We start from the raw sequence: 82,391 nt of genomic DNA, 5'->3' as shown, positions 1-82,391 counted from the left end.
TTTCTAATTGTGCATAACGTGTTTGTATATGGTTTGTTGCGTGGTTTAAGCAACTAATTTAGTAAATAATTACCGACCAAGAAAGTCCGCGAGGACTTTCGTAAGTAGGCAAGAAGCCAGCAATAAATTATATACGGTGTTGTGCTTTCGTTATTTCTTTTCATTTTTCAATTGTTGTTTGACTAATGATTTTTTGAAAAAGTATTTATTGTCCATTTTAGCATTTTCAACAATCTCACGTTTTAATTCGCCAGTTGAGTATAAGTTTATTACTTCCTCTATTAATTCTATCAGTCTTAATTGATATTCTTTATTTTCAATCAGAGCAGGAACTCTTAATACTATTTTTTCATCTGCTATCGCCATTGATCCGTCCGAACCAATGTTAATTTTAATAGTATTTGACTTTAAACCTTCAGATATTAAAACTAAATAGTTTGTGAATATGCTTAAAATAAATTTTTTTGAAAATTCCTCAATAGTTAGTTTCTCTCCTTGTTGTGAGTAAAATTTTTGAGGATGTTCTTTTATATTCTTTGACAGTATTAAGTTTTCAAAAGGGTCTTTATTTTGAGTATAATTTGTTGATATAAATGAAAAATCAACATCTTTTAATAATTCTGATAATTTCAAATCTCCTTTAGTATGGCTTGCAAATATTTTAGAGTCTATTTGTGACACCAAAAATTTGTTTTTGCTAAAGGTATAATACTCAACAGTTAATTTTTTTGATTTTGTGTAAAGCCAAAGATTATATAGAAATTGAGAAGAGTGAATTGCTCTTTTTTGGAAATCCCCATATTCTTGCATATCAATAAGTTTTAATAAGGAAGAGTCATTTTTTGTTTTCAACTTTTGTATTTTAAAACCTTGAAGGCTTAAAGAAGATTTAAAATCTAACAATCTTGCTTCTTCTCTAATATTTATTGCTTCTTTATCAACTGAATTTCGTGATTCTTGAATTTCATCTATATTGTCAAAACAGAAAATTGTTTCAGAAATTCGGATTAGTTTAAAAGACAATAAAATTTCCATTAAACTTGAAAATAGTTCATTTCTGGATATTTTAAATTCATTAATTATTCCGTTTTTTTTATACCAACAAATAATTTCACCATCAACGATTTTTGAATTGTGATGATAAGCAATATTTCTCCATTGATTTAGTCGAATGGCTTCTTTTGAAATTATAAATAAATTATTTAGGTTAGTAGTGTTTATTAATTCATCAATTGCAACACCCAAATCCTTTGACTTAATTTCAGAAAAAACAACTTCTTTCTTCCTTCTTATTCTATTTAAATGAAGTAGTAATTTTATAAAAGGTTTTGAAATCCCTTCGATTGTATGACCAATCATTCTTAAAGATTCTTCAAGGTAATCTTCTACACAAAGATTATTTATGTCAACTTGATTGTTGTACAAACTCCAAAATCTCGATATTCCTTGGCTGATTTCGGGTAGCCAAGAACTGTATGCTTCAATTGTTTCTTTTTGATTTATACTTTTCGCACCATTAAAGATTTCAAGGATTCCTTCAATGTTTTTTACTGATTCAGGAGAATCTCTTTCAACAAGTATATAAGATAGCCAATTGTTAACTAAATCGGATGTGGCGAATTTTTTGAGTCGTTCTTCATTTTGAAAATATTTAGAAAAGCAATCTATTATTTCTGATTTTAATTCATCAGGTGACATTCCAAATTCAAAAAATAATGGAAGAGGATTGCTCTGCTCAAAATCGGCTATTTTTCCTTTGTTTTTCAATTATTCTGATTTTTTTTAATGAAGCACAACGTGTTTGTGTATGGTTAGTTGCGTGGTTTAGCGACTAAGTTAGCAAACATTTACGAACCCGTGAATATTCCGCAGGAATATTCGCAAGTAGAGCCTAACACAGCAATTAATTATACACGGTGTTGGCAAATCGTTTTTTATTTTTCGTAAATATATGTTGTCAGTCGCTCGTTGTTTTTTCCATAAACGACTTTCCTTTTCATCATTCCGTTTTTATAATATTCGTATGTTATTCTTTTATTTTGAATTGAGTCATTTATTGTAGTGACTTCTTTAATTTTTTGTCCAAATTTATTTTTATAAACGTAAAATTTAAACCCCTTTTGTGTGTCTTCGTTATTCCAATTTCGAGTGAAACTATATTCATTATTTTCATATGAGTAGTTTTCGGTCCAAATTAATTCGTTATGATTCCAAGATTGTTTAGTTGAGATATTTCCATTCTCATCGTAAAACCATTTATATTTATTCTGATTATCCCAATGTAAATTTGGCGCATAATATTGAGTTTTTTGACCTAATGAATCATAGATAAAGTCAATTTCGCTATACTTATCCCAACTTCGATTTTCTTCAAAGTCAATTTCACTTAAAAGCATATCAGAACTTTCTCTATGTTTTTCAATTACTTCAGGACTTATTCTTTTCTTAAATGTATAATGTTCACGTTTAACTAATTGATTTTTGCTGTTGTAGAAATAGACAACTTTCGTACTATCTTCCATAGCATTAACAGTTCTTTTTTGAACTAAAATAGAACCCTTATAATCATAAAAAGTTTTTCTGCCATTAATAGTGTTAGAAGAAGTCAATAAATCTGTTTCAGATGCTATTTGATTTTCTGAATAAAATTTAGTTATTTTTTGAAGGTTTAATTCAGAACTATCTTTTCCGTGAAAATAGTATTCTTTAAGTGTGATTTTTGGAATTCGCTCTTTGTCAAATTCAATTATTGGTGGACTAATTCGAATTGGTTTTTCAAACTCTTTTTTATCAGAACAGCTTGTAAGGATTACTAAAACTATGATTATGATTATGATTCTGTTCATCTCAAATGTTTGCCAACTTGTATATACACTCAACTTTTATAAGCCTTTAAAACCAAATTGGTGGGCTATGCTGAGTTTTTGTTATTTTTATTTTTATTTCAATTTTCTAATTAAAGATAGTGTTTTATTAGAAATCATCAAACGGATTTTTAATGTTTTAAAACATGAAGTGTTACATTTTTTTTATTCCTGCTTTGGATACTTCAATTTCCAATACTTTTTGAGCTCTTGCGTTGCTTTATATTTCACTATTTTGACCTTCAAATAAATACTTTTTTACTAATTAAAGGTTATTCTGAGAAGTTTACTTTTTATATAATTAAGAGAGGGCTATTTTCTATAATTTTATTTTTTTAATTGTAACAGTAATTTGTGAAAAATCTTTATTAAATTCACTTTTAAATAATATAAATCAGAGTACACGCTTTCGTACACGATTTAATTAAAAATAGAGCAAAAAAGGGTCAAATTCTGCTATTTCGTCGAACTCATAACCCGAAGGTCACTGGTTCGAGTCCAGTTCCCGCTACAAAATATAAAGCTTTAAAAAGTAACGGTTTAGTTTTTCTAAACCGTTTTTTTTACGCCTACTTTAAACGGATCAATTATCTTGAATTCACAATAAATTAGCTTAAATTATAGGTTAATGAATTAAGTGCCTCAATTATTTATAGGGGTAATCTCTTTAAAAGAAATTAATAAACTTTAGATTTCGCTTTTCTGTATGTTTATTTTAATATTAGCTTGCAGCTGCTGTTGCTGCTATCGAAGCTGACATAATAACAACAATCATTGCTGTTATTTGTGTATGAATTTCTTTAATGGTAGTACTTAACATATTGTTTTCAGCATCAGAAATAATAGCTTTAATATTCTTTTTGCTCTTTTTGTAGCGTTCTTTTCCGTAAACAATTCTATCCATATTACAAGTATTTATAAGACTTACCAACATTAGTTCCTCTAGAATAGGTTTTTTATGAAGTTCTACGATTTCATATAATCTTTTTCGTAAGGTGTTTTCTGGTTTTGCATTTACGGTTGGGAATTTGTCATTATTAAATACCCACAAAAATTTCTGCTCTCTTTTTGCTAAAATTCTCTTTGCGATTAGCTTATCGAGAGTTTCTTTTTTTATATCACGTTCTTTGTTACCAAACTTTTGTATCCAATATTTTAGAGAACGTTCTTTCTTTGAGTTTTTTAATATGTCTAAATACTTATTAAGAAAAGTATCATCAATTCTTTTAAAGTTATTTACAACTACTTTTTTGTCAATAATAGTTATACATTCTTTTAACGAAAGTTCTAAAAAAATGGCACCAGCAAATCCATACGTTAATGCAAAAGGGCCTGAATTAAAGCTTCCTTTTTCATCATCTAATGCAAGTAGCAGAAATTTATCTATCAAATTTAAGTCAGTCATAAAATAAGTTATTTATAATATTAGTAGTTTAAATTTGAAAGTTGTTACACGTAATACTATTTGTTTTTAGTTTTAACTTCTGTTTATATTAGAGTGGATTCTTTTTAATTCATTTTGGAATTCCAAATAGGGAAAGAGATAGAACTATTCCCTGTAAAGGTAATTTGTAAAGGTTTTTTTGCATATTTAATACTTTCTGTATTTACATCTTTTCCAGTACCATAATTAATTTGCGCATTATTGTTTTTATTAACGTTAACTACAACAACTATTTTACTGCCTTTTTCAATTTTTTTACTGATTAATTTGGAATTATTGAATGAAATTTGTGCCTTTTGATTCGGTGTAAGTAAATTTCTATGTTCTCTATCTTTCGCATAACTTGCTCTACCAATGTAATAACTTAAATGAAAATATTTATTTTCTGGAGTTAGTTGATATACAGTTACAGAATAATCAACATCTTTTTTATTGATTATCAATTCTAAGTTTCCTAGAAATGAACCATTAATAATAACATCTTCTGTTAAGGTTTCAGATTTAAAAATTAAACCATCTTTTATGTTGATTTGTTCACGTTCAAGAGGCCAAGGATAATAGTCTGTATTAGTCATACTTTTCCGGTCTTTAAAATCTACAGACATAGAAATCTCAGAGTTATTTTCTTTCGATTTTAAAGCATAAAAATCATTCTGCTTATCTGAACTTAAATGAAAAGTTAATGTATCATTAGTCATTGCACTTAAAGTTGGTTTGTGCATCCAAGTATTTGTATTCATTACTTGAAAGTTGACTTTATCTTTTAAAATATTAGGTTTTGTTTTTTCTTTTAAAATATAATCAAACCATTGATAAAGAAGATCTTCTTCAATATTAATTAAAGCAGCTTTGTCTAGTTTATAATTTCTTAAATTTTCTTCTGGCTTGGATTGTGCAGTCCAATGGTCATAAGGGCCAACTAATAAATAATGATTGGGGTTTTTAGCGTATTTGTAATGCTCATTATAATAATACATTGCACCTCTTTGTGAGTCATCATAATACCCTGTAATGGTTAAAATAGGAATGTCAATTTTTGCAAATTCTTGTTTGTACGGAATCATTTTTTTCCAAAAATCATCATAACTTGGGTGTGCCATATATCTATTCCATAATGTATTTACTTGCCCATCTAGACTATCTAGCTTATTAAATGCAACTCCGGTTTTGTACCACTTGTTTTTTAAGGAATTCCAACGATTAAAATCATTCGAAGCTCCAAAATCTAAAAACTTGTTGTTGGTTACATAAAAATTCCAAGAATAGGAATAATTGTGTAATACATTATTTTCCATTGGATAATCAATTCCTGGAGCAATAGCCACCATTGGAACAATTGTTTTTAATGCTGGATGCACTTTGTGTTTCATAGATGCCCATTGTGCAAAGCCATTGTAACTACCACCAAACATAGCTACTTTTTGATTAGACCAAGACTGTTTACTAATCCAATCAATTACTTCATAAACATCTGTATGTTCATATTCCAGCGGTTTTATTTCGCTTTTGCTTAACCTTTTCCCTCTTGTATTGGCAATAATTCCAATATATCCTTTAGATGCTGATAACATAGCACTTACTTCATTGGTTCCTGCATATATAGATGAAACTAGTATCGCCGATTTTTTAGTTGTTGTTTTTCCTTTTCGTTTTACAACTACAATTGAAACTTCTGAACCATCTTTCATAGGAATTACTATACTATCATTTATGGTATACCTACGTTTATGATCTTGTTTTATTTCATCAAAATAAAGTTCTCTTGTTGATGAAAATACGGTGCTTAAAAAATATTTTTTTACTAAATCCTTAGCAGTTGATTGTGATATCTTTTCAGATTTAATATTTTGATACGTATTCTTAAAATTACTAACATAATAATCCGTAGGATCTCTAATAATCAATGCTTTGTCTAAATTAATAACTTGTATATCATCAGAGCTTTTTACATATTTTCTGTAAGATTTTTTAAACGCAACGTTAAAGTTCTTAGAAAGCTTTGCTTCTACATAATGCAAGTATATATCTAAATATTGTCTTTGATCTATTGGTGTTTCTTTAATTCTTTTTTGAAAAGTAACTAGTGCATCTTTATAATTACCTCTAATTAATTGAAACTTAAATAAATCTAGTTCAGACATATTTTTTACATCACATAATTTGGCAAGATGCTGCATTTGATCTGCAAGCCCTACTGAATCTGAAATTTCTACCTTCTTAAAAGGCAACTCTTGTGTATAAGAAGAAATACTAATTACTAATAGAAGTAATAAAAGGAATGATTTTTTCATTTTTTTTGACTTGAAAAATTGATAAAAACGATGATATTTTCTATTTTGGATTTGAGTAATGAATTAATTCTTCATTGTACAAAAAGTCATCTTGAGTTTGAGACATTTTTATAAAATTTTTTATTTCTGGAGCATATAACCAAACTTCATCCGTTTGTGCATTGTATCCTCTAGAATTTGAAACGGTTCCTTTGTATTGTATGGTGTACGCCATAAATGTACCAGCTGCTACAGTTTCTTCTTTAAAAGAGAGAACTTCTACATCTTGACTTTGTTTTCCTGTAGTACCATCTTGACTTGTCCAGTTTTTTTCATATTTCCATTTTTCACCAACTTTTAAAGGCCACTTATATCTTGGTGTTTTACTTACTTCTGGCTTCACAATTTCTGAAACAGGAACAGTATCTTTTCCGATTGTCATACCTAAACCATATGACATTTTAACTGTTTTTCTTGTGTCTTCTCCCTCTGATCTCACTTCTCCTTTATCTGTTACTCCTTTATATTTCCAAACCCATTTTTCTCCAAGGGAATAATCTTTTAGGGTTGGCTGTTTTGCTTCTAAAGACTTGTCTTGATTACAAGACAATATCATTGAAATCATAATTAAATATATGATTTTGGATATTTGTGTTGTTACTTTAAAATAATTCATAATTTGATTTTTAATTAATTACAATACAAAGTAAAGGCGTATGTAACCATTATAAAAGGGAAAGTACAGGAACGTAAATAAATGTAAATGAACGTTAAATACTAAACGATTTTTCTGTTATAAACTATTCCAGTTTTTAAACCTAACTGATTGCCTACTAGAGACTTCTACTTTTTCTCCTGTAGTTAATATAATTTGTAATTTATTATTGAAGTACGGATGAATCTCTTTTATATAATGTATGTTTATCATTTGACTTCTATTCACCCTAAAAAAGACTTTAGGATCTAGTTTTTCTGCCAATAGGTTTAATGAACGTTTAATCATTGCTTTATCAGAACCAAAATACAAACGTGCATAATTTTCTAAAGATTCAATAAAATGAATATCTGTTAACGGAATAAAATGACATTTTTCACCATCTTTTATAAAAATTTTTTGATGCATTGGTAAGGTTATAGGCTCTAATTTTACCCTTTTAGACAATTCTATTTTTACCTTCTCAATGGTTTTAGAAAAGCGTTCGTCTCTTAAAGGTTTTACCAAATAATCTAATGCATTCATCTCAAAAGCTTTTACAGCATATTGATCGTATGCAGTTGTAAAAACCACGTCTGGTACATTGGTTAATTCTTCTAATAAATCAAATCCAGATTTTCCAGGCATGTGAATATCTAAAAATAATAGTTCTGGTTTTAATTCTTCAATTACAGCTATTGCCTCATCTACGTGACTTGCTTCTCCTATAATTTCAAATTCAGGATGTTTTTGTAATGCGCGTTTTACTTCTTCTCTAGCTAAACGTTCATCATCAATAATTATGGTTTTAAATCTTTTCATCGTCTATATGCATAGGAATTATTATTTCAGCGCAGACATTGTCATTTTCATTCTCGGTTAAACTAAAACTTGCCTTATTTTTATATTGAATTTCTAGACGTTTTTTTAAGTTTTCTAACCCTAAACCAATATTTTTATTTTGATTAATTACTCCTGGGTTTTCAACTAAAATATGAATATTGCTATTATTCTTTTTGATTTTTAAGAATACAACGCCACCACCAACTTTTAAATCGATGCCATGTTTAATGGCGTTTTCTATCAATAACTGAATACTTAACGTCGGGATTTTATAATTAATTAATCCTTCATCAATATTGGTTTTTAATTTTAGACGTTCTTCAAAACGCATCTTTTCTAATTCGATATAATCATAAACCAGCGAAAGTTCATTTTTAATAGGTATTAAATCTTTATCTTTTTCATATAATGATGAGCGTAATAAATCTGATAATAAATCAATTGCTCTTCTTGCTGTATCAGGATTTTCAATTACCAAAGATTTAATAGAATTTAAGGAATTGAATAAAAAATGTGGATTTAATTGTGCTGATAAATTGTCTAACTGTGCTTGCTTGGCAATTAAAGAAAGTTGAGCATTCTCTCTTGCTGTAACCACTTCTTTTTGATAATAATGATACAAATGATACGCTAAAATCCAGATTGACATTAATCGTAATCCAGCAAGCAATATTGGATCCCAATAAATAATAGCTTCAAATAAATTCTTATCCTCACTTGCTATTAAAGTCCAGTAAGTGTACCATTTTAAATTGTTTAAAAGCACATAGAGAAAAGCTAATAAAAGTATGCTAGGAATTACACGAATTACCAATTTTTTAATTGGTAATAGACTCCAATTCGCTCTTATAGCAAACAGTCTATATATATGAGTCAAGAAAATTCCGATTGCAACATCTAAAGTATAATTTACAAATGTGTAAAAAACACTATAATTATCTCTAGTATACACTGTATACGCCCAATAAATAGAAACTAAACACCAGCCTATCAATTGACATAGCCAGTACAAACGAGATTTTGATATTTTATTCTTTAGATGTGAACCCATATGAATAGCAAAGGAACGTATATTCCATTAATATAGAAAAAAGAAGTACATGAACGCTACTATTTTGTGTTAAACGCAATTAATTTCATTTTAAAATATTGAATTAGGAAAACGATTTTTAAAGTTTTTACTTTTTTTTCATTAATTACGTGATTCTTTTCAATAATTAATTGTTTCTGTTTTACTAACTTATGATCAACTCCATAAATAGCAATTAATGAGTCTCTTGTTCTAATAGGATTCTGCTCAGTTGCCCAAATGGTATACAGAATAGCAATTAGATTTTTTTGATGCTGTTTAGTAGAGATAATTTTTTTGAATTGGTCTTATTAGAGCAACTCATCATAATTAGAAAACTGAGTAAATATATTTATTTTATTTATAATTTATAATTGCATTAATGATTCAATGATTTGAGCATCTACCCAAAAAACATCTACATTTTCAAAATCATCTGAACCTACATTTCTACTAAAGAAAAGGTATTTACCATCAGGTGTTATACTTGCAGAGGCTTCCCAGGCTTTGGTGTTTATTTTATCACCCAGATTAATTGCATTACCCCAAGTACCATCATTTTGTTTAAAACTGATGTAAATATCAGATTCACCAAAACCATCTTCTTTTTTAGCATCAAATAATAAGTACGATTCATCTGGAGCTATAAATGGATGGCTTAAAAAAGTTCCTGTGTTTATTGCTTTGGGCAAAGCTATAGGTTCTTCATGCTTTCCATCTATCAAACGTGAAAAGCGAATTGGAAACGTTGGATCATTCTCCTTATAGGTGTCAAAATAATAGGTGCCATTTGCAGAAGATGAAAGTCTCATAATATACATAGAATCATTACTTACAGTAGGAGGTGCTAGTTTTTGTAATTCTGACCATCCAGCTTCTGTTCTTTTTAGATAACCATCTCCTAAATGCATGGTTTGTCCATCTGGAGCTATTACTGGCCTTCCTATCCATGGAGATGCTATTTGAGATTTTTCCCATTTTTTATTTTCTTCATTGTATTTGTATTCATAAAAAGCTGATTTTTTATTTTCTTCTCCTCTTCTTATAAAATAAAACGCCTTCATATCTGGGGTAAATGCACTATTGACTTCATACAAATCTGTAGATACAAGACCTGGAGCAAATGGAATTGGTGTTAAACCTGGTGGCTTTTGTCCTAAATAAGCTGCTTCTTTATTTAATGAATCTTTACTTGTTTTTGTGTAACAGGCACTTAGAAATATTGTGAAAATGAGTGTTACTATTATTACATTATTTAGATTTTGAACACTATTTTTTAAGAAACAAAGTTTAGCATAATTGGTAAGTGTTAATTTTTTGTTTTTATCTGATTCTGTCATTTGATTATTTTAATTTGATTTTGAAAACGTATAAATTATCTGAATTTTAATTGCAATCAGTATTTAATTCTTGTTATGCTGATATAGAAATTTCCGAAACAGTTTAATTATAAAATTAAGTCTTCAATTATTTTAAAATTTCTAGTACTTGGTACATGTTTAGAACCTTCTAGTAAAACTATTTCATCTAATGATGAGAAAATTCGTTTGGCTCTTTTTATCATTTTTTTTCCAGGAAATAGGATATCTTTTTCAGCAGCTACAATAGTTAACGGCGTTTTTATATTGTTGGCAGATTGTTTGGAAATAACTGGTAAAGGAGAAAAATCCATATTACAATTTTGAAAAGTTGTTCCCATAAATTGAAGAGCAAAATCATCAGCATCACTAAAAAGAACTTTTATTACTTTTTTTAAATAAGTTTCATTATTTGTTTTTATAAACTTCTTTAATGGAATAAACATTTTAAATAAACCTAAAAGCGGATTGCCATTTACAATATATACAGGTGCAATTAAGTATGCCTTTTTTATTGGTAATTGGTTAAATTCTAAAGCTTTTAAAGAGATAAAACCGCCAAAAGAAAAACCAACCAATGTAACCTCTTTTAACTGTAGTATCTCAGTTATTTCTATCAACCATTTACCATAATCTAGCGTTTTCATTTCTAATCTATTTTCTGCACTTTTATTAGGTTGTGCTAAAACATCAATAGCATACACACAATATTTTGACGCTAAATTTGGGAATGATTCTAAAATTAAAGGTGCACAACCTCCTGTGCCATGTATCAGTAATAAAGGTAGGTTATTTTTATCACCAGAAATAATAACATTTGTAACACCAAACTTTGTTTCTACAATTTTTTCAGAATACTCAATATTCAGTTCTTGTAATTTTTGATTGTATAGATTTAATATTTTTTCTTTTCCTTCTTTTGATTTGAAAAACATATAGTGTTCTTTTTTTTTGATTGATGATCTCTATTAATGTCTACTAGAATTTTATGATGAAAGATTATTGTTTTGCAACAGATGATTCATATTAAAACTATTCTATTAATTAATATTTCTGATTTTATATATTTTTGGAAATGTTTTATTTTTCTATGATTAAGTTTTCCAAGTACCTAAGAGCAGTTGCTATTAGATTCTTTCTGTTTTTTGCTTTTTCATTAAAAGAATCTAAAGTTTCTCTGTCTAATTTTCGGCCTTTAACAAAAACATAGGTTGGATTTTTAAGTGAAGACAAATTAACAAGTGGATTTTCATCTACTACTAATAAATTAGCAATCTTACCTTCTTCAATAGTACCAAGTTGATTCATAATTGAATGCGTTTTAGATGCGTTTACAGTAGCTGTTTTCAAAACTTCATAGTTAGATAGACCAGCATCTTTATAAAAAGCCAATTCTTGATGAATTGAAAAACCTGGAAGCGTAACTCCAATACCACCATCAGTTCCACAAATAATAGGCACACCTGCTTCGTGTAGCTTTTTAACAATGGTCATATGAAAATCATGTTGTTTTTTTATTCGCTCAACTGTAGATGGATTTTCTTGCTTGGAATTAAACCAACGTTCAAACTGTTTTTTACTGTCCGTTTTTTTAATGAGTGGATTCATATACTCTAGTGATTCTGAATCTAAAATACCATCATTCTTCATCATTTGGTAGATATTGTTGAATACAGTAAGTGTAGGACTATAACTCGTGTGTTTAGACTGCGAAATGGAATCAATTATCAATTGTAGTTTAATGGTATCTAAATCAAACTCTAAAGGTTGTTGTACAATTTCTTCAGCATGTTCAATAGATTTGATTTGTGGATTCAAATGATATGAAAATGGTACTTTTTGAGAAGGATGAGCAACAATGTCAATTTTAGAAATTTTGGCTTGTTCAATCACAGCGTCAAATATTTCTTTATCCAATCCATAATAGGTTTTAATGAAATTATAACCTCTTTCTTTATGTGAAATTACCTTAACTTTTGCTTCACTCGCATTCATTAGATTTAAATTATCATCACCTATAAATTCTGATCCTGTTAATTTTGGTCCAGTCGTAAAAAACGTTGGAGAAAAAATATTTTCTTCAATTACATCTTCTTTAATTCTTAAATGCATAGGCATTCCCCAAAGATTTCTAATTGCAGTTACACCATTAGATAAGTATAATCCCAATTCATATCTATCCCAAACATGTACATGCATATCTATAAGTCCTGGGGTTAGAAATCTATTTTCTCCATCAAAAATTTGAATTCCATTAACCTGAATATTGTCAGCAATCTTTTCAATAATCCCTTCTTTTATATACACCATTTTATCAACTAAAACAGTGTCTTTGTTCATTGGAATTATATTGATATTTGTAATTACGTAAGAGTTATTGAATGTTGCTTCATCCTTATCAATATCAAGATAATTTGTTCTTGATGAATCAACCCAAAGTGTAATGATTCCAATTAACACAAGTACACCAATGAGAGCGAAAATAATTTTTAAAAGACGTTTTAATATTTTCATTTAGAAATAAGTTGTTGTTTTGTTTTTTTTTGATTGACGATTAGAACTTTTTAACGAATAGTTTAACTGATTGTTACAGAATATAAATAGTTTTCCTTTTCCACTTTAGATTTGAAAAACATATAACTGAAAATTATAATGAATGATTATGCTAGATTTTTATTTATACTAAAACCTATATCCTATTCGTAAGTGCATATTTAATTCCATTTCACTTTTGTTATTTACATAACCAGCGCGTTTAGCAAATGTGTAACTAAATCCTGCTCCAAGACCAGCTTCATAATTAAAATGTTTGCCTAAATTTCTTCTAATTCCCCAAGTGGGTATAATGGAAAAATCACTTACTACAGGTGCATTGTCTTTATTGAATAAGACAAACCAATCTGGATGATACCCCATTTTTAAGGCAATAAAATTGCCACTATTTCCATCAATTCTTTTTAAGTTCTCTGAGCGTTTTTTGAGGTTGTAATAGAATCTTGGTTCTAAAACGATAACAGGTGTTTGTAGAAAAGGAGAATCATAATCATCATAATAAGTAGTTTCCCATATACCAAAATCAAAACCAATTTCTGTTCTTAGAGCTATGGTGTTTGATAGTTTTGTTTCATTGTATGCCCAGATTCCTAAAACTCCAGTTTGTAACCCGAATGTAGATTTTTCTACACTTGTATTTTGAGATTTGGCGATTAAAGTTAATGCGCACAAAGTCAATGTGATTAAATTTTTTTTCATGATTATGTTTTTTTTTGATAATTATAATTACAGCTTATCGTTTTTAATTTTTATTATTTTGTTTTTTTTAAATGCTTCAGTTCGTTTTATTTGTTCTTCGAGATTCCAATCAAAATCAAATCGATTTTTCAGAAATATGGCTATTGAATCCAATCCAATTGCAGTTCGTCTTTTATCTATATTTTCTGGTTCAAATACTGGCCACAGATTAAAACTTTTAGTTGCTGGGTAGTATTTCATTTGCCCTCCATAAATTTGTAAATCTCCTTTTTCAGTTGCAATTCTATCTTCTGCTCTCACCAAAAAACGTGGCTCTAGTTTTTTATCCTTTACAGCTTGCCTCATCATGGGAAGGTATTGTATTCTAATTTCATTATCTGCATGTTGAATGACATTGCATATCGTCCAATTTCCTTGTTCACCTGCTATTTCTTTCGTAGGCCATCCATATTTATCTAGAATATTTTTAACTTTTCTTTCATTGAAAATATGATTTTTCTTATAGATTGCTTGTTGTTCCTTAACTATATCTGATTCAGCTCCATATATTTTCATAAGTGAATCTCTTAAGGTGATTGGTCGCTGTTCAGTTTTCCAAATTGTATCGAGAACTGCAATCAAATTTTCTTGATTCTCCAATGTTGTCGAGATTCTTTTTGATTGGGTTTTACTAGAGCAACCCATGGTTAATAGTATACTGATTAATAAAATATATTTCATTCGTTAATAATTTTTTTAATTTTGTTGCTGATTAATGCCAACGATCTCGGCTTTGAGTAGTTTCGTGGATAAGCACTTAACATTGCAAGTCTAAATCAAACTGAAAATCCGTAAGGATTTTCAGAAGTAGGAGAGAAAAGCAATTACTTATAGCCACTGTTGTGTTCCGTTTTAATTTAATTTTACTTATAGCTAGGTCTTATGCCAAAAATTAATACATAACCAATCATCCAAAATTCACCAATGGTTGCAGGTAGAGTAAGAAATTTATTGTAGCTAAAATCAATTCCTGCGTAGTGTATAACTGTAGAAATTATATAACCTATACCACCTAAAATAATTATTCTTCCCAACCAGACAGGCAACCTTTTAGATTTGATAACTATATATCCCATTGGAAATAGCCATAACCCGAAAAATAGGCCACCAATTCCCCAAGCATTCGAAATAATATTTTGAAAGACCTGAATTAGTAAAACTTTGTCTTCCATAGCACTTATTTCAGAATTTGCAATACCTATTGCTGAGGCGATTGAAATTGCACTTATCATAATGGCTAAAGCATTTACCATTCCCCATATACCTAGAGTCCAAGCTTCCCATTCATAATTATCTTTAAATAATTTGAAAAACCAAACTGCGGTAAGTGCTTGAGAAATTACGATACCAAATTCTAATAGCAATCGAATTCTTGCTGTAGATTCTAATTCTACTAAATTTGTTAGCGTTTGTTCAGGATTACCAGACACAAATATTTGAGAATGAAAGACCATGAACCCTAGAATTCCGGTAATAGCCATCATTAAATACCATAAGCCAGTTATTCTAGCTGTCTTAATTAAATTTTTCTGTTTTGTATTTGCAATCATAGATTATTTATTTTTTTATACTAATTCTGACGCTGTAAAAGAGTAATTGTTACAGTTTTGCCTTAATGCCACACAACAATAGAATATATGGCAATAGATAAATTTTTATAACCAACTAAACCCTATACCTACATTAAAGATTACTGCATCTCTATGTGCATCACCATCTAAATTAGCACGACCCAAAACTAATTTAGACTGAACATTAAGTGCAAAGTTTTTCTTTTTGTAAATTTCATAACCTGTACTCAACATTACTGCATGACCAAAGTTCCAATCGTCATTTACATCATCCTTGATATCATAAAGTGCTGGTGAATCTATAGCTAAACCAAATCCACCATGAATCCACCATTTGTCTTTTACCCAATATTGTAAAGATGGAATTAAACCTCCAAAATTTCTGTCATTATCTTGAAATTCATAAATGTTTCCAGGCATAGATATGGTAATCGCTAATTTTTCATTTAGCATATAACCTAACTTTAGATCTGGAAAAACGAACGTTCCTTGAGATGTGTCAAAAGTTTGAATGCCTGCACTATCTTCTAAACTTATACTACCTCCACCTACTACAAATTCGAAGATAAATCCTTCTCTTTGAGTTGTTTTTTCTGAATTTGTGTTTTGTGCGTATGTTATACTAGACAATAATGCAAAGGCAAAACAAGCCATTCTTACTAAAATTTGTTTCTTGATTGTTTTCATAATTGATTGTTTTTATTATTAATTTATGTTTTTAATTAAATTGTGTTATTTCTTTTTTTACTTCTCTGTAAACCCTTTTTGCTTTTCAAGCATTTCAATGAATTTTGTTTTCCCAACCTTTCCTACAGCATAATCCATTACTTTTCCCTCTGGATTAATAAAAATTGTTGTTGGTGTAGCACCAATATTATAATGCTTTACTATATTTTTAGAACTCGGGTCATCAATATTAATCTCAACTGGAACCACTTGTAAATTAATAGATTTCATAACTTTATTATCAGCAAAAACTTCACGTTTCATAATTCTACAAGGTGAGCACCATTTCCCTGTAAAGAATATCAGGATATTTTTGTTAGAATTGATTGCAATCTCTTTTGATAATTCTATATCACTACTCCAAACCTTATCATTAGAAGGAACATAAAATGAATACCATGCATACCATAGAGAAACTACAAGAAATGTCAACCAAAAGAAACTCCAAAATGGATGAGATTTATTTTTTAATTTCTTAACATCTGAATCGATTTTTTTGTTTTTCATTTTTTGTTCTTTTATTTATTGCTTCTATGATGATTTTCTCTTTTTAAAATTAATTAGATTTCGTTTTTCTAAAGTTCTACTTTTAAAAATGGAACAAGTTTTCTAAGCAAGTAGAAGGTTGAAAGTGATATTTTATCCTTTATTAGTTATGAATTTTTTTCGTATCCACTTTCCATTTTAACCCAAATAAAGGTCTTAATACTGCAATTCTTTTTAGAATGAATTCATAGATTAGAAAACAAACTATAAAAGTGAAGACTGTAATTCCAATAAATTGTAGCATAGGATTAAGGTCTAAAGGCAAAATCAATAATGCTCCAGCATATAAAACAAACATGTGAATAATGTAAACAGGGTAAACAGCTGCACTCAAGTAGCTTAATAATGAACTTGGTTTATTAAGGTAGCTATACCCTAATCCAAAGACACCCAATATCCAAGAGTTAGATTCTATGGATGTTAAATACATGTTTGAAATTGTTTCAAATCCTGTAAAACGAATTAAAAAGAGGATCGTTGCCAAACCAATATATAACCATTTCCATTTAGAAACTGTTTGCCAAAAGGAAGTTCCAGCATAGACAAAGAGATAACCAAAAAAGAAAGCAAGAAGACCGATAAAAAAACCATGCCAGTTTTGTGCATACATTTCAAATAATTGTGGTTTTACTAAACTCACTTCTAACATAAAAAAAACAGATATTGCTAATGGTCCTAAAGCATAACTCATCATTTTTTGAATAGCTTTCTTAAATTTTCTGTTTTCATTGTTTTTTAAATAGAAGAATACAGGCGATAACAACAGCACATATACAAAAATGTTACCCAAGAACCATAAATGACCACTATCAGGAAAGTAACTTAAAGGCATATTATAATACTCCTGAAAAATATACATGTGTAAAGGAGTTATAGCAAAATAGCCGAAAACAAAAGGTAATAGAATTCTTTTACCTCTCTCTAAGAGTAATTGTTTCCAATTTCTTTTTTTCATTGCAAAATACAATCCCATTCCAGACACAAAAAACAATAGAGGTATTCTCCATACATTAAGCATTGTCATTGGTTTCCAAAGTCCTTCTAAAGTCTCTTCACTTCGTATAAATCCTATAAACATTGCCCAAGGTTGAAATATAATGGCAATATGATAAATCAATAATAACCCAATTGCAATTACTCTTAGCCAATCAATATCGTATCTTCTTTCTGTTGTCATCTTGATTTGTGTTTATTGTAACATCATTGCTACAACAGGACGTGCTTTTTGTAATTCATCAAGATCTAATGTAAACCCCATTGGTTTTAATTGCTGTATTAGCATTTCATAAATAGGCTTCATTTGAGTAAAGTCAGTCATCACAATTTCTCTAGGTGTAGCTCCAAAACTATTACGTACAGTTTTATTTGCTTTTGCATCAATTAGTAATTGTACAATTTCTATACGTCCAAAAAATGCTGCAGTATGCAAAGCTGTACCTCCATCATTATTTTTTATTGTTAAATCTGCGTCAGCATTAATCAATACTTTTGCGATTTCTGTTTTATTAAACGTAGCTGCAGACATTAATGGGGTAGAACCAGACATTGCTTCTTTTTGGTTAATATCAGTTCCTGCTTCAATATTTTGTTTTACTGCTTCTAAATTTCCAGTTAGTACAGCTGCATGAATATCCATGTTTGGTTTAGTTGCTGTTTTTGTAGTTTCTTCTGATTTGTTGGTCTCTGTCTTTTTGTTAGATTGAACACACGAACTTGTTAATAAAAGAATAAAGAATACGATTTGAATTGTTATTCTCATTGATGTAATTGTAAGTAATTTCATAATAAATATTTTAAAGATTAATAACTTTGTTTTTGTTGATACAAATATCCAACAAGAATCAAAATTCCTTTAAATCCTTATGAAGCCTAATGTGTAAAGTTTGATGATAGATTGAAAATTATGACGCAACTATATAAATTATGACGCAAACAACAGTTTTTGTTAAAGAATTTAGAATTGTAAACAGTTTCGTTTAAAATAAAAATTGATACATTTGGAATAGCACAAAACAACATGTCTCAGATCTCAAAAAAAGGAAAATTTATAGAACAAGCAGAAGTGTTTGTTTTAGAGCATATCTCTAATGAACAATTTGGAGTATCAGAATTAGCTATGCTTATGCACATGAGTCGTTCTAATTTGCTTAGAAAAATAAAAAAGGAAACTGAGTTAAGTGCAAGTCAATTTATTCGTCAAGTTCGTCTTGAAAAAGGAAAGGAATTGTTAGAAGAAACCGAACTTACTGTTTCAGAAATTTCTTATCAAGTTGGTTTTAGCAATAACTCTTATTTTATTAAATGTTTTAGAGAACAATATGGATTATCTCCTGGAGAATATAGAGTAAAACCAGTTCAAGAAACAGAAATTGAGTTTGAAGATAATCAGTCAGAAATTGTTATAGATGATATTACTGAATCCTTTTTTAAAAAATATCGTACAACAATTTTTGTAGCAGCTTTCTTTACGATTGTTGTTGCAACCTTGCTGTTTTTTAAGAATAAAACTCCAAATTCAGAAATAAAAGTCAACGAGAGTAAGAAATCGATTGCTGTTTTGCCCTTTAAAAATATGAGCAGTGATTCTACAAACTTATATTTTGTAAATGGACTTATGGAATCTGCACTTAATAATTTACAGAAAATAGAAGATTTACGAGTTATCAGTAGAACATCCGTAGAAAAATATAGAAATACCAACAAAACCGTAAAAGAGATTGCAGAAGAATTGAATGTGGCGTATTTACTAGAAGGTAGTGGCCAGCGAATTAACGATCAAGTTTTACTAAACATTCAATTAATTGATGCTTCTAAAGATACCCCAATTTGGGCGCAACAATATAATAACAAGGTTGTTGATGTATTTTCACTACAAAATACAGTTGCCAAAAAAATTGTAGATGCAATTCATGCAAAAGTAACTCCTGCAGAATTTCAGCAAATTAATAAAAAACCAACTGAAAATCTTGAGGCTTACGAATTTTATTTAAAAGGTTTAGTTCCGTTAAAAAAAGAAACCAAAGAAGGTTTAAAAGAAGCCATTGCTTTGTTTGAAAAAGCGATTGAACTAGACCCAAAATTTGCTTTGGCTTACTCAGATCTAGCAATTGCTTACTATTATTTAGATATAAACCAGAGAAAAAAACAATACACAGAAATTATTAATAATTATGCTGATAAAGCATTGCTTTATGATAACAAATCTTCTAAAAGTTTAATCGCAAAAGCATTGTATTATATAAATATTAATGAGTTTCGATTGGCAATACCACATTTAGAAAAGGCGTTAGAATACAACCCTAATTCATCTTCTGTTGTGCAAATACTTGCAGATTTGTATTCGAGAGCAATTCCAAACACAGGCAAATATCTTAAATATGCTTTAATGGGCTTACAATTAGATGTAGATTCTAATGATGCTACAGCTAAAGGGTTTATGTATTTAGCACTGAGTAATGCGCTTATTCAAAACGGATTTATAAATGAAGCGCAGAAATATATAAACTTATCTTTAGCATCAGATCCAAACAATTATTACGCTCCGTTTTTAAAAGTATTTATTGATTATGCACAGCATCAAGATTTAAACAAAGCCACAAATTCTTTAAAGAAAGAGTTTAAAAAAGACACAACACGTTTAGATTTGATGCAAGAGGTTGCAAAGTTTTACTATTTTCAAGAGAATTATGATAGTGCATTTTATTACTATGATAAATTTCAAAAAATTAGGAAAAAAAATGGACTTAATATGTATCCTCAAGAAAACTTAAAAATAGGTTTGGTGTTTGATAAAATGGGGCTGCATCAACAAGCTTTAGAATTTTATAAAACTTATGATGATTATTGTAAGAATGATCAATCTATATATAAATCAGCCAGTTTAGCTACAAAATACATTCATGAAGGCAAAAATGATTTAGCTATTGAACAATTTAAATTATTTGCAACCAAAAATAATTACCAATATTGGGTTTTATTATTTCTAGAAAAAGACCCGTTAATAAAGTCTCTACAAACACATCCTGAATATGATGAGGTAATTCAAAAAATAAGAGACAGATTTTGGGATAACCACAACCAATTAAAAGAGTCTTTAAAAGAAAACGGACTGATTTAATAGCTTTGATTTTGTAATTCAGTTTTCATTGGTTTTAATGTTTTTTAGAATTAAATTTTATCACTAAAGAACAAGATTCTACTTTTATTTTATCTTCTTAGATTGATGTTGATGATTAATAATTATTTTCAGGTAGATTTTTTTCAAGTAGATAAAAAATAATTTTCTATATCCTTTTTTTTGATTGTGAGAACACCCGTTTTTTAAGTAGTATAGCAATCATTTAAGTTGTTTAGGTTTTTTTGTATTTTTTTATTTTTAAAAATTAACTATACAAACTATGTAATACTTGTTGATTTTTGCCTATTTTACTTATTTATTTCTAATTTAGTGCCCAAACAAAATTATATTATTGTTATTATGCTTAAATCCAAAATGCTTATTCTTCTTACGTTTTTGTTTTTTATTGGTAGTGTTTTTTCGCAAGAATTACCGCCAATTAATTCTTTTAAAACTGAAGATTATGGAGGTGAAAACCAAAATTGGTCTATTTCTCAGGCAGAAAATAACTTTATATATGTTGCAAATAACAAAGGTTTATTAGAGTTTAATGGTGCAACTTGGCAGTTGTATGAAACGCCTAATGAAACCATAATGAGATCTGTAAAAGCTTATAAAAATCAAATTTTTACGGGTTTTTATATGGGGTTTGGTTTTTGGAAGAAAAATGATTTTGGAGTTTTAGAATACAAATCCATTGTTGATGCTCAAAATGTTAAAATGATAGAGGATGAGCAAATTTGGAGTATAGTTGAGTTAGATGGATGGATGGTGTTTAAGTCTTTACAAAGAATTTATTTGTATAACTTATCTAGCAAAGTAGTTAAAATTATTAATATAAAAAATAGAGTAAATAGTTTGTCTAAAGTTGAAGGCGTAATTTATTTTCATGAAAGTGGTAATGGTCTATTTAAAATTGAAAATGGATTACCAAAACTGGTTTCAGATCATAAATTTATAAAAGAAAATTTTATTGTTGATATTTTTAAAAGAGATAATAGGATTTTACTTTTAACTCAAGAAAATGGTTTTTATTTTTTAAATGATAACGCAGTAGAAAAATGGAAAATTCCTTCGGATTTCATTTTTAAAGGAAAGAAGATTTATAGTGCCAAGAAATTACACGACAATAGTTTTGCATTAGGTACAATTTCTGATGGAATTATCAATATAAATGAATTTGGAGAATTAAATTATCAAATTAATCAAAGTGTAGGTTTACTAAATAACACTGTACTTGATGTCTTTGAAGATCATGATAACAATCTTTGGTTGGGTTTAGATAAAGGTGTTAATTGTATTAATAACACATCTCCAATTAAAATATATAACGAAAAAAACGACTTTTTAGGAACTATTTATACTTCGATTATTTATAAAGGATATATTTATTTAGGTACAAATCAAGGTTTGTTTTATAGGAATGTAAATTCTAACCAACCTTTTAAATTTATAGAAAATACCCAAGGACAAGTTTGGAGTTTAAATACAATTGATGATAAACTCTTTTGTGGACATGATATAGGTACGTTCATAGTTGATAGAAATAAAGCTAAAAATATATTTAATGATACAGGTACATGGCAATTAATTAAAATTGATGAAAGTACCATTTTACAAGGTGGTTATAAAGGCTTGTATGTGCTAAAGAAACAATTTGGTTTATGGAAAGTAAGAAATAAAATTGTAGGTTTTGATAATTCTAGTAAAAGCCTAATTCTAGTAGATAAAAACAGGTTGTTTGTAAATCACGAGTATAAAGGAGTTTTTAAAATTACTTTAGATGATCGTTTATATAGAGTAGAAAATTTCGAAGTAGAACCTACAGTAGAAAAAGGAAATCATTCAAATATTGTTAATTATTTTGGTGATGTTTTATACGCTAATAAAAAAGGTGTATATAAATATGATAAATCTTCTGACTCTTTTAATAAAGATAGTATTTATAGTAAACTTCTGTCTAATGATGCTTATATATCTGGTAAATTAATTCATAATTCAGGTGATAATAAATTGTGGACATTTTCAGAGGATAAGATAAAGTATTTAAGTCCAGGTAAATTTAATGATAAACCAATAATCAATAAGATTTATATTTCTGAAACTATGCCTAAAGCAGTTTCTGGATATGAAAATATTATTCAGTTAGGTAATGAAAATTACTTAATAGGTACATCCAATGGCTATATTGTAGTAGATATAAGTAAAATAGACATTGAAAAAGATTTTGATGTATATATAAATAAAATTAATTCATTTAAAACAGATGAACCTAAGAATAATATAAGTTTAACCAAAAATAAAGAGTTCGATTTTGTAAATAATAATTTAGAGTTTTTCTATAACGTACCTTATTATAATAAAACACAAAATATAAAATACCAATATAAATTAGTGGGTTTTAATAAAGATTGGAGTCAGCCATCAACATCTAATTCAATAGCTTTTAAAAACATTTCTTTTGGTGATTATACATTTAATGTTAGGGCAATTATTGGGGGTAGAATTAGTAATAATAGTAGTTATAGTTTTAAGATTAATAAACCTTGGTATGTTTCTAATACTTTTGTTGGGCTTTATGTATCTATTTGTTTATTTGCTTTGTATTTAGTGCATGTTTTTTCTAAAAGATACTATAGAAAGCAAAGAGAAGAGTTAATAGAAAAAAATAAAAAGGAATCAGAATTAAAAGAATTAGAAAGTTCTAAAGAAATTATCAAATTAAATAACGATAAGTTAAGAAGTGATATTGAAAGTAAAAATAGAGAATTAGCAACATCTACAATGAATATCATAAAAAAGAATGAGTTTTTAAATACAATAAAAACCGAACTTGTTAATGGTGGGCAGAAGAGTATTACTAAAGTTGTAAATATTATTAATAAGAATTTAAATAATACAGATGATTGGAAAATGTTTCAAGAAGCATTTAATAATGCTGATAAAAAATTCTTAAAAAAAGTAAAAGATAAGCACCCAAATTTAACTCCAAACGATTTAAGACTTTGTGCTTATTTAAGACTTAATTTATCTTCTAAAGAAATAGCACCTTTATTAAATATATCTCCTAGAAGTGTAGAGGTTAAAAGATATAGACTAAGAAAAAAGATGGAATTACCTCATGATTCTAACTTAACAAACTACATTTTAGAAATTTAATACCCAAACACTTTTGTTTTTAACCCAAACAATACCACAACATTGATAATTTTGTATTGTTTTGGGTTAATTAATTACATAATGTAACCCTACTGTTTATTGGGTTTTCTGTATTATTTACTTGTATTTTTTGTGATGTATGTTTTTTGTTGTGGTTGTATTTGTGAATTAACTAAAATTTAACTTTAATTTTATGACAAACTATAAACATATTAATTGATGAGAAAAAAAGTCATACTGTTACTCCTTTTACTGGTAGCTTTTTGTGTAAAAGCACAAACAATAAATGTAAAGGGTGTTGTAAAAGATGCTAAGTCTGGTGATTTATTGCCAGGAGTTAGTATAATAATTAAAGGAACAACTATTGGAACTGAAACTGATTTTGATGGGCAATTTAGTCTGTCTAATGTAAAAGAAGGTGCAACTTTAGTCTTTAATTATTTGGGGTTCTCCCAAAAAGAAGTGATCGTAAATCAACAAGTTATTAATATTTCATTAGAAGAGTCAGCAGAAGCTTTAGATGAAATTGTAGTTGTTGGTTATGGAAGACAAAAGAGAAAAGATGTTACTGGTTCTGTTTCTATTGTTGGTGAAGAAACTTTAGAGGTTTTAAAACCTATAGATGCCACAACAGCTTTACAAGGTACAACTTCTGGTGTTGCTGTTAACTTATCTTCTGGTGCTCCAGGTGCAAAAGTTAATATTTTAATTAGAGGTGTAAGTTCAAACACAAATAATCAGCCATTAACAATTGTAGATGGTTATGAAGGTGATTTAAATAGTATAAACCCAAATGATATCGAATCAATTACTGTATTAAAAGATGCACAAGCAGCTATTTATGGTATAAAAGGTGCAAATGGTGTTGTTTTAGTAACTACTAAAATTGGTAGTAAAAACAAAAAAGCTACTGTAAAGTACGATACTTATGCAGCCATTCAGCAAACAACAAAAAGATTAGATTACTTAAATGCAACAGAATATGCTTTAGTTTTAAACGAAGCTTATGCTGCTAGTGGTCAATCATTACCATTTAGTAATGTTAGTCAATTAGGTACAGGTACAGATTGGCAAGACCAATTATTTAATAATGCTTTATTAATGAACCATAACATTAGTTTGTCTGGTGGTGGAGAGAATGTAAAGTATTTTGTAAGTGCTTCTCGTACAGAACAAGATGGTATTATTGCCAAAGATAAATCTAACTTTGTAAGAAATAACATCAAATTAAATTTAGGTGTAGATATAAGTAAAAAATTAAATTTCTCTTTAATTGCTAATTATTTTACTAGTGCTTCTCAAGGTTTTGATGGTTCTTTATTGTTTAACGGATTGAATTATGCACCTACTTATGGTGTAGATCAAGATGATACAAATAACTTTTTGGGTATTGAGGTAGTAAATCCTTTATCGTTATTAAGTAATACTTATGGTGAAAATAATGGAAATGGAATTGAAGGTAACTTTAAATTAGAATATAAACCAATAGAAGGTTTAAATGTAGTATCTAGAGTTGGTTATAAAATCTATAACGAAAAACAAAGATCTTTTACACCAATTCAAGATTATGGATCAAGTAAGGTTTATAATCAAACACAAAGTTCTGTTTATCAATTTAAAGCAACTTCTACAAGAGTGCTTTGGGAAACATTCGCAACATATAACAAAACATTCGCAGAAGACCATAATGCTAGTTTTACAGCAGGTACAAGTGTTCAAAACGATTTGTTTGATGGTATTTATGCAACAGGTTTTGATGTACCTAATAATTCTTACGAGTTTGCAGACATCAGTTTAACCAATTCTCAAAGCGAACAAAGAAGTATCAATACTGGTAATGGCGATGTTAGATTAACTTCATTTTTTGGTAGAGCTCAATACGATTATAAAGGTAAATACTTATTCTCTGGTTTAATAAGAAGAGATGGAGCTTCTGTTTTTGCTGATGATCAAAGAGTAGATAACTTTTGGTCTGTAACTACAGGTTGGAAAATTTCTGACGAAAACTTTTTAAAAGATAGCGAAACTATTTCTTTCTTAAAATTAAGAGCAAGTTATGGTACACTTGGTAATTTAGTTGGAGATAATTTATATAGATCTCTTTTAGATGGAGAAGGTACTTATGTTTTTGATGGTGCTTTAGTAGATGGTACAGCTCAAGGAGGTTTACCAAATCCATTAGCAACTTGGGAAACAGCAGAAAAGTTAGATATTGGTTTAGATGTTAATTTATTTGATGACAGATTATCTATTGTTGCAGATTATTTCGAAGAAACAAGAAAAGACTTATTAATCGAAAACTTCCCAGTTTCAGGTTTATTAGGATCTGGTGCTGCTGGTGGTGCAAATCCAACAGTAAATGCAGGTACTTCTAAAAATACTGGTGCTGAATTGGCAATTAACTACAAAGCAATTGCATCAGAAGATTTAAATTTAAATTTAGCATATAACGTAACTTATGTAAAAAACAGAGTAACAGATGTTTTAGATGGTGCTTTTGTAGAAGGAGGAACATTTGCAATTGGTAATTTATCACCATCAAGAATGGAAGTTGGGCAGCCAATTGGTTATTTCTATGGTTTAGTTACTGACGGACTTTTTCAAACACAAGCAGAAGTAGATGCTCATCCTTCTCAATCTGGTTTAGGTGCTTCAAGTACTTCTCCTGGAGATATCAGATATAAAGATACCAATAATGATGGAGTTGTAGATTTTGATGATAGAGTAAATATTGGTAATCCTCAAGCAGATTTTTATATGGGCTTTAATATATCAGCAAAATATAAAAATTGGGACTTTACTACTTATTTATATGCAGAAATTGGTAAAGATATGGTTAGAAACTTCGAGCGTTTTTTACCAAATGTTAACAAACCTGCTTATTATTTAGATAGATGGACAGGTGCTGGAACAAGTAACTCTGTACCAAGACTTACAAACGATGCTACAAACAATAAGTTATTCTCAGATTTCTTTGTAGAAGATGCTTCTTTTTTACGTATGCAAAACATTCAAGTTGGTTATAATTTTAATTCAGAATTATTAGAAAGAGTTGGGTTATCTAAATTAAGATTATATACATCTATTAATAATTTATTCACTTTAACAGAGTATACAGGTTTTGATCCATCTATAAATGGTGGTGCAATAGGTGCTGGTATTGATTCTGGTAACTACCCATCAGCAAGACAGTTCTTATTAGGTTTAAATGTTACATTTTAAAATATAAAAGATGAGAAATTACAACAATAAAATAAAATTAGGAATCATCTTTATGGCAAGCTTATTCATTTTAAGCGCTTGTTCAGATGAATACTTAGACAATTCTAAAATTTACGCAGAAGATTCTGAATCATTTTTTAATTCAGAAACAGATTATTACAACGCATTAGTTGCAGCTTACGATCCTTTACAATCAACATTTATTAATGTTTTAATGGGCGAAATTGCTTCTAATAACACACTTTGTGGTGGTGAGAGTGCAACAGACGTTCCTGGTTATCAGCAAATAGATGATATGACACATTCACCTGTAAACGCACAACTTCAAAATCTTTGGAGCTGGATGTTTGGTGGTGTAAATAGAGCAGCATATATCATAGAATTTCAAGATAAAACCGATTTTACTGGTAAAGAAATTATCATTGCAGAAGCTCGTTTTTTAAGAGCATATTACAACTTTGAGTTGGTAAAATGGTTTGGAGATATTCCAATTAAAGCAGAAGGACGTTTTGTTTTGGGTGATGAAAAAACAATTCCTAGATCTCCAACTTCGGATGTTTACGCGCTAATAGAACAAGATTTAGAATATGCAGTAGCAAATTTAAACTACACAGCACCACAAACTGGTAGAGCTACAAAAGGTTCTGCACAAGCTTTATTGGGTAAAGTATATTTATATCAAGATAAGTTTGATGAGTCTGCTGCTGTTTTAGAAAACTTAATTCAAAATGGAGGCTATGTCTTAGAGTCTGATTATAGTACAATTTTCGAATTTGCTGGTGAAAACGGATCAGGAGCAGTTTTTGAAGTACAATATACTGATATAGAAGGTGCAGGTTTTGAATGTTTACAATGTAGTGAAGGTAATGTAGCAGTAGGTTTTCAAGGAGTAAGAGGTTATGATGGAGATTTGTTTACATCAGGTTTTAGTTTTAATGTACCAACACAAGAAGTTGTAGATGAGTTTGAAACTGGAGATAATCGTAAAGAGGTTGCTATTTTAGATATCGAAGCTTGGTCTGCATCAACAGGTGCTGCTTTTACAACAGGTTATGAGCATACAGGTTATTTTAATAGAAAGTATTTACCTAGAAAAAGAAGTGGAGATGCAGCAGGAGATTTAAACCTTACAAACCCTAATAATTACAGAGCAATTCGTTATGCAGATGTTTTATTAATGGCTGCAGAAGCTTACAATAGAAAATCGAGTTCAGATGATGTTAAAGCAAAAATCTACCTAAATATGGTAAGAGAAAGAGCTTTTGGTAATTCAGATAATAACATTACAACAACTGGTACTAACTTAACAGCTGCAATCTATAAAGAAAGAAGAGTAGAATTAGTTGGTGAAGGACATCAATTTTTTGACTTGGTAAGAACAGGAAGAGGAATTCAGATTCCTGGTTTTACAACAGGTAAAAATGAAGTGTTTCCTATTCCTTTAGAAGAAATACAGTTTTCTCAAGGAAATTGGTCGCAAAATGATAATTATTAATTTTTAGAAGTATGAAAAAACTGAAAACAATATACAAAGCATTAATTATATTATTAATGATTAATGCATGTACAGAAGATGATAGAAGTTTAGACTTCTTAGATAATATTGCAGCACCAGCAAACGTGGCTGCAGCATACAGTGTAACACAAGATAATTCTGGTTTAGTAACAATTACACCAACTGCAGATGGAGCAATTTCTTTTGATATTACTTTTGGAGATGGAACAGCTGAGTCAGAAAGTATGGAAGCAGGGCAAAGTGTTCAACACACTTATGAAGAAGGTACTTATCAGGTTACAATTGAAGCATATAATACAAATGGAGATTCAACAGTAGCAACTCAAGAATTGGTAGTATCATTTCAAGCTCCACAAAATTTAGAGGTAACTTTAGAAAATGATAGCTCTAAATCTAAGCAAGTTAATGTTACAGCAACAGCAGAATTTGCAACTACTTTCGAGTTTTATTCTGGAGAAACAGGAGTAGATCAGCCAGTAGCAACTGCAAATATTGGCGAAGCTATTGCTTATCAATATGCAACTGCAGGTACTTATGTTGTAAAAGTAGTAGCAAAAGGTGCTGCAGCAGAAACAGCAGAATTTTCAACAGATTTCGAAGTAACAGAAATCTTAGCACCAACAAATGCTGCAATTACACCTCCTAGTAGAGATGCAGCAGATGTAGTCTCAATTTTTAGTGATGCATATACAAATGTTACTTTAAACGAATTACCTACAGATTGGTCTTTATCAAGTTTTGAAGCAACAACTATAAATGGTAATAATGTTTGGTTGTTAACAAACTTAGATTTTTTAGGTATGGTAACCAATTATGATGCAGGTATAGATGTTTCATCTATGGAAAAATTACATATTGATTATTGGGTGCCAGAAGGAGTAGAGAACGAGTTAATTGTAAAAATTGTAAATACTGTAGATGGTGGAGAAGATGTAGAATCTTTAGGTGCAACAGTTGGTGGTTCTTGGCAAAGTATAGATTTAGATATGACTGGTTTTGATGGTGGAAATCTTGCTAACAAGACTAAAATTACTCAGATTTTAATTGATGCAGTAGATACAGAAGGAGTTGTTTATGTAGATAACTTTTATTTCTATAAAGAAAGTACAACACCAGTTTCTGGAGTAACACCAATTACTTTTGAGACAGATTATGAATTAAGTTCTTTTGATGGTGGTGCAGCTTCTGTAATAGCAAACCCAGATACAAATGGTAATACATCATCTTCAGTTTTAGAATTGGTAAAAAATGCGGGTCAGCCATGGGCAGGATCTAAAATTACAATTCCTACTACTTTCGATGTTTCTAATACAACAGTAACAGCAAAAGTATGGTCTCCAAGAGCAGGTTTAAATTTATTATTAAAATTTGAAGATGCTACACCTTGGCCAAATACAGTTGCTTCAGCAGAAATTACAGCAACAACAACAGGTGCAAACGCTTGGGAAGAATTAACATTCGATTTTTCAGGAATAAGTACTACTGTAGACTTTAATAATTTAGTTTTAATTATGGATAATGGTACAGAAGGAGATGGTTCAGCTAATTATACTATTTATTTAGATGATATTTCTTCTACACCTATTTTAGATTTTGAACCAGATTTTGAACTAAGTTCTTTTGATGGTGGTGCAATTTCTGTAATAGCAAATCCAGATACTAATGGTAACACTTCTGCTATGGTTGCAGAATTGGTAAAAAATGCAGGTCAACCTTGGGCAGGTTCTAAAATAACAGTGCCTTCTCCATTTACTTTTACAAATGGTACAAGTGTTAAAGTAAAGGTTTGGTCTCCAAGAGCAGGTTTAAATTTACTACTAAAATTTGAAGATGCTACAGCTTGGCCAAATACAATTGCATCAGCAGAAATTACTGCAACTACAACCACAGCAAATGCTTGGGAAGAGTTAACGTTCGATTTTTCTGGAATAAGTACGTCAATAGATTTTACAAACTTAGTTTTAATTATGGATAATGGTACAGAAGGCGATGGTTCTGCTAACTACACTATTTATCTAGATGATATATCACAATTTTAAAATATTAAATATGAAAAAACTTAAAAATATTTATATAGTTCTATTTTCTATGTTAATGGTCTTTTTTGGCTGTCAAGAAGATAACTATAATTTCGGTGAAATTGTAACACCAACAAATATTGTAATTACTGCAGAAATTGTTGGTCAAGATACGAGTAATCCAGATTTAGAATATGGAGATGGTAGTGGAACAGTAAATTTTACAGCTGTTTCAGAGAACGCATCATCTTATGTGTTTTATTTTGATGGAGTTGCAGATAAATCTCCATCTGGTCAGTTAACAAAAAGGTTTTCTAAAGTAGGTGTAAATACATATACAGTTGTTGTAAAAGCAAATGGTACAGGTGGTTTATCATCAACAGAAACTTTAGAAGTTGAGGTTTTTAGTTCATTTACAGATGAAGAAGCAGAAAACTTTTTAAGTGGTGCAAACATTGGCGATAGCAAAAAATGGTATTGGCAAGCAGATAAAGATGTGCACGTTGGTTTAGGTCCTGTTACTGATGATTATGGAAATGGAGAATTTGCATATGAAGCTTGGTGGAATGGAATTAAAGCTTGGGATGATGAAAAAAGCTGTATGTACGATAATGAGTTTGTGTTTACAAGAACTGCAAACGGACTTACATTTGAGCAAACTGTTGGACCAGCATTTGTACCTGGTACTTATGCAGATGTTTTAGGTGTTGCTGGTGACACTTGTCAAGATGAAACAGTTGCAACTTCTATGTTTGGTGTTAAAAATGTGTCATTTGGGCCATCAACATCAAAAGCAGCAACAGAAGGTTCTTATAATAATGAGCCTTATAGAGGTACAAGTTTCGAAATCTCTGAAGGAGGTTTTATGGGGTGGTTAGTTGGTTCTAGCACTTATGATATTATTTCTGTTACGAATGATGAGTTAATTGTTAGAATTATTCAAGATGGAGATGGTTTTGCTTGGTATCATAAATTTACATCAACAAAACCTGTAGAAGGTGTTGTAAGTTATACCTACAATAATTTAGTTTGGGAAGACGATTTTAATACAGATGGTACACCAGATGCTGCTAATTGGACCTACGATTTAGGTGCTGGTGGTTGGGGTAATAACGAATTACAAACTTATACAGATAATGCAGAAAATGCAAAAGTAGAAGGGGGTTCTTTAATTATTACTGCTAAAGCTGATGGTAGTGGAGGTTATACATCTGCAAGATTAAAATCTCAAGGATTACGTAAATTTACCTATGGTAGAATAGAAGTTAATGCAAAATTACCTGCATCTCAAGGTACTTGGCCTGCAATTTGGATGTTGGGTTCTAATTTTCCTGATGTTGGCTGGCCAAAATGTGGAGAAATTGATATTATGGAACAAACAGGAAGTGATAAAAATACCACTTTAGGTACTTGTCATTGGTTTGATGAAGCAAGTCAATCTAAAGCAGATTATGGTACAACAACTACAGTTGCAAATGTAGATTCTGAGTTTCATTTGTATACGTTAGAATGGACAGATGCATCAATAAAAATTTATGTAGATGGTGTTTCTTTCTATGAATTAACAAATAGTTCAGATTTACCTTTTAATGCAGATTTCTTTTTAATTCTTAACATAGCAATGGGTGGTACTCTTGGTGGTACAGTAGATGCTGGGTTTACAGAAGATACAATGGAAATAGATTACGTAAAAGTTTATCAATAATATTTTTATTTTAATTGGTTTAAATAAGGTCAGTTTAGATTGGCTGGCCTTATTTTTTTATTCTTAATTCAGTTTTAGATTTTTTAAAATTCAAAATTTATGAAAACTCTTTTTATAGCTTTATTTAGTATTTTACTAACCTTAAACTCTTGCGCACAAAAAGATAATGTTACTGTTGTAAGCAATGAACAAGGCGTAAAGTTAAAGGTTAATGGGAAAGATTTTTTTATAAATGGTATGAATTGGGATTACTTTCCAATAGGCAAAAATTTCGAATACAGCCTTTGGAATCAATCAGAAGATTTTATAGAAAAAGCATTGGAATCAGAAATGAGTTTATTGCAAAAAATGGGAGTAAATACAATTCGTGTGTATTCAGGTATTCCATCAAAATGGATTACGCATATCTATAAAAACTACGGAATTTACACAATGTTAAATCACTCTTTTGGTAGATATGGCAATACAATAAATAACCAATGGATTCCTGTTACAGATTACAGAAACCCAGAAACTCAAAAAGGTTTATTATCAGAAGTTACTAATATGGCTAAGGCTTATAAAGATACTCCAGGATTACTTTTATTTCTTTTAGGGAATGAGAATAATTATGGACTTTTTTGGGCAGGCTCAGAAACAGAAGACTTTCCTGATGATGAAAATCAAAAAAGAGAAATGGGCGAAAAAAGAGGAAGACCTATGTACAAGCTCTTTAATGAAGCTGCAAAATTGATGAAAGCAATAGACAAAAATCATCCAGTTGCAGTTTGTAATGGCGATTTATTATTTGCAGATATGTTTGCAGACGAATGCAAAGATGTAGACATTTTTGGTACAAACATGTATAGAGGTAAATCTTTTGGAGATGCTTTTATAGGAGTAAAAAAAGAAATTAATAAACCTATTCTTTTTACAGAATTTGGTGCAGATGCATTTAATGCAAAAACCAATGAAGAAGATCAAAAAATGCAAGCTTATTTTATGATTGAAAATTGGAAAGAAATTTATTTAAATGCAGCAAACTTAGGTAATGCAAATAATTCAATTGGCGGATTTACATTTCAATTTAGTGATGGTTGGTGGAAATATGGCCAAACTAAAAACTTAGAAATTCATGATAATAATGCTTCATGGTCTAGTGCAGGTTATCATTTCGATTTTACAGAAGGTAGCCAAAACATGAACGAAGAATGGTTTGGAATCTGTGCAAAAGAAACTCCAGATCAAGAAGGTTTTTATGTGTTAAAGCCAAGAGTGGCTTATTATGCAATTCAAGAAATACATCAACTAAATCCTTATAAAAAAGGACTTACAAAAGAGTTTATATCAAACTATTTTAAAAATATTCAGGCAAAACATACTGGTTTAATTAAAGAGTAAAAACAAATATCGATAGCCTAAAAATTATCAACAGAAAAAATCAATATAATAAAGAAAAAAATGAGCAAAACTGTTTCTTACAAAGACAATGTAAACTCGAATCCTAATACAGCTATAACAGGAGAGTTGGTAACTTTAGAAAACGAATCTTACTATAAAATATCTAATAGTCATACAATGCGTCCTTTTTTTATGACGATTGTTTCAGACTCAAATCACTGGATGTTTATTTCTAGTAATGGAGGTTTAACAGCCGGAAGAAAAAATGCAGAATACGCAATTTTTCCATATTACACAGACGATAAAATTACAGAACTTGCAGAAACTACAGGTTGTAAAACAATTTTTAGAATTGCTAAAAATGATAAAACTGTTTTATGGGAACCTTTTTCTGAAAGACAAGCAGGTTTGTATAACATCACCAGAAATGTTTACAAAAACGAATATGGAAACAAGGTAATTTTCGAAGAAATTAACGAAGATTTAAACCTAACTTTTAAATATCAATGGAATTCTTCTGATGAATTTGGTTTTGTAAGAAAAGCAAGTTTAATCAATAATGCTGATGAAAATCTGGATATTTCTATTTTAGACGGATTTCAAGACATCATTCCTTATGGTGTAGGTTCAGACATACAAGGTATTAGAAGTAATTTGGTTGATGCTTATAAAAAATGCGAATTAGAAGCAGACGCAGGTTTAGGTATTTATGCTTTAAGTGCTATTATTGTTGATAAAGCAGAACCAAGTGAAGCCTTAAAAGCCAATTTAGTTTGGTCTTTAGGCTTAAAAAATCCAACCTATTTATTATCATCTTTACAAGTAAATAACTTTAGAAGAGGTGTACAACTTCAGCAAGAAGTGGATATGAAAGCAGAAAAAGGCGCATATCTTATAAATGCTGATATTCATTTAGCTGGTAATTCAGAAAAAAAATGGTTACAAGTTGCTAATGTAAATCAAACAGTCGCAGATGTTACTCGTATTTCTGAGTTGATTAAAACCAATGATAGTTTAGAAGAACTATTGCAAACCAATATTGAAGAGGGTACAAAAAATTTAATCAATTTAGTTGCAGCTTCAGATGGTTTACAACTTTCTAATGATCCATTAATCAATACAAGACATTTTTCTAACACACTTTTCAATATTATGAGAGGTGGTATTTTTGACGATAATTATACCATAGAAAAAGACGATTTTACAACCTATTTATCAAAAGCAAACAAGCAATTATTTGCAGCTAAAAAAGAATCTTTAGCAAATTTACCAGAAAAATTTACGCTAACTTTTATTAAAAATTTGGCAGAAAACGATGCTGATAAGGATTTTAAACGTTTATGTTTAGAATATTTACCATTAAAATTTAGTAGAAGACATGGAGATCCAAGTAGACCTTGGAACAAGTTTTCTATCAATACAAAAAGTGAAATTGACGGTTCTAAAATCTTAGATTACGAAGGGAATTGGAGAGACATTTTCCAAAACTGGGAAACTCTTGCACATTCATATCCTCAATTTATTGAGAGTATGATTCACAAGTTTTTAAACGCCACTACTTTTGAGGGTTACAATCCTTACAGAGTTACAAAAGGTGGTTTTGATTGGGAAGTAATAGAAGAACACGATCCTTGGTCTTACATTGGTTATTGGGGAGATCATCAGATAATTTACTTGCTAAAATTCTTAGAGTTTATAGAAAAACATTATCCGTCTAAACTAGCAGAATTATTTAATGATGATATTTTTGTGTACGCAAATGTGCCTTACATTATAAAACCGTATGCAGATATTTTAAAGAATCCAAAAGACACTATTGATTTTGATTATCAATTAAATGCAAAAATTGATGAAAAAAGAGCAGAAATTGGTGCTGATGGTGCTTTAATTTCAGATATAAACAACAAGGTTCATAAGGTTAATTTAATAGAAAAACTTTTGGTTACAGTTTTAGCTAAAGTATCAAACTTTATTCCAGAAGGTGGTATTTGGTTAAATACGCAAAGACCAGAATGGAATGACGCCAATAACGCTTTAGTGGGTAATGGAGTGTCTATGGTTACCTTAAATTACCTAAGAAGATTTATTAATTTCTTTGAAGGAATTGTCGCAAATGCGGATGTAAACGAAGTACAAATTTCTGATGAAGTAGCTATTTTATTTGCAGAAATTGTAGAAACTTTAGAAAATAATGAAGCTATTTTATCTAGAAAAGTTACAGATAAAGAAAGAAAAACGGTTTTAGATGGTTTAGGAAATCCTGCAAGCGAGTATAGAACTACGATTTATAAAAACGGATTTTCATCAAACAAAACCACAATTTCTAAAAGTGCATTAACACACTTTTTAGAAATTACTAAAAGTTATTTAGAGCATAGTATTAGAGCAAACAAACGTGCAGATAACATGTACCATGCTTATAATTTAATGACAATAGAAAATGATGAAGAGGTTTCAATTTCGTATTTATCAGAAATGTTAGAAGGGCAAGTTGCAGCTTTAAGTTCTGGTTATTTATCGCCAAAAGAAGCCTTAGATTTATTAGATGGTTTAAAAGCATCTGCGTTGTTTAGACCAGATCAATACAGTTATATTTTATATCCGAATAAAGATTTACCAAGATTTACACAGAAGAATAATATTGCTGCAAATCAAGTTGAAAGCTCAAAGTTATTACAACAATTAATTGCTGATAATAATACAGAAATTATTGAAAAAGACGTTTTAGGGAACTATCATTTTAATGGAAATTTCAACAATGCAAATAGTGTAAAAGCTGCTTTAGCAAATTTATCAGAAGAATATTCTTCTTTAATTTCTGAGGATGAAAATACAGTATTATCAATTTTCGAAGCCATTTTCGATCATAAATCATTTACAGGTCGTTCAGGAACTTTCTTTGGTTACGAAGGATTAGGTTCTATTTATTGGCATATGGTTTCTAAGCTGTTATTAGCAGTTCAAGAAAATTGTCTGTTGGCTGTAAAACTTGGCGAAAGTGAAAATGTAATTGGTAAGTTATTAGACCATTATTACGAAATAAATGCAGGTGTTGGTGTGCACAAATCACCAGAATTGTATGGAGCTTTTCCAACAGATGCTTATTCTCATACACCAGCAACCAAAGGAGCACAACAACCAGGAATGACAGGTCAAGTAAAAGAAGATTTACTAAGTAGATTTGGCGAATTGGGTGTGTTTGTGCAAGAAGGTAATGTTGGTTTTAATCCAAGATTATTAAAAGATTCAGAATTTTTAAAAGAGGCTAAAGCATTTAACTACATAAATATAAATAGCGAAAAAGCCTCTCTAAAGATTGCTGAAAATCAGTTGGCATTTACGTATTGCCAAGTACCAATTATTTACAATTTATCTGATAAAAATGAAATTGAAGTAGTTTTAAATGATGATAAAAAAGTCGGTTTTAATAGTTTGGTTTTAGACAAAGAAATAAGTACAAAAATGTTCGATAGAACAAATGAAATCAATCATATAAAAGTTTCGATAGTTAAATAATTTTGATGAAAATCAGGCCATATACATATCTAATTTATTGCTTTTTATTTATAGGATTTTCCTGTAATAAAGAAGTAAAAATTAGTGATGAAGAAATTATAGAGCAAAAGGTAGATTCTCTTCTAAAGTTAATGACTTTAGGAGAGAAAATCGGCCAAATGTCGCAAATAAGACATTTTGATGCAGCTGCTGATTCGCTTATAACTTCTAATTATATTGGTTCAATTATTCATACAGAAGGGGCAATTCCTGGTAAAACTGCTTTAGAGTGGCAAAACCGATTTATAGAACTTCAAAAGAAAGCTTTAGATACAAGATTAGGCATTCCTTTATTAATTGGTGTAGATGCTGTTCATGGGCAAAACACCTTTAATGGAGCTACAGTTTTTCCTCATAATATTGGTTTAGGAGCTACACAAAATGAGCAATTAATAGAACAAATAGCAAAAATAACGGCTTTAGAAAGTCAAGCTACAGGCTTTAATTGGGTGTTTTCGCCTTGTGTTGCTATTCCTTTTAACGAAAAATGGGGAAGAGTTTATGAAGCCTTTTCCGAAAGTACTGCCTTAACAGAAAAGTTAACAAAAGCAGCTATAAAAGGGTTACAAGCTAACTTAAAAGATGCAGAAACGGTTTTAGCAACTGCCAAACATTTTATTGGTGATGGCGCAACCGATTTTGGAATAGAAGGAGGTAATACATCTTTAACTGCCCAACAAATAGAAAGTTTTTTATTACCACCTTACAAAACAGCTGTAAAAGAAAATGTTGGTGCTGTTATGGCTTCTTTTAATAGAGTTTCTGATATTTCTATGCATGCACACAAAGCATTAATTATAGATACTTTAAAAATCGGAATGAATTTTAAAGGGATTGTAGTTTCTGATTGGCAAGGCTATTCTAGGTTTGGTAAAAATGATATCATAAATGCAGGTGTAGACATGGTTATGGCTGTAAATGGTAATCTAGAAGGATATCAAAAAGGATTAAAAGAAGGTGTAGAAAACAAAACGGTTTCTCTACAAAGAATAGACGATGCTGTTAAAAGAATTTTACGACAAAAGTTTAGATTGGGTTTATTTAAAAATCCTTTTCCTGATACAACTTTAGCAAATGTAGTCGGAAAAAAAGAACACAGAGAAATTGCAAAACAAGCTGTAAGAGAGTCTTTAGTTTTATTAAAAAATAAAGATAAAGTGCTACCAATATCAAAAACTACCAAGAAAATTGTGGTGGTTGGTGAGCACGCAAATTCTGCGGGTTTGCAATCTGGAGGTTGGACCATCAATTGGCAAGGAACTAAAGAAAATTATAAAGGTGCAACTACCATTTTAGACGGAATTAAAAATCAAACTAAAGCCGAAGTTCTGTACGATTCTCTCGCTACCAAAAATCATTTTGATGCAGATGTTGCCATCATCGTTGTTGGAGAAACACCTTATGCAGAATTTTTTGGAGACATTGGTCATGAGTCTAATCAGTTAGAATTAACATTAACAGAAGCGCATCAACAATACATAAAAACTTACCAAGAACAGGGTGTAAAAACGGTTGTGGTTTTAGTGTCTGGTAGACCTTTGGTGGTTACTAATCAAATACAAAAATCAGATGCTTTTGTTGCAGCTTGGTTGCCAGGGTCTGAAGGAGATGGCATTGCAGAAGTGCTTTTTGGAGATTATAATTTCTTAGGAAAGTTGCCACATTCTTGGCCAAAATCCGAAGAAGATTTTAAACATAAATATGGTCCCAATTTTTGGGATAAAACAATTGAACCTTTATTTCCATTCGGATTTGGGTTAACCTACGAAACACACAATAAATGAAATCAAAATTAAAAATAATACTACTCCTTTTTGGCTGTATAATTGGTTTTGGGTGTAATTCTAAAAATCAAGATAAAAAAGAAGTAAAGCAAGAAATTAAGAATAAAATGACTGCAAAAGACATATTAGGCAACCCAGATTATTTAGCAATATCTTATGGTGGGTATAGAGAAAAATCCAGAGAAGATAATCAACCTACAATATCAGAATTAAAGGAAGATTTAAAGTTGATGCATGCAATGGGTATTCGAATTATAAGAACCTATAATGTACAATCTAAATTGCCTCATGCAGCGAATATTTTAGAAGCAATTCATCAATTAAAACAAGAAGATTCATCTTTCGAAATGTATGTAATGTTGGGTGCTTGGATAGATTGTTTAAATGCTTGGACAGAGTTAGAACCTAATCACGATATAGAAAGCGAACAAAATAAAGAAGAAATAGATAGAGCAGTAGCTTTGGTTAATAAGTATCCAGATATCGTAAAAATTATTGCAGTTGGTAATGAAGCTATGATTCGTTGGGCAACTAGTTATTATGTGCAACCAAGTGTAATTTTAAAACATGTAAATTATTTACAAAACCTAAAAAAGCAAGGGAAATTAGATAAAGATTTATGGATTACAAGTTCAGATGATTTTGCTTCTTGGGGTGGTGGAGACCCAACCTACAGAGTAAAAGATTTAGAAGATTTAATAAAGGCAGTAGATTATGTTTCTATGCATACTTACGCGTATCATAACTCACATTACAATCCACAATTTTGGAAAGTGCCAGAAAATGAACAGCATTTATCAGATTTAGAAAAAATTGATAATGCCATGTTTCGTGCTTTAGAATTTGCAAAAATGCAATACAAAAATGTTTCAGATTATGTAAAAAGTATAGATGCAACCAAAACTATTCATATTGGCGAAACTGGTTGGGCAACAGTTTCTAGTGGTCATTATGGAGTTAATGGTTCTAGAGCAACAGACGAGTATAAACAAGGTTTGTATTACAAAAATTTAAGAAATTGGACCAACAAAGCAGGTATTTCTTGTTTTTATTTCGAAGCTTTTGATGAGCAATGGAAAGATGCACAAAACCCTCAAGGATCAGAAAATCATTTTGGATTATTCACCTTAAAGGGTGAAGCTAAATATCCGATTTGGAATTTAGTTGATGATGGGGTTTTTAAAGATTTACATAGAGCAGGCAACCCAATTCTCAAAACTTTTAAGGGTAACAAAGAAGAATTAATGAAAACGGTTTTAGTACCAAATACAGAATATCAAAGATAAATAATTATGAAAAAGACAACCTATTTTTTATATACACTACTATCATTTATGATTTTAAGCTGTCAACCTAAACAAGAACAATTAAGGGTAGATGTTTACGAAACTTCTGCAAGCGGAAATAGTTTAACAAAATTAGATGATTTTTCTTCGGATGAAAATCAGAAAGAAACCATAAAAGTGAAACTATTCCCAGCACAAAAAAGACAAACAATTACTGGTTTTGGGGGCGCTTTTACAGAATCTTCTGCGTATTTGTTAAATCGTTTAAGCAAGGAAAAAAGAGACACTATAATTCAGGCTTATTTTTCTACAGAAGGTGCAAATTATTCATTGACAAGAACACATATGAATTCTTGCGATTTTTCAATCTCTCAATACTCGTATTCGCCTGTGGTTGATGATGTAAATCTAGAACATTTTTCTATTAAAGAAGATAAAGACGATTTAATTCCGATGATAAAAGATGCAATGAAAGCTTCTACAAACGGATTTAAAATTTTTGGATCTCCTTGGACAGCAGTTCCTTGGATGAAAGATAATAACAAATGGGTAGGTGGTAAATTACTGCCAAAATATTATGATACTTGGGCATTGTTTTTCTCTAAATATGTAGATGCTTACAAAGCAGAAGGTATTGATATTTGGGGTTTTACTGTAGAAAATGAACCTTTAGGAAATGGTAATAATTGGGAAAGTATGCATTACTCACCTGATGAAATGACCAATTTTGTACAAAATCATCTAGGCCCAAAATTAGAAGCAGATGGTCATCAAGTTAAAATTTTAGGATACGATCAAAATAGAGAGCATTTAAAAGAATGGATAGACTCTCAATACGAAAACGAAGCAACTTCTAAATATTTTGATGGTACAGCCATTCATTGGTATGCAAGTACTTATGAAATTTTTCCTGAAGAGTTACAGTATGCACACCAAAAAGCGCCAAATAAATATTTAATTCAAACAGAAGCTTGTGTAGATTCTCAGGTTCCTGTTTGGCAAGATGATGCATGGTATTGGAAAAAAGAAGCTACAGATTGGGGTTGGGATTGGGCTCCTGAAAAAGACAAATATTTACATCCTAAATACGCTCCTGTAAATAGATACGCCAGAGATATTATTGGTTGTTTAAATAATTATGTTGATGGTTGGGTAGATTGGAATATGGTTTTAGACACCAAAGGGGGGCCAAATTGGTTTAAAAATTGGTGTATTGCACCAGTTATTGTAAATCCACAAACAGATGAGGTTTATTTTACACCTTTGTATTATACACTTGCACATTTTAGCAAATTTATAAGACCAGAAGCAAAAGTTATTGAAGTAGAAAATGCTGATAAAGATTTAATGATTACAGCTGCAGAAAACCTAGATGGAACAATAGCTGTAGTTGTTTTTAATGAAAAAGAAACTCCTAAAACAATACAACTTTCTTTAGGAGAAAAAAACATCAATATAGCTATAAAAGGTCAAGCTATTCAAACGATTGTTGTTAAAAACTAAACCAAGCTAAATCCAAGATAAAACGATGTCAGATAAAATATTAAAAAAAGGGAAAGTGGCAATGGGTCAAAAAATTGCTTTTGGTATAGGGATGTTTGCAAACCAAATGTTTCCTGCTATTTTGGGTATTTTTATGGTTGTTTTGGTGCAAGATTTGGGTTTTCCAGGTTGGATGTGGTCTTTAATTTACTTCTTTCCAAGAATTTTTGATTCTATAACAGACCCAATTATGGGTTTTATTTCTGATAATACAAAATCTAAATGGGGTAGAAGAAGACAATATGTTTTAATTGGCGGAATTATTATGGGAATTGCTTACATATTTATGTGGCAACTTTTTAAAGAAAACTCATTACAGTTCAATTTTTGGTATTTTTTCTTATGGTCTATAGTTTTTTATTTAGGCTTAACATTTTTTAGTGTGCCTTATGTAGCTATGGGCTATGAAATGAGTGATGATTTTCATGAACGTACAAGTATTATGGCTATTGCACAATGGATTGGGCAATGGGCTTGGGTAATTGCACCTTGGTTTTGGGTTATTATGTACGATCCAGAATGGTTTCCATCAGCAGAAGTAGCAGTAAGAGAATTGTCTATTTGGGTAGCAATACCTTGTGCAATTTGTGCTATTGTACCTGCAATATTTATTAAGAGTGAGTCTACATTAGATAAAAATTACGAACCTTTAAATACAGCAAACATTGGTAATAGTTTAGTAAAGATTTACGATAGTTTTATAGAAGCCTTTAAGATTAAAGTTTTTAGAAAATTATGTGGAGCTACTTTTTTAATTTATAATGCCTTTAACACAGTTGCTGCACTAACTTTTTTTGTAATTGTTTACAAATTATTTAATGGAGATGCAGGTAAAAGTGGAATTTGGGTTTCTTTATTTGGTTGTTTAGGTGCATTAGGGACAACTTTTTTAGTGATTCCAATAATCACTAAAATGTCAAAAATATGGGGAAAGAAAAAAGCTTTTTTAGTGGCCCAAGGAATATCAATAATTGGTTATGTAATGTTATGGTTTTTATTTGTACCTGGTAAACCTTGGATGTATATAATTGCTTTGCCATTTTTCTCTTTCGGAATTGGAAGTTTATTTACAATTATGATGTCTATGACAGCAGATATTATAGATATAGATGAACTAAATACAGGAAAAAGAAGAGAAGGTATATTTGGTGCAATTTATTGGTGGATGGTAAAAGTTGGTTTTGCTATTGCAGGCGCGTTAAGTGGAGTAATTATTGGTATAGTTGGTTTTAATCCAGATTTACCAACTATAGACCAACAATCTGCAGTAGATGGGTTACATACATTTTTCTGTTTTTTCCCAATCGTAGGTACGCTTATAGCTATGTATATTATGAAAGATTATGATATTGATGAAAAAAAAGCTAGTGAAATTAGATTAGAATTAGAAAAAAGAAAGCAAAATCATAATTAATTAGTTTATCAGCAAATGTCTTATAGAAAAGAACAACATATCTCAATTCAAAAAGCTAAGAGCTTATATAAAGAGAATATTGGTATAGAGTTTAATGATTATTCAGAGATTGAGTTAAAAACACTTTGGAAAGAAACATTAGATAATGGAATGCATGGTATTTGTTTTAGTATGTATGAAGATGGTCAAGAACCAGGAGATACAATTACAGAAGAACAAGTAGAAAGAAGAATAAAAATATTAAAACCTCATGTTAAATGGATTCGTTCTTTTTCTTGCATAGAAGGTAGTGAGCACATTCCTAGAATTGCAAAAAAGTACGGATTAAAAACCTTAGTAGGTGCTTGGTTAGGTAAAGATCTAGATAAAAATAAAGAAGAAATAGAAGGATTAATTAGTCTTGCAAAAGAAGGATGTGTTGATATTGCTGCTGTTGGTAACGAAGTTTTATATAGAAAAGAATTAACAGAGCAAGAATTGCTAGTTTATATTAACAATGTTAAAAAAGCAATTCCAAATATTAAAGTTGGTTACGTAGATGCCTATTATGAGTTTTCTAAAAGACCAGCAATTACAGAGGCTTGTGAAGTTATTTTAGCCAATTGCTACCCATATTGGGAAGGTTGTAGTATAGAATATTCTTTAAATCATATGCATGAAATGTATAGTTTGGCTAAAGAAGCTGCAAATGGGAAGAAAGTAATAATTACAGAAACAGGATGGCCAAGTAAAGGAAGCAGTTTAGGAGGTGCGCATTCTGGAGCCGTTAATGCAATGAAATATTTTATAAACTCACAGGTTTGGGCAGAGGTAGATGAATTAGAAATGTTTTACTTTTCTTCTTTTGATGAATCTTGGAAAGTTGGAGATGAAGGAGATGTTGGTGCTTATTGGGGATTATGGGATAAATATGAAAATCTCAAATTTTAAATAATATAAATATAAAATCAAGTTAATAATCAGTGTAAAAAGTTTTACACTGTTTTTTTTTGTGGTTATTTCAAAATTCATACGTATTTCTTTAAACTACTGATTATAAGTAATAAAAGAGCTATACATTACCCATACAAAAGATTACTTATTGTTTTTTCTACATATTTTATATTAGCTTTTTATAAAAGCTAAATGTACTGATAGTGCGTATTTGATATAATATTAACTGTTTTTTTAAAAATGTATGTTTTTTGTAGGGGTAAAATTATTTTATTCGTAAATAATAGATGGTAATATTGAATGATATTAATTAAAACTATATACAATGAAAAAAATTACTTTATTAATTGCCTTATTGATTACATCTTTAGGGTTTTCTCAACAACAAGAATATATTTTCGATTTCGAAGACGATGGTCCAGATGGTACTGCTTCTAATTGGCTTACTTTTGATAATGACCCAGCTGCTGCAGAAATTGTAGACAACCCAGATTTAGATGGTGTAAATGCAACTGCTTCTAAAGTTTTAAAAGTAGTTGTGGGGCCAGGTAACGCTTTTTATGCAGGTGTTAATAATGGTTGGGAACAATCAGCTTTTGGTACTTGGAAATTAGACACAAATGTAGCTAGCAATTTAACACTTACTATGGATGTTAATAAAAACTATGTGGGTACTGTTGGTATAAAAATGGCAACAAATACAGGAGGAACTACATTTCAAATAACAGATCAAAATGTAGGAAATACGGTAGTAGATGAATGGCAAACTATAACTTTCGACCTTTCTGGCATCAATCCAAATGGAGATTTATCAAACATTAGTCAATTGGTAATTTTTGTAGATTGGACACAAGATATGCCAGATAGAGCAGAAGGAAGTACTATTTATATTGATAATGTGAAATTTGGTGCAGAAAAATTAACAGATCCTGCTGTTTCTGGTGGTTCAGGTTCAAGTACAGCACCAACTGATGCTCCAGGAACACCTACTTTAGCAGAAGCTGATGTAATTTCAATATTTAGTGATGCTTATACAGATTTAGCAGCAACTTGGAATCCTGGTTGGGGCCAATCAACTGTTTTAGCAGATGAAACTATTGCCTCAAATCCTGTAAAAAAATACTCAAGTTTAAATTTTACAGGAATTGAACCAACTGCGGGTACTATTGATGCTACTTCTATGACACATATAAATTTAGATTATTGGACAAGTGATGCTACAGAAATCAAATTTAAATTAGTAGATTATAAAGGAGATGGAGCTTGGGGAGCTGATAACTCTGAATCTGAAGTTACAAAAACAACAACAACTGGTGATTGGGTTACTTTAAGTATTCCACTTACAGAATATACTGGAATTAGTTTTAATGATATTGGTCAATTAGTATTAAGTGCTACAGGAGCTACAAACCCTGTTTATATTGATAATATCTACTTTTCTAATGGAGAAGCGACTTCAGGAGGTGGTGGTGTTGCAATAGCACCAACAGATGCACCAGCTGTGCCAACTTTAGCAGAAACAGATGTAATTTCAATTTTTAGTGATGCATATACAGATTTAGTATCAACTTGGAATCCAGGTTGGGGACAATCAACAGTTTTAGCAGATGAAACTATTGCCTCAAATGCTGTGAAAAAGTATTCAAGTTTAAATTTTACAGGAATTGAACCAACAGCAGGTACTGTTGATGCAACTGCAATGACGCACATAAATTTAGACTATTGGACAAGTGATGCCACAGAAATCAAATTTAAATTAGTAGATTATAATGGAGATGGAGCTTGGGGAGCTGATAATTCTGAATCTGAAGTTACAAAAACTGCAACAACTGGTGCTTGGGTTACTTTAAGCATACCTTTTACAGAATTTTCGGGTATTAGTTTTAATGATATTGGCCAGTTTGTTTTAAGTGCTACAGATGCTGTAAATCCTGTTTATATTGATAATATTTACTTTTCTAATAAAAGTGTTTTAAGTACTAGTTCGATTACTTTAGAAGAATTGAGTTTTTATCCTAACCCTACTTCTAGAAACTTAAACATTTCTGCAGCAAACAATATTAAAAATGTTGAGATTTATAATGTTTTAGGTAAAAAAATGATGAAGGTTATCATTAATAAAACAAGTGATTCAATAGATGTGTCTAATTTAGCTTCTGGTATTTATTTAATAAAATATAATATTAATGATGCAATTGGTACAGCAAAATTCATTAAGAAATAAATTAATTATTACACAATATAAAAGCCGAGCAAATTGCTTGGCTTTTTTTGTGCTAAATAATACTTTTAAAATAGGGTTTAGGTTTAATTGATTTTTTAGGATTCTTATAATTAAGAACCAAAAACTTAAGATATTAATAAATTATAATTTATTATGGTTTTTATATGTGTTAAAACTATAAGTTTAAAACTATTATTTCTTTTAAATTGAATATATTTGGTAGCCTTAAATAAATAAATTTTTTAATGAAGTTGCTAAATAATGTTTTCCCTTTCTTATTTCTATTTCTTTTATCATTAAAAAGTAATTCTCAAGAGACATTACCTATTTATCAAGATTATCTTTCAGATAATGTTTATTTAGTGCATCCTTCTGCTGCAGGTATTGGTAACTCTAGTAAATTAAGATTTACAGCAAGACAGCAATGGGCAGGTATACCTAATGCACCAGCTCTACAAACTATGAGTTTTCACTCTAAATTTAACGAGTATTCTAATGCAGGTTATGGTTTTGTGTTGTTTAATGATAAAAACGGATTTCATTCACAAAAAGGAATTCAAGGAGCTTATTCTTATCATTTACCTATGAGTAATGGAAAAGTGTTTAATCAGCTTTCTTTTGGTTTAGCTTTTAGTTTTGTTCAAAACCAATCAGACCAAACTAGTTTTACAGGAGATCCAACAATTTCTAGAGTAGTAGAAAGTACCAGTTATTATAATGCAGATTTTGGAGTTGCTTATCATTTAGGTGGTTTTTCATCTTATTTTACCGTTAAAAACTTATTGCTAACAGCAAAAAACAATTTAAATATTCAAGAGCCTTTAGATTTAAGAAATTACATTTTATCTGCAGGTTATTATTTTGGCGAAAATCTTTTTGTGCACTTTGAGCCTTCTGTAATGTTACAGTTTAGAGAAAGTACTGGAGAACGAATAGCTGACTTTAACCTTAAGGCTTATAAAACATTTTCTAAAACTCAATTTTGGGCTGCATTATCTTATAGAAGAAGCTTTGATGTTAATGCAATAGAAAATGCTCAATTTATATCACCAATTGTTGGTGTTAACTATCAAAATTTAATGTTTTCTTATACTTATACAAATCAGATGAATGATACAGTTTTAACAACTTCAGGATTTCATCAAATTTCTTTAGGGATAAATTTATGGACACAAGAGCCAAGAGCTGCTGCATGTCCTAATATTAATTCAGCTTTTGGAGGATTTTAAAAATCTTTTTTATCAATCTTAATATTTTCTTTTTTAGATAAAATCATTTCTAAAACCTTTTTGTTTTTATTAATGTAAAATTGATGGGTACCAGTTGTATTATCAGTATTTAAAAGTTGATGCTTTTCTAGAATTGCTTTAGTTTGTTTAGCTACAGCTTGGCCAGAATCTATTATTTCTATTTCATCACCAATAATTTCTCTAATTTTAGGAATTAAATATGGGTAATGTGTGCAACCTAAAACCAAGCAATCTATATTTTCTAATAACATCGGTTTTAAATACACAGAAAGTAATTTAGTCATTTCAGAAGAATTGATTTTACCTTCTTCTATCAATTCAACTAAACCTTTTCCAATAGTTTCTTTTATGTTTATTTCTTTATTGATGTTACGTGAAGTATTTTCGAATAACTTACTATTTAAGGTGCCTTTTGTAGCTAAAATACCAATAGTATTTGTTTTAGTTTTTAATGAAGCTGGTTTAATTGCAGGTTCTATACCAATAAATGGGATGTTAAAATAACCTCTTAAAACTTTAATAGCATTAGTAGTTGCAGTGTTACAGGCAACAACTATTATCTTGCAATTGGCATCAATTAATAACTGTGTGTTTTTAATTGATAGATCTATAATTTCTTGTTTACTTTTTTGACCATAAGGTGCGTTTTTACTATCAGAAAGATAAATAGTATTTTCTTTTGGTAAGAGTGCTGTTATCTCTTTCCAGATAGAGGTGCCACCTATACCAGAATCGAAAACTCCAATTGGGTAATTATTTGATTTCATATTACTGTAAAAATAAAAAAACCTACTTTATAAAAAGTAGGTTTTTAAATATGTTTTAAGGTCTTAATTAGAATCCTAACTTAGCTTTTACAGCTGCATAAAGATCTTCTCCTTTTTTTACTAATAAACCTTTACCCATAGTAGCATCTAAGACATAAACAATGCCTTTACTTGCAGCAACATCACTAATTGCTTTTTGCGCTTTTTCGATAATTGGATTTAAACCTTCAGCTTTTTTCTTCTGCATTTCTTGATAAGCTGTTTGTCTTAACTGCTCATACCTTGCATTATCATCTTGAACTTCTTTCGCTCTAATTTCGTTAATTTCTTTAGTTTGCGTGTTTTGTTCTGCAGTATATTTTTTCATCTTAGCATCTAACTTCTTAGCCATACTTTCAACTTCATCTTGATAAGTTTTACCTAGCTTTTCCATATCTACTCCAAGTTGTTTAGTTTCAGGCATATCTGCAACTAACTTTTCAAAGTCAATGTGCCCCATCTTTTGTGCATTTGCAACACCACCTAATCCTAACGTAAATACAGCAATTAATAGTAACGATTTTAAATTTTTCATTCTTGTTTTAATTTAATTATTATTCTTGTCTTTTTGTTTAATTATTTTCTTCTTCTTCTTCTTCTTTCGCTTTTTGCTCTTCTTCTTTCTTTTTTCTAGCAGCTTCTTTTTTCTCTCTTAATAATTTTCTTTTTTCTTCTCTTTGTTCTTGTAAAGCTTTTCTTTTTTCTGCTATCTCTAATTTTTTAGCTTCTTTTTCTGCATTTTTCTTAGCTAAAGCAGCTTCTTTATCGGTTTGTGCTTGTTCCTTTTTTGCAAGAATTTCTTTTTGTGAATTTGTTAATTCTTTACTTTTCGGAGCCGATTTTTTTCTTCTTTCTTCCTTTTTTTGGTCAGATAATCTTGTTCTGTCTATGGTAGATAAAACAAGGTCGCTAATATCGTATTTTTTATTTGAATATAGCATAACCAAATCAGTAGATTTTTCAAAAACAAAATCATATTTTTTTCTTTTAGCAATACTTTGTATGGCATTGTAAACTTGGTCTTGTATTGGTTTTACCAATTGTTTTCTTACCAAAAACATATCGCCTTTAGGCCCAAAATATAAAGATTCTAATCTTCTTAACTCTTCTTGTTTAATTGTAATTTCTTCTTCTTTTTCTTCAATTAAATCTTTTGTTAAGATGGCTTTCTCATTTGCTAAATCAGTTTTTAACACTTCTATATGGCGTGCTTGAGTATCTAACTTTTTTCTCCATTTAGAAATTTTAGCATCTAAGGTATTTTGAGCTTGTATATATTCTGGAACATTTTCTAGAATGTATTCCATGTCTATATAAGCAATCATTTGATTTCTTTGCGACCAGAAACTTGTAACACTAAATAAAAGAACGACTAATAAAAATATTTTTTTCATTTGTATATTGTATTTAGAAAAAACCGTGCCAAAAAAACTTTGGACATTACAAATGTACAGTTTTCCTAGAATTGTCTTCCGATAATAAAATGTGTTTGCCAACCAGATTTTTCAATTTGCCCTGGTAAAGGATCAAATCCATGAGCAAAGTCAATACCTAATAAACCAAATGCTGGCATAAAGATTCTAACTCCAACTCCTGCTGAACGTTTTAATTCAAACGGATTAAATGTCTCAAAATTGTCATAAGAATTACCTGCTTCTAAAAATCCTAAGGTATAAATAGATGCAGAAGGAGAATCTGTAATAGAATACCTTAACTCCATTTGAAATTTATTATAAATTGTACCACCTTCAGCAGAAGATAATTGGTTGTTTTCATAACCTCTTAATCCAATTGTTTCTCTACCATCTAATTGAAATTGTGCAATACCATCTCCACCTACAAAGTATCTTTCAAATGGGTTTTGTCCTAATTCAGAATTATAATAACCTAAATAACCCATTTCTGCATTGGTCATTAATACTAATTTATCAGTAAAAGAAGTATACCATTTACCTTTTGCAGTAATTTTATAATATTCTAACCATTTGTATTTTTCTGCTGGTTCTAATTCTGAATAATCTTTACCATTAATTAAAGAATAAGGTATTGTTGCTTTAACTCCTAAAGAGAATTCAGATCCATAAGTAGGGAAAATTAAACTTGGTCCTGCAGAATTTCTACTAAGTGTTGCATTATATGCTAAGTTATTTAAAGTACCATTACTTAAAACATCTGTACCAACTCTAAAACCATAATTATTTAAATTAAAGCTTTGGTAGCTAATAGTTTGTGATAGTTGAAAATAATCATCTGGCCATTTTAAACGTTGTCCTAAACCTAAAGATGCACCAACTATACCTAAACTTTGACTTTTATCTACAACACCTGTTGTAAAATCATATTGATATTGATTTGATGAATAAATAGAAAAAGATAATGATTGTGGTTTTTTACCACCTAACCATGGTTCTGTAAAAGAAAAACTATACGTATTATAAGTTCTACTAGTTTGTAATCTTAATGCTAAAGATTGCCCATCTCCCATAGGTAAAGGTTTATAGGCTTCTTTATTAAAGATGTTTTTAATAGAAAAGTTGTTGAAAGATAAGCCTAAAGTACCTATAAAAGATCCACCACCATAACCACCTTGCAGTTCTATTTGGCTTCCTCCTTTTTCTACAACATTAAAATTGATGTCTGTAGTTTTATTTTGATAATCAGGATTTACGTCTGGAGTTACATTTTGATCAAAGAAACCTAATTGCCCAATTTCTCTAATAGATCTTATAATGTTTGTTCTACTAAATAAATCGCCTGGTTTAACACGTAATTCTCTAAAAATAACGTGGTCGTTTGTTTTGTCATTACCAGAAACTGTTACTTTTTTAATTCTTGCTTTTTCGTCTTCACGAATTCTAATTTCTACTGTAATTGAGTCGTTTTCTACTTTTGTTTCTACTGCATTTACTTGAGAGAACAAGAATCCATTATCTTGATAAAGGGTAGATAAATCATCAGAAGTTGGTGAGTCATCACCTTTTACTCTTTCTTTAAGTACTGCTCCATTATAAACATCACCTTTTTCAATCCTTAAAACTTGGTGTAATTGTTCATCTGTATATTCTTTGTTACCAACAAATAAAATATCTGCAAATCTATATTGTCTACCTTCTTCAATATCTATATTTATATTGATGGTGTTATCGTCGTTCCAAGAAATTCCTTCACTTAAAATACGTGCATCCCTATAACCAATTCTGCTATATTTATCTAAAATACTTTCTAAATCTGCCTGGTAATCTTCTTCGATATATTTTGATGATTTCCAAAAACGACCAATCATTTTTTCTTTGGTGTTTTTCATTGCTTTACGAAGACTCTTGTTAGAAAGTGCTTCGTTACCATTAAAAAATATGTATTTTATTTTAATTTTAGAACCTTTATCAATAAAAACATTCATGTTAACAGCATTCATATCTGAAGTGTCTTTTTTAATGTCTAAATTAACTTTGGTTTTTAAGAAACCTTTGTCTGTGTATTTTTTAGTGAAGTAGTTTTTAGTAGTTACAATTAAGTTGTCTGTAACCATAGCTCCAGTTTTTAACTCAGCTTCTTTTTTAAGTTCTTTGGCTTTAGATTTTTTTATACCAGTAATCTGAATTTCATTTAATTGTGGTAATTCTTGTACATCAAATTGAAGATATACAGTGTTGCCATCTAATTTTGCTAAATAAACATCTACGTTACTAAACTGTTTACTTTCGTATAATTTTTTAATAGCACTTGTTAGTTTATCACCAGGTAATTTTATGGCTTGTCCGTTTCTTAAACCTGTAAATACTTTTACGGTTTCTTCACTAAACTTTTTTAAACCTGTAACAGAAATGCCACCTAAAATGTATTCTTTACCTTTTTCGAAAGAAAGGTTATTAGAAATTGTGTCTTTTTTTGTTTGTGCGTTGGCACTAAAAGTAAAAAATAGTGCAAATAGCACTAATGCAACAGAATTTAAATTGATAGTAACCTTATTCTGTAATTTGTTCGCTTGTTTTTCCAAATCGTCTTTCTCTATTCTGATAATCTATGATGGCATCATAGAAATGTTCTTGTCTAAAATCTGGCCAAAGTACATCTGTAAAATATAGTTCAGCATACGCTAACTGCCATAATAAGAAATTACTAATGCGTTGTTCTCCACTAGTCCTTATCATTAAATCAACGTCGGGCAAATTAAATGTATATAAATGGTTATTTATAGTATTTTCATTTATTTTTTCTAAATCAAGTTCTTTATTAACAACTTTTTTAGATATGTTTTTGATTGCGTTAACAATTTCTTCTCTTGAGCCATAGCTTAAAGCGAAGGTTAATACAATATCTGTGTTATTTTTTGTTTCAGAAATTACTTCATTTAAAACTTTTTGAGCTTTTGTTGGTAGTGTTTCTATAGAACCAATTGAGTTTACTTTTACTCCTTGTTTCATAAACTCTGGCAACTCTTTTTTTAATGAATTTATTAATAAACTCATTAAAGCATCGACTTCTAATTTTGGTCTGTTCCAGTTTTCTGTAGAAAAAGCATATAAAGTTATTGCTTCTACATTTACTTGAGAGGCTGCTTTTACAGATTCTCTAACAGCAGTTAAGGCATTTCTGTGACCAAAAATCCTATTCATACCTTTACCTTTTGCCCAACGTCCATTACCATCCATAATAATGGCAACGTGTCTTGGTGTTTTTTGCAAATCGATGAGTAGTTTTTTGTCCATATATTAAAATCCTGTGGTGTAACAAGGTGGTCTACCAAAAGTATAAATTAGTGAAACACCTGTAAACATGTACCAATCTTTACCTGTGCCACCAAAATTTAATCTTTCTACAGTTTCTGTATTAAAATCTAAATCGTCTGCAAAAGAATATCTAAATTTTGTTTCTACGGCAAATGCTAAAGAACCTATTAATTTAGATTTAAAACCAACACCAAAAGGTACTGTAACTCTATTTTTAGAGTTATATACAAATTCTTCTGGTTGGGTTTCTTCAACAATATATTTATAATTAAAAACTGCCAAATCTATGGTAATGTAAGGTGTCCATGTTTTACCTGGTGTAGATAAATCATATTCATAAAAATTGTATTCAAAACCTACTGCCAATTCATTAATTGTATTAGAGAATGTTAAGCCTCTACTTATTTTGTAATCTGTATCAGCTTCAAGATCACTTGCAGATATAGGTAAATAACTGTAAGTTGCTCTTAAAGCAATTCTAGGATTCCAGTTGTATTTAAAAAATGCTGAACCAGAAATGTTGTTAGGGTAAATGTAATTGGTTCTACCAATATCACCAACGTAATTAGATCCACCAACAAAGATTCCTGCCTCATATACCTGTCCTAATAAAATATTAGAAAAGCTAACAAAAATTATTAATAATATACTTTTTTTCATCCTAAAAAATAGCGAGCAAATATAGGTATTTCAATTTGCTTTATAAAGTTAATATTCAGTCTTTTTTGAATAACTGTTATTTTGACTTTTTATTGTAAAGTGTTGGTTAAAGATTGGTCTCATTTCTAGTATCTTCTCCCCATAATAATTTACTACGTAAAGTTCTTAAAAATGATTGATTGTTTGGTATAATACTTTTTACTGTAAATGTAGCTTTGTTTATTGAAACTTCTGTATTCTTAGGTATTGTTGTAATTCTAGAATCTAAAGAAATTAAAAAATCTTTTTCTCTAGAATCTATGTTTAGTTGAATGCTTGTATTATCTGAAATAACCATTGGTCTCGAATTTAAATTATGTGGAGCAATTGGTGTGATAATTAAATTTTTAGAATCTGGCGAAATTACTGGGCCATTGCAACTTAAAGAGTAACCTGTAGAGCCAGTTGGTGTAGCTATTATTAACCCATCTGCCCAATAATTGGTTAAATATTCGTTGTTTAAACTTGTTTTAACTCCAATCATAGAAGTGGTGTTTTTTCTTGCGATTGTAACTTCGTTTAAAGCAAAATTAAGTTCGTTTAATTCATCTGTTTTGGGTGATGTTTTAACTTCTAATAATGTTCTCTCTAAAATTGAGTATTCTCCTTTTAATATAAGGTTAATGCTCTCTTTAATTGATTTTTTATTGATGGTTGCTAAGAAACCTAATCTACCAGTATTTATGCCTAAAATAGGTATTCCTAAATCTCTTATATAGGTAACTGCTCTTAATATAGTACCATCTCCACCCAAAGTGAATAGGGTTTCGAATGTTGAGTTTAAATCGTTGAAGTGAGAAAAAGTTGGGTATTTTTTATCTAAAATATTGCCTTCTATTAATAAATCATAGAATTTTTTTTCTATATAACTCTCAATGTTATTTTCTTGAAGTACTTCTAATAAAATTTGAATTTCTTTTTCGGCTGAAATTGAATAAGATTGACCGTAAATTGCAACTTTTTTCATTTTTTTATTTGATAGCTTATTAAAATAATCAACTTATTTTTTTTAAAAGAGATCTGATATAGCTACATTTCTAAATATTTCTGTAAATATTCTGATCTATTTTTTAAATCTTCTAAATAAATATCATTTTCGTGAGTAGAGATAATTTTATAATCATAACGTCTAAAGGTTTGTATAATTTCATTAATCTCATCAGAAACTATTTTTAAAGTTATTTGCACAAAATCATTTTGTTTTTCTGATATGTATAAACCTAATAACTTACCTCCATTTGCTTCAACAATTTGCGAAATTTCTCCCATTGAATAATCTACTTCTAATTTTTCAATAATTAACGTTTCACTTTCTTCAATCATAAAAGGGCTAGTAGAAAAAACATCTAAAACATCGCATAAATCATAATAACCAATGTAGTTTTTGTCTTTATTTAAAACCGGAATTATAGTGCTATTGTTATCAGCAAAAATTTTTAACAATTCTAAAATAGTTGCTTTTTCATCAGCAAAAAAAGAAGTCATTAAATAAGAATATTCTACTAATTCTTTTTCTTTATGTTCTATAGTTTGTATATCGTCTTCAGTAAAAGACCCCAATAATTTGCCATTTTCTATAACAGGAAAATGAGTAATTGGGTAGTTTTTAAATAACTTTTTAGCATTCTTTACAGTCGATTTTAAACTGAGTGCCTTTATTTCTTTTAATATGTAATCGTTAATATTCATTCTTTACGAATATAGGATAAAATGATTTAATAAATTATCTTTGACGCCTAATTTTAGACAATGGCAAAGTTAAGTGTAAATATTAATAAAATAGCAACATTACGTAATTCTAGAGGTGGTAATGTGCCGAATTTATTAAAAGTGGCTACAGATATTGAGAATTTTGGTGCAGAAGGAATAACAATTCATCCAAGACCAGATGAAAGACATATTCGTTATCAAGATGCTAGAGATTTAAAAAAGACAGTTACCACAGAATATAATATTGAAGGTAACCCAATAAAATCTTTTATAGATTTGGTTTTAGAAGTAAAACCAACACAAGTTACTTTAGTACCAGATGCTATAAATGCAATTACCTCTAATGCTGGTTGGGATACCATTAATCATCAAGCTTTTTTAAAAGAAGTTATTGCAGAATTTCAGAAAAACGGAATTAGAACTTCAATTTTTATAGACACAGATTTAAAATTGATAGAAGCTGCTGCAAAAACGGGTACAGATAGAATTGAATTATACACAGAGCATTTTGCTAGCGAGTTCGAAAAAGGAAATAAAGGAGCTATAAAATCGTATACAGATGCTGCTGTTTTGGCACATCAATTAGGTTTAGGTATAAATGCTGGGCACGATTTAAGTTTAGATAATATCCAATTTTTTAAAGAGAACATTCCTAATTTAGCTGAGGTTTCTATTGGGCATGCTTTAATTGCAGAGAGTTTGTATTTAGGTTTAGAAAATGTAGTAAGTATGTATTTACATCGTTTAAAATAAAGGATGTTTATAAACCTTATTCTTAAAAATTTGTAAATTCGCTAAATGACATCTAAAGACAAGTTACTTGCAAATAAAATTTACTTAATTCTTGCTGCCTTGTTTATAGCATCTTTAGTAACATCTAATTTAATTTTTCAAAAATTTTTTTATTGGTACCCTTTTGATGTTACTATTTTTGGTACAAAATTATTTGAGGTTTCTGTAGGTTTATTACCTTATCCAATCACTTTTTTAATTACTGATATTTTATCAGAAATTTATGGCAAAAGAAAAGCGAATGATGTTGTTATTGCAGGTATTTTTGCTTCATTTTTCTCTTTGTTAATCATTTATATTTCCAAAGAAGTACCAGCTACAAATTGGTCACCAGTTAATAATGGAATATTTGTAGAAGTTTTTGGTGCAGCACCATTAGCAGTTTTAGCATCAATGATGGCGTACTTATTTGCCCAATTTATAGATATTAGAGTGTATCATTTCTGGAAACAATATACAAAAGGGAAACATCTTTGGTTGCGTAATAATTTTTCTACATTTTCATCACAAATTATAGATACATTAACAGTTTTGTTACTGTTGTGTTCTTTTGGCATTATAGATTGGGGCAATTTTTTAGGTCTTTTAATAAGTGGTGTAATTTTTAAGGTGATAATTGCTTTTCTAGACACACCAATTCTTTACCTTATAGTTTATGCTTTTAGATATCGATTTAAGCTTAAAGTAAATGAAGAAATTGATGATGCTGTTTTGTTGAGTGCTGATAGTGAGGTTGATAAAATGGTTAAAGAATAAAATTGATAAAATTCTGTAATTTTTGATAAAAGTGTACGTCTAAAAAATCAGAAATTATAAAAATGAAGAAAACACTTTTTTTATTGATAGCGATTTTCACTTTTTTAAAAGTAAACGCTCAAACATCAATTTTTAATAATCTGCTGCAAAAACATGTTTCTGATACTGGAACAGTAGATTATAAATCTTTTAAAGCAGATGCATTAAAACTAGATGCTTATATTGGGTATTTAGAAAAAACATCTCCAGATAATTCTTGGTCAGAAAACAAACAAAAAGCCTTTTGGATTAATGCCTACAATGCTTATACAATCAAATTAATTTTAGAAAACTATCCTTTAAAATCAATAACAGACATTAAACAAAAAGGAAAAACTGCTTGGAAAATCCCTTTTGTAAAAGTAGGGGGTGAGGTTTATACTTTAGATTATATAGAGCACGAAATTTTACGTAAAAAATTATTTGACCCTAAAATACATGTTGGTGTAAATTGCGCATCTGGTTCTTGTCCTAAATTAGGTAATAAAGCATTTACAGAAAAAAACATAGAAACAGAATTAACACAATTAATGAAAGATTTTGTGAATGATGTTTCTAGAAATAAATTATCAAAAAAGAAAGTTCAAATTTCTTCTATTTTTGATTGGTTTAAAGAAGATTTTACCAAGAGTGGTTCTGTAATAGATTATTTAAATACATATTCTGATATAGAAATAAATTCTAAAGCTAAAATTAGTTATTTAAAATACGATTGGTCTTTAAACGGAAAATAGACAAGCCATTTTTTGGCATAAATTTTTGAAAACAATTTGTATCTTTCATCTTTTAATTATAAAACCAACATATGTCAAAGTCTTATTATGATGCAGCCGATTTAAGAAAATTCGGAAAAATAACAGAATGGAATGAAGAACTTGGTAACAAGTTTTTTGATTATTATGGTAAAGTTTTTGAAGAAGGAGCGCTTACTGCTCGTGAAAAATCTTTAATTGCTTTGGCTGTGGCTCATACAGAACAATGTCCATATTGTATAGATGCTTACACAAAAGATGGTTTGCAAAGAGGAATTACAAAACCAGAAATGATGGAAGCCATTCATGTTGGTGCTGCAATTAAAAGTGGTGCAACTTTAGTACATGGAGTACAAATGATGAATAAAGTGAATAAATTAGAAATGTAAGTAGACTTTAGTTTTATTTTTTAAAGTAAAATTTTAGAGAAAACTTATTCCGCTTTTTAGTGAAATATATAAATTAATACTCGATAATATTCCGTTAAAAAAAAATAAGGGTTTAACTTATTTTATTAAACTTAATTATAACAAACCAAACCAAGCCAAACTTTACTACGTAAATAGATTAAAGAACCCAAAAAAGATACTGAAAAAAGCTAAGCATAAATATGGCTACAAAATCATTAAAAGCAAGAAATAACGATATTGCAAACACTTCTCGTCAAATGGAAATTCTTTCGAACGGAATTTTTGCTAATGGAGAATTACCAACCTTTGCTGCTAAAATAAAAGAAACAAATCAGTTTCCTTTGCGTCCTAAAAAACTAGAGATTTTACAAATCAATTTAGGTTATATGTGCAACCAAGTTTGCGAACACTGTCATGTAGATGCTGGTCCAGATCGTAAAGAAATTATGACTATAGATACCATGAAACAGTGTTTAGAGGTTATAAAAAATACTGGTGCACATACTTTAGATTTAACTGGTGGTGCTCCAGAAATGAATCCTAATTTTAGATGGTTTGTAGAAGAAGCATCAAAAGCAGGAATTAAAGATTTTATTGTACGTTCTAATTTAACAATTATTAGGGCTAATAAAAAATATTACGATTTACCAGAGTTCTTTAAAAAGCATAATGTACACGTGGTTTCTTCTATGCCTCATTGGACTCGTGGAAAAACAGATAAACAAAGAGGAAGTGGGGTTTTTGATAAATCTATAAAAGCTTTACAAGAATTAAATGCAGTAGGTTATGGTATGCCAGATTCTGATTTAAAATTAGATTTAGTGTACAATCCTTCAGGTGCATTTTTACCTGGAGATCAAATGGCTTTAGAAAACGATTTTAAAAAGGCTTTAAAAGCTGATTTTAATATTGATTTTCATAGTTTATTTGCTATTACAAACTTACCTATCAGTCGTTTTTTAGATTATTTAATTGCATCAGAAAACTACGAAGATTATATGTATAATTTAGTGGAAGCTTATAATCCTGCAGCTGTAGAAAATGTAATGTGCACAAATACACTATCTATCAGTTGGGATGGTTGGTTGTATGATTGCGATTTTAATCAGATGCTAAATTTAAAAGTAAACTCTAAGGTAAAGCACATTTCAGAATATAATGAAGAGTTATTGCAAAATAGAAATATCATCATTAATCAACATTGCTATGGTTGTACTGCAGGTTCAGGTAGTAGTTGTCAAGGGGTTGTAGCTTAAAAATTAAAGAAACAATCCTTGTTGTTTAATTATTGTATTATTAAAAAATAAGTATAATTATTGTGAATAACTTATTGTATTTCTAAAAAACGCATTTTTTCAATAACATAATGCGTTTTTTAATCTATGTTTTTGTATTTTGTGCATATCTCGATTTTATCACAAAAAATTAACCAAAACAAAAAAATCATTTTAAATGAAGCACCTTTATCTGTGGATGTTTTTACTCTTTACAAGTATTAGCATTTCACAAACTAAAATTACGGGTACAATTACCGATAAAAAAACCAAAGAAAAACTCCCTTACGTAAGTATTACCTCATCACCAAAAAACGGAACAGTTTCAGATATTAACGGATTCTACTCCTTAACTGTTCTTAAAGAAAACAAGTTTCTTACTTTCTCTTACTTGGGTTATAAAACTCAAAAAATACCAATTAACAATCTAACAAACATCAATATTCAATTAGAAGAAGATGAAACAGGTTTAGATGAAATTGTTGTAACAGCTTTGGGTTTAAATAGAAAAACCAAAGAGTTAGGTTATGTTGTGCAAGAAATAAAAGCAAAAGATGTTGCTAATGTAAAAACAGTAAATTTTTTAGATAATTTATCTGGTAAACTAGCAGGTGTAACTATATCTCAAGGAGCAACAGGTGTGGGTTCATCTTCAAAAATTACAATTCGAGGTGAGGCTTCTTTCTCTAATAATAATCCGCTTTTTGTTGTAGATGGTACACCAATAAACAATAATTCAGTATTTAATTTTACAAACGAAGCTGCTGCTGGTTTTCAAGAAATTGATTTTGGTAATGGTGCTATGGATGTAAATCCAGATGATATAGAATCTATAACAGTTTTAAAAGGGCCAAGTGCTGCAGCTTTATATGGTACACGTGCATCTAATGGAGTTATTGTTATTAATACTAAAGATGGTAGTAAGAAAAAAGGATTAGGAGTAAGTATAAATTCATCCATAACTTTTGATTCTGCTTTTCGTTTACCTGATTTTCAAAACGAATATGGACAAGGTAATTCAGGAAATTTTGAATATGTAGATGGTTTAGGTAGTGGAGTAAATGATGTAATTACCTATTCTTGGGGGCCAAAATTAGATGTAGGTAATTTAATTCCTCAATTCGATTCTCCTGTAACTTTAGCAGATGGAACAGTAGTTAGAGGTGGAGATACTTCTTTGTATAATGGTTTGTCGATTACACCAACTTTATTTGAATCTAACCCAGATAATTTAAAAGATTTTTATCAAACAGGGGTTACAACCATTAATAATATAGCCATTAACGATAGTTTTGAAAGAGGCTCTTACAGATTGTCTATTACAGATTTAGATAGTGAGTCTATAATTCCTGGTGTAAATTTAGAACGAAAAACAGCTGCTTTAAAACTAAATTTTAACCCATCAGAAAAAACAAAAATTACAAGTTCTATAAATTATGTAAACTCAAGTTCAGATAATAGACCAGCAAATGGTTATGGTAGTGAAAACGCCAATTATTCTTTAGTAGCTTGGGGGCCAAGATCGTTGAATATAGATAATTTACGCAATTATTGGCAACCTGGTTTAGAAGGTGTGCAACAATATTCATTTAACTATACGTATTTCGATAATCCGTTTTTTATTTTAAACGAAAACACAAACTCATTTAATAGAGATCGTGTTTTTGGTAACATTGCCTTACAACATTATTTTACAGATAATTTAAGTGTTTCTTTACGTTCTGGGATGGATTTTTCATCAGAAAATAGAGAGTTTAAACGTAATTTTAGTAGCAATCGCTTTAAAAACGGAGCGTATGCAGAGCACGATGTTTTTTACAGAGAAATTAATACAGATTTTTTAATTAATTACAATAATAATTTTGGTGATGTTTCTTATGATGTTTCATTTGGAGGAAATCGTTTAGACCAAAATGCATCTACCAAACAAACACAAACTACAAATTTGGCTCAGCCAGGTATTTTTAGTTTAAATAATGCAGCTTCGCCTATAGAGGTTTTTGAGTTCGAATCTAAAAAACGAATCAACTCGCTTTACGGAATTGCAAAATTAGGGTACAAAGATTATCTGTTTTTAGATATTACAGGACGTAATGATTGGTCTAGTGCTTTGGCTACACCTTTTTCTGTAGATGGCACATCATTCTTTTATCCATCAGTATCTACTAGTTTTATTTTATCAAACTACACAGAATTGCCAGAAAATATTTCGTTTGCAAAATTAAGAGCAAGTGTTGCGCAAGTGGGTAATGATACAGATCCTTATCAAACTTCAGGCGCGTTTGTATCTCAAACAACTTTTAATGGTCAAGCCACTTTTAGCAATCAAGATTTTATACCAAATTCAGATTTAAAACCAGAAATTACTACGTCTTATGAGTTGGGGGCAGATTTGCGTTTCTTTAAAGATCGATTAAATATCGATTTTACATATTATAATGCTACAACAAAAGATCAAATTATTTCTTTACCAATTCCAATTTCTTCAGGTTATAATCAGCAAGTAATTAATGGAGGAAAAGTAAATACAAGTGGTGTAGAAATTATTTTAGGTGGTACACCTATTAGAAATGAAAATTTTAAATGGAATACCACTTTTAATTTTGCAAGTAACAAATCTGTAATTAAAGATTTACCTCAAAATGATGGTCGTTTAACTTTAGCTTATAGCAGAATATACGACAGTGCTAATCAAACAGTTTGGTTTCAAGTAGAAGAAGGAGGTCAAATAGGAGATATGTATGGAACAGGTTATGAAAAAAATGCTGATGGAGAATTTTTATTAGATGATGATGGAAGATATATTGCCAATAATGAGTTGATAAAAATTGGGAATTACAATCCAGATTTTACTTTAGGGTGGAACAATTCTTTTAGTTACAAAAACTGGAATGCAAGCTTTTTGTTTGATTGGAGACAAGGAGGAGAAATGGTATCTAGAACAAGAGCTTTAGGTAATGTTGGTGGGCAATTAGCAGAAACAGCCTACAGACCAGATGCAGGTATTATTGCACAAGGGGTTAATGTAAATACAGGTTTACCTAATACTGTTGCAGTAACTGCAGAAAGTTATTATAGACAGTTTTACGATAGAAATCACGAAGAAAATAATGTGTATGATGCTTCTTTTTTAAAATTACGTCAATTTTCAATTGGTTACGTTTTAGAGTTAAACGAAGGTTTTTTAGGGTTAAAAAACCCGTCTACAATGAACTTTTCTTTTATAGGTAATAACTTATTTGTAATTACAGAAAACCCGCATTTCGATCCAGAGCAAGTTGCTGTACAAGGTAATGGTTTTGTAAGTGGAGTTGAAGATATGAGTTATGCAACTAGCAGAAGTTTAGGTTTTAAAGTAGGTTTTAACTTCTAGTTTTCACTAAGGTGAAAATCGAAATAAAAAATAATACAATGAAAAAAATTATATACATATTCGCAATTTTAGCATTTATAACTACAAGTTGCACCAAAGATTTTGAAGAGATAAATACCAACCCAAATGCTCCAGTTGCTGTACAACCCAGTTTGTTGTTAAGACAAGTTATTTACGATTTTGGTGAACAAATGAGTTACGAAGGTTTTGTTGCAGGAGATTTATTAGCACAACACAGAACAGCTTTAGATTTTAATTTATTTGATAGACACGATTTAAAAAGTCCACAATTAGGGGGTAATCCTTGGTCTATTTTTTACGTTAATTTACGTGATAATGAAATCATTTTAAATCAGAGTAGAGAAACAGCTGCTTATGCTGTTTACGAAGGGCCTGCTTTAATTTTAAAAGCATATATGGCTGCTGGTTTAACAGATTTATTTGGTGATGTTCCTTATTTTGATGCTTTTAATGGAGTTGATGGATCTGTTACTCCACAATACGATTTACAAGAAGATATTTATCAAAACGAAAACGGAATTTTAGATAATCTAGACAAAGGTATTGCAGCTATTAACGCTTATACAAGTTCAATTGCTCTAGAAGGTGATATTCTATTTAATGGCGATTTACAATCTTGGATTCAGTTTGCTAATTCTTTAAAAATAAAATATTTAATTCGTATTTCTGATAAGGTTGATGTTTCTGCAGAATTACAAACTTTATTTAATAATGGCAATTACATCAGCACAAATACAGAGAATGCAGTATTTGATTTTACAAATTCTGAACCTAACAGTTTTAGATTAGCTCAACTAAGAGTTGGAGATTTCAATAACTTTGTAATGTCTGAAACTATGAAAGAAATTTTGTTTGATTTAAATGATAATAGAATGTCAACATTTTTTAGAACTTTTGCCAATTCTACAGCAAATGAGTTTAATGGATTAATTAACGGGATTAATTCATCTACAACTTCTATAGCAATAGCAGATTATTCGCTTGCAGGTACTATTTTTAGAGAAGATACATCTACTTTAGATGCTAATTTTATGACAGCTTGGGAAACCAGCTTTTTATTAGCAGAAGCTGCATTAAAAGGATACATTTCTACAGATGCAGAAACTTTGTATAATTTAGGAGTTGCACAAGCTTTTGAATATTGGAACACAGATTTACCAACAAATTATTTAAATGGTAATGCAAATTATAATGCTGGTACATCACCTTTATCGCAAATTATCACTCAAAAATGGATTGCAGCTGTAATTAATGGTTATGAAGGTTGGGTTGAGTATAGAAGAACAGGTTTTCCTGCATTAAAAGATGTTGCTGCAAGTTTAAATAACGGTTTAATTCCTGCAAGAATGCCTTATCCTGCAGAAGCAGCAACTTTAAATCAAGAGAATTATAGTGTTGCAGAAGCAGCTACAAATGGTAATAGTTTAGATGTAAAAGTTTGGTGGAATGAATAATATGGATGTAATAAATTGGCAATGGCTTTTAGTAATATGTTCAAGTTTAATCATGTTCTTTTTATCGCCACTAGCAAAAACAACAGATGAGTTTTTTAAAGCTGTTCATAAAAAGAAGGCGCCAAATACTTTAGTATTAACAGGTAGTTTAATCATCTCCTGGATTTTTGCAAAAAGCATAACAAATGCAGCAAATCTAGGTTTAGATTATGGTTTGGTTGGTGGTGTAGCCTATGCAGGTTATTATTTGTCTTTTGCAGTTGCAGGTATTGTTATTTATCAATTAAGAACAAAAGGAAACTATAAAAGCATTCACGAGTTTTTAACCACAAAATTCGGTAAAAAAGCAGTAGCTATTTTTTCTATTTTAATAGCTTTTCGTTTGTTTAATGAGGTTTGGAGTAACACTATGGTTATTGGTAATTATTTTGGTGCACAAGGGAGTACACCTTATTATTGGTCAATTGTTGTTTTTACCCTATTAACTTTAAGTTATGCATTAAAAGGTGGTTTAAGTAGCTCTATATTTACAGATGTAATTCAAATGGTTTTATTTTCTGTTTTACTCATCGTTATTTTAGGAACTATTTTTGCTACAGATGATTTTTCATCCAAAGAAATAATAAATTCAGGAACTTGGAGTTTTGAGCTTGGTTTAAACCTCTTTTTCGCAGCACTTTTACAATCATTTAGTTATCCTTTTCACGATCCTGTTTTAACAGATAGAGGTTTTATTTCTAGTCCTAAAGTTACCAGAAGAAGTTTTTTGTGGGCAGGTCTTTTAGGTGCTTTTTGTATTATCTTTTTTAGTTTTATTGGTATTTATGCACAATCACAAGGCTTAAAAGGGCAAGCTGCTGTAGAAGTGGGTAAAGCATTTGGCGTAGTTATTTTATTGGTTATTAATTTTATAATGATTACTTCTGCAGCATCTACCTTAGATTCTACATTTTCGTCGTTTTCTAAATTGTTAGCAGTAGATTTAAATTTAGGAAAATCCGTTTCTTTTGGTAGAATTGCAATGATTGCAGTTGCTGTTTTAGGTACAATACCCGTTTTTTTAAATGCAGAAATTCTATCTGCAACTACCATTTCTGGAACTATGGTTATTGGGCTTACACCAATGTTTATTTTCTGGAAATATAAAGTGCCAAAAATTAGCTTTTACTTGTCTATTGGTTGTGGTTTGGTTTTTGGAATCTTATTAGTTTTTAATGCTTTTCCTCAGGCTTTAATTTTTACAGAAGGTAAATATGCAAGTTTACTTTGGGTAAATTTATGGGGAATTTTAAGTTGTATCATTTTATATTTTATTCCTAAATGGATCAAATAACACATAGCTTAGGCAAGCTATCAGGAAAAATGCTGGTTTTTGGAGGTGTTTACAGTAATTTACAAGCTTTAGAGGCTTTAAAACAAATTTCTGAAAAAGAAAACATTGCACCAGAAAACTGTATTTGTACTGGAGATATTGTTGGGTATTGTGCACAACCAGAAGAAGCAGTTCAGCTTTTTAAAATTTGGGGAGCAAAAAGTATTTTAGGTAATGTAGAAATACAACTTAGAGAAAATGCAGAAGATTGTGGTTGCGATTTTAGAGAAGGATCTAGATGTGATAGTTTTTCGCAACTTTGGTATCCTTATGCACAAAGTAAATTGTCAGAAAATTCATTAAGTTTTATAAAAAAGCTGCCAAATTATATTAACTTTACTTACGCAAATAAAAAAGTGAGTGTTGTTCACGGATCATTTTTTAACGTGTCAGAATTTATTTATAAATCTACAGATTGGGATGTTAAAAGCCCTAATTTTAAAGCTACAAATAGTAATGTAATAATTTCTGGACATTGTGGTTTGCCTTTTAATCATCAGCAAGAAAATAAAATTTGGTTAAACCCTGGTGTTATAGGTATGCCTGCAAATGATGGTAATTCTTCTGTTTGGTATGCAATTTTAGATGATGCAAATAATCAGTTTAATTTTACGCACAAAACGTTAACTTATAACTATAAATTAACAAGTAAATTAATGCAAAATGGGGTGTTGCCAGAAGAATATTCTAGAACAATTGTTACAGGAATTTGGGATAATACAGAAATTTTACCAGCCATAGAAAGCGGTTTACAAGGTTTTGGAATTCAATTATAATCTTATATGAAAAAAATAGTTTTACTTTTCTTAGTAATAAGCTCAGCAACTTTTGGGCAGAAAAAATTAGATAAATTACTTGAAAAATGGAATACTAGAAATGTACCATACATGTCTGTAGAAACTTTGGCTTTACCAAAAACGGATGCAATTTTATTGGATGCTAGAGAAGAAAAAGAGTATAAAGTAAGTCATTTAGAAAATGCAATTTGTGTTGGTTACGATAATTTTAAACTAAAAGAAACTATTGCAAAATTGCCAGAAGATAAAAAAGCAAAAATTGTCGTGTATTGCTCTTTAGGTATTCGTTCAGAAACAGTAGCGCACAAATTAATTCAGGCAGGTTATACCAATGTTTATAATTTGTATGGTGGAATTTTCGAATGGAAAAATGCCGATTTTCAAGTAATAGATACTTTAGGAAATAACACAGAAAAAGTACATACTTTTAATAAAAACTGGAGCAAGTGGCTAAAAAAAGGAGAGAAAGTTTATGAGTAAAAACTTGCTATTAATATTTACAAGAAACCCAGAATTAGGTAAAGCAAAAACACGTTTAGCAAAAACGGTTGGAGATGAAACTGCCTTAGAAATCTATAAATTCTTACTCCAAAAAACCAGAGATGTTTCATTGCAAGTAAATGCAGATAAAGCTGTTTATTATTCTGTTAAAGTTAGAGAAAATGACATTTGGGATGCTAAAATTTATCAAAAGCATCAACAATTTGGTGAAGATTTAGGAATTAGAATGTTAAACGCTTTTAAAAATGGGTTTGATTTAGGTTACGAAAAAGTAATGATTATTGGTAGTGATTTGTACAATTTATCATCAGAAAATATTGATAATGCTTTTCTTCAATTAGATAATAATGATGTAGTTATTGGGCCTGCAGAAGATGGTGGTTATTATCTTTTAGGGATGAATGCATTACAAGAAAAAGTATTCAAAAATAAAAGTTGGGGAACAGAAACTGTAAGAAAAGATACATTATTAGATTTAAAAAATAAAAAAGTGAAATTATTAGCATTTAAAAACGACATAGATGTATATGAGGATATTATTGATATCCCAGAAATTATGTCAAAGTTTATAAATGTTAAATAATCTCTTATGAAAAAACTATTACTTATTACTTTTTTAAGTCTTTCTTACCTACAAATTAATGCACAATGTGCAGAAACTTTAATGGGTTTTGGTAACAATCCAGACCAAGATTCTTATAATGTTGTTGGTGATGTGACTCTTATTTTAAATACAAATAATACAATTACATTAAATTTAGGAAGTAATTTTAGAACAGCTCCTGGGCCAGATGTTAGAGCTTTTTTGGTAGATTCCAATGGTATTTCTGATGATGTTTTAGCTACAACCTTAATAGCAAATTTAAACCATTTCGAAATTGGTTTAACACAAGCTTCAGGCAGACAGAGTTTTACAGTTGCTATACCTAATGGTAAAAATATAGCTGATTTTGATAAAGTATTTTTCTATTGTTTAGATTTCGATCATTTTTGGGATTTAGGAACTTTTACCTCTTTTTCATCAAATAATTGCTCAGTTTTAAATATTGATGAGGTTAAAATTGATAAAATATCTTTTTACCCAAATCCAGCAAAAAACAAGATTCAACTCTCAAATATTGATGCTGTTTCTGTTGAAATACGTATTTTTAATGTTTTAGGAAAACAAGTTTTTCATCAATCTAAAATCACAAATAATAGCATAGATATTTCTTCTTTTAACAAAGGGATTTATTTGGCTAAAATTAATGTTGATGGTAAAACGAAAACACAAAAATTAGTGATACAATAAAAACGTCATTGAGAAAGAAGAACGAATGAAGCAATCTGTTATTTAAAAAGAGATTGCTTTGTAAACTCTCAATGATAAATTAATATAATATGACCAAACAAAATCAATTAAAAGAAACCATCCATTTTTTAACTCAAAAAGGATTAGCAAATCCAGAAATAGGGATTGTTTTAGGAACAGGATTAGGTAAATTAGTTGATGAAATTTCTATAGAAATAGAAATTGCGTATAAAGATATTCCGAATTTTCCAGTGGCAACTGTAGAGTTTCATTCTGGTAAATTAATTTACGGAGAATTATCAGGCAAAAAAGTACTTGTAATGTCTGGTCGTTTTCATTTATATGAAGGTTATACTCCTTGGGAAGTTACTTACGGAATTAGAACAATGCACGGTCTAGGAATCAAAAATTTGCTAATTTCTAATGCTGCAGGTGCAATTAATTTATCTTACAAAAAAGGCGATTTAATGTTGATAGAAGATCATATAAACTTACAAGGTCAATCTCCATTAGCATTTAAAGGGGCAAATACTTTTGGTAATATTTTTGCAGATATGTTAGCACCATATTCAAAAGAAATCAACTCAAAAATCATTGAAGTAGCAAAAACAGAAAATATTCTTTTACATCAAGGAACTTATGCAAGTGTATTAGGTCCTCAATTAGAAACTAGGGCAGAATATAGAATGTTACAAATTTTAGAAGCTGACGCTGTTGGTATGAGTACAGTTCCAGAAGTAATTGTTGCCAAACAACTAAATTTACCTTGTGCTGCAATTTCTGTGTTAACTGATGAATGTGATCCTAAAAACTTACAACCTGTAGATATTGCAGAAATCATAGCTATTGCTGGTGAAGCTGAACCAAAAATGATTACTTTGTTTAAGGGAGTTATTAAGGTTTTATAATAAATTAGACTTTTCAGGTTTTCAAAATCTGAAATGGCTACATTTTATAATTGTAAGAAATGAACAAATACTTAGACATTATAAAAAACTCGTATTCCAGTTATTGGAATTACCTTAAAAATTCGGTTTTAATGGAACTGAATTGGGAGAATTATTTCTACGGATTAATTATAATTTCATTAATAGTTTGGGGTTTAGAAGCCATTTTTCCTTGGCGAAAAAATCAATCACTATTCAGAAAAGATTTTTGGTTAGATACGTTTTATATGTTCTTTAATTTCTTTCTTTTAAACTTAATTGTGCTTATTGCCTTGTCTAATTCAGCATCAGAATTGTTTAATGATGTTTTGGGAGTTGTAGGTTTATCAATAGCTAATTTTCAACTTTTAGAATTGAATGAATTGCCTTTTCTATCTAGAATATTTATCTTTTTTATTGTGGTAGATTTTGTACAATGGTGGACACACAGGTTGCTGCATAGCGTAGAATTTCTTTGGAATTTTCACAAAGTACATCATTCTGTAAAACAAATGGGTTTCGCTGCTCATTTGCGATATCATTGGATGGAACCTGTGGTTTACAACTCTTTAAAATACATTCCTTTAGCAATTATTGGTGGGTTTTCTGCACAAGATGTAGCTTTTGTACATTTTTTTAACATCACTATTGGGCATTTAAATCATGCAAATATCAATTGGGATTATGGTTGGTTAAAGTATATTTTGAACAACCCAAAAATGCACATTTGGCATCATTCTAGAGAATTGCCAGAAGAACGTAAGTTTGGTGTAAATTTCGGAATTACACTAAGTATTTGGGATTATATTTTTAAAACCAATTACATACCACATTCTGGTAGAGATATTGAGTTGGGTTTTGAGGGTGATGAGAATTTTCCTAAAGGATTTATTCAGCAAGAAATGTATCCTTTAGGTAAAAAAGATTAAACTTTGTATGATAACTTTTTGGCTTTGAAACTTTGTTACGTTCAAACTTTGTAACAAATATTAACCCAAATGAATCATTGCAAAAACGGCATAATTAATCATATCTTGGTAATTAGCATCAATACCTTCAGAAACTAAAGTTTTTCCTTTATTATCTTCAATTTGTTTTACACGTAAAAGCTTTTGTAAAATTAAATCTGTTAAGCTAGAAACACGCATATCTCTCCAAGCTTCACCATAATCATGATTTTTATTTAGCATCAATTCTTTGGTGATTTTAGCATGCTTATCATATAAAATTGTAGCCTCTTCTGTGATTAAATCTGGGTTATCTACAACCCCTTTTTCTAACTGAACTAAAGCCATAATCGAGTAATTGATAATCCCAATAAATTCAGATTTTTCGCCTTCATCTACTTTGCGAACCTCATTTTCTTGTAGTTGACGAATTCTTTGGGCTTTAATAAAGATTTGGTCTGTTAAAGATGGCAAACGTAAAATACGCCAAGCAGAACCATAATCAGACATTTTTTTAATGAATAAACTTCTGCAATTTTCAATTACTGCATCATATTGTTTTGAGGTGTCTTGCATTTTTGTAAAAAAGTATTTTTTCAAAAGTAGTAAATCTTATAGCCTTTTCATTTATTTTTACAATGAAATTATCAAACGCTTATCATGAAAAGAATTGTTGTGTTTTGTGGCTCAAGTTTAGGTTTTAATCCTATTTATAAAAATGCAGCCAAAGAATTGGGTAACTATTTTGTAAATCATAACATTGGCTTGGTTTATGGTGGAGGTAAATTAGGGTTGATGGGTGTTATTGCTGATGAAATTCTGGCTAAAAAAGGAGAAGTTATTGGTGTAATTCCTAAGATTTTAGAAAAAGAAGAAGTAATTCATCCAGAAGTAGAAGAAATGATAGTTTGTAAAAATATGAGCGAACGCAAAGTTATTATGAGTAAATTAATTGATGCTTATATTACGCTTCCAGGAGGTTTTGGCACTTTAGATGAGTTGTTTGAAGCCTTAACTTTAGGCCAATTACAAATAGAACAAAAACCTGTAGGTCTTTTAAATATTAATGGTTTTTTTGATGCACTTGTTTTGCAATTAGATAAAATGGTAGAAGAAGGTTATTTAAAAGAAGCAAATAGAAAAATGTTAATTATTGGTGATTCTGTAGATGATTTAATGCAAAAGATAAATGCCTATAAAGCACCAAAACGTAGTGATATTATAAATAAAGTAGTCAAATAAAATGACCATAAACTGCAAAGGAAATTTAGTAGATTTATCATCGCCAAAAGTGATGGGGATTTTAAATATAACTCCAGATTCTTTTTTTGATGGAGGTAAATACAAAGACGAAATAGCAATTTTAAATCAGGTTGATAAAATGTTAGCAGAAGGTGCTACTTTTATTGATGTTGGTGCATATTCTTCTAGACCCGGAGCTGCTCATATTTCTGAAACAGAAGAGATGCAAAGAATAATTCCTGTTATTGATTTGCTGATAAAAAATTACCCAGAAATTATAATTTCTGTGGATACATTTAGAAGTAAAGTTGCTGAAGCTACTGTAAATTCTGGAGCAGCAATAATTAATGATATTTCTGGTGGAACTATGGATGATAAAATGTTTGGTACAGTTGCCAATTTGCAAGTTCCTTATATTTTAATGCACATTTTAGGTACACCACAAAATATGCAGCAAAATCCTGTTTATGAAGATGTAACTAAAGAAATTATTTCGTTTTTTGCAAAACAAATATTCGAATTGCATCAACTAAAATTAAATGATGTTATTATTGATGTTGGCTTCGGATTTGGAAAAACCATTGCTCATAATTTTAAAATTTTAAGTAATTTAGAACTTTTTAAAAGTTTAGATGCACCAATTTTAGCAGGAATTTCAAGAAAATCGATGTTATATAAAACCTTAGATATTTCTGCACAAGAAGCTTTAAATGCAACCACTTCCGCAAACACAATTGCTTTATTAAATGGGGCAAATATTTTACGTGTGCACGATGTAAAAGAAGCTGTAGAAGCTGTAAAAATTGTTGAACAACTAAAATAAGTTAAATAGTAAACTATAATTTTAATTTTTTACAAAAATTGTTTTAAAATGAATGAAAGCTTAGAAAATTTACCACTTTATATTAAGGCTGAACAAATTAATGAATTGGTTAGCAAGGTAGCTGATTTAATTGAAGAATGTGATGAAGATGCTGATGCAGAAAAAAAAATGATGCAGTACTTTAAAGAATACTTAACAAATAGTTCAAGGTTGATACCCGCAAAAATAGCTGGTGTTTATGATGAAGAAATATTGTATGATATTAAAATGGAAACTGCTACTATTATTCGAAGAGAAGCTCGTTATATTTTAGCATATACAACTAGTTTAAAAGAGTTAAGTTTTAAAGATGTTGATTATTTAAAACTTATTAGAGATGAAATTGAAGAATTTAGAATACTATTTGCAGAGTGGGTCAAGACATTTAATAAGCAGAATTATAAAATTGATGGATGGGGTTTATTTAATCCTCCAGGCGTAAATATTGATGATTATGATATTGAAGACGATTTACCATTCGATAATCCGTTTGATGATGATGACTTTTAAAAAAATAATAATCTAGTGATTTCTCCACAAGGTTAAAATGACAGAAAAAAAAGACTCCCAAAATGAGAGTCTTTAAGTTTTTAATAAAGAAATAAAATTACAAAGCTTTTAACCAAGCATCTCTTAATTTTTTCTTCGGATCAGATTCTGGTAATTCTTCAATTACTAAATTTTCGATTTCAGTAGTACCTTTTACAAAATCGCTTTCTAGTTTTAGAGTTTCTCCATTTCTAATTACTTCAAAAGTAATTTTGTCTCCTGCTTTCCATTGTATAGATTGTCCTATAAAAGTTCTTATGTTTTGCAAGTTTACATCAGTACCATTTACCGATTTTAAAACATCACCAGATTTTACACCCAAAGCTGCTAAAGCCGTGTTTTTTCTATTGGTAAAAAAGATTTCTTGTTTTTGATTAGCTGAGATAAAAATTTGTCTGTTACTGTCTAAAAAGTAACCAGCATCAATGTTTTCTTTTTTCTTAACAATACCAACTTTGGCTAACAAAGCATCGTAATCAATAGCAATATTTCCTGTTAAATGCTTATCGAAAAAAGTGCCAATAGAAGGATAGGTCATGGCTACAATTTCATCTAAAATTTCATCATCTTTAAAAGGTTTATTCTGTCCGAATTTATTCGATAAATCTTTCATTAAATCACGAACTCCGTATTTACCTTCACTTTCTTCGCGCAATAAAATATCTAAAGACATCCCAATTAAAGCTCCTTTTTGATATACATTTCCATAGTTTTTGGCATATTTATCCTCTAAAATGTTTTCACTCATTTTAGTAAAAGACATAGTATCATTATAACGCATAGAGCTCGCAATTTTCCCTTTCATTTCATCAATAAATTCTTGCTCAGAAATTAAGCCTTGGTTTACTTGAAACAAGTTGGCAAAATATTCAGTAATTCCTTCGTACATCCACAAATGTTGAGACATATTTGGCGTGTTAAAATCAAAAGAATGTATTTCTTCAGAATGTACAGACAATGGAGTTACAATATGAAAAAACTCGTGAGAAACAGTTCCATTAATCATTCCATTTGTCAATTGTTCTTTGCTATACGTTTCTGGAAATACTACTGTTGTAGACGATAAATGCTCTAAAGCACCAAAACTTTGCCATTTATATACTTTTGGGTCGAATAAATACACTAGAATATTGTATTCGTTCGTTGTAGAAAAACCTTCTAAGAAATTGGTTTGTGCTTCAACCATTTTCTTTAAATCAGCTTCCATGTCTTTAGCATTATGTATATTATTTGGCGAATACACAGCCAAAGAAACAGCAACACCATTTACTGTAAAGTTTACCGTGTTTAAAGGTGCATACATAATTGGGTTGTCTGATATTTCATCATATCTAGAAGCATAAAATACATCTTTTGTGTTGTCTTCTTTAGTAATGTTTTTATTGATTAAAGAAGAAGTTTCATACAAATTCTCTGGATGATTTATGGTTAAATTATAAGGCATTTCTTTGTTGCCTTTAAAATAACCCACAAAACCTGGTAAGTTTAAAAAGAAATTTTTGTCAGCTTCAATATTGGTTCCTGCCATTACATAAATGCCGTGTTTTTTTTCAGAGTCGAAAGTGTCATCTACCCAATAAGAAATTTTGTCTAGTTTTTGAGCTTCATTAATTTGCCAAGAATTTGGGTCTAATTTACTTACAGTAAGTTCGTTTCCATCATAATCAAAGGCTTTTAAATCAGAAACAAATTGGCCATAATCACTCATTGCATAAGTACCTGGTACAATTGCAGGAATTTGGTATACGATAGATCTTTGGTTTATTTTACTTGGGTTTACTTCTACTTTTATTTTATCATCAACAATATTGTTCAAGTCCATAGAAACCTGAATCGTGTTGTCTTTTTTGTTGATGTTAGAAGTTGCACAACTGCCTAAAAATGCAATAGTAATTGCAAAAAATAGTATTTTTTTCATTTATAAAGTTTATAGATTCTTACAAAAGTATTAGATTTCTTATGTATTTAGTCACTTATTTAACAAAAATTTTGGCAACTTGTAATTTATAAAAGAAAGCATATCGTAATCCATTTTAAAACCCGTATTTTTGCAAAATATGCAAGAAACGAATAGACATCAATTAACAGACTGGTTACCAACTACAAACAAGGAAGTAAAAATCCGTGGTTGGGAACAATTGGACGTTATTTTATTTAGTGGAGATGCTTATGTAGATCATCCATCATTTGGGCCAGCCGTAATTGGACGAATTTTAGAAAGTTATGGATTAAAAGTGGCAATTGTACCACAACCAAGTGTAAATGATAATCTGCAAGATTTTGAGAAACTAGGCAAGCCAAGATTGTTTTTTGCAGCAACTGGTGGTTGTATGGATCCTATGGTTTCAAATTACACAGCTAGTAAAAAAAGAAGAGATAAAGACGCTTATACACCCAATGGAGATAAGGGTTTTAGACCAGATTATGCAACTTCTGTATATTCTAAAATATTAAAAGAAAAATTTCCTGATGTGCCTGTTTTAATTGGCGGTATTGAAGCTTCTTTAAGACGTGTAACGCATTATGATTATTGGTCTGATAAGCTGTTGCCAACTATTTTAGAAACTTCTAAAGCAGATATGTTGGTATATGGTATGGGAGAACAACCTTTGCGTGAAATTGTAGAATTATTGCAAAAAGGTGTGCCCTTTTCGAGTTTAAAAAACATTAAACAAACAGCTGTTTTAATTGATGAAAAACAAGAGAAAATTCCTGTAATTAATGATTGGGAAGATGTTACTATTAATTCTCATAAAGCTTGTTTAGCTGATAAAAAGACTTTTGCTTCTAACTTTAAAACGATTGAACAAGAATCGAATAAACTTAAAGCGAGAAGAATTCTACAAGAGGTTGAAGGAAAAATGTTGGTGATTAATCCACCTTTTCCTACAATGACAGAAAAAGAAATTGATGGTTCTTTTGATTTGCCTTTTACACGTTTACCACATCCAAAATATAACAAAAGAGGACCCATACCTGCTTTTGAAATGATAAAATTTTCTATCAATATTCATAGAGGATGTTTTGGTGGATGTAGTTTTTGTACCATTTCTGCACATCAAGGAAAATTTATTGCAAGTAGAAGTCAAGAATCGGTTTTAAAAGAAGTAGATAAGGTTGCAAATATGCCCGATTTTAAAGGTTATTTGTCTGATATTGGTGGGCCTTCTGCAAATATGTATCAGATGAAAGGTAAAGTGCAATCTATTTGCGATAAATGTGTTGCACCTTCTTGTATATCGCCTGTAATCTGTTCTAATTTAGATACGTCTCACAAACCATTAACAGAGTTATATCAAGCTGTAGATAAACATCCGAAGATAAAAAAGTCATTTATTGGTAGTGGAATTCGACACGATATGTTAGTGCCAGAATTCAATAAAAATGCAGATCCAAAAGAATTAGATGCATACACAGAAGAGGTTATGACCAAACACGTTTCTGGACGATTGAAAGTTGCTCCAGAGCATACTTCTGACCCAGTTTTAAAGTTGATGCGTAAGCCTTCTTTTACTTATTTTCATAAGTTTAAAGAGCGTTTTGACAGAATAAATATCAAGAAGAAATTGAACCTACAATTGATTCCTTATTTTATTTCTAGTCACCCAGCAAGTGAAGTGGAAGATATGGCAAACTTGGCTGCTGAAACCAAAAATATGGGCTTTCAGTTAGAGCAAGTGCAAGGTTTTACACCCACTCCAATGACGGTTGCTACTGTAATTTATTATTCTGGTTATCATCCTTATACTTTAAAACCAACCAAAACTCCGAAGACAAAAAAGGAGAAAGAAGATCAGCATAAATTTTTCTTTTGGTATAAAAAAGAAAATAAAGATTGGATTAAAAACACTTTAAATAAAGTGGGTAGACAAGATTTGCTAAAAGTACTTTTACCAGAAACCAATTCTTGGCAAAAGAACAAAAAAGCAAAAACTGCTAAAAACACTTTTGATGATGCTGTGCCTTTTAACAGAAGAAAGAAAAAAGTAACTAGAAGTTCTTCTAAAAAGAGAAGGAGGTAAAATACCTTATTCTTTTACCTCTGTGTAGCCTGGTAAACCATGTAAACATTTTATTATTTGGTTTCCTCCAGGTTCACCTGCGTGATAATGATAACCTCTTTCATCATCAAAATGCCCTCCACATTCGTCTAAATCTGTAGGTTTATTTCCGTTTTTATCTAACAAAGCGTAAATTCCAAAACCATCTATAGCATAACCAATTAGTTCTGAATGCGAATTGGCTTGTTCAATAGCTTTTGTAGAACCAGTAACTGCATGATAATGATAACCTCCATGAGGATTTACATGGCCTCCATGATCGTCTAAAGGTGCAATTGTATGTGCTGCTAAAATTGCGTGAGTTGGTGCAGGTGGATCGTATTTTACACCATTAAAGGCAACTCCAATTCCACCTCTTCCAAAACTTTGTGTGTTGTTTAAATAAGTAGGAGTTACAGGTATTGTATACGTAGTTACTTGGTCTTTAAAATATTCTGGTAAACATTCTACACAATAATTATTATATTCTTCAGCTACATCTGGTTTTGCAGCAGCTAAACAACCTTCTTCTGTATCTGTAACCCTAATTGTACCATCTTCTCTATACACTTTCCATTTATCATCACTATAAAATTCATCTAGATTTGCTATAAAATGCCCAGAAACATCATAAACTTTATCATCTTTAAACCAAATACCAGCTTTTTCCATTCCATCATCTATATGTCTTGGACACCAAGGACCCATTTGATGTTCTGTAGCCAGAGAATTGGTTTTAAAAACATAACAAAGAGTTTCAATTCCGTTTAAATTGATGGTTTTTTTCTCAATATCACCAATAATGTTTTCTGAAATAAAATAATTTGTATTTACAGGTACTACTTTTACTGTTGTATTAATTTCTGCTGATAAATCAGTTGGTGTGTTTTCTCTTCTTGGTGGTCTATTTTCTTGATTTTTTAGTGCAGATGAAAGTTCATCAGTAGATAAAAAACCATCAGAATTAGTATCAATTTTTGAAAAATCATCAGCTAATGGACCACTTGTTTCATTTTCAGATAACTTACCATCTTTATTACTGTCCATTTCAGTAATTAGTTGAGTAACACTTGGTCTTCCTTCTCTTTGTTCTTCTTGTTGGTTTTCGTTTTTATTTGAAGATTTACAAGTAATAAAAAGTAAAACGGACAAAATTATATATGCAATATTTTTCATAATCAGTTTCTTGTTTTAGAATGATGAGTTATCGTTAATTTTTATAAAAATAACTTTTAGAATTTATAACTTTAGATTCTTAATCAGGAAAAAACTTGCGGTAAAAGTTAAAAATTACTCAGGTAAAACCGTTAAATGAATTTTTAGAATACTTTCGTTTACATAATCAGCATCAGCAGTAAAAGCTTTTACAATTAGCATGGTGTTTTGACCAATAAATTCTTTATCTATTTTAAAGTTAAATCTATTAGAATCTTGTTTTATCTTTAATTTACCTGCAAAATGTGCTATTTGATATTCAATTTTTCTGTCTTTAGGATCATTTGCTTCTACTAATAATTCGTAATCATCACCAACTTTTAAAACTGGTTTTTTCTTATTTGTAGTATCAGATTTAGACCAAGAAGTACCTAAATTATCAGAAATTTTTTTGATAGAGATAAAATAATCATCTACTAAATTTTCTTTATTGTTATAGATAGTAATGGCATTTTTTAAATCCATTACAATACCAGAAAGTAAATTCTCTTGACTTTGTATCAAGTTATTTCCACTATTGATTGTTTTTCTGAATTGCCCAACTTCTTTAAAAAATACTTGAAACCTTTTTTTATCGAATAAAATAGGCAAGAATTCTTTCCAGTTTTCTTCAATAACTAAAGCTAAGTCTTCGAAATCAGCATAAAAGATGATTCTTTTTTCAAACAAAAAGCCATCATTTTTGTTTTTTGCATTGGTTCTTTTTGCAAACCATTTTTCTGATATTTCTTTAGAAATATTATAATCGCTTTTATCTTCATCACCAAGAACATCAATAATTAATTGCCTTAACGTATTTTCATATTGTAGAGTCATGTAATAAAATTGAATTTTTAAGAAAAATAATCAGTTAAAACAAATATACAAAAAGGCTTTTATTTTTCTACAGCAATCATCATATGAGGACTAAAAGGTAACAAATATTCATCATTCTGTGTAAGATGTTGTAAGGCTTTTAAAGTTTTCGATTTCTTTTTATCGAGCATATTTGCAAAGTATTCATTGTCTAGCCAAATCATTCCTTCTACAGCAAATAAGTTAATGAATTTTAATTCTTGTTCTAGAAATTCAGCTTTTAAATCTTGTGGTTTATGATAAAATGCATCTGCCAATAAAAAAGGAAAATCTTTTGGTGCATTATGAATTCCTGAGGTTAATTCTTCTTTACACATTTCAAAAAATGAGTTAGCGTGAATCATTCCGTTCATTAAACCTACAACAGTAGAGGCAGTTGCGTTTATGGCAAAACCTAAAACAATTCCGCCTTTTTTTAATACACGTTTTGCTTCAAGTATGGTTGCTATTCTATCTTCTCTTTTTTGCAAATGATACAAAGGCCCATGTAAAATAACCAAATCTGCAGTATCATTTTTATAAGGTAATTTCTGAGCAATTCCTTTGGTAACCGAAAATGGATTTTTTAGTTTTTTTGCTCTTTTTTCGGCTAATTTTATATGTTTTGCAACAGGTTCTATTAAGTGTACTTTATGATTTTGTTGCGCTAACCATTCTGAGTATTTTCCTGTTCCACCACCAACATCAATTATAGTAATATTTGGTTTAGAAATGTGCTGTTTTATAAGTTCTTTAATACGTTCAAACTCAAAAATACCCATTCCTTTTTCTAGGCGAGTTTCTTCTGAAGCTTTGTTGTAAAAGTCTTCGAGTTCTTTATTGATAAGTGATTTGCTTTTCATCAAAAAAAATAAAAATCAAATGTAAACTAATATTTTGAATGTTAAATAAAACAACCGTTCGCAATTAATTATTATTTTAGTGCAACTAACCTATTGCAGTCTTATGAAATCTATCAAACACCTTTTTGCTTTTCTATTTACTTTTGTTTTATTCCAAAATTTAGTGGCCCAAGATTATTATTTTAAAGATAAAGCCCCTTTTAATTCCGAAATTCCTACTCCAGAAGAATTTTTAGGATATGAAATAGGAGAACACCATACAAGGCACGATTTAATTGTGGCTTATTTAACAAAGTTAGCAGAGGTTTCTGACAGAGCATCCATAGAAATTTATGGTAAAACCCATGAAAAAAGAAAATTAGTAATGTTTGCGGTTTCTTTACCAAAAAACTTACAAAATTTAGCAACAATAAAATCTGAACATTTAAAATTTGTTGATACAGAGACCAATGTTAAAAATTATGATGATGTACCTGTAATTATTCAATTAGGGTATAATGTGCATGGAAATGAGCCTTCGAGTTCTGAAGCAGCTTTACTTGCAGCATATACTTTGGTGGCTTCTAATAATCCAGAAGTATTAAATTATTTAGAAAAGTCAGTTATTTTTATAGATCCAACAATTAATCCTGATGGAAGAGATAGACACACACAATGGGCGAATCAATATCAAGCAAAAAATTTGGTTTCAGATAATGTAGATGCAGAGCATACAGAAGGTTGGCCAAGAGGAAGAACAAATCATTATTGGTTCGATTTAAATAGAGATTGGTTATTGGCTGTACATCCAGAGAGTAAATCAAAATTAAAATGGATGCATTCTTGGTATCCAAATGTGGTGACTGATTTTCATGAAATGGGTACAAATAGTCATCACTTTTTTGAGCCTATGAAACCAATAGGTTCTTGGGATCCTATTATGCCAAAAGAAAATTACGAAGATTTAAACAACTTATTTGCAAAGTATTTTGTTAAGGCTTTAGATGATGTGGGTTCTTTATATTATACCAAAGAATCTTTTGATGGTACATATCCTGGTTATGGTTCTTCTTATCCAGATTTACAAGGTGGTTTAGCTTTATTGTTTGAGCAAGCTAGTTCTAGAGGTCATGTTCAAGATACAGATTATGGTAAAATTACGTTTTCGTTTACCATCAGAAATCAATACATATCTACGTTTGCAACCATAAAAGCAGCTGTAGAAAACAAAGCTTTTTTAAGAAAATATCAACAAGATTTTTTTAAATCTGCAGTTACCCAAAAAGCAAAATCTGGTTTGGCTGGCTACGAGTTTCAAGAAAAATATGATAAAAACAGAGCCAAAGATTTTATAGAACAATTGTTAACGCATAAAATTAAAGTGTACAAAAATGGAGATACTTACACTGTGCCTTTAAAACAGCCACAACATAGAATGGTGCAAACCATGTTTGAGACTTATAGCAAGTATAGAGATAGTGTTTTTTATGATGCTTCAGCTTGGAGTTTAGCCAATTTTTACAATATAAAATACCAAGGTAAAAAATCGGTAAGTTTAGGAGAAGAAATTACAAATACAGAAAATTTAGTTCAAAATCAAAAAATAATAAAATCAAATTATGCTTATATGATTGATTGGGATGATTACAATACACCAGCAGCATTATATTATTTGCAAACCAAAGGATTAACTGTTGCTTCTGCTTTTAAACCATTTTCGATTACCACATCAGATGGTGATAAAAGTTTTAATTATGGTAGTTTATTGATTCCTGTAAATAAACAAAAAAAATCTACTGAAGAAGTTTTCAAGATTATAGCTGAAGCACAAGAAAAATTTGAAATTCCTGTTTTTGGAACAAACAGCGGATTTAGTTTAAAAGGAATTGATTTAGGGAGTAATAATTTTAGAGTTTTAGAAAAACCTAAAGTAGCTTTATTAATTGGAGAAGGAACTAATTCTTACGAAGCTGGTGAGGTTTGGCATTTATTAGATACTAGAATTCATATGCCAATTACTAAAATTAGAATGAGCAATTACAGAAGAGCCAATTTAGATAAATACAATACTTTGGTGATGGTTTCTGGAAGTTATAATGAGTTAGATTCCATCCAAAGAAATAAATTAAAAGATTGGGCAGCCAAAGGAAATACTTTAATTACAATTGCTGGTGGTTCTAAATGGTTGATTGATAAAAAAATGGTGAAAGAAAGTTTAACCAAAAAACCAAAGTCTAAAGAGAAAGACAAAAAAGAAACCAAAAGAATGCCTTATGTAGATGCTTCTGAAAATGCTGGAAAAGAAAGAGTAGGAGGTGCTATTTTTGAGGTAGATTTAGATGTAACTCATCCTTTAGGATTTGGATACAGATCCTC

64 protein-coding genes (1 of these 64 only partly in view) are annotated in these 82,391 nt (G+C 29.8%); 34 read left to right on the top strand and 30 right to left on the bottom strand.

The annotated features are described in order from the left end of the window. Window positions 1-150: 150 nt before the first annotated feature. From KO506_RS04805 to KO506_RS04725, 17 genes are all read right to left on the bottom strand, one after another. Window positions 151-1,767 carry a hypothetical protein gene (locus KO506_RS04805; RefSeq protein ID WP_215993744.1) on the bottom strand — a complete coding sequence of 539 codons (1,617 nt, stop codon included), beginning with the start codon at window positions 1,765-1,767 and terminating at the stop codon, window positions 151-153. 167 nt (window positions 1,768-1,934) lie between these two features. After that, window positions 1,935-2,846, bottom strand: a complete 912-nt coding sequence (locus KO506_RS04800) for a hypothetical protein (RefSeq protein ID WP_215993743.1) — start codon at window positions 2,844-2,846, stop codon at window positions 1,935-1,937. Window positions 2,847-3,585: 739 nt separating this feature from the next. Further along, the gene (locus tag KO506_RS04795) at window positions 3,586-4,269 is read right to left on the bottom strand and encodes a GOLPH3/VPS74 family protein (RefSeq protein WP_215993742.1); all 684 of its coding nucleotides are present in this window, start codon (window positions 4,267-4,269) and stop codon (window positions 3,586-3,588) included. A 104-nt stretch (window positions 4,270-4,373) separates the two neighbouring features. Next, window positions 4,374-6,599, bottom strand: a complete 2,226-nt coding sequence (locus tag KO506_RS04790) for a CocE/NonD family hydrolase (RefSeq protein WP_215993741.1) — start codon at window positions 6,597-6,599, stop codon at window positions 4,374-4,376. 40 nt (window positions 6,600-6,639) lie between these two features. Further along, the gene (locus KO506_RS04785) at window positions 6,640-7,203 is read right to left on the bottom strand and encodes a hypothetical protein (protein ID WP_252726785.1); all 564 of its coding nucleotides are present in this window, start codon (window positions 7,201-7,203) and stop codon (window positions 6,640-6,642) included. A gap of 168 nt (window positions 7,204-7,371) precedes the next feature. Beyond that, entirely contained in the window at window positions 7,372-8,094 is a 723-nt protein-coding gene (locus tag KO506_RS04780; RefSeq protein WP_215993739.1) for a LytR/AlgR family response regulator transcription factor, read from the bottom strand. Then, window positions 8,081-9,166 carry a sensor histidine kinase gene (locus KO506_RS04775; protein ID WP_215993738.1) on the bottom strand — a complete coding sequence of 362 codons (1,086 nt, stop codon included), beginning with the start codon at window positions 9,164-9,166 and terminating at the stop codon, window positions 8,081-8,083. The genes KO506_RS04780 and KO506_RS04775 overlap by 14 nt, the downstream gene beginning before the upstream one ends. A gap of 386 nt (window positions 9,167-9,552) precedes the next feature. Beyond that, window positions 9,553-10,524 (bottom strand): hypothetical protein, encoded by a 972-nt coding sequence (locus KO506_RS04770; protein ID WP_215993737.1) that lies wholly within the window; start codon window positions 10,522-10,524, stop codon window positions 9,553-9,555. A 107-nt stretch (window positions 10,525-10,631) separates the two neighbouring features. Further along, the gene (locus KO506_RS04765; RefSeq protein ID WP_215993736.1) at window positions 10,632-11,477 is read right to left on the bottom strand and encodes an alpha/beta fold hydrolase; all 846 of its coding nucleotides are present in this window, start codon (window positions 11,475-11,477) and stop codon (window positions 10,632-10,634) included. A 145-nt stretch (window positions 11,478-11,622) separates the two neighbouring features. Continuing rightward, entirely contained in the window at window positions 11,623-13,056 is a 1,434-nt protein-coding gene (locus tag KO506_RS04760; RefSeq protein WP_215993735.1) for an amidohydrolase family protein, read from the bottom strand. A gap of 168 nt (window positions 13,057-13,224) precedes the next feature. Next, window positions 13,225-13,794 carry a hypothetical protein gene (locus KO506_RS04755; protein WP_215993734.1) on the bottom strand — a complete coding sequence of 190 codons (570 nt, stop codon included), beginning with the start codon at window positions 13,792-13,794 and terminating at the stop codon, window positions 13,225-13,227. A 27-nt stretch (window positions 13,795-13,821) separates the two neighbouring features. After that, entirely contained in the window at window positions 13,822-14,514 is a 693-nt protein-coding gene (locus KO506_RS04750; protein WP_215993733.1) for a DUF6624 domain-containing protein, read from the bottom strand. A gap of 182 nt (window positions 14,515-14,696) precedes the next feature. After that, on the bottom strand, window positions 14,697-15,383 hold the full coding sequence (locus KO506_RS04745) for a DUF4386 domain-containing protein (protein WP_215993732.1): 687 nt from the start codon (window positions 15,381-15,383) through the stop codon (window positions 14,697-14,699). Window positions 15,384-15,488: 105 nt separating this feature from the next. After that, complete coding sequence (locus tag KO506_RS04740) at window positions 15,489-16,091, bottom strand: hypothetical protein (protein WP_215993731.1); 603 nt, start codon at window positions 16,089-16,091, stop codon at window positions 15,489-15,491. A 57-nt stretch (window positions 16,092-16,148) separates the two neighbouring features. Beyond that, window positions 16,149-16,637: a thioredoxin family protein gene (locus KO506_RS04735; protein WP_215993730.1), complete on the bottom strand. Its 489-nt coding sequence runs from the start codon at window positions 16,635-16,637 to the stop codon at window positions 16,149-16,151. Window positions 16,638-16,779: 142 nt separating this feature from the next. Continuing rightward, window positions 16,780-17,853: an acyltransferase family protein gene (locus tag KO506_RS04730; RefSeq protein ID WP_215993729.1), complete on the bottom strand. Its 1,074-nt coding sequence runs from the start codon at window positions 17,851-17,853 to the stop codon at window positions 16,780-16,782. 12 nt (window positions 17,854-17,865) lie between these two features. Beyond that, complete coding sequence (locus KO506_RS04725; RefSeq protein WP_215993728.1) at window positions 17,866-18,459, bottom strand: ankyrin repeat domain-containing protein; 594 nt, start codon at window positions 18,457-18,459, stop codon at window positions 17,866-17,868. 234 nt (window positions 18,460-18,693) lie between these two features. Between KO506_RS04725 and KO506_RS04720 the strand changes: the two genes are divergently transcribed. The 15 genes from KO506_RS04720 (at window position 18,694) to KO506_RS04650 (ending at window position 47,760) form a co-directional block, all read left to right on the top strand. Next, complete coding sequence (locus KO506_RS04720; RefSeq protein ID WP_215993727.1) at window positions 18,694-20,793, top strand: helix-turn-helix domain-containing protein; 2,100 nt, start codon at window positions 18,694-18,696, stop codon at window positions 20,791-20,793. Window positions 20,794-21,168: 375 nt separating this feature from the next. Beyond that, window positions 21,169-23,952 carry a helix-turn-helix and ligand-binding sensor domain-containing protein gene (locus KO506_RS04715; protein WP_252726783.1) on the top strand — a complete coding sequence of 928 codons (2,784 nt, stop codon included), beginning with the start codon at window positions 21,169-21,171 and terminating at the stop codon, window positions 23,950-23,952. A gap of 219 nt (window positions 23,953-24,171) precedes the next feature. Continuing rightward, window positions 24,172-27,174: a SusC/RagA family TonB-linked outer membrane protein gene (locus KO506_RS04710; protein WP_215993725.1), complete on the top strand. Its 3,003-nt coding sequence runs from the start codon at window positions 24,172-24,174 to the stop codon at window positions 27,172-27,174. A gap of 10 nt (window positions 27,175-27,184) precedes the next feature. Next, a complete protein-coding gene (locus KO506_RS04705) occupies window positions 27,185-28,669 on the top strand; it encodes a RagB/SusD family nutrient uptake outer membrane protein (RefSeq protein ID WP_215993724.1) in 1,485 nt (494 codons plus the stop codon). An 11-nt stretch (window positions 28,670-28,680) separates the two neighbouring features. Then, window positions 28,681-30,729: a PKD domain-containing protein gene (locus tag KO506_RS04700; protein ID WP_215993723.1), complete on the top strand. Its 2,049-nt coding sequence runs from the start codon at window positions 28,681-28,683 to the stop codon at window positions 30,727-30,729. A gap of 10 nt (window positions 30,730-30,739) precedes the next feature. Then, window positions 30,740-32,413 (top strand): glycoside hydrolase family 16 protein, encoded by a 1,674-nt coding sequence (locus KO506_RS04695; protein WP_215993722.1) that lies wholly within the window; start codon window positions 30,740-30,742, stop codon window positions 32,411-32,413. Between the two features lie 99 nt (window positions 32,414-32,512). Beyond that, window positions 32,513-33,793, top strand: coding sequence for a glycoside hydrolase family 2 TIM barrel-domain containing protein (locus tag KO506_RS04690; protein ID WP_215993721.1), 1,281 nt, complete (start codon window positions 32,513-32,515; stop codon window positions 33,791-33,793). 60 nt (window positions 33,794-33,853) lie between these two features. After that, the gene (locus KO506_RS04685) at window positions 33,854-37,309 is read left to right on the top strand and encodes a hypothetical protein (protein ID WP_215993720.1); all 3,456 of its coding nucleotides are present in this window, start codon (window positions 33,854-33,856) and stop codon (window positions 37,307-37,309) included. Between the two features lie 5 nt (window positions 37,310-37,314). Then, complete coding sequence (locus KO506_RS04680) at window positions 37,315-39,132, top strand: glycoside hydrolase family 3 protein (protein ID WP_215993719.1); 1,818 nt, start codon at window positions 37,315-37,317, stop codon at window positions 39,130-39,132. Then, entirely contained in the window at window positions 39,129-40,418 is a 1,290-nt protein-coding gene (locus tag KO506_RS04675) for a glycosyl hydrolase family 17 protein (protein ID WP_215993718.1), read from the top strand. The genes KO506_RS04680 and KO506_RS04675 overlap by 4 nt, the downstream gene beginning before the upstream one ends. 48 nt (window positions 40,419-40,466) lie before the next feature. After that, window positions 40,467-41,921 carry a glycoside hydrolase family 30 protein gene (locus KO506_RS04670; RefSeq protein ID WP_215993761.1) on the top strand — a complete coding sequence of 485 codons (1,455 nt, stop codon included), beginning with the start codon at window positions 40,467-40,469 and terminating at the stop codon, window positions 41,919-41,921. 25 nt (window positions 41,922-41,946) lie between these two features. Further along, a complete protein-coding gene (locus tag KO506_RS04665) occupies window positions 41,947-43,374 on the top strand; it encodes an MFS transporter (protein ID WP_215993717.1) in 1,428 nt (475 codons plus the stop codon). A gap of 15 nt (window positions 43,375-43,389) precedes the next feature. Continuing rightward, a complete protein-coding gene (locus KO506_RS04660; RefSeq protein WP_215993716.1) occupies window positions 43,390-44,304 on the top strand; it encodes a glycosyl hydrolase family 17 protein in 915 nt (304 codons plus the stop codon). Between the two features lie 328 nt (window positions 44,305-44,632). Beyond that, window positions 44,633-46,531 (top strand): T9SS type A sorting domain-containing protein, encoded by a 1,899-nt coding sequence (locus KO506_RS04655; protein WP_215993715.1) that lies wholly within the window; start codon window positions 44,633-44,635, stop codon window positions 46,529-46,531. Window positions 46,532-46,776: 245 nt separating this feature from the next. Then, window positions 46,777-47,760 (top strand): PorP/SprF family type IX secretion system membrane protein, encoded by a 984-nt coding sequence (locus tag KO506_RS04650; RefSeq protein WP_215993714.1) that lies wholly within the window; start codon window positions 46,777-46,779, stop codon window positions 47,758-47,760. On the opposite strand, the gene murI is transcribed toward KO506_RS04650, so the two are convergent. From murI to KO506_RS04610, 8 genes are all read right to left on the bottom strand, one after another. Next, a complete protein-coding gene (gene murI, locus KO506_RS04645; protein ID WP_215993713.1) occupies window positions 47,757-48,548 on the bottom strand; it encodes a glutamate racemase in 792 nt (263 codons plus the stop codon). The two genes, KO506_RS04650 and murI, sit on opposite strands and share 4 nt — an antisense overlap. Before the next feature lie 67 nt (window positions 48,549-48,615). Beyond that, on the bottom strand, window positions 48,616-49,122 hold the full coding sequence (locus KO506_RS04640) for an OmpH family outer membrane protein (RefSeq protein WP_215993712.1): 507 nt from the start codon (window positions 49,120-49,122) through the stop codon (window positions 48,616-48,618). Window positions 49,123-49,159: 37 nt separating this feature from the next. Next, window positions 49,160-49,981 (bottom strand): OmpH family outer membrane protein, encoded by an 822-nt coding sequence (locus tag KO506_RS04635; protein ID WP_215993711.1) that lies wholly within the window; start codon window positions 49,979-49,981, stop codon window positions 49,160-49,162. A gap of 65 nt (window positions 49,982-50,046) precedes the next feature. Then, window positions 50,047-52,584: an outer membrane protein assembly factor BamA gene (bamA, locus tag KO506_RS04630; RefSeq protein ID WP_215993710.1), complete on the bottom strand. Its 2,538-nt coding sequence runs from the start codon at window positions 52,582-52,584 to the stop codon at window positions 50,047-50,049. Continuing rightward, window positions 52,553-53,296 carry an isoprenyl transferase gene (locus tag KO506_RS04625; protein WP_215993709.1) on the bottom strand — a complete coding sequence of 248 codons (744 nt, stop codon included), beginning with the start codon at window positions 53,294-53,296 and terminating at the stop codon, window positions 52,553-52,555. The genes bamA and KO506_RS04625 overlap by 32 nt, the downstream gene beginning before the upstream one ends. Window positions 53,297-53,299: 3 nt before the next feature. Continuing rightward, window positions 53,300-53,977 carry a DUF6089 family protein gene (locus KO506_RS04620; protein ID WP_215993708.1) on the bottom strand — a complete coding sequence of 226 codons (678 nt, stop codon included), beginning with the start codon at window positions 53,975-53,977 and terminating at the stop codon, window positions 53,300-53,302. A gap of 106 nt (window positions 53,978-54,083) precedes the next feature. Beyond that, the gene (locus tag KO506_RS04615) at window positions 54,084-54,983 is read right to left on the bottom strand and encodes an NAD kinase (protein ID WP_215993707.1); all 900 of its coding nucleotides are present in this window, start codon (window positions 54,981-54,983) and stop codon (window positions 54,084-54,086) included. 62 nt (window positions 54,984-55,045) lie between these two features. Next, a complete protein-coding gene (locus KO506_RS04610; RefSeq protein ID WP_215993706.1) occupies window positions 55,046-55,705 on the bottom strand; it encodes a CBS domain-containing protein in 660 nt (219 codons plus the stop codon). Window positions 55,706-55,765: 60 nt separating this feature from the next. On the opposite strand from KO506_RS04610, the gene KO506_RS04605 reads away from it, so the two are divergent. The 14 genes from KO506_RS04605 (at window position 55,766) to KO506_RS04540 (ending at window position 70,413) form a co-directional block, all read left to right on the top strand. Further along, a complete protein-coding gene (locus KO506_RS04605; protein WP_215993705.1) occupies window positions 55,766-56,479 on the top strand; it encodes a pyridoxine 5'-phosphate synthase in 714 nt (237 codons plus the stop codon). A 45-nt stretch (window positions 56,480-56,524) separates the two neighbouring features. Then, window positions 56,525-57,274, top strand: coding sequence for a queuosine precursor transporter (locus tag KO506_RS04600; protein WP_215993704.1), 750 nt, complete (start codon window positions 56,525-56,527; stop codon window positions 57,272-57,274). Between the two features lie 62 nt (window positions 57,275-57,336). Beyond that, a complete protein-coding gene (locus KO506_RS04595; RefSeq protein WP_215993703.1) occupies window positions 57,337-58,047 on the top strand; it encodes a DUF547 domain-containing protein in 711 nt (236 codons plus the stop codon). Window positions 58,048-58,118: 71 nt separating this feature from the next. Continuing rightward, window positions 58,119-58,454 carry an arsenosugar biosynthesis-associated peroxidase-like protein gene (locus KO506_RS04590; protein ID WP_215993702.1) on the top strand — a complete coding sequence of 112 codons (336 nt, stop codon included), beginning with the start codon at window positions 58,119-58,121 and terminating at the stop codon, window positions 58,452-58,454. A gap of 221 nt (window positions 58,455-58,675) precedes the next feature. After that, entirely contained in the window at window positions 58,676-59,731 is a 1,056-nt protein-coding gene (gene arsS / locus KO506_RS04585; protein WP_215993701.1) for an arsenosugar biosynthesis radical SAM (seleno)protein ArsS, read from the top strand. A gap of 196 nt (window positions 59,732-59,927) precedes the next feature. After that, a complete protein-coding gene (locus tag KO506_RS04580; RefSeq protein ID WP_215993700.1) occupies window positions 59,928-63,122 on the top strand; it encodes a SusC/RagA family TonB-linked outer membrane protein in 3,195 nt (1,064 codons plus the stop codon). 38 nt (window positions 63,123-63,160) lie between these two features. Beyond that, window positions 63,161-64,597: a SusD/RagB family nutrient-binding outer membrane lipoprotein gene (locus KO506_RS04575; protein ID WP_215993699.1), complete on the top strand. Its 1,437-nt coding sequence runs from the start codon at window positions 63,161-63,163 to the stop codon at window positions 64,595-64,597. Between the two features lies 1 nt (window position 64,598). Continuing rightward, window positions 64,599-65,930: a sodium:solute symporter family transporter gene (locus KO506_RS04570; RefSeq protein WP_215993760.1), complete on the top strand. Its 1,332-nt coding sequence runs from the start codon at window positions 64,599-64,601 to the stop codon at window positions 65,928-65,930. Further along, on the top strand, window positions 65,918-66,745 hold the full coding sequence (locus KO506_RS04565) for a metallophosphoesterase family protein (RefSeq protein WP_215993698.1): 828 nt from the start codon (window positions 65,918-65,920) through the stop codon (window positions 66,743-66,745). The genes KO506_RS04570 and KO506_RS04565 overlap by 13 nt, the downstream gene beginning before the upstream one ends. 6 nt (window positions 66,746-66,751) lie before the next feature. Then, the gene (locus KO506_RS04560) at window positions 66,752-67,246 is read left to right on the top strand and encodes a rhodanese-like domain-containing protein (protein ID WP_215993697.1); all 495 of its coding nucleotides are present in this window, start codon (window positions 66,752-66,754) and stop codon (window positions 67,244-67,246) included. Next, window positions 67,239-67,850: a TIGR04282 family arsenosugar biosynthesis glycosyltransferase gene (locus KO506_RS04555; protein ID WP_215993696.1), complete on the top strand. Its 612-nt coding sequence runs from the start codon at window positions 67,239-67,241 to the stop codon at window positions 67,848-67,850. The genes KO506_RS04560 and KO506_RS04555 overlap by 8 nt, the downstream gene beginning before the upstream one ends. Before the next feature lie 6 nt (window positions 67,851-67,856). Beyond that, window positions 67,857-68,558 (top strand): T9SS type A sorting domain-containing protein, encoded by a 702-nt coding sequence (locus tag KO506_RS04550; protein ID WP_215993695.1) that lies wholly within the window; start codon window positions 67,857-67,859, stop codon window positions 68,556-68,558. Window positions 68,559-68,647: 89 nt separating this feature from the next. Next, window positions 68,648-69,466 carry a purine-nucleoside phosphorylase gene (locus KO506_RS04545; protein ID WP_215993694.1) on the top strand — a complete coding sequence of 273 codons (819 nt, stop codon included), beginning with the start codon at window positions 68,648-68,650 and terminating at the stop codon, window positions 69,464-69,466. A 59-nt stretch (window positions 69,467-69,525) separates the two neighbouring features. Next, on the top strand, window positions 69,526-70,413 hold the full coding sequence (locus tag KO506_RS04540; RefSeq protein WP_215993693.1) for a sterol desaturase family protein: 888 nt from the start codon (window positions 69,526-69,528) through the stop codon (window positions 70,411-70,413). A gap of 60 nt (window positions 70,414-70,473) precedes the next feature. Here KO506_RS04540 and KO506_RS04535 read toward each other — a convergent pair whose 3' ends face one another. Beyond that, a complete protein-coding gene (locus KO506_RS04535; protein WP_215993692.1) occupies window positions 70,474-71,007 on the bottom strand; it encodes a DUF1599 domain-containing protein in 534 nt (177 codons plus the stop codon). 84 nt (window positions 71,008-71,091) lie between these two features. On the opposite strand from KO506_RS04535, the gene KO506_RS04530 reads away from it, so the two are divergent. From KO506_RS04530 to KO506_RS04520, 3 genes are read left to right on the top strand one after another with little or no spacing between them, the layout of a single operon-like run. Beyond that, complete coding sequence (locus KO506_RS04530) at window positions 71,092-71,673, top strand: TIGR00730 family Rossman fold protein (protein WP_215993691.1); 582 nt, start codon at window positions 71,092-71,094, stop codon at window positions 71,671-71,673. 1 nt (window position 71,674) lies between these two features. Then, complete coding sequence (gene folP / locus KO506_RS04525; RefSeq protein ID WP_215993690.1) at window positions 71,675-72,496, top strand: dihydropteroate synthase; 822 nt, start codon at window positions 71,675-71,677, stop codon at window positions 72,494-72,496. Between the two features lie 48 nt (window positions 72,497-72,544). Then, entirely contained in the window at window positions 72,545-73,045 is a 501-nt protein-coding gene (locus KO506_RS04520; protein WP_215993689.1) for a hypothetical protein, read from the top strand. Window positions 73,046-73,142: 97 nt separating this feature from the next. Here the strand turns inward: KO506_RS04520 and KO506_RS04515 are convergent, their stop codons facing one another. After that, on the bottom strand, window positions 73,143-75,002 hold the full coding sequence (locus KO506_RS04515; protein WP_215993688.1) for a peptidase M61: 1,860 nt from the start codon (window positions 75,000-75,002) through the stop codon (window positions 73,143-73,145). Between the two features lie 139 nt (window positions 75,003-75,141). Here KO506_RS04515 and KO506_RS04510 point away from each other — a divergent pair, with 139 nt between their 5' ends. Beyond that, window positions 75,142-77,106 carry a YgiQ family radical SAM protein gene (locus KO506_RS04510; protein ID WP_215993687.1) on the top strand — a complete coding sequence of 655 codons (1,965 nt, stop codon included), beginning with the start codon at window positions 75,142-75,144 and terminating at the stop codon, window positions 77,104-77,106. 6 nt (window positions 77,107-77,112) lie between these two features. Here KO506_RS04510 and KO506_RS04505 read toward each other — a convergent pair whose 3' ends face one another. The 3 genes from KO506_RS04505 to KO506_RS04495 all read right to left on the bottom strand — a co-directional run bounded on the left by KO506_RS04505 (window position 77,113) and on the right by KO506_RS04495 (window position 80,036). After that, window positions 77,113-78,300 carry a YHYH protein gene (locus KO506_RS04505; protein ID WP_215993686.1) on the bottom strand — a complete coding sequence of 396 codons (1,188 nt, stop codon included), beginning with the start codon at window positions 78,298-78,300 and terminating at the stop codon, window positions 77,113-77,115. A 114-nt stretch (window positions 78,301-78,414) separates the two neighbouring features. Next, a complete protein-coding gene (locus KO506_RS04500) occupies window positions 78,415-79,155 on the bottom strand; it encodes a hypothetical protein (protein ID WP_215993685.1) in 741 nt (246 codons plus the stop codon). A 59-nt stretch (window positions 79,156-79,214) separates the two neighbouring features. Beyond that, on the bottom strand, window positions 79,215-80,036 hold the full coding sequence (locus tag KO506_RS04495) for a class I SAM-dependent methyltransferase (protein ID WP_215993684.1): 822 nt from the start codon (window positions 80,034-80,036) through the stop codon (window positions 79,215-79,217). Between the two features lie 103 nt (window positions 80,037-80,139). Here KO506_RS04495 and KO506_RS04490 point away from each other — a divergent pair, with 103 nt between their 5' ends. Continuing rightward, on the top strand, window positions 80,140-82,391 hold the 5' portion of the coding sequence (locus KO506_RS04490) for a M14 family zinc carboxypeptidase (protein ID WP_215993683.1). It continues 286 nt past the right edge of the window; the window shows 2,252 of its 2,538 coding nt (coding positions 1-2,252); its start codon is at window positions 80,140-80,142; its stop codon lies off the right edge, out of view.

Origin of the sequence: Polaribacter vadi (genome assembly GCF_018861005.1) — a bacterium.
GTDB classification, from domain to species: Bacteria; Bacteroidota; Bacteroidia; order Flavobacteriales; family Flavobacteriaceae; genus Polaribacter; species Polaribacter vadi_A.
Note: the sequence above shows the minus strand (reverse complement) of the source record. Positions and strands in the feature narration are given on the sequence as shown.

Coding starts and splice junctions, on each gene's coding strand:
- KO506_RS04550 (WP_215993695.1), top strand. CDS start 67,857: ATGAAAAAACTATTACTTATTACTTTTTTAAGTCTTTCTTACCTACAA.
- KO506_RS04660 (WP_215993716.1), top strand. CDS start 43,390: ATGTCTTATAGAAAAGAACAACATATCTCAATTCAAAAAGCTAAGAGC.
- KO506_RS04695 (WP_215993722.1), top strand. CDS start 30,740: ATGAAAAAACTTAAAAATATTTATATAGTTCTATTTTCTATGTTAATG.
- KO506_RS04500 (WP_215993685.1), bottom strand. CDS start 79,155: ATGACTCTACAATATGAAAATACGTTAAGGCAATTAATTATTGATGTT.
- arsS (WP_215993701.1), top strand. CDS start 58,676: ATGGCTACAAAATCATTAAAAGCAAGAAATAACGATATTGCAAACACT.
- KO506_RS04570 (WP_215993760.1), top strand. CDS start 64,599: ATGGATGTAATAAATTGGCAATGGCTTTTAGTAATATGTTCAAGTTTA.
- KO506_RS04685 (WP_215993720.1), top strand. CDS start 33,854: ATGAGCAAAACTGTTTCTTACAAAGACAATGTAAACTCGAATCCTAAT.
- KO506_RS04705 (WP_215993724.1), top strand. CDS start 27,185: ATGAGAAATTACAACAATAAAATAAAATTAGGAATCATCTTTATGGCA.
- KO506_RS04495 (WP_215993684.1), bottom strand. CDS start 80,036: ATGAAAAGCAAATCACTTATCAATAAAGAACTCGAAGACTTTTACAAC.
- KO506_RS04615 (WP_215993707.1), bottom strand. CDS start 54,983: ATGAAAAAAGTTGCAATTTACGGTCAATCTTATTCAATTTCAGCCGAA.
- KO506_RS04620 (WP_215993708.1), bottom strand. CDS start 53,977: ATGAAAAAAAGTATATTATTAATAATTTTTGTTAGCTTTTCTAATATT.
- KO506_RS04590 (WP_215993702.1), top strand. CDS start 58,119: ATGTCAAAGTCTTATTATGATGCAGCCGATTTAAGAAAATTCGGAAAA.
- KO506_RS04765 (WP_215993736.1), bottom strand. CDS start 11,477: ATGTTTTTCAAATCAAAAGAAGGAAAAGAAAAAATATTAAATCTATAC.
- KO506_RS04740 (WP_215993731.1), bottom strand. CDS start 16,091: ATGAAAACAATCAAGAAACAAATTTTAGTAAGAATGGCTTGTTTTGCC.
- KO506_RS04605 (WP_215993705.1), top strand. CDS start 55,766: ATGGCAAAGTTAAGTGTAAATATTAATAAAATAGCAACATTACGTAAT.
- KO506_RS04565 (WP_215993698.1), top strand. CDS start 65,918: ATGGATCAAATAACACATAGCTTAGGCAAGCTATCAGGAAAAATGCTG.
- KO506_RS04520 (WP_215993689.1), top strand. CDS start 72,545: ATGAATGAAAGCTTAGAAAATTTACCACTTTATATTAAGGCTGAACAA.
- KO506_RS04535 (WP_215993692.1), bottom strand. CDS start 71,007: ATGCAAGACACCTCAAAACAATATGATGCAGTAATTGAAAATTGCAGA.
- murI (WP_215993713.1), bottom strand. CDS start 48,548: ATGAAATCAAATAATTACCCAATTGGAGTTTTCGATTCTGGTATAGGT.
- KO506_RS04575 (WP_215993699.1), top strand. CDS start 63,161: ATGAAAAAAATTATATACATATTCGCAATTTTAGCATTTATAACTACA.
- KO506_RS04745 (WP_215993732.1), bottom strand. CDS start 15,383: ATGATTGCAAATACAAAACAGAAAAATTTAATTAAGACAGCTAGAATA.
- KO506_RS04610 (WP_215993706.1), bottom strand. CDS start 55,705: ATGAATATTAACGATTACATATTAAAAGAAATAAAGGCACTCAGTTTA.
- KO506_RS04625 (WP_215993709.1), bottom strand. CDS start 53,296: ATGGACAAAAAACTACTCATCGATTTGCAAAAAACACCAAGACACGTT.
- KO506_RS04730 (WP_215993729.1), bottom strand. CDS start 17,853: ATGACAACAGAAAGAAGATACGATATTGATTGGCTAAGAGTAATTGCA.
- KO506_RS04595 (WP_215993703.1), top strand. CDS start 57,337: ATGAAGAAAACACTTTTTTTATTGATAGCGATTTTCACTTTTTTAAAA.
- KO506_RS04800 (WP_215993743.1), bottom strand. CDS start 2,846: ATGAACAGAATCATAATCATAATCATAGTTTTAGTAATCCTTACAAGC.
- KO506_RS04710 (WP_215993725.1), top strand. CDS start 24,172: ATGAGAAAAAAAGTCATACTGTTACTCCTTTTACTGGTAGCTTTTTGT.
- KO506_RS04505 (WP_215993686.1), bottom strand. CDS start 78,300: ATGAAAAATATTGCATATATAATTTTGTCCGTTTTACTTTTTATTACT.
- KO506_RS04600 (WP_215993704.1), top strand. CDS start 56,525: ATGACATCTAAAGACAAGTTACTTGCAAATAAAATTTACTTAATTCTT.
- KO506_RS04795 (WP_215993742.1), bottom strand. CDS start 4,269: ATGACTGACTTAAATTTGATAGATAAATTTCTGCTACTTGCATTAGAT.
- KO506_RS04560 (WP_215993697.1), top strand. CDS start 66,752: ATGAAAAAAATAGTTTTACTTTTCTTAGTAATAAGCTCAGCAACTTTT.
- KO506_RS04635 (WP_215993711.1), bottom strand. CDS start 49,981: ATGAAAAAAATATTTTTATTAGTCGTTCTTTTATTTAGTGTTACAAGT.
- KO506_RS04515 (WP_215993688.1), bottom strand. CDS start 75,002: ATGAAAAAAATACTATTTTTTGCAATTACTATTGCATTTTTAGGCAGT.
- KO506_RS04540 (WP_215993693.1), top strand. CDS start 69,526: ATGAACAAATACTTAGACATTATAAAAAACTCGTATTCCAGTTATTGG.
- KO506_RS04665 (WP_215993717.1), top strand. CDS start 41,947: ATGTCAGATAAAATATTAAAAAAAGGGAAAGTGGCAATGGGTCAAAAA.
- KO506_RS04790 (WP_215993741.1), bottom strand. CDS start 6,599: ATGAAAAAATCATTCCTTTTATTACTTCTATTAGTAATTAGTATTTCT.
- KO506_RS04580 (WP_215993700.1), top strand. CDS start 59,928: ATGAAGCACCTTTATCTGTGGATGTTTTTACTCTTTACAAGTATTAGC.
- KO506_RS04655 (WP_215993715.1), top strand. CDS start 44,633: ATGAAAAAAATTACTTTATTAATTGCCTTATTGATTACATCTTTAGGG.
- KO506_RS04755 (WP_215993734.1), bottom strand. CDS start 13,794: ATGAAAAAAAATTTAATCACATTGACTTTGTGCGCATTAACTTTAATC.
- KO506_RS04775 (WP_215993738.1), bottom strand. CDS start 9,166: ATGGGTTCACATCTAAAGAATAAAATATCAAAATCTCGTTTGTACTGG.
- KO506_RS04750 (WP_215993733.1), bottom strand. CDS start 14,514: ATGAAATATATTTTATTAATCAGTATACTATTAACCATGGGTTGCTCT.
- KO506_RS04530 (WP_215993691.1), top strand. CDS start 71,092: ATGAAAAGAATTGTTGTGTTTTGTGGCTCAAGTTTAGGTTTTAATCCT.
- KO506_RS04650 (WP_215993714.1), top strand. CDS start 46,777: ATGAAGTTGCTAAATAATGTTTTCCCTTTCTTATTTCTATTTCTTTTA.
- folP (WP_215993690.1), top strand. CDS start 71,675: ATGACCATAAACTGCAAAGGAAATTTAGTAGATTTATCATCGCCAAAA.
- KO506_RS04735 (WP_215993730.1), bottom strand. CDS start 16,637: ATGAAAAACAAAAAAATCGATTCAGATGTTAAGAAATTAAAAAATAAA.
- KO506_RS04640 (WP_215993712.1), bottom strand. CDS start 49,122: ATGAAAAATTTAAAATCGTTACTATTAATTGCTGTATTTACGTTAGGA.
- KO506_RS04690 (WP_215993721.1), top strand. CDS start 32,513: ATGAAAACTCTTTTTATAGCTTTATTTAGTATTTTACTAACCTTAAAC.
- KO506_RS04715 (WP_252726783.1), top strand. CDS start 21,169: ATGCTTATTCTTCTTACGTTTTTGTTTTTTATTGGTAGTGTTTTTTCG.
- KO506_RS04770 (WP_215993737.1), bottom strand. CDS start 10,524: ATGACAGAATCAGATAAAAACAAAAAATTAACACTTACCAATTATGCT.
- KO506_RS04760 (WP_215993735.1), bottom strand. CDS start 13,056: ATGAAAATATTAAAACGTCTTTTAAAAATTATTTTCGCTCTCATTGGT.
- KO506_RS04510 (WP_215993687.1), top strand. CDS start 75,142: ATGCAAGAAACGAATAGACATCAATTAACAGACTGGTTACCAACTACA.
- KO506_RS04700 (WP_215993723.1), top strand. CDS start 28,681: ATGAAAAAACTGAAAACAATATACAAAGCATTAATTATATTATTAATG.
- KO506_RS04675 (WP_215993718.1), top strand. CDS start 39,129: ATGAAATCAAAATTAAAAATAATACTACTCCTTTTTGGCTGTATAATT.
- KO506_RS04670 (WP_215993761.1), top strand. CDS start 40,467: ATGATTTTAAGCTGTCAACCTAAACAAGAACAATTAAGGGTAGATGTT.
- KO506_RS04725 (WP_215993728.1), bottom strand. CDS start 18,459: ATGAAATTACTTACAATTACATCAATGAGAATAACAATTCAAATCGTA.
- KO506_RS04785 (WP_252726785.1), bottom strand. CDS start 7,203: ATGATTTCAATGATATTGTCTTGTAATCAAGACAAGTCTTTAGAAGCA.
- KO506_RS04720 (WP_215993727.1), top strand. CDS start 18,694: ATGTCTCAGATCTCAAAAAAAGGAAAATTTATAGAACAAGCAGAAGTG.
- KO506_RS04780 (WP_215993739.1), bottom strand. CDS start 8,094: ATGAAAAGATTTAAAACCATAATTATTGATGATGAACGTTTAGCTAGA.
- KO506_RS04545 (WP_215993694.1), top strand. CDS start 68,648: ATGACCAAACAAAATCAATTAAAAGAAACCATCCATTTTTTAACTCAA.
- KO506_RS04555 (WP_215993696.1), top strand. CDS start 67,239: ATGAGTAAAAACTTGCTATTAATATTTACAAGAAACCCAGAATTAGGT.
- KO506_RS04680 (WP_215993719.1), top strand. CDS start 37,315: ATGAAAATCAGGCCATATACATATCTAATTTATTGCTTTTTATTTATA.